Source organism: Flavobacterium sp. HTF, assembly GCF_003105115.1.
Classification (GTDB): Bacteria; Bacteroidota; Bacteroidia; order Flavobacteriales; family Flavobacteriaceae; genus Flavobacterium.
Map to the genome: position 1 here is coordinate 1 of NZ_QETH01000004.1, position 115,343 is coordinate 115,343.

The 115,343-nt window shown below is 34.3% G+C and carries 90 protein-coding genes, 1 pseudogene and 2 riboswitches (1 of these 93 running past the window's edge); of the genes and pseudogenes, 32 read left to right on the forward strand and 59 right to left on the reverse strand.

Translation table 11 applies throughout. The features are described 5' to 3' along the window. Positions 1 to 391: 391 nt before the first annotated feature. The gene (locus DCO46_RS01860; protein WP_053470125.1) at positions 392 to 1,936 is read left to right on the forward strand and encodes a ribonuclease E/G; all 1,545 of its coding nucleotides are present in this window, start codon (positions 392 to 394) and stop codon (positions 1,934 to 1,936) included. A gap of 62 nt (positions 1,937 to 1,998) precedes the next feature. On the opposite strand, the gene pbpC is transcribed toward DCO46_RS01860, so the two are convergent. From pbpC to DCO46_RS01880, 4 genes are all read right to left on the reverse strand, one after another. Beyond that, positions 1,999 to 4,374, reverse strand: coding sequence for a penicillin-binding protein 1C (gene pbpC / locus DCO46_RS01865; protein WP_116750904.1), 2,376 nt, complete (start codon positions 4,372 to 4,374; stop codon positions 1,999 to 2,001). A gap of 117 nt (positions 4,375 to 4,491) precedes the next feature. Further along, complete coding sequence (locus DCO46_RS01870) at positions 4,492 to 10,179, reverse strand: alpha-2-macroglobulin family protein (RefSeq protein ID WP_116750905.1); 5,688 nt, start codon at positions 10,177 to 10,179, stop codon at positions 4,492 to 4,494. Between the two features lie 172 nt (positions 10,180 to 10,351). Further along, complete coding sequence (locus tag DCO46_RS01875; RefSeq protein ID WP_116750906.1) at positions 10,352 to 10,984, reverse strand: hypothetical protein; 633 nt, start codon at positions 10,982 to 10,984, stop codon at positions 10,352 to 10,354. 24 nt (positions 10,985 to 11,008) lie between these two features. Then, the gene (locus DCO46_RS01880; RefSeq protein WP_116750907.1) at positions 11,009 to 11,452 is read right to left on the reverse strand and encodes a nucleoside deaminase; all 444 of its coding nucleotides are present in this window, start codon (positions 11,450 to 11,452) and stop codon (positions 11,009 to 11,011) included. Between the two features lie 64 nt (positions 11,453 to 11,516). Here DCO46_RS01880 and DCO46_RS01885 point away from each other — a divergent pair, with 64 nt between their 5' ends. Genes DCO46_RS01885 through DCO46_RS01905 form a run of 5 tightly spaced genes read left to right on the forward strand, consistent with a single transcriptional unit; the run spans position 11,517 to position 16,021 of the window. Then, entirely contained in the window at positions 11,517 to 12,275 is a 759-nt protein-coding gene (locus DCO46_RS01885) for an energy transducer TonB (protein WP_116750908.1), read from the forward strand. A 9-nt stretch (positions 12,276 to 12,284) separates the two neighbouring features. After that, on the forward strand, positions 12,285 to 12,527 hold the full coding sequence (locus DCO46_RS01890; protein ID WP_116750909.1) for a hypothetical protein: 243 nt from the start codon (positions 12,285 to 12,287) through the stop codon (positions 12,525 to 12,527). A 21-nt stretch (positions 12,528 to 12,548) separates the two neighbouring features. Beyond that, on the forward strand, positions 12,549 to 13,133 hold the full coding sequence (locus DCO46_RS01895; RefSeq protein ID WP_116750910.1) for a hypothetical protein: 585 nt from the start codon (positions 12,549 to 12,551) through the stop codon (positions 13,131 to 13,133). 55 nt (positions 13,134 to 13,188) lie between these two features. Continuing rightward, entirely contained in the window at positions 13,189 to 14,970 is a 1,782-nt protein-coding gene (locus tag DCO46_RS01900) for a 1-deoxy-D-xylulose-5-phosphate synthase (protein WP_116750911.1), read from the forward strand. Between the two features lie 46 nt (positions 14,971 to 15,016). After that, positions 15,017 to 16,021 carry a DUF3078 domain-containing protein gene (locus DCO46_RS01905; protein WP_116750912.1) on the forward strand — a complete coding sequence of 335 codons (1,005 nt, stop codon included), beginning with the start codon at positions 15,017 to 15,019 and terminating at the stop codon, positions 16,019 to 16,021. Here the strand turns inward: DCO46_RS01905 and DCO46_RS01910 are convergent, their stop codons facing one another. The 4 genes from DCO46_RS01910 to DCO46_RS01925 form a co-directional block, all read right to left on the reverse strand. Next, the gene (locus tag DCO46_RS01910; RefSeq protein WP_116750913.1) at positions 16,022 to 17,368 is read right to left on the reverse strand and encodes a deoxyguanosinetriphosphate triphosphohydrolase; all 1,347 of its coding nucleotides are present in this window, start codon (positions 17,366 to 17,368) and stop codon (positions 16,022 to 16,024) included. A 73-nt stretch (positions 17,369 to 17,441) separates the two neighbouring features. Continuing rightward, positions 17,442 to 19,481 (reverse strand): DUF3883 domain-containing protein, encoded by a 2,040-nt coding sequence (locus DCO46_RS01915; RefSeq protein ID WP_116750914.1) that lies wholly within the window; start codon positions 19,479 to 19,481, stop codon positions 17,442 to 17,444. 4 nt (positions 19,482 to 19,485) lie between these two features. After that, a complete protein-coding gene (locus tag DCO46_RS01920) occupies positions 19,486 to 19,824 on the reverse strand; it encodes a hypothetical protein (protein ID WP_116750915.1) in 339 nt (112 codons plus the stop codon). A 138-nt stretch (positions 19,825 to 19,962) separates the two neighbouring features. Next, entirely contained in the window at positions 19,963 to 20,424 is a 462-nt protein-coding gene (locus DCO46_RS01925) for an Lrp/AsnC family transcriptional regulator (protein ID WP_116750916.1), read from the reverse strand. A gap of 157 nt (positions 20,425 to 20,581) precedes the next feature. Here DCO46_RS01925 and metE point away from each other — a divergent pair, with 157 nt between their 5' ends. Beyond that, the gene (gene metE / locus DCO46_RS01930; protein ID WP_116750917.1) at positions 20,582 to 22,903 is read left to right on the forward strand and encodes a 5-methyltetrahydropteroyltriglutamate--homocysteine S-methyltransferase; all 2,322 of its coding nucleotides are present in this window, start codon (positions 20,582 to 20,584) and stop codon (positions 22,901 to 22,903) included. Positions 22,904 to 23,202: 299 nt separating this feature from the next. Here the strand turns inward: metE and DCO46_RS01935 are convergent, their stop codons facing one another. Both DCO46_RS01935 and DCO46_RS01940 read right to left on the reverse strand, forming a co-directional pair. Further along, positions 23,203 to 23,778, reverse strand: coding sequence for an outer membrane beta-barrel protein (locus DCO46_RS01935; protein WP_116750918.1), 576 nt, complete (start codon positions 23,776 to 23,778; stop codon positions 23,203 to 23,205). 196 nt (positions 23,779 to 23,974) lie between these two features. Beyond that, positions 23,975 to 24,547, reverse strand: coding sequence for an outer membrane beta-barrel protein (locus tag DCO46_RS01940; protein ID WP_116750919.1), 573 nt, complete (start codon positions 24,545 to 24,547; stop codon positions 23,975 to 23,977). 147 nt (positions 24,548 to 24,694) lie between these two features. Here DCO46_RS01940 and gldA point away from each other — a divergent pair, with 147 nt between their 5' ends. Next, positions 24,695 to 25,591 carry a gliding motility-associated ABC transporter ATP-binding subunit GldA gene (gene gldA, locus DCO46_RS01945; protein WP_116750920.1) on the forward strand — a complete coding sequence of 299 codons (897 nt, stop codon included), beginning with the start codon at positions 24,695 to 24,697 and terminating at the stop codon, positions 25,589 to 25,591. A 380-nt stretch (positions 25,592 to 25,971) separates the two neighbouring features. After that, positions 25,972 to 28,092: a TonB-dependent receptor domain-containing protein gene (locus DCO46_RS01950; protein WP_116750921.1), complete on the forward strand. Its 2,121-nt coding sequence runs from the start codon at positions 25,972 to 25,974 to the stop codon at positions 28,090 to 28,092. A gap of 172 nt (positions 28,093 to 28,264) precedes the next feature. Here the strand turns inward: DCO46_RS01950 and DCO46_RS01955 are convergent, their stop codons facing one another. From DCO46_RS01955 to DCO46_RS02040, 19 genes and pseudogenes are all read right to left on the reverse strand, one after another. Next, on the reverse strand, positions 28,265 to 29,428 hold the full coding sequence (locus DCO46_RS01955) for a PepSY-associated TM helix domain-containing protein (protein WP_116750922.1): 1,164 nt from the start codon (positions 29,426 to 29,428) through the stop codon (positions 28,265 to 28,267). Between the two features lie 88 nt (positions 29,429 to 29,516). After that, the gene (locus DCO46_RS01960; protein WP_116750923.1) at positions 29,517 to 30,800 is read right to left on the reverse strand and encodes a DUF4374 domain-containing protein; all 1,284 of its coding nucleotides are present in this window, start codon (positions 30,798 to 30,800) and stop codon (positions 29,517 to 29,519) included. A 53-nt stretch (positions 30,801 to 30,853) separates the two neighbouring features. After that, a complete protein-coding gene (locus DCO46_RS01965) occupies positions 30,854 to 33,217 on the reverse strand; it encodes a TonB-dependent receptor (protein ID WP_116750924.1) in 2,364 nt (787 codons plus the stop codon). 294 nt (positions 33,218 to 33,511) lie between these two features. Further along, positions 33,512 to 34,915 (reverse strand): pyridoxal phosphate-dependent decarboxylase family protein, encoded by a 1,404-nt coding sequence (locus DCO46_RS01970; protein WP_116750925.1) that lies wholly within the window; start codon positions 34,913 to 34,915, stop codon positions 33,512 to 33,514. Between the two features lie 75 nt (positions 34,916 to 34,990). Beyond that, entirely contained in the window at positions 34,991 to 36,214 is a 1,224-nt protein-coding gene (locus tag DCO46_RS01975) for a dicarboxylate/amino acid:cation symporter (protein ID WP_116750926.1), read from the reverse strand. 90 nt (positions 36,215 to 36,304) lie between these two features. Then, positions 36,305 to 36,958 (reverse strand): class I SAM-dependent methyltransferase, encoded by a 654-nt coding sequence (locus tag DCO46_RS01980; protein WP_116750927.1) that lies wholly within the window; start codon positions 36,956 to 36,958, stop codon positions 36,305 to 36,307. Positions 36,959 to 37,197: 239 nt separating this feature from the next. Next, positions 37,198 to 38,154 carry a methylenetetrahydrofolate reductase [NAD(P)H] gene (gene metF, locus DCO46_RS01985; protein WP_116750928.1) on the reverse strand — a complete coding sequence of 319 codons (957 nt, stop codon included), beginning with the start codon at positions 38,152 to 38,154 and terminating at the stop codon, positions 37,198 to 37,200. Between the two features lie 156 nt (positions 38,155 to 38,310). After that, positions 38,311 to 40,986, reverse strand: a complete 2,676-nt coding sequence (metH, locus tag DCO46_RS01990; RefSeq protein ID WP_116750929.1) for a methionine synthase — start codon at positions 40,984 to 40,986, stop codon at positions 38,311 to 38,313. Positions 40,987 to 41,458: 472 nt separating this feature from the next. Further along, entirely contained in the window at positions 41,459 to 42,463 is a 1,005-nt protein-coding gene (locus DCO46_RS01995) for a homocysteine S-methyltransferase family protein (protein WP_116750930.1), read from the reverse strand. A gap of 328 nt (positions 42,464 to 42,791) precedes the next feature. After that, positions 42,792 to 42,909, reverse strand: a riboswitch (SAM riboswitch). Positions 42,910 to 43,059: 150 nt separating this feature from the next. Next, a complete protein-coding gene (locus DCO46_RS23315) occupies positions 43,060 to 43,191 on the reverse strand; it encodes a hypothetical protein (RefSeq protein WP_262509777.1) in 132 nt (43 codons plus the stop codon). A gap of 153 nt (positions 43,192 to 43,344) precedes the next feature. Further along, positions 43,345 to 44,397, reverse strand: coding sequence for an NAD(P)/FAD-dependent oxidoreductase (locus DCO46_RS02000; RefSeq protein ID WP_116750931.1), 1,053 nt, complete (start codon positions 44,395 to 44,397; stop codon positions 43,345 to 43,347). 96 nt (positions 44,398 to 44,493) lie between these two features. Beyond that, positions 44,494 to 44,619, reverse strand: a pseudogene (locus DCO46_RS02005) (bifunctional precorrin-2 dehydrogenase/sirohydrochlorin ferrochelatase); the annotation flags it as partial. A gap of 48 nt (positions 44,620 to 44,667) precedes the next feature. Further along, positions 44,668 to 45,252 (reverse strand): bifunctional precorrin-2 dehydrogenase/sirohydrochlorin ferrochelatase, encoded by a 585-nt coding sequence (locus DCO46_RS02010; protein WP_116750932.1) that lies wholly within the window; start codon positions 45,250 to 45,252, stop codon positions 44,668 to 44,670. Positions 45,253 to 45,454: 202 nt separating this feature from the next. Next, positions 45,455 to 46,228: a uroporphyrinogen-III C-methyltransferase gene (gene cobA, locus DCO46_RS02015; RefSeq protein ID WP_116750933.1), complete on the reverse strand. Its 774-nt coding sequence runs from the start codon at positions 46,226 to 46,228 to the stop codon at positions 45,455 to 45,457. Beyond that, a complete protein-coding gene (locus tag DCO46_RS02020) occupies positions 46,221 to 48,311 on the reverse strand; it encodes a nitrite/sulfite reductase (protein WP_116750934.1) in 2,091 nt (696 codons plus the stop codon). The genes cobA and DCO46_RS02020 overlap by 8 nt, the downstream gene beginning before the upstream one ends. Positions 48,312 to 48,460: 149 nt before the next feature. After that, positions 48,461 to 49,705, reverse strand: coding sequence for a sulfate adenylyltransferase subunit 1 (locus DCO46_RS02025; protein ID WP_116750935.1), 1,245 nt, complete (start codon positions 49,703 to 49,705; stop codon positions 48,461 to 48,463). Positions 49,706 to 49,866: 161 nt separating this feature from the next. Beyond that, positions 49,867 to 50,766 carry a sulfate adenylyltransferase subunit CysD gene (gene cysD, locus DCO46_RS02030; RefSeq protein ID WP_116750936.1) on the reverse strand — a complete coding sequence of 300 codons (900 nt, stop codon included), beginning with the start codon at positions 50,764 to 50,766 and terminating at the stop codon, positions 49,867 to 49,869. Positions 50,767 to 50,881: 115 nt separating this feature from the next. Beyond that, a complete protein-coding gene (locus DCO46_RS02035; RefSeq protein WP_116750937.1) occupies positions 50,882 to 51,592 on the reverse strand; it encodes a phosphoadenylyl-sulfate reductase in 711 nt (236 codons plus the stop codon). A gap of 21 nt (positions 51,593 to 51,613) precedes the next feature. Then, complete coding sequence (locus DCO46_RS02040) at positions 51,614 to 52,507, reverse strand: sulfite exporter TauE/SafE family protein (RefSeq protein ID WP_116750938.1); 894 nt, start codon at positions 52,505 to 52,507, stop codon at positions 51,614 to 51,616. Between the two features lie 309 nt (positions 52,508 to 52,816). Here DCO46_RS02040 and DCO46_RS02045 point away from each other — a divergent pair, with 309 nt between their 5' ends. Beyond that, positions 52,817 to 53,599, forward strand: coding sequence for a sulfite exporter TauE/SafE family protein (locus DCO46_RS02045; protein WP_116750939.1), 783 nt, complete (start codon positions 52,817 to 52,819; stop codon positions 53,597 to 53,599). A 74-nt stretch (positions 53,600 to 53,673) separates the two neighbouring features. Here the strand turns inward: DCO46_RS02045 and DCO46_RS02050 are convergent, their stop codons facing one another. The 12 genes from DCO46_RS02050 to DCO46_RS02100 form a co-directional block, all read right to left on the reverse strand. Next, positions 53,674 to 54,084 carry an RrF2 family transcriptional regulator gene (locus tag DCO46_RS02050; RefSeq protein WP_008466594.1) on the reverse strand — a complete coding sequence of 137 codons (411 nt, stop codon included), beginning with the start codon at positions 54,082 to 54,084 and terminating at the stop codon, positions 53,674 to 53,676. A 195-nt stretch (positions 54,085 to 54,279) separates the two neighbouring features. Continuing rightward, positions 54,280 to 54,783, reverse strand: a complete 504-nt coding sequence (locus tag DCO46_RS02055) for an RDD family protein (RefSeq protein WP_116750940.1) — start codon at positions 54,781 to 54,783, stop codon at positions 54,280 to 54,282. A gap of 94 nt (positions 54,784 to 54,877) precedes the next feature. Next, complete coding sequence (locus tag DCO46_RS02060) at positions 54,878 to 55,393, reverse strand: alpha/beta hydrolase (protein WP_116750941.1); 516 nt, start codon at positions 55,391 to 55,393, stop codon at positions 54,878 to 54,880. Between the two features lie 77 nt (positions 55,394 to 55,470). After that, positions 55,471 to 56,643, reverse strand: coding sequence for a trans-sulfuration enzyme family protein (locus DCO46_RS02065; protein ID WP_116750942.1), 1,173 nt, complete (start codon positions 56,641 to 56,643; stop codon positions 55,471 to 55,473). Positions 56,644 to 56,771: 128 nt separating this feature from the next. Continuing rightward, the gene (locus DCO46_RS02070; protein ID WP_116750943.1) at positions 56,772 to 57,197 is read right to left on the reverse strand and encodes an OsmC family protein; all 426 of its coding nucleotides are present in this window, start codon (positions 57,195 to 57,197) and stop codon (positions 56,772 to 56,774) included. Positions 57,198 to 57,284: 87 nt separating this feature from the next. Next, the gene (thrA, locus tag DCO46_RS02075; RefSeq protein ID WP_116750944.1) at positions 57,285 to 59,699 is read right to left on the reverse strand and encodes a bifunctional aspartate kinase/homoserine dehydrogenase I; all 2,415 of its coding nucleotides are present in this window, start codon (positions 59,697 to 59,699) and stop codon (positions 57,285 to 57,287) included. Position 59,700: 1 nt separating this feature from the next. Next, positions 59,701 to 60,684, reverse strand: a complete 984-nt coding sequence (locus tag DCO46_RS02080; RefSeq protein ID WP_243416234.1) for an alpha/beta fold hydrolase — start codon at positions 60,682 to 60,684, stop codon at positions 59,701 to 59,703. Positions 60,685 to 60,761: 77 nt separating this feature from the next. Beyond that, positions 60,762 to 60,870, reverse strand: a riboswitch (SAM riboswitch). Positions 60,871 to 61,059: 189 nt separating this feature from the next. Beyond that, entirely contained in the window at positions 61,060 to 61,257 is a 198-nt protein-coding gene (locus DCO46_RS02085; RefSeq protein ID WP_116750946.1) for a hypothetical protein, read from the reverse strand. Between the two features lie 622 nt (positions 61,258 to 61,879). Then, positions 61,880 to 62,968 (reverse strand): aspartate kinase, encoded by a 1,089-nt coding sequence (locus tag DCO46_RS02090; RefSeq protein WP_116750947.1) that lies wholly within the window; start codon positions 62,966 to 62,968, stop codon positions 61,880 to 61,882. A 352-nt stretch (positions 62,969 to 63,320) separates the two neighbouring features. Then, positions 63,321 to 64,625: an O-acetylhomoserine aminocarboxypropyltransferase/cysteine synthase family protein gene (locus DCO46_RS02095; protein WP_116750948.1), complete on the reverse strand. Its 1,305-nt coding sequence runs from the start codon at positions 64,623 to 64,625 to the stop codon at positions 63,321 to 63,323. A 53-nt stretch (positions 64,626 to 64,678) separates the two neighbouring features. Next, positions 64,679 to 64,855 (reverse strand): hypothetical protein, encoded by a 177-nt coding sequence (locus DCO46_RS22595; protein ID WP_165828780.1) that lies wholly within the window; start codon positions 64,853 to 64,855, stop codon positions 64,679 to 64,681. 364 nt (positions 64,856 to 65,219) lie between these two features. After that, positions 65,220 to 68,066, reverse strand: coding sequence for a TonB-dependent receptor plug domain-containing protein (locus tag DCO46_RS02100; RefSeq protein WP_116750949.1), 2,847 nt, complete (start codon positions 68,064 to 68,066; stop codon positions 65,220 to 65,222). A 546-nt stretch (positions 68,067 to 68,612) separates the two neighbouring features. Here DCO46_RS02100 and metK point away from each other — a divergent pair. Together metK and DCO46_RS02110 are read left to right on the forward strand one after the other, a co-directional pair. Further along, positions 68,613 to 69,863 carry a methionine adenosyltransferase gene (gene metK / locus DCO46_RS02105; RefSeq protein WP_116750950.1) on the forward strand — a complete coding sequence of 417 codons (1,251 nt, stop codon included), beginning with the start codon at positions 68,613 to 68,615 and terminating at the stop codon, positions 69,861 to 69,863. Positions 69,864 to 69,980: 117 nt separating this feature from the next. Then, on the forward strand, positions 69,981 to 71,738 hold the full coding sequence (locus DCO46_RS02110; protein WP_116750951.1) for a DUF4153 domain-containing protein: 1,758 nt from the start codon (positions 69,981 to 69,983) through the stop codon (positions 71,736 to 71,738). A 60-nt stretch (positions 71,739 to 71,798) separates the two neighbouring features. Here the strand turns inward: DCO46_RS02110 and DCO46_RS02115 are convergent, their stop codons facing one another. The 3 genes from DCO46_RS02115 to DCO46_RS02125 all read right to left on the reverse strand — a co-directional run bounded on the left by DCO46_RS02115 (position 71,799) and on the right by DCO46_RS02125 (position 77,751). Continuing rightward, the gene (locus DCO46_RS02115) at positions 71,799 to 74,045 is read right to left on the reverse strand and encodes a hypothetical protein (RefSeq protein ID WP_116750952.1); all 2,247 of its coding nucleotides are present in this window, start codon (positions 74,043 to 74,045) and stop codon (positions 71,799 to 71,801) included. Positions 74,046 to 74,139: 94 nt separating this feature from the next. Beyond that, positions 74,140 to 76,830, reverse strand: a complete 2,691-nt coding sequence (locus DCO46_RS02120) for a carboxypeptidase-like regulatory domain-containing protein (protein WP_116750953.1) — start codon at positions 76,828 to 76,830, stop codon at positions 74,140 to 74,142. 36 nt (positions 76,831 to 76,866) lie between these two features. Then, positions 76,867 to 77,751, reverse strand: a complete 885-nt coding sequence (locus DCO46_RS02125; protein ID WP_116750954.1) for a GLPGLI family protein — start codon at positions 77,749 to 77,751, stop codon at positions 76,867 to 76,869. A gap of 231 nt (positions 77,752 to 77,982) precedes the next feature. Between DCO46_RS02125 and DCO46_RS02130 the strand changes: the two genes are divergently transcribed. Both DCO46_RS02130 and DCO46_RS02135 read left to right on the forward strand, forming a co-directional pair. Next, positions 77,983 to 78,798 carry a hypothetical protein gene (locus DCO46_RS02130; RefSeq protein ID WP_116750955.1) on the forward strand — a complete coding sequence of 272 codons (816 nt, stop codon included), beginning with the start codon at positions 77,983 to 77,985 and terminating at the stop codon, positions 78,796 to 78,798. Beyond that, a complete protein-coding gene (locus tag DCO46_RS02135) occupies positions 78,798 to 79,412 on the forward strand; it encodes a deoxynucleoside kinase (protein WP_116750956.1) in 615 nt (204 codons plus the stop codon). Before DCO46_RS02130 ends, DCO46_RS02135 begins: the two co-directional genes overlap by 1 nt. A gap of 89 nt (positions 79,413 to 79,501) precedes the next feature. On the opposite strand, the gene DCO46_RS02140 is transcribed toward DCO46_RS02135, so the two are convergent. The 5 genes from DCO46_RS02140 to DCO46_RS02160 form a co-directional block, all read right to left on the reverse strand. Further along, on the reverse strand, positions 79,502 to 82,054 hold the full coding sequence (locus DCO46_RS02140) for a sodium-translocating pyrophosphatase (RefSeq protein ID WP_116750957.1): 2,553 nt from the start codon (positions 82,052 to 82,054) through the stop codon (positions 79,502 to 79,504). Between the two features lie 112 nt (positions 82,055 to 82,166). After that, on the reverse strand, positions 82,167 to 82,697 hold the full coding sequence (locus tag DCO46_RS02145; RefSeq protein ID WP_116750958.1) for an inorganic diphosphatase: 531 nt from the start codon (positions 82,695 to 82,697) through the stop codon (positions 82,167 to 82,169). 110 nt (positions 82,698 to 82,807) lie between these two features. Continuing rightward, complete coding sequence (locus DCO46_RS02150; RefSeq protein ID WP_116750959.1) at positions 82,808 to 83,407, reverse strand: DNA-3-methyladenine glycosylase family protein; 600 nt, start codon at positions 83,405 to 83,407, stop codon at positions 82,808 to 82,810. Between the two features lie 238 nt (positions 83,408 to 83,645). After that, positions 83,646 to 86,147 carry a DUF5686 and carboxypeptidase-like regulatory domain-containing protein gene (locus DCO46_RS02155; RefSeq protein WP_116750960.1) on the reverse strand — a complete coding sequence of 834 codons (2,502 nt, stop codon included), beginning with the start codon at positions 86,145 to 86,147 and terminating at the stop codon, positions 83,646 to 83,648. A 66-nt stretch (positions 86,148 to 86,213) separates the two neighbouring features. Continuing rightward, positions 86,214 to 87,191, reverse strand: a complete 978-nt coding sequence (locus tag DCO46_RS02160) for a pyruvate dehydrogenase complex E1 component subunit beta (protein ID WP_116750961.1) — start codon at positions 87,189 to 87,191, stop codon at positions 86,214 to 86,216. 492 nt (positions 87,192 to 87,683) lie between these two features. Here DCO46_RS02160 and DCO46_RS02165 point away from each other — a divergent pair, with 492 nt between their 5' ends. The 4 genes from DCO46_RS02165 (at position 87,684) to DCO46_RS02180 (ending at position 91,285) form a co-directional block, all read left to right on the forward strand. After that, positions 87,684 to 88,430 carry an electron transfer flavoprotein subunit beta/FixA family protein gene (locus tag DCO46_RS02165; RefSeq protein ID WP_116750962.1) on the forward strand — a complete coding sequence of 249 codons (747 nt, stop codon included), beginning with the start codon at positions 87,684 to 87,686 and terminating at the stop codon, positions 88,428 to 88,430. A gap of 132 nt (positions 88,431 to 88,562) precedes the next feature. Continuing rightward, positions 88,563 to 89,531: an electron transfer flavoprotein subunit alpha/FixB family protein gene (locus DCO46_RS02170; protein ID WP_116750963.1), complete on the forward strand. Its 969-nt coding sequence runs from the start codon at positions 88,563 to 88,565 to the stop codon at positions 89,529 to 89,531. A 162-nt stretch (positions 89,532 to 89,693) separates the two neighbouring features. Then, positions 89,694 to 90,317: a bifunctional nuclease family protein gene (locus tag DCO46_RS02175; RefSeq protein ID WP_116750964.1), complete on the forward strand. Its 624-nt coding sequence runs from the start codon at positions 89,694 to 89,696 to the stop codon at positions 90,315 to 90,317. A 116-nt stretch (positions 90,318 to 90,433) separates the two neighbouring features. Then, the gene (locus tag DCO46_RS02180; RefSeq protein WP_116750965.1) at positions 90,434 to 91,285 is read left to right on the forward strand and encodes a thymidylate synthase; all 852 of its coding nucleotides are present in this window, start codon (positions 90,434 to 90,436) and stop codon (positions 91,283 to 91,285) included. Between the two features lie 28 nt (positions 91,286 to 91,313). On the opposite strand, the gene DCO46_RS02185 is transcribed toward DCO46_RS02180, so the two are convergent. Next, positions 91,314 to 91,610 carry an isoamylase early set domain-containing protein gene (locus DCO46_RS02185; protein WP_116750966.1) on the reverse strand — a complete coding sequence of 99 codons (297 nt, stop codon included), beginning with the start codon at positions 91,608 to 91,610 and terminating at the stop codon, positions 91,314 to 91,316. 242 nt (positions 91,611 to 91,852) lie between these two features. On the opposite strand from DCO46_RS02185, the gene DCO46_RS02190 reads away from it, so the two are divergent. The 4 genes from DCO46_RS02190 to DCO46_RS02210 all read left to right on the forward strand — a co-directional run bounded on the left by DCO46_RS02190 (position 91,853) and on the right by DCO46_RS02210 (position 94,709). After that, a complete protein-coding gene (locus DCO46_RS02190) occupies positions 91,853 to 92,206 on the forward strand; it encodes a 2TM domain-containing protein (protein ID WP_116750967.1) in 354 nt (117 codons plus the stop codon). Between the two features lie 11 nt (positions 92,207 to 92,217). Beyond that, positions 92,218 to 92,700 (forward strand): dihydrofolate reductase, encoded by a 483-nt coding sequence (locus tag DCO46_RS02195; RefSeq protein WP_116750968.1) that lies wholly within the window; start codon positions 92,218 to 92,220, stop codon positions 92,698 to 92,700. A 559-nt stretch (positions 92,701 to 93,259) separates the two neighbouring features. Beyond that, positions 93,260 to 93,991, forward strand: coding sequence for a bifunctional demethylmenaquinone methyltransferase/2-methoxy-6-polyprenyl-1,4-benzoquinol methylase UbiE (gene ubiE, locus DCO46_RS02205; protein WP_116750969.1), 732 nt, complete (start codon positions 93,260 to 93,262; stop codon positions 93,989 to 93,991). Position 93,992: 1 nt separating this feature from the next. Next, positions 93,993 to 94,709, forward strand: a complete 717-nt coding sequence (locus DCO46_RS02210) for a porin family protein (RefSeq protein WP_116750970.1) — start codon at positions 93,993 to 93,995, stop codon at positions 94,707 to 94,709. A gap of 9 nt (positions 94,710 to 94,718) precedes the next feature. Here DCO46_RS02210 and DCO46_RS02215 read toward each other — a convergent pair whose 3' ends face one another. Next, a complete protein-coding gene (locus tag DCO46_RS02215; protein ID WP_116750971.1) occupies positions 94,719 to 95,447 on the reverse strand; it encodes a TrmH family RNA methyltransferase in 729 nt (242 codons plus the stop codon). A 37-nt stretch (positions 95,448 to 95,484) separates the two neighbouring features. Between DCO46_RS02215 and DCO46_RS02220 the strand changes: the two genes are divergently transcribed. The 3 genes from DCO46_RS02220 to accD all read left to right on the forward strand — a co-directional run bounded on the left by DCO46_RS02220 (position 95,485) and on the right by accD (position 100,133). Next, positions 95,485 to 98,040, forward strand: coding sequence for a BamA/TamA family outer membrane protein (locus tag DCO46_RS02220; protein ID WP_116750972.1), 2,556 nt, complete (start codon positions 95,485 to 95,487; stop codon positions 98,038 to 98,040). 60 nt (positions 98,041 to 98,100) lie between these two features. After that, positions 98,101 to 99,168 carry a class II fructose-bisphosphate aldolase gene (gene fbaA / locus DCO46_RS02225; RefSeq protein ID WP_110305799.1) on the forward strand — a complete coding sequence of 356 codons (1,068 nt, stop codon included), beginning with the start codon at positions 98,101 to 98,103 and terminating at the stop codon, positions 99,166 to 99,168. A gap of 110 nt (positions 99,169 to 99,278) precedes the next feature. Beyond that, positions 99,279 to 100,133 (forward strand): acetyl-CoA carboxylase, carboxyltransferase subunit beta, encoded by an 855-nt coding sequence (gene accD / locus DCO46_RS02230; RefSeq protein ID WP_116750973.1) that lies wholly within the window; start codon positions 99,279 to 99,281, stop codon positions 100,131 to 100,133. Between the two features lie 197 nt (positions 100,134 to 100,330). On the opposite strand, the gene DCO46_RS02235 is transcribed toward accD, so the two are convergent. Then, a complete protein-coding gene (locus DCO46_RS02235; RefSeq protein ID WP_116750974.1) occupies positions 100,331 to 101,218 on the reverse strand; it encodes a cupin-like domain-containing protein in 888 nt (295 codons plus the stop codon). 89 nt (positions 101,219 to 101,307) lie between these two features. Continuing rightward, complete coding sequence (locus DCO46_RS02240) at positions 101,308 to 102,555, reverse strand: ABC transporter permease (protein WP_116750975.1); 1,248 nt, start codon at positions 102,553 to 102,555, stop codon at positions 101,308 to 101,310. Between the two features lie 164 nt (positions 102,556 to 102,719). Between DCO46_RS02240 and purH the strand changes: the two genes are divergently transcribed. The 6 genes from purH to rodA all read left to right on the forward strand — a co-directional run bounded on the left by purH (position 102,720) and on the right by rodA (position 109,976). Continuing rightward, entirely contained in the window at positions 102,720 to 104,246 is a 1,527-nt protein-coding gene (gene purH, locus DCO46_RS02245) for a bifunctional phosphoribosylaminoimidazolecarboxamide formyltransferase/IMP cyclohydrolase (protein WP_116750976.1), read from the forward strand. Positions 104,247 to 104,302: 56 nt separating this feature from the next. Then, positions 104,303 to 105,331: a rod shape-determining protein gene (locus DCO46_RS02250; RefSeq protein WP_007804822.1), complete on the forward strand. Its 1,029-nt coding sequence runs from the start codon at positions 104,303 to 104,305 to the stop codon at positions 105,329 to 105,331. 110 nt (positions 105,332 to 105,441) lie between these two features. Beyond that, positions 105,442 to 106,266 (forward strand): rod shape-determining protein MreC, encoded by an 825-nt coding sequence (gene mreC / locus DCO46_RS02255; RefSeq protein ID WP_116750977.1) that lies wholly within the window; start codon positions 105,442 to 105,444, stop codon positions 106,264 to 106,266. Next, positions 106,259 to 106,765 carry a rod shape-determining protein MreD gene (locus DCO46_RS02260; RefSeq protein WP_116750978.1) on the forward strand — a complete coding sequence of 169 codons (507 nt, stop codon included), beginning with the start codon at positions 106,259 to 106,261 and terminating at the stop codon, positions 106,763 to 106,765. Before mreC ends, DCO46_RS02260 begins: the two co-directional genes overlap by 8 nt. Continuing rightward, a complete protein-coding gene (mrdA, locus tag DCO46_RS02265) occupies positions 106,762 to 108,726 on the forward strand; it encodes a penicillin-binding protein 2 (protein WP_116750979.1) in 1,965 nt (654 codons plus the stop codon). The genes DCO46_RS02260 and mrdA overlap by 4 nt, the downstream gene beginning before the upstream one ends. Positions 108,727 to 108,740: 14 nt before the next feature. Then, on the forward strand, positions 108,741 to 109,976 hold the full coding sequence (gene rodA, locus DCO46_RS02270; RefSeq protein WP_116750980.1) for a rod shape-determining protein RodA: 1,236 nt from the start codon (positions 108,741 to 108,743) through the stop codon (positions 109,974 to 109,976). Between the two features lie 225 nt (positions 109,977 to 110,201). Here rodA and DCO46_RS02275 read toward each other — a convergent pair whose 3' ends face one another. From DCO46_RS02275 to xrtF, 6 genes are all read right to left on the reverse strand, one after another. Further along, entirely contained in the window at positions 110,202 to 110,882 is a 681-nt protein-coding gene (locus DCO46_RS02275; RefSeq protein ID WP_116750981.1) for a DedA family protein, read from the reverse strand. A 130-nt stretch (positions 110,883 to 111,012) separates the two neighbouring features. After that, positions 111,013 to 111,354 carry a heavy-metal-associated domain-containing protein gene (locus tag DCO46_RS02280; protein WP_116750982.1) on the reverse strand — a complete coding sequence of 114 codons (342 nt, stop codon included), beginning with the start codon at positions 111,352 to 111,354 and terminating at the stop codon, positions 111,013 to 111,015. Positions 111,355 to 111,397: 43 nt separating this feature from the next. Continuing rightward, positions 111,398 to 113,404 carry a TonB-dependent receptor plug domain-containing protein gene (locus DCO46_RS02285; protein ID WP_116750983.1) on the reverse strand — a complete coding sequence of 669 codons (2,007 nt, stop codon included), beginning with the start codon at positions 113,402 to 113,404 and terminating at the stop codon, positions 111,398 to 111,400. A gap of 103 nt (positions 113,405 to 113,507) precedes the next feature. After that, positions 113,508 to 113,906, reverse strand: coding sequence for an HYC_CC_PP family protein (locus DCO46_RS02290; protein ID WP_116750984.1), 399 nt, complete (start codon positions 113,904 to 113,906; stop codon positions 113,508 to 113,510). Positions 113,907 to 113,951: 45 nt separating this feature from the next. Beyond that, positions 113,952 to 114,398 carry an exosortase F system-associated membrane protein gene (locus DCO46_RS02295; protein WP_116750985.1) on the reverse strand — a complete coding sequence of 149 codons (447 nt, stop codon included), beginning with the start codon at positions 114,396 to 114,398 and terminating at the stop codon, positions 113,952 to 113,954. Next, positions 114,388 to 114,924, reverse strand: a complete 537-nt coding sequence (gene xrtF / locus DCO46_RS02300) for an exosortase family protein XrtF (protein WP_116750986.1) — start codon at positions 114,922 to 114,924, stop codon at positions 114,388 to 114,390. The genes DCO46_RS02295 and xrtF overlap by 11 nt, the downstream gene beginning before the upstream one ends. Positions 114,925 to 114,996: 72 nt before the next feature. Between xrtF and DCO46_RS02305 the strand changes: the two genes are divergently transcribed. Beyond that, on the forward strand, positions 114,997 to 115,343 hold the 5' portion of the coding sequence (locus DCO46_RS02305; protein WP_116750989.1) for a GAF domain-containing protein. It continues 109 nt past the right edge of the window; the window shows 347 of its 456 coding nt (coding positions 1–347); the start codon lies at positions 114,997 to 114,999; its stop codon lies beyond the right edge, outside the window.

Genomic DNA, 115,343 nt, shown 5'->3' on the forward strand with positions numbered 1-115,343 from the left:
CGATATGCCAAGTGGTAAAAAAAGAAAGAGACATAAGGTAGCTACTCACAAAAGAAAGAAAAGAGCGAGAGCTAACCGTCACAAAAAGAAAAAGTAGTTTTAAACTACTTTTTTCTTTTTAAACGTTCATTGAAATTTGGGAAACTTCAAAAATTCCAAAAAATAAAATCCAAAATCCAAAAATTAAGAAACCGGTATCGGTTTGAGTTGGAATCTGGAATTTAAAAGTTGAAATTTAATTTTCCCTCCGGGTTAATACCTGTTAAAAAATATTGTTTAATCCATCTGTAGATAAGATTTTAGATTTTAGATTCCAGATTTTAGATTTTTTCAAATCTATACTCTTCTCTCTATATTCTATTTTCTGAAAAAACAGATAAAAATTTACAGTGTGAATAAAGAATTAATCATTAGATCTAGTTCTGAAGCCGTAGATTTTGCCTTATTAAAAGATGGAAAACTAATTGAATTACACAAAGAAGAAGAGAAAAGCAACTTTCAGGTTGGTGATATTTTTATTGCCAAAATCAGAAAACCAGTTGCCGGACTTAATGCTGCTTTTGTAAACGTAGGCTTCGAAAAAGATGCTTTTTTACATTATCACGATTTAGGTCCAAACTTAGCTTCCCAACTGAAATTCATAAAACTTGTAAGCGCAGGTAAAATAAAAGATTTCTCCCTAAAAACCTTTCAGTTTGAAAAAGAGATTGACAAAGATGGCATCATTACTGATATTTTAAGTGCCAATCAATCTGTTTTAGTTCAAGTAGTTAAAGAACCTATATCGACCAAAGGTCCAAGAATAAGCGCTGAGCTTTCATTGGCCGGAAGATTTATCGTTCTCGTTCCTTTTTCTGACCGTGTTTCTATTTCTCAAAAAATAGAAGACAAAAAAGAAAAGGATCGTCTAAAAAAACTTGTTCTATCGATCAAACCTAAAGGATTTGGTGTTATTGTTCGTACAGTAGCCGAAGGCAAAAACGTAGCCGAATTAGAAAAAGATTTGCAGAACCTGCTTGGCAGATGGTCTGCAATGTGTAAAAAATTACCAACTGCTCATCATCCATCAAAAGTATTAGGAGAACTTAACAGAGCTTCTTCGATATTAAGAGATGTATTTAACGATACCTTTAGCGGTATTCAGATAGATGATGAAGAGTTGTTCCACCAAACGAAGGAATATCTGCAGGAAATTGCACCTTCGAAACAATCGATTGTTAAGTTTTATCAATCAAATGACACTCCGATTTTCGAGAAATACAATATAGAGAGACAAATCAAAACTTCATTTGGAAGAACAGTTTCGATGAGCAAAGGCGCTTATCTTATAATTGAACACACTGAAGCTCTTCACGTTATAGACGTAAACAGCGGAAACCGTTCAAATAAGGCGACTAATCAGGAAGATACTGCCATGGAAGTGAATATGATTGCTGCCGCTGAAATTGCCAGACAACTTCGTCTGCGTGATATGGGCGGAATAATCGTAGTTGATTTTATCGATATGTCTAATCCAGAAAACAGGAAAGTTTTGTTCGACTTCTTGCGAGAAGAAATGAGCGACGATAAAGCAAAGCATAAAATATTACCGCCGAGTAAATTTGGTTTAGTCCAGATTACCAGACAGCGCGTAAGACCAGAAGTTAATATAAAAACAAGAGAAGAAGATCCAAATAAAGTCAACGGTGAAATTGAAGCACCAATATTGATAATTGACAAGATCACCTCTGACTTAGAAAGACTTTTAAAAACCCACAATAAAGTTGTGCTTAACACACATCCGTTTGTGGCTGCATACCTCAGTAAAGGTTTTCCATCATTACGTTCAAAATGGTTTTTTGAACATAAGAAATGGGTGAAAATCATACCTCGTGACGCTTACACGTACTTAGAATACCATTTCTATGATAAAAAAGGAAATGTTATTTCAGAATAAAAAACAAAACCGCTTCTCGAAAGATTAGCGGTTTTTTTGTGCCTTTTTTTTTAAAAATAATATTACTCTCTTATAATCTCTACTTTTCTCGTAATCTCATTTCCTGATTCATCTACAACAGTAATGTGATGAAACCCGGCATTCATTATAATTGGTTTTTCATGAAAGACTTTAGTTACGCCTTTATAAACATGATCGACATACCAAAATAATTGTTTTTCCCTTTGAGAATACGCTACTTTAAAAATTACCGGCTGTACTTCACTATTAAAATTCTTTGTTAAATAAATTTTACTATTGGTTTTTGGATAAATAAAATCCATAGAAGCGGTTTGCATCCCTAAACAATCCTCTTTAAACGGTGGCAATGGCAAGTACTCAATATGTTTGCCTTTGTAATACCAGGCCATAACTGGCGGCAATACAAACCAGTTTTTAGTAACCATATTTTCAACACTTTCACAACTGCTATTCACCTGAAATTGTTCGCTTTTATCGAGGTGAATTGTTTTATGATAAGAACAAACCGTAGTTGATTTTCCTTTTTTGGTAACCCATTGTTTAATTTTTGGGCAACCTTCTTTTGCCAGATATCCGCTCAAACTGCAAACCTCAGCTTGATTCAAATCTTCGTACGGAATTCCGAACCATCGCTGTCTTGGCAATAAATTAAATACATCAAATAAAATTGGTGCGGCACTTGTAACTCCTGTCAAGGTTGGTCTTCCTTCTCCAGTTGCATTTCCAACCCAAATTCCAACCACATATCTTGAATTGGTTCCAATTGCCCATGCATCCCGATTTCCAAAACTGGTTCCTGTTTTCCAGGCGATTTTTAAAGAACTGTCGTAAAATTTCCAGGCTTCATCTCCTTCTGGCCTGTTCACCTCTTCCATTGCATTATACGTAAGCCAAATTGATCCAGCACCCAAAATATTCTTTTGGTTGGTTTCTGAACCGAAATCGGCTTCAAAATCATTATTATAATTCAGTTCTGTAAATTCATTTGTTCTGTACTTTCCATGACTTTTATTAAAATAATTAACGGTTGAAGACAAGTTTGAATATGTTCGGCATAAATCCCACAAGTTACTTTCTGCACCACCCAAAATAAGTGACAATCCATAATGATCTGGTGATTTATTGATATTTTTTAACCTGAATTTCTGCAGTTCTTCATAAAATTTATCAACACCAAAATCCTGCAACATCAAAACTGCCGGAATATTCAAAGAACGTGACAACGCCCGATGTGCCGGGACAGCTCCGTCAAAAGTTAAATTAAAATTCTGAGGGGTGTAACCCGCAATTTGGGTCGGAACGTCTGCAACTAAAGTATTTGGCAATAATTCACCATCATCAAGCATGGCACCGTACAAAAGAGGTTTCAGAATACTTCCTGTACTTCTTGGCGCATCAATAATATCTACGTCTTTTTGATGGTCATTGTCTGTTGGGGAATTCCCGATATAACTTATTACGTTTCTATTCTGAACATCAATTACTAAAATCGCCAAGTTATGAACCTCATTTTGCTTATACTGATTGTAATAATATTTAGCAATTTGATTCACCCGGTTCTGAAGCGCAAAATCAATTGTTGTTTTTACTCTTTTTCCTTCTTCATTTTTCGCTACACGCTGCAATAAATGTGGTGCAGTCTGAGGAAGATTATAAGGTTTTTGTGGTAATGGTTCGTCTATAGAAAGTTCGTAAGTCTGTTGGTCAATTATGCCTTCCTGATTTAATTTTAATAAAAGACGATTGCGTTTTTCTAATAATTTAATTTGGTTTTTTCCAGGATAAATTAAACTTGGCGCATTTGGCAAAACCGCCAGGGTAGCGCTTTCAGCCCAAGATAATTGATTTGACTGAACACCAAAATATCGCCACGCAGCCATTTCGAGTCCGACAACATTTCCTCCAAATGGGGCATGAGCTGCATATAATTCCAAAATTTCATTTTTAGAATATCCCAATTCAAGTCTTGTCGAAAGAATGACTTCTATAATTTTTTCGAAATAAGTTCTCTTTTTTCCCTTTCTGGAAAGTCGGATTACTTGTTGTGTTAATGTACTTCCTCCACGAACAACTTTTCCGGCCTTTCTGTTTTGTTTGACAGCATTGACCATTGCAACCGGATTAAAACCCGGATGTTTATAGAAATATTCATCTTCAAAATAAACAATACACTTTTTAAATTTATCCGGAACACTATCCTGCGCCGGAAAACGCCATTGTCCGTCACGGGCAATTTTTGCTCCCAGTAATTCACCGTCACTGCTTTCAATAACTGTTGAATAGGGTTCTTTGAATAAAGTCCTTGGTATTGAAAAATAGTAAATAAGCAAGAGCAGAAATGCAATTGCTGATTTTATTTTATTCTTTTTTATCCAGTTTATAATGCGTTGAAAGAACGCTTTTAATTTATTTTTCAATACTGATTAATTTAACCGCAAAGAGCGCTAAGTAATACGCAAGTTTTTTGCACGCAGATTTAGCTGATCTTGCAGATTTTATGTTATCTGCCGAATCAGCAAAATCTGCGTGAAACTTTATTTCACAACCTGAACCCAAAATCCTTTTGTTCTGGCCAGGAAGGTATGATCGTACATCGCTTCACATTGCAATCCGGGTAAATAATAACTACCAAGATATGAAGCGTTCAGTAAAATCTTGAATGTTTTGGTTTCTCCTGCTTTTAATCCAAAATAGAAATTTGTCCTGTCGTCACGAATATCAATATAATCGGCTGTATTATTTGTAGCTTCTCCATAATCGGTAAAACGGGTATTTACAATTTCAAATCCGGATGGTAAAATCTGAGATAAAGCGACATTTTGTACATATTCATTTTTCTGGTTTTTAATAGTAACCTCAGCAACAAACTCTGTTCCCTGTGCAATTCTTGATACATCAATTACACTGCCTTTTCTATTTCTGAAAACAATTTTGGCCGAAAGGTTGCTCTCAACAGCATTTTCTTCACCTACAGGAAGAATTCCGGTGTTGAGTACGCGAACATAAATTGTGTTCTTTTTATTGTTTTTTAAAGTAACGCTGTTTGTCCCGGACTTCACAACCAGACTTCTGTCTGCTACAGTCTTATTTGTTTTTATATTCTGCGCTTTTCCATCTTTGCTAAACTGAATATCAATTCCTTTTGGACCGTTGTTTAGTGAGAATTTTGACATAGCATATAAACAGTAAGCTGTAGTTTGTGTACTCATCCACTGATCGCTGGCCATGTTTTTAGCCAGTTTTGTTGCCATCATGAACGAATTTTCTTTTTGGTTTAACAATAATAAAGTTTCCAGTGCCATCGCTCTGTTTCTATCACCTGAACCATAGTAATAATAACTGTAATCACTTGAACTATCATCAATTTTGCTATGCAGCAACAACGTTAATCCTGCACTTTTCTGGCCTGCCAGAACATAAGCTGCTGCTAGTCGCAATTTGCTTTCGTTTGAGATTCCGTTTGTTTCTCTCAATCTGTTCATAGAAGACAAATCCGGAGAACCGGCTAATGCCAGCGTATATAAACGATATGCTTGTGCCATATCATTTCCATAACGTGGCTCAAAACGCCATTTCTTCGCTTCTTTTTGCTGATACGAAATCCATTTTGATTTGAAATTGATTGGTAAAACATATCCTTTTTTCTCTGCTTCAATTATAAAATGTCCGGCATAAGAAGTTCCCCAATCATCTGCAATTGTATTTCCCTGCCAGTATGAAAGCCCTCCGTTTGGTAACTGGAAACTTCCCAGTCTTGTAATTCCGGCAGTAACATTCTTCTGAATGAGCTGTTGGCGTGTTGCATCAACATCGGCAACATCTGTTAAGAATAATTGCGGGAAAACCGATGAAGTTGTCTGTTCTACACAACCATGCGGATATTGAATCAGATATTGTAACCTTCCGTTCAGATTAATTGTTGGCATTGAAGAAACCTCCAGTTTTGCCTTATTACTTCCGGATACTCCAAAGGTTTTCCATGAAATAGTTTTAGCACTATTAGGCGGTAAAATAACGTCTGTGTAAGTGTTCGTTACCGGATTCGGATTCGTCATGTCGATCTCAACATCGTAAGTTGATTTCTGGCTTCCCGAAGTAGCAACAATCTGCACTTTTGCAATTCCGGTCAGACTTCCTACTGCGAGATTAAAGTACGCCATTTTTTCGTCTGGCTGTGTAAATGTTACGTTTTGAGCAGCACTTCCGATTACCTTTAATCCGTTGCTGGTTTTAATCTGAACTTTTACGTTTTTAATATTTTTCTCTGTTGCAAAAACCGTAACCGGAATTGTTACTTTTTCTGAAGGAGAAATTTTTCTTGGTAATGAAGCCAAAACCATCAGCGGACTGCGAACCGGAGTTGCTTTCTCGACACTTCCGTACGCGCTCGTTGCCGCATCACCAGCGACCACCATAGTTCTTACCGAACCAATATATTTTGGCAACGTAACCTGATGTGTTTTTGTCTGTCCTTTTTCCAGCTTGAATGGCCCAAGATAAATCACCACTGGTTTAAAACGATTGGCTTTTTTAGCTTTTCCTCCACCAAGATCCTGATCTCCACCAATACTGAAAATCTGATTTACTTTTCCGCCATACGCACCGATAACATCATCATATACGTCCCAGGTTTTTACGCCGAGAGCTTCTCTAACATAAAAACTATCCCAGGCATTTGGCGTTTTAAATCTTGTTAAATCCAACAAACCTTCATCGACAATTGCGATCGTATAGGTCATTTCTTTACCGGATTTCTCACTTACTTTTATAGGAAATGATTGTTCCGGCCTCAGAACATCAGACATGGTAATAGTTGGTTCAAGTTTTGTGTTTTTATCTACAACTCCAATCGGAACAATTCCGTACATACGAATTGGAGAATCATTCTTAGTCGAAGCATGCGGCTGTAAAAGTGTGATATTAAAATAAACATTTGGTGCCATCTCTGCCGTTACAGGAACTTCTACTTTTGTTTCCCCTTTTTTGGTTTCTACCCAGAGTGTCTTAACTACTTTTGAGCCATTTTCTATTGAGATTAAGGCACGTCCGCCTTCACTTGATGGAAAAGAAATCTGAGCTTTTTCTCCAACAGCATAATCTCTTTTATCGGTAGAAAAAACAAGCATATTCGCGGTTGAAGCATCTGTATTCCTGGTTTTTCCTGACCAGATTGGCCAGTCGATATTTACGGTTAAGGCAGTTGCATGCCCTCCGTTTTCATCAGAAACCCTGATTAAATAACGTCCCCATTCTTCATCTGTCAAGGCAAATTGGAAACTTCCTTTTCCGTTTGAATCTGTGTTTACTTTAAATGTTTTGTAAGAGGTTGTTGCTTCAGATGAATTGTAGTTCGACAGATTATCACTTGAAGCATCCCACCACCAGCGCCATTCTACTTTATAAACTTTTACTTCAAGATCTCTTACCGGTCTTGGTCTTCCGTTTTCATCTACTGTTACGATATCAAAACGATTGTTCGTTCTCGTTTCAAGCATACCGTATTTGTTTGGTTCAGGCGATTTTATTCCGACATACGTTTTGTATGGGGAATAAGTTGTTGCCATAGCATCCATGCTAAAATCTCCGCCTTCTTCATATACTTTTGTAATGAATGAAGCTCTTAACATTCCCGGCGCCTGTCCTTGTAATTTCGGATTTATATTGACAGAAGCTCTTCCATTTGCATCCAGTTTTCCTGAAAAAATATTTACTTCTTCAGTACTGAAGCGGCGAACTAAATCATCAAAAGCATATTTTTCATACCCTTTAAATGTAGTTTTCTGCTCAGAAAACTTGGCCTGCATTTCTACATTCAGATTCTTTGCTATTGCCCCATGAAGCCAGGTTACTTCCAGATTACTTGAATTTGGGTAAGCAGAAGATAATATGGCATTTTTAAAACTGTTTTTGATTTTTAAACGATTTGGTTTTATCGTTTCAATTTTTATGTTTTTGTAGAATTTTGCACCTCCTACGCTCACCATTGCTTCCCAGCTTCCTGTTGGTGCATCCGGATCTGTTGGAACAATAAACGAATAATGATTAAGGTCATTTGTTTTTTGAACCGTCTGGTAAGTTACTTTTCCGTTTGGATCTGTTAATCTGAATTTTATCGGATGCGCTTTTGGTAATTTATTTGAGGCATCATTCAAAATAAAAGATAAATACAAATTATCGCCGGGGCGCCAAACGCCACGTTCTCCATAAATAAAACCTTTTAATCCTTTTTGAAGTGTTTCGCCCGAAACATCAAAATTACTTACAGACAATGAATTCCCGTCGTCAAGCTTTACGTAGGTAGACTGATCGCCTAATGTTACAATCGCAAAATAGGCAAACTTATCAATCTGAAATGTTGCAATTCCTTCGCTGCTTGTCGCTTCTGTAGCGATTTTTTGTTGTTGGAAACTGTATAAATCTATTCTTGCGTTTGAAACGGGTTCTGTTGTAAGAATGTTATTTACGGCAAATAAATAAGACTTATTCTCTCCTCTTTTGGCAATTACACCCAAGTCTGAAGCCAGAATATTGGTTGCAATTCTCGCGTTATAATAATAAGATCCTGTACATGGATCCTGGCTTTCTCTCCATTCGTAATCATCATAGTAATAATCATCGTATGAATTACCGCTGTAATTCACGTCGTTTTCATCAACTTCTTCTTCCTCTTCGTTTTGATCTGAATCAGTTTCTGATGTTTCGCACTTATACATAGAATATTTCTTTTTGTATGAGAATTCAACTCTGTAAATTGCTCCCGGTTCGGGCTTGATTATTTTGGATAAATCCAAAGCAAAAGTGTTCCATTTACTCAAATTGACCAAAGAGTTTTCTTTAAGATTTATGGTAGTTTTGGCAACGGGCTGAGAAACTCGTTTTAGATTTTGCGATCCGTTTAATTCATTATTCTGAAGAAACTGCAGAATATTATTCTTGTAAATCTTATAAACTTTTACATCAACAGCGCTCAGATTTGCAGTTTCAAAATTCAGTTTCAGATTGTTTGAACTTGGCAGAATTGTTCCGTTTTTCACAAAACGTACGTTTGGTTTTATCTGGTCAAAAGAGATTTTTTGCGAATAATTCTCTTTCATCTTCTGTCCATACTGACTTTCTATTCCCTGAAAAACTTCTAATAAAAGTTCCCCTGTTATATTTTGTTCGGGAGCTGTTTCTTCAACTACTTCAGGTTCTTCTTCTACAACTGCAGCAGCACTGTCTACAACAACTGCAGCACTATCTACAGCGACACTTGCAGAATCGACTGTGGCAACAGTTACGGGTTCTTCTGCAACAACTTCATGAATAACTTGTGGCGCTGCTTTTTCATTACTAAAATATACTTTGAGTATGTTTCCCTGTGTAGAAAATTTTAAATTATTAGTATTTTGAATCGCTACTAAACCTTTAAAATCCTGTCCTTTTTCCAAAGGTTCTGAGAAATTAATTGAAACCGACTGATTGTCCTCATCCGGCACTTCAACTTTTATAACCTTGAATTCATTTATGGCTGTAATCGGAAAATCGATTTTTCCTTTCTGGTCTATATCAAAATCACTTCCATCGTAAGCAATTTCAAGCTCACTTGGCTCAGAATAACGCTTAATATTATCAATAATAAATTTGAATTCTTTTCCTGATTTTACGGCATTATCAAATTTAATCTGAAGGTCTTCTCCTTTCTGACTTGCGGAAACGAGTTTTTGAGCCGTTTCAAGATCAATGTCATCTGCTGTTTTTAAAACACAATTTAAATATTGGGATTCTTTGCTGCGTGACTGAATATCAAGCGTATTTATTGTAAAATCCTGCTTAACTGTTTTGACCGTGAAATTAAATTTAGAAAGTTCTTTTTCCTTTTCTTTTGGAAGTGTGATTAGTTTATCTAAGTTTAATGTAACCTGATATTCGGTACCCGGTTTTAATTTTTTCTCCGGAATAAAAGCAATGGTATTGCTGGAAAGTGCAACGACTTTTCCGTTTACGCTTGGCGAAATATCGAATAAATCATCATCGAGTTCTTCATTGATTTTCCATTCTTTTTTATCAAAAGCCAAAACCACACGTATGTCTGATTGCGACGGGACAATTCCGCCGGTAAAACTAGTTATGTACTCTCTGAATAATGAAAAATCGGAATTAAAATCGGCAGCTGATTTTCTGCCACAGGCTTGTAAAATAAAAAATACAAAAAATACGTAAACTAATTTTCTTGCTTTCACTTTTATATGGAGTTAATGGTTAACAAATTAGAAATTTAATACGATTTACCGGCAAAAGTAATAGCACCAAAATACAAATTAAATCACCATAAAAGTAAAATAATTTTTCAATGTTTTAAGAAGAAAAACCTTTAATAAATTTATTAATTTTGTTGAAGGTTAGAACATTTCTTTAAAGCTCAGCACCTAATTTTGACAAAATTTTGTCCATCTCAAGAAAATGATTTTTTGTGTTTGCCGAATAAAAAATTTGATTTCCGCCCATTACCACAATAACATCGTCTTCGTAATTTCCGTAGAAGTTTATTCCCTCAAGCCATTGTTTTAATGTAACTCCTTTATCGGAATAGTTCTGGGTAATAAAATCAAGCTCGTGTGGTTCTATTTCATAAAATGTATCACAAGTAAATTCCAGCGCAAAACCCGCCTGAAGAAATGCCATTGCAGTAAAAAAATCTGTCAACGTTTCTGTTTCCAGATTCCATTCTTTTTGATAATAACTCATATAAACAGGAGGATTAGGACTTGACAAATTATCTTTGTAAATGCCCCAAACACAAGCATGTTGATTCTCTGTATAAAAAATTAAATAATCATTATTTTGATAATATTGAAATCTTTCGGGTATGACTAATGAATCCTGAGTATGATTTAAGTTTTGGATTTTTCCCAATTCCGAATAATAATCTGTAAAAACCTCCGGAAGTGATCCAAAAATATCTCCAGCTTTTTGAATTTCTTCATTTGTAAAACCGCATGATACTGTAATATGGAATAGTTTTTTTATTATTGAAAAATCAGTCATCACTTTAAAAGATTTACAAGAAAATTATTTACGTCTTTCTATAAAAAAGCGCTTCATTAAATCAGCTGCTTCATCGGCCATTATACCCGAGACAACAGTGGTTTTGGGATGAAGTTTTGTTCCCATACTTAAAAAACCGCGTTGTTCATCTCTGGCTCCAAAAACAATTTTGGTGATCTGGCTCCAATATAAGGCACCTGCACACATTTGACAAGGTTCAAGTGTAACATACAATGTACAATCTTTCAGGTATTTTCCTCCTAAATAATTAGCTGCAGCTGTAATGGCCTGCATTTCGGCATGAGCCGTAACATCATTTAGTAATTCGGTCAGATTATGAGTCCTTGCAATAATTTTGTCTGCAACGACGATTATGGCCCCTACAGGAATTTCGCCTTTATCAAAAGCCATTTCAGCTTCCTGCAAAGCTTTCTTCATAAAATATTCGTCAGTAAAAGGATTTTCCATAGTTGCAAAAATACATTTTTAGTTAGTATTTTTTATTACATTTAAATTTTGAAATTCTAAATTGATGGATAAATACAAAATCATTATTCCGGAACCCTGCCATGAAAACTGGGACAAAATGACTCCAGATAATAACGGAAGATTTTGTTTGAGCTGTTCTAAAACTGTTGTTGACTTTACAAAAATGTTACCCGATGAAATTCAGCAATATTTTATTTCAAAAAAAGGAAATAACATTTGCGGGAGATTTAAAAATAGCCAATTAGATCAAAAGATTATTCAGATCCCGAGTCGTGTATTATATTCACAAACTCATTATCATAAGATTTTTTTACTTGCCTTATTCATAGCGATGGGAACGACTTTGTTTAGCTGTTCTGATAAAAATGGAGACAAACAGAAAATCGACAAAGTAGAGATTGTTTCTCCAGAACATGAAGGATATGCAACTGGCGGGCTCCCTATGCCCAAAAATGATACAATTTCAAATAATAATGCTGTAGATTATAATAGCATTAAAAATCAGGCTGAACTGGATGTTTTAGCGCATCCGGAAATTGGCATGACTAAATTTTATGAATTCATTCAAAAAAATTACAAAATACCAAATACTTCTGAAAATCGCACGGGTACAGTATATGTTTCATTTATAGTTGAAAAAGATGGCAGCTTAAATAATATCGTAATCAAAAACGATTTTGGATTCGGAAGTGGAAAGGAAGCAATCAGAGTATTAAAGATGTCTCCTAAATGGGTTCCTGGAAAAATAAACAATCAATTGGTACGATCTGCTTATAATTTGCCAATCAAATTTAAATATTGAGTTTAAACTATGAATTCAAAACAAAAAATAACAATTCCTGAACCTTGCCATGAAAACTGGGATAAAATGACACCAAAAGAAAATGGGCGTTTCTGTATGAGCTGTTCTAAAACTGTTATCGATTTTACCGCTATGCTTCCGGCAGAAATTCAGCAATTTTTCATTCAAAATCAAAATAAAAAAATTTGCGGAAGATTTAGAAAATCGCAATTAGAAACAATTACAATTCAAATTCCGAGTCGGGTTTTATAGACGCAAATGCATTATCACAAAATGTTTTTACTTGCATTATTCATTTCCATGGGAACTACTTTGTTTAGTTGTCAGGACAAAGAAGGAAAGAAACAAAAAATTGATAAAGTCGAAGTTGTAAAAGATACAATACATGAAGTTGTAACTTTAGTTGGGGAAATTCCAATTGACCCAAATGATACTACCCAGGCAGTACCACCAAAAGTTGATCAGGTCAAATTTGTAAAACCTATAAAAAAGAGTACGAAAGAAGAAGCAAAACCAACTGAAGCCAATAGCAAAAAGACAATAGAAGAACCTGTTTATAATGGAGGTGTTGCTATTGAAACAAATGCAGAATTTGCAGGCGGAATTGAACAATTCTACAACTTTTTTGGACATGAATTTAAAAAGCCTGTAAACTCAGAAACTGCCAATCTCAAAATCAATCTTTCTTTTGCAGTAGAAAAAAACGGATCTGTATCTTATCTCCAGTCTTTACCGCCTGTTGACAATTCAACAGAAAAGGAAATTATAAGAGTCTTAAGTTTATGTCCTAAATGGCAACCCGGAGAAATTAATGGCAAAAAAGTGAGAAGGGTGTATTCTTTACCAATCGTATTGTAATAGATCTCAGTAATAAAATTAAATTTAAAACCGTAAATTTGCTTTTTACCTTACAATGAAAAGCAATTTACTTTCGAACATAAGCACCCCTGCCGATTTGCGTTTACTCGACGAAACCCAGTTACCGCAACTGGCCAAGGAATTACGTGATTTTATCATTGATATTGTTTCGGTAAAAGAAGGTCATTTGGGAGCCAGTTTAGGCGTTGTAGAACTTACAATTGCGCTGCATTATGTTTTTAATACGCCCGAAGATTTATTGGTTTGGGATGTTGGACATCAGGCTTACGGGCATAAAATCCTGACTGAAAGAAAAGAAAATTTCGACACCAACAGGCAACTTGGCGGAATTTCTGGATTTCCAAAAAGAAGCGAAAGCATTTACGATACTTTTGGCGTTGGCCATTCTTCTACTTCAATTTCTGCAGCACTCGGAATGGCAATTGCTTCAAAACTGAAAGGAGAAACAAACAAACAGCATATTGCGGTTATTGGAGATGCTTCTATCGCATCAGGAATGGCTTTTGAAGGTCTAAATCATGCCGGGGTTACAGATGCTAATATTTTAGTTATCCTGAATGACAACGCCATCGGAATTGATCCGAGTGTCGGTGCATTAAAAAAATATCTGACTGCGGTTAAAAATGGTAAAAATCCCAAGCAGAATAACATTATAAAATCTTTGAATTTTGATTATTCAGGGCCAGTTGACGGTCATGATTTTCCGAAATTAATCAAAGAATTAAACCGTTTAAAAAAGATTAAAGGCCCGAAATTCCTTCATATTGTTACTACAAAAGGCAAAGGTTTACAACAAGCCGAAGAGAATCAGGTAAAATATCACGCACCAGGAAAATTTGATGCTTCTACCGGAGAAATTCATTTAAAATCTGAGGAAAATTTACCTCCAAAGTATCAGGATGTTTTTGGTCTGACTATTTTGGATTTAGCCAGAAAAAATAAAAAAATCATCGGAATTACTCCCGCAATGCCATCAGGAAGTTCCTTAAAATTTATGATGGATGAAATTCCCAAACGTGCTTTTGATGTTGGAATTGCAGAACAGCATGCTGTAACCCTTGCCGCGGGAATGGCAACTCAGGGCATGGTGGTTTATTGCAATATATATTCAACTTTTCTTCAACGCGCTTATGATCAGGTTATTCATGATGTGGCACTGCAAGATTTACCAGTTATTTTCTGTCTGGACCGCGCTGGTTTGGTGGGTGAAGACGGGGCAACGCATCACGGTGTTTTTGATATTGCCTATTTGAGAACAATTCCGAATATGATTATTTACGCTCCGATCAACGAAATTGCGTTACAAAATATTCTTTACACAGCACAACTTGGACTGGATCATCCGATTGCCATCCGATATCCAAGAGGCCGGGGTGTTCTGCCCAATTGGGAAGTAGAAAATTTCGGACAATACAAAAATGTTAAAATTGGCGAAGCAATCCGCCTGAAAAAGGGTACCAAAACTGCCATTTTATCTACCGGAACTATCGGCAACAACGTAATTGCAGCCCTTAACGAATGTGCTAATGCTGAAACTATTGCGCATTACGACTTTCCGTTTATCAAACCTCTGGATAACAATTTATTAGAAGAAATTTTTAATAATTTTAAAACAATCATTACGATTGAAGACGGGGTAACAAAAGGAGGCTTTGGAAGTGCCATTTTAGAATTTGCTTCTGAAAACAACTTCAATAATCCTATAAAGGTTTTAGGTGTGCCAGATACATTTATTGAGCATGGAACGGTCTTACAATTACAACAAATGTGTAAAATTGACGTTAAAAGTTTAGTATTTCTTTTTTCAAACCATTGAAAAGGGTTATTTTGCGAAGCCAAAAAAAAATCAAAATTCAAGCCTAATGAAATTAATTCGATTCACATTATTACTTTTACTTTTTACCTTTACTGTTACAATTTCTGCTCAGGGTATTATTAAAACAACTTTAGAACCAAACCAGATTCCGAAACCGCCTTCTAACTGGTCTAAGAAAAATCAACTGGGTTTTGACATTTCCGAAATTGCTTTTGTGAATTGGAGTGCCGGGGGAACAAGTTCGATTTCAGGTTTATTCAAAGGTGAATTTTCAAGAACTTACATAAAAGGAAACCACAAATGGTTTAATGAATTAATTGTTAAGTACGGGTTAAACAAACAAGATGGTACCGAACTTAGAAAAACAGACGATGCCGTTCAGCTTAACTCAACGTACGGATTCAGAAGAGATACAACATCGAACTGGTACTATTCTGCAAAATATAATTTCAATACTCAGTTTACAAATGGTTACAATTATCCGAACAGGGATATTGCAATATCCAAACCGTTTGCACCTGCTTACATCTTTCTGGGAGCCGGAGCTGAGAATTCAAATAAAGCAAAAAACAGGACTTTCTACTTCTCTCCTATAACATTAAAAACCACTTTGGTTTTAGACCAGTATCTGGCAAACCAAGGAGCATTTGGTGTTAAAAAAGCTGTTTATGCACCAGATCCTCTTGATCCAAACACTCAGATTTTGGTTGAAGAAGGACAAAAAGTAAAAGCCGAATTTGGTATTTTGTTTACTGCTTACATGAAAAATGAAATTTTCAAGAACATCTTTTATGAAAACAGATTGAGTTTATATACCGATTACCTGAACAGATTCGGAAATGTCGACATCGATTACGACACACGTCTGGACCTTGTTGTAAATGCTTATGTAAAAGCAAATATTGGGATCCATTTAGTGTATGACGACGATATTAAAACCAAAAAAGATGTTGTAGATCCTGTAACAGGATCTACAAGCCAGGTTAATGACGGGCCAAGAGCTCAGTTAAGACAGGTTTTAGGAGTTGGTCTTGTATATGCTTTTCAATAATTAATTTGGCTTTCTGCCATTAATCATTTCAAATAATTCTAACGCATTTCCGTCCGTTAAAAGGGAAACATAATGACAAATATGAAGCAAACGGCTGTATAAATCTGTTTTCTCCAAATGGTGTTTTTCAGGCAGCATTTTTAAGAGTAACTTATCATAATTCGATGCTTTTCCTTCATATTTGTTATTGAATGCGGTAATAAATTTATCCAGCAAGGTCTGGATAATCTGGTAACCAACAATTTCTTTCTCGATAACTTCGCGGCTCTGATAGATTTTCTCAACACTTAAGCTGATAATATCATCCATCTGCGCTTTGTATTTACTTTTATCTGTTAAAGCATAAGGGAACTGTCCGGCTAAAATCAATTCTTCGTTTTCTATAAAAACATCAACGGCATCATTAATCAGTGCACCAATTGCAAGCGCACGCAGGTAACTGATTCTGTCTTCTTTGGTTTCTAATAATTTATATTTAGAAACTCCAATATTGTCTTTTACCAGTTTGATTAAATATTCCAGAGCATAATCTTCGGAAACCAAACCAAGATTTATCCCGTCTTCAAAATCTATAATAGTGTAGCAAATATCATCTGCGGCTTCTACTAAATAGGCCAACGGATGTCTTTCAAAACCAATATCTCCGTCAGATTTATTGGCAATCATTCCCATGTCTTCAGCGACTTCTTCAAAGAATGCTTTATCAGACTGAAAGAAACCATATTTTTTGTCTGCAATATTTGAAGTTGGTTTTTTAGGAAGGCTTTCTTTTGGGTATTTCATAAAAGCACCCAAAGTGGCGTACGAAATCCTTAAACCTCCTTCTATTCCTGGACGACTTGCTGTAAGCACAGAAAATCCGTTTGCATTTCCTTCAAAATCAATTAAATCCTGCCATTGCTTGGCAGTTAAATGGTCTTTATATTTAATTCCTTTTCCGATTGAAAAATATTCACCAATAGCTTTTTCCCCGGAATGCCCAAATGGGGGATTCCCGATATCGTGCGCCAAAGATGCCGCGGCAACAATGGCTCCGAAATCATTCATATGATAACCGTGAACTTCTTTTAAATACGGATATTTTTCAATGATTTTTTTTCCAACCAAACGGCCTAAAGAGCGGCCAACTACAGAAACTTCTAAACTATGTGTCAGACGTGTATGTACGAAATCTGTTTTAGAAAGCGGGATTACCTGCGTTTTATCCTGCAATGATCTAAAAGCTGCCGAAAATATAATCCGGTCATAATCTACCTCAAAGCCTAAACGGGTATCGTCTTGTTCTATACGTAATCTTTTGCTTGTGTCACCTTGCTTTTTAAGAGATAAAAGTTGTTCCCAGTTCATTTTGTAATTTTAAATCGAGCGAATATAAGAAAAAATGGAGCGTTTAAATGAAAACCTCAGTCAAAATAAAGTCTTACAACGTAAATTTCCTTGGATTATATTCATATTCTGAACATTCCCAAATCCATTGTGTACATTGCCTATTTAAAACTAAATTTTTTATTGGATCAGAAATCAATGCTATTTCAAAAAAATCATCTGTTTGACGAACAATAGCAACATAAAATTTTTGTGGTTTTGCTTGCGCTACGCCAATTTCATTATTGGTTAACTTAAATTTCTGCCCTGGAAGTGTTATGGATTTTACTTCAATGTGAATTTCTTCTCCATTTGGGTCAAATCCATCTAAATCATAACCAATATTTTGTTTGCTTACATCTTGTAAATTAAATCCATTTAAATTCAAAATTTCCATAGTAATTTCTTCCGCAGTTCTCCATCGTTTTATAGCATATTTAATTCTGTCATTTGAAATTTCTTTAGAATTATTATACCAATCATTAGTTGTGGAATTTACATTTTGAATAGAATTATTAAGCATAATGTCATCATCCTTTTTCTCCAAAACTAAATTTCCGATATAATTCGGAAGTAATTTTTTAAATGCTTGCTTTATATCGAATTCCGTTAGACCATTTTCAATTAACAAAGAAATATAAGAATCGTCAATTAATAAATTTTCAGAAAGAATTTGCTTAAACGAATATCTTTTCTTCTCGTGAATCAATATTTTTAGATCACTTACTTCTAGAATAAAATTATCATTACTAATTGATAATATAGAAACAAATATATATTTTGAAATTTGAACGCATCCTAATATTGAAATATCCGACTCATTAATTTTATTTTTGAATGAGTTAAACGAAGCCTCTTTTGCTCCAAGAAATTTCAAAAACGATACTAATCCATCTATGTTTAAAAAAATTGATTCAACTACAAAATTATCAATTGTTTTTACAATAATATTATAGTCCTTAGTGTTAAGCCAATTTGGTGCTAATAATAATTTTTCAAAGAAGGCAGGGTCAATATTTTTTACTTCCTCTAAAAGAAGTTTTTCAAAAGAAGTCTTTTTAAAACTCATCATTCTAGGATCAGCGTATGGAACAATACATTTAATTATATTACTATTTTCTGGCTTATTGCCTACCAAATTTTCCTTAATTATATTTATAATTTGACTAGCAATATTTTTTATCGTTGTATTTGTTTCAATATCATATATAAGATGTTTTCTTGAGGGATCAGTACTAAAATCACCATTCACAATAATACCCAATCCTGTTATATCTTCAGTTGGCAAAAATGAGTAAACAAAAGCATCTACTAAGTTGATTCTTGCAGGTAAATTATTTTCAATTTGAAAGGCTATAGCAGTATTATTAAAGGTTGATACAAGCCATTCAGATTGATTTTCATTATTTTTAATCTTTAGTTTGGTTTCGTGTTCAGAAATTATTTCTTTCTCGATAAATGTTGAAGCATAGTTAGAAATTAAAATTTCTGTTGTTGTTATATTTTTGAGAAAAAGCAACGATTTATAATCAAACGACTCATATTCTGACTCGATTTCTAGTGTGGTTACTCCAGTAAAAATAAAAATAGTTGAAAATCCATCATTTAATATACTATTAATATTTTCATCCATTAAGGATTTATCATTTTCATTAACTGAGTGTGGTATTCTTATAAGTGGTACTCTTGTTGCGTTTGGAATTTCATTTTTAGTTCTTTCTTTAGAAAATGTGATTTCTAAATCACCACTAATGATATAAATCTCTTTAGAAAAACTTACAACTGATTTAAAGCCAATCCCTCTATAACCAATATTTTCTCCCCTTATTTTGTTTGAAGATGCACTTCTGCACAAACTTTCTATATCATTCGCATTAAAGAACCTTCCATTGTTAGCAACATATAAAAAATTACTGTCTTTTATGATTTTAAACTTGGTCGCGTTTGCATCATCCGCATTTTGTAATAATTCTATAAAAGATCGATTGTTATAGCTTTCAGCAATGTAGGTTTCTAACCCAGCCAAATCTGCTAGCAAGTTGGGTGATGCTTTTGCTTCTTCTAGAAGTTGACTCCTAATTTCATTAATAATCATAAAATTACAATTTAGGATATAATCTTAATTTATTAATTTTATCTGAAATGCCATCTTCTTGAAAACTAAATTTAAAAACCTCAAATCCAAAAAATTTATCAGGAAAGGCGTAACTATTTTTGACCTCTAATATATGACCATCAACATCATAAGCAGTACATTCAATCATTATAACATCTTCTATAGTTGGCCCATTATTTGAATGAAATTCAAAAAACAAAAATACCCATCCCTCATCATCAACCTTTACCGAAATATTCTCAAATCTAACATTAAGGCGTTCCTCGAAAGCTTCAAGTCTTTCAATTTTATTTAATAATGATTTTGCAATTATATTTTTCATTTGATTTATTTATAATTTCAGTGTTATAAAATTAGTGTTTTTTATAATGTTACAATAAATAAATTGACAGCTTATTCTTAACTATTGGTCGAATTCAGGCTTAACAACCGAAAATGCATTTTCTAAATATTTAAGAGTTTAAAACTCTAATGCCGTGCTGTGTTTGATTTCACCCATTACAAAAATGCTGTTGGTGTTTCCTATATTTTCAATAGTCGATAATTTATTCATTACAAAATCCTGATAACTAGCCATATCCTTTACCAGAATTTTGAGCATAAAATCATAATCGCCGGCAATGTTATAGCACTCAATAATTTCAGGAAGTGCCACAATATCTTTTACAAAATTGCTTCCCACATTTTTTGCATGTTCTTTTAGACGGACATTACAAAAAACTGTCATGCCCCGATTCATTTTTTGCTTATCCAACAACGCTACATATTTAGTTATAAAACCATCTCTTTCTAATCTTTTTATACGCTCATATACAGGCGTAACTGTCAGAAATAATTTTGCAGCAAGGTCTTTCGTATTGATATTTGAGTTCTCCTGAAGATGTTTAAGTATCAATAAATCGGTTTTGTCCAGATTTTCCATAGTAATTTTTACGGCTAAAGGTTGTTTTTTGACTAATCATCAGTAATAAAATCTTTTAAAAATGATTTTTAAAAGACATTTCACTTAAATAAAGTCCAAATTTAAGTATTAAAATCCATTACAATACATTTGTACAGTAAAAAATACTGAATCAAAAATGAAAACAAACAACTTAGGCTATCCAAGAATAGGCAGCAACAGAGAATTAAAAAAAGCAAGCGAGCTTTACTGGGCAGGGAAAATTTCGGCAGATGAACTTATCGCGGCCGGAAAAGACATTCGCAGCAAAAACTGGCATTTGCAATCGCAGGCCGGAGTAGATTTAATCCCCTCAAATGATTTTTCTTTTTATGATCAGGTTTTGGACTTAACTCTCACTGTAGGAGCAATTCCGGCACGTTACAGCGAAATTGCCAAAACCAATTCAGCTTTAGATTTATATTTTGCTATGGCAAGAGGATCTCAAAAAGAAGGACAGGATGTTGTGGCCATGGAAATGACTAAGTGGTTTGATACTAATTATCATTATATCGTTCCTGAATTTACCAAAAACCAAAAGTTCGAATTGTTTTCTGAAAAAGTAATCAACGAATTTAAGGAAGCAAATGCTTTAGGCATCAAAACAAAACCTGTTTTAATTGGTCCTGTTTCTTATTTATTATTAGGAAAAGAAAAAGAAGAAGGTTTTCACCGAATTGATCTTATCGATGCTTTACTTCCCGTTTATTTTGAAATTCTTGAAAAATTACAAAATGAAAATGCGGAATATATTCAGTTAGACGAGCCTTTCTTAGCACTTAATTTAACAGACAAAGAAAGACATGCTTTCACGAAAGTGTACAATGAAATCAACAAACGTTTTCCAAAACTTAAAATCGTTTTAGCGAATTATTTTGATTGTTTTGGTGAAAATTTAGAAACGGCTCTTGCTCTTCCTGTTGATACATTCCATTTAGATTTAGTTCGTTGTCCTTTACAATTAGATGACATTTTAAATTCAGGAAAATTAGCCTCAAACGTAAATCTTTCTCTTGGAGTTATTGACGGAAGAAATATCTGGAAAAATGATTTCAAAAAATCTTTAGAGTTAATTAAAAAAGCAACTGATGCTTTGGGCGAAAACAGAATTTTAGTTGCACCGTCCTGTTCTTTAATCCACAGTCCGTGCGATTTGGATTTAGAAACAAACGATGAGACGCTTACGCCTGAAATTAAGCAATGGCTGGCTTTTGCCAAACAAAAAATCCAGGAAGTCGTGTTGTTAAAACAATTTGCTTCCAACGAAACTGACATTAAAAATTCAGTTGATTTTGAACAAAATACAATTGCAAACGACAACCGTAAAACTTCAAAATTAATTCATAATAATGAAGTAAAAGCCCGTGTTTCCGCAATCACAGCTGCTGACGACAAACGTAAAAGTACATTTGCAGCAAGAAGAAAAAGTCAGATTGAAGCTTTAAACCTTCCTTTATTTCCAACCACAACAATTGGATCTTTTCCTCAGACAGCAGAAGTGAGAAGCTGGAGAGCAAAATTCAAAAAAGGAGAATTAACAACGGAACAATACAACGACTTAATCGAAAAAGAAACAGAAGCTACGATTCGTTTTCAGGAAGAAACCGGTATTGATGTTTTAGTTCATGGTGAGTTTGAACGTAACGATATGGTGGAATATTTTGGTGAACAATTGGCTGGATTTACTTTTACCAAAAATGGCTGGGTTCAGAGTTACGGAAGCCGCTGCGTAAAACCTCCGGTTATTTACGGAGACGTTTCAAGACCAAACCCAATGACCGTAAAATGGTCGAAATATGCACAATCTCTGACTCCAAAATGGGTTAAGGGAATGCTTACGGGTCCGGTTACCATTTTGCAATGGTCATTTGTTCGTAACGATCAGCCACGCTCTGAAACTTGTACACAAATCGCTTTGGCCATTCGTGATGAAGTGGTTGATTTGGAAAAAGCGGGAATCAAAATCATTCAGATTGACGAGCCTGCAATTCGTGAAGGATTGCCTTTAAGAAAAGAAGAATGGGTAAACTATTTAGACTGGGCGGTAAAAGCGTTCCGTATTTCGGCAAGTGGTGTAAATGATAACACGCAAATTCATACACATATGTGTTACAGCGAATTCAATGACATTATTCAAAACATTGCCGACATGGATGCCGATGTAATTACGATTGAATGTTCTCGTTCGCAAATGGAACTTTTAGATGCATTTGCCAACTTTAAATATCCAAACGAAATTGGTCCCGGAGTTTATGATATTCACTCGCCACGTGTTCCTTCGAGCACAGAGATGGTTCGTTTGTTAGAGAAAGCTTCTGCTGTAATTCCGGTAGATCAGTTATGGGTTAATCCTGATTGCGGTCTAAAAACACGTCACTGGGATGAAACCAAAAAAGCTTTGATTGAAATGGTTGCTGCTGCACAGGAAATGAGAGCTGCAGTTCAAACCCCTGTAAACTAATAGTTTTATTCAGAATACATTTTTGTTTTTTATGTCAACAAGTGAAGCCGGATTTTAGTTATGATTCGTTTCGGTTTCACTTTGTTGGCATTATTTTTTTTATTTGAAGCAGAAGAATTTCGGTTTCAAAGAACATTCTTTCCCGCTATCCGCTATATCTTTTGTGTTGAACCCCAACACAAAAGGATATCGCTTCTATCGGGGCTAAGCAACAAATTTTAATTTTCAGAAGATCTCCAACTAAACAGAAACAGCACTTCGTTTGAAGTGCTGTTTCTGTTTACATTAAATCTAAAAAATTAGAAGTTTTTAGAAATCCCGATATTAACCGTTTTTCCAAAATTAAAAAAGAATTTATTATAATCCACATCATCATAACCTAATGTTTCATAACCTAAACCTCCAATACTAAAATTTAAACCAAAACCTTTTTTCATATTAATAAAAAGAGCCGGAGTTAAACCTGTGTAAAAACCGTCAGCTTTATTATCTGATACAAGCGATCCATTTTCGTAATTTTTGAATTTTTGATTTTGAAACCCAGCTCCTAAATCAGCAAATACAGAAAAAGTTTCACTCAATGGTACTGTATAACGTACAAATGCTCCTGCTTTAAAATTATTAGCTTTCCCCTCAGCCCCTCCATTATCAGTTTTTGAAGATTGTAGCGAAAATTCTGCTCCAACTGTCCAGTTATCATGAAACTGATATCCTACTTTTGGAGAAAACTCAAAAGTATTGCTTTTCGCAGATGCAATTTCCCTGTCAATTTTTTCAGAAGTGTAACCAATATTTCCACCGACTAAAATTGTTCCCTTTTGGGCATTTGCAAAGCCAAAAACTGACAATGCAAGAATAAGTAGCATTTTTTTCATAAGTTGTATTTGTTAAGATTTGAAATACAATCAACAATAAAAATACCACCATTAATTAAAACGTTTTTGTTAACCATTTATTAAAGATCATATCACCCTGGAAAAGGAAAGATTACAAAAACTTAATTAAATTGTTATGAAACAAAAAAAGCACCCCGATTGGGATGCTTTTCTGAAATTGAATATATATCTAAGACTAGAAGTTTTTAGAAATTCCAATGTTGAAAGTCTGACCAAAGTTAAAGTAGAATGTATTAACATCCGGTCCGTTATTGTCATAGCTTAATGTATCATATCCTATACCTCCGATACTAAAGTTTAGACCAAAGCCTTTTTTCATATTAATGAAAAGAGCAGGAGTCACACCTACATATAAACCATCACCTTTTGATTTTGTCATAAAAGGCCCAGAGTAATCTTTGTATGTTCTGTTTTGTAAACCAACTCCTAAATCAGCAAAAACAGAAAATGTTTGATTTAATGGCACAGAGTAACGTAAAAATGCTCCTGCTTTAAATTCATTTGTTTTGAATTCTTGTTCGTCATTTTTTGAAGAACCAACTGTAAATTCACCTCCGACAGTCCAGTTGTCATTAAATTGGTAACCAACTCTTGGAGAAAAGTTAAATGAACTAACTTTAGATTCATCTCCTCCATAATCAACAGTCTCAGATTCATATCCGATACTTCCACCAACTAAGACTGTTCCTTTTTGTGCGTTTGCAAAGCTACAGATAGCTAATGCAGCAACAAGTAAAATTTTTTTCATTTTGAAATTTTGTTTTTAATTCACTATCCATTTAACAATAACGATGCCGTCATTGCTTAGAATTTTTCTATATAATTTGAGTTCATTAAAGGACAATTTTTAGTAATCAAAGTTATTTCTGTTTACTTTTGTAGCAAATAAAAAGTCATGTCGATAGAAGTAAACAGCATATCAAAAAGTTACGGAGAGCAAAAAGCTTTAAATGAAATTTCATTTAAAATTGAGAAAGGAGAAATCGTAGGATTTCTTGGACCAAACGGAGCCGGAAAATCTACCCTGATGAAAATCCTGACTACTTATTTACTTGCTGATAGCGGCACGGCCCTTGTAAATGGTCATGATGTCATGACAAACGCAAAAGCAGTTCAACTTTCTATTGGCTATTTACCGGAGCATAATCCTTTGTATCTGGATTTGTATGTTCGTGAGTATTTGGCTTTTAATGCTGATGTTTATCACATACAAAAATCAAGAATTGAAGAAGTAATACAACTGACAGGCCTGTCAGCCGAGAGCCATAAAAAGATAGGACAATTGTCAAAAGGCTACCGTCAGCGTGTTGGTCTGGCAAATGCCTTGCTGCATAATCCCGATGTTCTGATTTTAGACGAACCTACTACAGGTCTGGATCCTAATCAGTTAATGGAAATTAGAAATGTAATAAAAAATGTTGGGAAAGATAAAACGGTTTTTCTGTCAACACACATCATGCAGGAGGTCGAAGCCATTTGTGATCGTGTCATAATTATTGACAAAGGACAAATTGTTGCCGATAAAAAATTAGATAAATTAATCTCTGAAAATAAAGAACAGGTTATAGAAGTAGAATTTGATTATAAAGTTGAAGAACAATTACTGGCTAAACTTGAAAATATCAGTTCTTATAAAAATACACACGATATGACCTGGGAACTGACTTTTGTTACCGAAAAAGATATGCGTCCCGCTATTTTTGATTTTGCTAACGAAAATGGTTTAAAAACACTTCAGTTGAATCAAAAGAATAAAAACCTGGAAGCTGTTTTTAGGGAAATTACCAAATAAAGATTCTTAAATCATCTTGAATTTTAATCAAAAAGAGGTTTGTTTTTAGCTAAAAACGAGCCTCTTTTTGTATTTAATAATTTCACCTTCTTGCTTCAAGTCAGCAAATTAAGGGTTTTGAAGTAAAAATAATAATTATTTTTATTTAGACTTATTATAAATAGTTATATATTTGGTGAATCAAACTTTAAATGCAACTGGTATTTCACTTACACTCCACACAATCAAAAAAATTATTTCTGTTGTTGCAAATCAAACATTAAATCTTCAAAAAAGGCTTTCTGACAAATTAGAACAAATTGTACTTCAATAAATCCTTTATTTAAAATTACCCACATTACATTCCAAATCCAATTCGAATCCTGCAAATTACAAACAACATGAAAAAATTAATATCCTCCATTATGCTGGCTTTTTCGGTATATGGCTTTTCGCAAACCGAAAATGAACAAGAAAAAGACAGTATTATCGAATCATCCATTAATGTACTGGACGAAATAGTGATTACCAAAAAGAAAGTGCTTTATACCCAAAAATCAGATCGTCTTGTTTTTAATGTAGAAAACAGCATTGTCTCAGAAGGCGGAACCGCTCTTGATGTTTTATCGCGCGCACCAGGCGTTGTAGTTTCTCAGGATGGCGATTTATCTATCAGGGGCCAACAAGGTGTTGCGGTTATGATAAACGGAAAACTGACCCAGCTTTCTCAAAAAGAACTGGCAAATTATCTAAAGTCTACTACCTCATCAAATATCAAACAAATAGAAGTAATTACGAATCCTTCTTCTAAATATGATGCTGCAGGAAAAGCGGGCATTATCAATATTATTCTGAAAAAACCAAATTCTTCGGGTTTAAAAGGAACTGCTTTTACCAGTTATGGAAGAGGTCGAAAAAACAGAACGAATTCTGGTTTTAATTTAAATTACAATAAAGATAAATGGGGTGTTTACGGAAATTACAGTTATACTTTCCGTGGTGAAGAAGAGAAAAAAGAATCCAGTCAGATTCAGTTTACAGATCAGACGCGTCAGGAAATTGCGAGTAGAAATTACCAGACTTCTGCTACAGACGAACCTTTGACTTCTAATAATTTCAAAATTGGAACACAATATGAAATTTCTCCTAAAACGAATTTAGAGCTTTATATTGACGCCAAAATTGGCCGATATGAAAATATAGCGAACGGAACAAATACCGTCATAAACACAGCAAATCAAACCATTTTTGATGCAGTAACTTATAATGACAGTAAAGAAAAATGGAACGACTACACATATGCATTTTCCGGGGTACATAAATTTAATTCCGAAGGAAAAAATATGTCTTTTGATTTTGAATATGAAACTTCAAAATTCAGATCAAATCAATTCCAAAGCGCAGACAATACCGCAAATGCTACTGTTGTAGATGACCGGCGTGGATATATTCCGTCTCAGCTAAAGGTTTTTACCGGAAAGGTTGATTTCGTAAATCCTTTTAAGGAAAAACAATCCATCGAATGGGGTTTTAAAACGAGTATAAAAAACAATGACAATCCTTCTGTTTACGAATATTATGAAAATCAATGGCTGATCGATTTTAATTCGACTAATCATTTTGAATACAATGAACAGATTTATGCTGCTTATGCGAATTATAAATACCAGCTGGAAAAATTAAACATTCAGGCTGGTATAAGAACTGAATATACCACAATAAATATTAATCAGAAGACTTTGAATGAAGAACATAAAGACGATTATTTGAAATGGTTTCCCAGTCTTTCTTTAAAATATGAATTTACCAGTAATCATTCAGCTCATGCTTCTTATAGTAAAAGAATCAACAGGCCGAGTCAGTTTGATCTGAATCCGTTTCGTTTTTATGATGATTCATTCAATTATTCACAGGGAAATCCAAACCTGATTCCGGAAATCACGCATGCTATGGAAATTGGTTATGCCTGGAAAAGCAATTTTATGGCTTCTGTTTATTTTAATAGTACGAAAGATGTTTTCACGGAAGTGTACAGCTATAATCCAGATAGCAATACAACGATTACTACCCAAATTAATGTTGACAAATCATATAATTACGGAATCAACATCACGAACACGGCAGAATTTTATAAATGGTGGTCGGTGAATACATTATTCAATGCTTTTGAAAATAAATTTATGGATAATGTTTTAAACAGTGCGACCATTGATCCCATAATGACGCTGAATGTAAGCGTTCAGAATTCCTTTGCCATAACTGAAACCTGGAAAGCCGAAGGAAATGCACAATATCAGTCGAAATCAAATCTTGGAGTATATCAAAGAGATAGTTTCTTTGATTTCAGCATTGGGATTTCTAAACAGGTTTTAGCGAAAAAGGGAAATATCAAAATAAATGTTACCGATATTTTCAATACTAATAATTTCTACATTAAATCTGTTGTTGCGCAAACCAGCATGGATAAAAGATATGATCTTGATAATCGTATTGCAACAATTGCATTTACATACCGAATCTAAAATTACGTTCTTTATAATACCTTGTTTTTTTGTTTTTTTACTAGTTAAGAGCCTGTTTCCTCAAAGCAGGCTCTTCTGTTTTATAAATTTTGTTCTATAAATAATAGATAAAATAGTTTTTTAAAGCTAGTCACCTTAAAAGACTTTTAAAAATTATACCAAAAACTGGTTTTTAGTTTTTCTTATTTTTTCTCTTTCTCCCCCACCAAATATAAAAACCTGTAAGTGGTAAGCTGGCACAGATTAAGCTAGCAGTAAAATATATAATTTTCGTCGTTAATCCACCAATTGCACCAACATGAAGACTGTAATTAGAACGGCTCATCCAGTCGTGAAATTTTTCGTCTCCAATATATTTTCTGGAAGACGGAAGCAATTCTAAGGTTTTCTGATCAAAATATAAATCTCTCCAATTTCCATTATGCATATCGGTACAGGCATAAAAATTATCTTTTGGCTCATCCGGAAAGTTTATAATAACTGCTTGTTTATTTTTTATTGCAATTTCATTACGAACTCTATTAAATATTATATCTGCCGCAGTCAGCTGGTCATATTTAGGTTTTGAAAGTGTATCCGGTTTTGTTTCTGCAACAACTTCCTTTTTTTCTTTTTCATTAGTAAAACCACCAGTAATCCAATATGTACTTTCACGTACCCAGTGAAAACTCATTATTAATCCGGTCAATGCAATTAAAAATGCCAAAATAAGCGCATAAAACCCTAAGACATTATGGAGGTCATAATTCAGACGCTTGAGCTTAGCGCTCCATTTTATTTTAAAACTGTTATTGATTCCAGTCTTATTCCATTTTTTAGGAAACCATAAAATAAGGCCGCTAATTAACAGAAAGAAAAAGATGAATGTTGCCCAGGCTGTTATTTGCAAACCAATTTCTTCATCAAGCCATAAATGTCGGTGTCCTTCATCAATTTCATGAAAAAAGTCTTCATGATCAACCATTCCGGTTATTTTTCCGTTATAAGGATTTACATAAATCAACGAATCAGATTCGATATTGACCTTTATTGTTTTATCTAAACCATTATACCATATACCATGAATCTCTTTTGTTGGCAAAGCTTTTTTAACTACTGCATATATTTTAGAAGGCGGTAAAATTTTTTCCGGACTTTGTGCTTCAACATTTAACCAAGGCGAAGTCATCGACTTTATTTCGTGCTCAAAAACCAAAATACAACCTGTAATGGCCATTATAAAAACTACAATTCCAGATGCGAGTCCGAGCCACAAATGCAGCCAGGCATTTATTATACTGAAACGGGATTTGGATTTTGGTTTAAGCTTAGATGATTTTTGCGTGGTAATAGACATTGGGAAATTTTATTATTAAAAAAACCATATAATCAATACCGATTAAAGCATTGATTATATGGTTATAAATTAAAACCTTAGTTTTTAATTATTTTGTTGTAGTCGCTGGTGTTGTGTGAGTTAATTTAGTGATAGCTGAAATATCAGTTCCACCTCCAGTTACAAGTGCTCCAGGTACAGCAGCTCCAGTTTGAAGATCTATTCTGTATATTCTAACCTCTGTATCTGTTGCAAAAGCTTTATATGCTTTACCATTTTCAACGTACAAACTTCCAATTCCGAAATAATTATCACCTGCATGCAGAGGTAATCCTGTTATCTGAGTTACAGTTTTAGCTGCTAAATCAACAATAGCTGATTTAAATTTATAAGATGTATGATTAAGGAAGCCCCAAAGTACTGTATCATCAGCTGCCGGAACATAAACAACATAAGCTTTCTCGCCTCCGATTGGATAAGCAGAAATTACTTTTCCTCCTATTGAGCTTTCAGCATCAAATAAATAAGAAGCATCAAAAGCTGTTTCTCCTTTGTTAATACGAAGAATTGTTGATTTTTTTGATTCGTCAATGTTTTCATATCCTGCAGCATATGCATTAGAAGAAAAAGTATAAACATTACCTGAATCTGTACGGATGATTCCTGTATTAGTGTAATACATACCAACAGCCGTTCCGCGTGGATCTGCGATTCTTTTCACAAAAGTTAAAGATGGGTAATTGTAAACTCTAATATAGGCATTTGACTGATCGATATCCCAATTTGTACTTGCATCTCTGTTGAATACACTTACAAATACTTTGTCTCCTACAACTGTTACTCCTGTTGGAAAATCAAAACGTCCGGTAGTAGTTGCAAAATTATTAAACTGACGTGCAGAAATTGCTTGTTTTGCAGGATCATAAATAATCAATTCATTATCTGTACTTGCTCCCTCCCAAGAAGCTGCAACAACAACTAATTTGTTATCATCTGTTACTCCATAAGCAAATGGAGAATCAATTAAAATACGATTTCCGGCTACTAATTTACCTTCACTATTCAAAGAATATGCTGCCGCTCCAGGTGCTTCTTCATCAAGAGCAAAAAAAGTATTTGCAACAGGTATGTATGAACCACCCTGCTCAATACCTTTACCTGTCATATCAATTGTACCAGTCATTAATTGCTCTAATGAATCAAAACCCCACATGTAATTAGCGTTCCATGTTTCTGTTACATATCCTAAAGCATATTTATTGATTACAATTGGCTCTGGTGTAATTACTTCTGGTTCTTCAACTACTGGAGCATCATCATCACTACTGCATGAATATAATGCAACAGACATTAGCACAATAGCTAATAGGTTTTTTAGTTTAATTGTTTTCATATTATTTAAATTTAGTTTTTAGAAATTGACTTATTTATATTTAATAAATTATTTTACATTAAGAAATATCTTAGTTTTACTGAAAAAGATCTGCCCGGCTTTTGTATATTAAAATAATCATACAATTTAACATCAGTAAAATCTCGACATTCTGCGGCAATATTATAACGTCCATCTTTCCATGAATACGAAACTGCTGCAGAATAGTAAAGCTGTTCAGGAATTGATTTCTTATTTTCCGCACCTAAAGTTGGATTTGATAAATAATAGCTATCAGAGTAATTAGCAGATAAATTAACTGTGAATAAATCATCAGTGAATTTTATATTTTTGAAATGAAAACCTAAATCAGCATTTCCATATAAAATGGGAGTATTTGCAATTTGTTTTCCATATAGTGCATTTGGTAAATTAGTTCCCGGTTTTAAACTGTTACTCATATCCAATGATTTCTGATGAGTAGCATTAACATCAATAGTAAACCATTGTTTGTAACCATAATGAACTACAGCATCAAGTCCGGTAATTTCGACATTTCTAAAATTGATATAATTTGCTTTATTACCAACAGAGAAAATCTGTATAAAATTGGATGCATTTCGATAAAGATAACTTCCTTCAAATCTAAAGGTATGTTTGCCAAAAATTTTCTTATAAGCAAAACCAATATTTAAATTATCGCTGGTTTCAGGCACAAGATTTGGGCTCGGGTCAACGCTTGCTCCTCCGTCTCCTAATAATTCTGTAGCGGTTGGAAGTCTGAAAGCATGCTCGTAAGAAGCTTTAATTTGAAGTTCTTCAGGAATTATAAAATAGGCAATTGCAGTACCATATCCAAAATCGTTGAACGAAAGATGTGTAGTTTTTTCAGTTGTTGTTCCAGGATTTTCGGTTACTTCACCTTTTAAATCGAACATTTTTGCAAAGGCTGTATAACCCAGACGTTTATCAAGAGCAGATAATGAATATGATGCCCCTAATATATTCTTATTCAAATATGGTTTTGTTGGTCTGTCTTTATCTGTATATTCATTATCTTCTTTACGATTATACCCCAGATAAGTATAATTTAAACCAAAATTATTATTTTCATTTAAATCATATTTGAAATTTAGATTACTTTGAAGAGATTGTACATCTAAAACTGTCAATACCTTTCTGGTAGGGTCAATTTCTCCGCCACTTGTATAATTTTTAATCACATAATTTCCTGACCAGTCGTACCTAGCCGATGACGTATCAACAACGCGTTCCTCTCCTATATTATACGATGCAGCTAAACTTGCTGTAAGATCTTTGGTAAGAAAATCTGACTTTTTATATTTTAAAGAGGGAACAAAATTTTGGCTGTCTCTAAAAGCATCACCCACTACACTTAACATGCTACTTCTTCCTTGCTGTATTTCTTTTTTATTAGCACCCACAGCAATTCCCAATAATAAATAATCGGCATATTTTTTATCCTTCACACCAACTTCGGCCATAATAGTTCCTTGCTTATAGCCGTCATGAAAATGTTTTAATTCCTGAACAGGACCATAAACCCCTGAAATACGGTCAGGAACACTAGCTTCAACTTTAAAACTATTATCAGAATAATTAACAAAGGCATTAACATTGGCTATTATTCCATTTTTGCTTGTAAAGCGAGTATTTACAGAAGCTTTGTGTGTATTAAAAGAACCTAAACTGTATGAAACATCTATATAACGTTTGGTAGTTTTGTTAGTAACTACATTGACAGCTCCTCCAATTGCATCTCCCCCCAGTTCAATTGGCACAACTCCTTTATAAACATCAATTCTTTCCGCCATGGTTGTTGGAATGTTATTTAATGTAAAAGAAGAACCATAATTATCCATTGGAATTCCATCTATAAAAAACTTAACCTGATCTCCTGAAAAACCATTTAAATAAAACTTAAATTCAGATCCCATTCCTCCTGTTTCACGCACACGCACACCAGTTGTTCTGTTCAAAACCTGATTCATATCAGCAGAAGTGTTATATAATTGTTTTAAATCAACAGAAGAAATATTAAAAGGCTGTTCTTTAACACGTTGAACTTTAGACTTTCCTGTCACCTGAACCTCATCCAATGCAGCCATATCTTCTTCGATAGTCATACTTGGCGCAGTTTGATTGGATTGCAAATTGATTTTGGTTTGTTTCGATTTGTAACCTACATAAGTAACCACTAAAGTATAGTTACCTGGCTCAGCACTAATTTCATATTCACCATTGACATTGGTCAATGCTGTATAATTGGTTCCTTTTAATGCTACAGAAACACCTTCTGCAGGTCTTCCATTATCTGCCAGAACTACTCCACTTAAAATTACTTTACTATTTTGTGAAAAACCCTGAACAGAAGAAAGGAAAATCAACATCAAGATTACAATTCTTTTAATTTGCATTTTAAAAACGAGTTTTGAATTTAGTTGTGCCAAAATTAATTTCTATAACGCTTTTAAACAAATTGTTTTTAACTATTCTAAATAAGAATTATAATTAACGATAAAAATATCATATTATTAAAAAAACAAAGAATTCTTAAGATTAAATTAAGTTTAGATTAAAATTTGCTTAAAATCTAAATTGAATCATTCTAAATAAAAATAATATTTCTATTAAAAACCCTACAAATTAATCATAAAAAAGTCCTGACTTAGTTAAAATCAGGACTTACTTATATTCAAATAGACTATTATTTATAATTCTGAAAATACCTCAGTCATTTCCTGAATTACAATTTTAATATCGTTTTCTGTTGTTCTCCAATTCACAAAAGAAGCTCTTATTCCTTTTCGGTTTTGATAAACTGTTGGTGTCATAAATACTTTTCCGCCATCATTAAGCCTGGTTAAAAACTGAGCAACTTTGTCCTGGTTTTCATTTCCTTTTAAAGTAAAACAAACATTATTTAACCTAATTGGAGCCAGTAGTTCAAAATTTCCATTTTCAATCAGAGCATTACCAAACTGCAAAGCCAGTGCTGTGCTTTTTTCGATAATATCACAAAATCCTTCTTTTCCGTAAGCTACTAACGAAAACCAAACCGGTAAAGCGCGTAAACGGCGTGAGTTCTCCGGAAGTACATTTAAATAATTAAAATTCTCTAACGCATTTCCTAAGTATGGTGCATTAGAATTCTGAAACGTTTCAATTTGCAGATTGATATGGTCTTTTTTAATTAGATAAAAAGCACTTTCATAAGGAACATTCAGCCACTTATGACAATCAATTGTAATACTGTCTGCTCCTTCCCATCCCTGTACAAGATATTTGTATTTATCTGAAACCGCAGCAAAACCTCCAAAAGCAGCATCAATATGCCACCAGAAACTGTATTTTTCTTTTAATTTAGAAATAGCTTCAAAATCATCAAAATCAGCTGTATTTACTGTCGCCGCACTTGAAATTAAGATAAAAGGCTGTCCGTTTAATTTTTTAATATTTTCTTCTAAATCATTAATATCAATCGCTTCACGATTGCCTTCAATTGTTTTTACCGTCGTATAATTTTGACTTCCAATTCCCAGTAATGACAAACATTTCACAGAAGAAGAATGCGGTGTTGCAGTCAGAATATTAATGGTTTCAGAAATTCCGTTTTTGGCAAAATCTTTCCCAAGCTGTTTTCCAAACCATTGTCGGGCAACTCCAAGAGAAGTGAAATTAGACATGGTAGCTCCTGTGACAAATCCGCCTAAAAATGTATCCGGAAGTTCTAACAATTGAAGTAATAGATTAATAGTTTCAAACTCTATTAATGCGGAATTTCCACCTTGAGATGTTACTGCCTGCGTATTTTGGTCGTAAACTGATGCCAGCCAGTCGCCAACAATCGAAGCGGGGGTTGAGCCGCCGGTTACAAATCCCCAATAGCGCGGACCGGGCGAAGAAACCAATAGAGGTGCTAATCTGTCATTAAATTCCTTTAAAGCCTTTTCAGAACCTAAACCCAATTCATTTAATGTACGTTTGGTGTCAATTGTAGTTTTATTTGAAGTCGGAATATTTTCCAGATTATTCAGAAAAGAAATTCCCTGCTGTTTTGCTTTTTCTAAGATATTTTCGAAATCGTTGAGATCTTGTTGTAGTATTGAATTCATATTTAATGATATAGTTCACGCAGATTGCGTGGATTAAAGCAGATTTAAAATTTTATTATTTTGAAGAGCAGGGTTTTACCACTTTGTCTTTTCCGAAAATCTCGAAACAAGCATCGAAGAAATCACATCTCCGTTAGCGTTTAGTAAAGTCGCAATCGGATCAACCAATGTTCCTAAAATCATGGCCACAGGCAAAGCCTGCTCCATCGGAAAACCGTAAACGGTAATTGCCAAAACTTCTCCTATATAACCGCCATTCGGAATTCCGCCTTCGACTATCGAAACAATTACGGTAATTCCTAATGCCAAAAGTATGGTTGAAGGTTCAGTAAAATCTTTTCCAAACATGGCAAACAGAAACGTAATTTTTAAAATGGATGACATGCTGGAACCATCTTTATGTAATGGTGCTCCAAGCGGAATTACTAAATTCCGGACATGTTCCGGAATACCCATTTTTTCTGCAGCCTCAAGGTTGGCCGGAATAGTCGCAATGCTGCTGCATGTTCCTACTGCGGTTAATGATGGTGTAATATTATTGCTCCAGAAAACTTTAAAAGCTCTTTTCCCGCCAGCTACAAGTGCATATAAACTAAAAAACACAAAAAAGTAAAAGATACACGCAGCGTAATAAACGGCCATAGGTTTTGCATAAACTCCAAATAACTGTGGACCGAAAATACCTACCTGATACGCAAAATAAGCACCTAAACCAACCGGTGCCAATTTCATTATCATATTTAATAATTGTTTCATGACTTCGTTTCCGGAATCCAGAAAACTTTTAAAAGCGCTTCCTTTTTCACCTGAATGTAAAGTGGCAAAACCAATTAAAAAAGAAAATATAATGAGTGCAAGCATACTTTTTCTGGACAACAATTCGAAGAAATCATTTGTAGTAACCAGTTGCGCTATCTGATCTCCCACAGAACCCGACTGAATATTTTCGACCGGAACTTTAGAAACAATCATATCCTGATGAATTGGAAAAAGATAAACCGCAAAAATCATTATAATTGCTGAAATGAGAACAGTACAGAGAAAAACCAGTATCATGATAATGAATAGTTTTCCCAGTTTTTCCGTTTGTTCCAGATTGGCAATTGAAGAACCAATAGTAAAGAAAATCAGCGGAATGATTGCAGTAAAAAGTAAATTCAGAAAAATATCCCCAAGCGGTTTTATAACCTCCACTTTTTCTCCAAAAACCAACCCAAAAACACTGCCGACTATAATTCCGCCAAGAAGTAGAAGTATACTGCTGTAGCTTTTTAAAAAATTGATTTTTTCAGTCCCCATAATTTAAATTATTACTGTTTATAATACGAAATAAAAAATCAATGAAAGTACTCAAAATAAAGAATACCGAAACCTTAAAAGAGATATTTCTTACTTTTCCAGAACTATCGTTGTAAAAGCCCTGTCAACAAGTTCTCCGGTTTTGCTTTTAACCTTTTCTGTCTGACTTTCGGTATAAACCATTTTAAAAGCTGTTTTCCCAATTAGATTCTGTGCTTTTTCGGTACTGTAAAGTTCAAATTCAAATTGGGTAAACGGAAGTGTTTTCATAAAACTTTCCTCCGCAAATGTCAGGCAGAAATTTCCATTTGTTTTTAAAACCCTGTAGATTTCCAAAAGAAATTTTTCCGGATCCTGCCAAAAATAAATCGTATTTACTGTAAATATTTTATCGAAAGATTCGTCCTCAAACGGAATTATATTTCCGTCATAAATAGTGAAGAAAGCCTGTTTTTGAGAAACAAAATTACGGTTAGTCCGGCGTGCTTCCTGAAACATCAGTTCCGACATTTCAAGTCCGTAATATTTTAGGTTTTCTGCCTGTTCGAAAACAAATTCTACATGACCACCATTTCCGTGACCTAATTCCAGGATTTTATTTTCGTTTGATATATTCAGATTTTGGATTGAATGACGGGTCATATTGATGTTCGTTTCGTTCATCATATTTCCCATTTCGATTCCTTTTTCTCCCGATGGATTTTTTAATTGAGAGGCTATGGCTTGTAATTCTTCCGTTTTCATAGTGTGAAAATTTAAACTTCTAAATTAAATAAAATCCTTTGAGAATTCGCTATCGCTTGAATTTCAATCTTATGTCATTCTTGTCATTCTGAGGAACGAAGAATCTTCACAAGTAACTCCTTAACGTTTATCTAACTTTATAGATTTAGCAACGGAGATTCTTCGTTCCTCAGAATGACAAACTATACCTGAATAACTTTGTCAAAGTTTTTAAACTTTTATAAAGTTCGTGTGAATGATTAAAAAATATGACTCGCGATCTGGCGAATATTTTCCGATTTTCCCATTGAATAATAATGCAATACAGGAACTCCGGCCGCTTTTAATTCTAAAGATTGCTGAATAGCCCATTCGATTCCAACCTGTTTAATTGCAGCATTGTCTTTACATTGATCTACAGCATGAATTAAATCCTCCGGCAGGTCAATTCTAAAAATCTGTGGTAAAACCTGCAAGTGCTTTTTTACGGCAATTGGTTTTATTCCGGGAATAATAGGAACTGTAATTCCCATTTCTCTCGCTTTTGCTACAAACTCAAAATATTTTGCATTGTCAAAAAACATTTGTGTCACCACATAATCTGCACCGGCATCTACTTTTTCTTTTAATCTTTTTAAGTCAGACTGTAAAGAGGGTGATTCTAAATGTTTTTCGGGATATCCGGCAACACCAATACAGAAATCGGCTTTGTTATCGATATCCATTACTTCATGAAGGTATTTTCCCTGATTTAATAAATTGATTTGTCTGACCAAATCTATCGCATAATCATTTCCTCCCGCTTTTGGAATAAAATATTGCTCGTCTTTCATGGCATCACCACGCAAAGCCATAATATTATCAATTCCCAGATAGTTACAATCTACCAAAAGATATTCTGTTTCTTCTTTGGTGAAGCCTCCGCAAAGTACGTGAGGTACAGTATCTACATTGTATTTATGTTTTATAGAAGCGCAGATTCCCAGCGTTCCGGGACGCATACGAGTTAATTTTTTATCCAACAAACCGTTGCCTTTATCAATATAAATATATTCTTCACGGGAAGTGGTTACATCAATAAACGGTGGTTTAAAGTCCATCAACGGATCGATATTATCGTATAATTCCTGAATGCTTTTCCCCTTTTGAGGCGGAATAATTTCAAATGAGAATAATGTTTTTCCTTTGGCGTTTTCTATATGCTCTGTTACTTTCATTTCTTAAGTTATGGGTTATGAGTTAAGTGTTTTGAATGGGTTTGTGTAAAAAATCTGAATCAAAAACTTAAATCAAATATTTGTTGTTTCAAGTTTAAAGTTTCACGTTGCTGTACAGAACTTGAAACTTTAAACCTGAAACCTGAAACTTTTTTGTTAATCTGCTATATTAGGGTTTAACCATTTCATTGCGTAATCTGTTGGAACATTGCGTCGTTTTGCGTAATCTGTTACCTGATCTTCTTTTATTTTTCCGAGTCCGAAATATCGGCTTTTTGGATTTCCGAAATAATATCCAGAAACCGATGAAGCTGGCCACATCGCCATACTTTCTGTCAAAGTAACTCCAATTTCTTCGGCTACATTTAAAAGCTTCCAGATTGTTGGCTTTTCAAGGTGATCGGGACAAGCTGGATAACCCGGTGCCGGACGAATTCCTTTATAATTTTCCTTAATCAATTCTTCGTTGGTTAATGATTCTTCTCTATCGTAACCCCAGAAATCTTTACGAACTTTTTCGTGAAGATATTCGGCGAAAGCTTCTGCAAAACGATCCGCAAGTGCTTTCACCATAATCGAATTATAATCGTCTAAATTCTTTTCAAATTCTGCTGCCCATTCATCTACACCAAAACCGGTGGTCACACAAAAAGCTCCCATATAGTCTTCTATTCCGCTTTCTTTTGGCAAAATAAAATCGGCTAAAGCGATGTTCGGAGCACCTTTCGTTTTTTGTGACTGCTGACGAAGCGTTAAGAATTTCTCCAAAACTTTTCCGTTTTCATCACGCAATTCAATATCGTCATCATCAACCTGATTCGCAGGAAAAATTCCGTAAATACCTTTTGCTTTTAGTTTTTTCTCTTCTAAAATTACTTTAAGCATCGCCTGAGCATCAGCAAAAACAGAGGTTGCTTCTTTACCCACAACTTCATCCGTTAAAATCGCAGGATATTTTCCGTGCAATTCCCAAGTCTGAAAAAATGGCGTCCAGTCGATATACGGAACCAAAACATCCAATTCAACTTCGACAATTTGTTTTCCAATTACTTTTGGTTTAGTTGGTGTGTATTCAGACCAATCCAATGGTAATTTATTTTTACGGGCATCTTCAATCGTCAGGAAGTTTTTGTCTCTTGAGCGATTTAAAAATGTTTCTCTAAAAGCATCATATTCTGCACGAATATCGCTTGCATATATTTTTCGGTTATGATCTAACAGGTTTCCTGCAACAGTAACCGCACGTGAAGCATCGTTTACGTGAATTACAGTTTCTCTGTACTGAGGCGCAATTTTCACGGCTGTATGCGCGCGCGAAGTCGTTGCCCCGCCAATCATAATCGGGATTTTAATTCCTTGTTTGTCTAATTCTTTAGCCAAATACACCATTTCGTCAAGCGAAGGCGTAATCAATCCGCTTAATCCGATAATGTCTACTTCATGTTCGATCGCCGCTGCAATAATTTTCTCCGGAGGAACCATCACACCAAGATCTACAATCTCGTAATTGTTACAGGCCAAAACCACTGAAACGATGTTTTTACCAATATCGTGAACGTCACCTTTTACGGTTGCCATCAGGATTTTTCCGTTTCCTTGTTTATCTCCGGCTTGTTTGCTTGCTTCTATAAATGGCAGTAAGTAAGCTACCGCTTTTTTCATTACACGAGCCGATTTAACCACCTGAGGCAGGAACATTTTTCCGCTTCCGAATAAATCTCCAACCACATTCATTCCCGTCATCAAATTGATTTCAATAACTTCAATTGGTTTCACTGCGGCCAAACGTGCTTCTTCCACATCTTCTTCAATAAAGGCATCAATTCCTTTTACCAGCGAATGTGTAATACGTTCCTGAACGGTTCCAAAACGCCATTCCTGAACTGCTTTTTCATCGCTTTTTACTTCCCCTTTTACATTTTCAGCAAAGTCCAAAAGCCTTTCTGTAGCATCGTCGCGTCTGTTTAAAATTACATCTTCAACGTGTTCTAATAAGTCTTTTGGGATATCATCATAAATCGTCAGCATTTCCGGATTCACGATTCCCATCGTCATTCCGTCTTTAATCGCATGGTACAAAAATACTGAGTGCATCGCTTCACGAACCGTATCATTTCCTCTAAAAGAAAACGAGACGTTACTTACACCACCACTAATATGTGCATGTGGCAAATTCTCACGAACCCATTTCGTTCCCCTAAAAAAGTCAATCGCGTTCAGGCGGTGTTCTTCCATACCTGTTGCAACCGGAAAAATATTCAAATCGAAAATAATATCCTGAGGAGGAAAACCAACTTTGTTCACCAAAATATCGTACGAACGCTGACAAATCTCCACACGACGGTCAAAATTATCGGCCTGACCTACTTCGTCAAAAGCCATGATAATGGCTGCTGCACCGTAACGTTTGATCAATTTGGCGTGGTGAATAAAGGCTTCTTCTCCTTCTTTTAACGAAATCGAGTTTACAACACTTTTTCCTTGTACTACTTTTAGACCTGCTTCGATAATTTCCCATTTTGAGCTGTCGATCATAATAGGAACTCTCGAAATATCCGGTTCTGCGGCAATTAAGTTTAGGAATTTGGTCATGGCATTTACACCATCCAACATTCCTTCATCCATATTAATATCGATGATCTGTGCCCCTCCTTCTACCTGCTGTCTTGCAATATCAAGCGCTTCGTCATATTTCTCTTCCTTGATTAATCGAAGGAATTTTCGCGAACCTGTCACATTCGTACGCTCACCAATGTTTACAAAAACACTTTCCGGCGTAATAATCAAAGGTTCTAATCCTGCTAATACAAGGTCTCTTCTTTTTTCTGTCATTTCTTTTAAGGTACTAAGGTCCTAAGGTTCTTAGGTTCTAAGTTTTTTATTCTATTTTCTTTCCTGCGAGGTTTTTAAAACCTTGTAGGTATATTCGTTTTCAATATTTTAATTTGGGCGTGTCCCTCCGGGTCGGGCTATCCGCTATTAGTCCTCGCTCTTCCTTCGTCAGGCTGTGGGCTAACCGCTTCTATCCCTCACGCAAACTCGGTTTCATAAAATGATTAATGTTTTCCGAAGTTTCAATTTTATTTATTGATGAAATAATTCTCAATATATATATTTCGTTCCTACGGAACTCTTTTCATGATTATCTATTTTTCAACGGAATAAATTCCGTTGCTACAAAATGAATTGTTCCTTCGGAACTTTTGCTTTATGCTAACCTGCAAGGTTTTCAAAACCTTGTAGGTTTCTACATTTTACCTCAACAAATTGTATCTGTACGGTTTTGAAAACCTTGCACGAAACGTTACTCAATAATCGGTGCAATCCTCGGTTTATAATCCTTCGCTACCTCAGCCATTAATCTAATATGATCTGGAGTTGTACCACAACATCCTCCAATGATATTGATTAAATTATCCTCTAAATATTCTTTAATGAAAGCCTGTGTTTGTTCCGGTGTTTCATCATATTGTCCGAAAGCATTTGGTAATCCTGCATTTGGATGTGCCGAAACATTAAAACTGGTGTTATGTGCTAATGTTTTTAAATACGGTTTCAATAAATCTGCTCCAAGAGCACAATTGAACCCAACGCTTAATAACGGAATATGCGAAACTGAAATCAAAAATGCTTCAACCGTCTGTCCTGATAGTGTTCTTCCGGATGCATCTGTAATCGTTCCTGAAACCATAATCGGAATATCCAGATTACGTTCGTCTTTTACTTCTTCTATGGCAAAAAGTGCAGCTTTTGCATTTAAGGTATCGAAAATCGTTTCTACTAAAAGTAAATCACAGCCACCGTCCATTAAAGCTTCTGCTTGCTGTTTGTACGCAATTCGTAAATCGTCAAACGTTACGGCTCTGTAACCAGGATCATTTACGTCTGGTGACATACTTGCGGTACGGTTTGTTGGTCCGATTGAGCCTGCTACAAAACGAGGCTTATCCGGATTTTTAGCGGTAAACTCATCTGCTACTTCTCTTGCGATTTTTGCCGATTCATAGTTTAACTCGTAAACCAAATCTTCCATATGATAATCGGCCATACCGATTGTAGTTCCTGAAAAGGTGTTGGTTTCTACGATATCTGCACCTGCTTCATAATAAGCTGCGTGAACGTCACGAATTGCCTTTGGCTGTGTCAGGGATAATAAATCGTTGTTTCCTTTTAACGGATGCGGGAAATCTTTGAAACGCTCTCCTCTGAAATCTTCTTCGGAGAAATTATAGCGCTGCAGCATCGTTCCCATTGCACCGTCAAGGATCAGGATATTTTTTTTTATTGCTTCTTGAATTGTAATTGCCATATTTTTTTGTTTTAGCTTCTAAGACGCTAAGGTTCTGAGATGCTAAGTTTTTTATTATGATTGTGAAGGTTCTTTTAAACCCGACAGGTTTTTCAAACCTGCGGGTTTAACTTCGATATTTTTTCAAATTAATTCCAAAAGTGCAGTATTGCTAACTCATTAGCCCAGATTGAGCCGGTATCCTCGTAATGAAATGGAGAGATAAAGGCGAAAGCGGGAACTATTGAATGCAAAAATGCGCCAATGATTCGCTCCTGATACAGAATCTGTTTCAGTAAATTATTTGTAAGTTGTCTTGAAAAGTTTTGAGAAATACGGTAATGTATTTGTGTTATCTATCTTAAATACTGTGTGTTTACAGTACAAAGTAGAATTTAGCACCTTCTTTATAGTAAAGGGTTGCTAAGGTTTCATCGGGTCTATCCCTCCGCCTTTCGTGATAACTGACAATAAATATAGGAACAGTGCAAAGTAAAGACATAGCGTTAATACTTGCAAGTATTAACGCTATTTTTTTAATTAGTTTTACTGTAAGAGGTTAGAGGTGAATTTTAGAAAAATTTGAGTTTATTATTTTGAAATTCAAAATGGTACTTTTAAAAACTTCTATCCCATTTTAGAAACATATCGATTACTTCTTCATGATCTATAATCTCATTATTATCTTCCTGATTAAATCCAGCTTCTACTTCTTTTTCTTCCTTTAATTCTTTAGTCCAATTGTCCATAGTCGATAATTTTTGAATACTTCTTAAAGTTACGATTTATCTCGTTTATTTCAAAAAACTAATGTTATTTTTTCTTAAACAAAAAAGCTCAAACTTTAAAAGTTTGAGCTTCTATATAAAAACCTTAGCACCTTAGTCCCTTAGAACCTCAGATTAGACTATCGCTTTAACAACTGCTTTTGGGGCTTCTTTACGGGTTCCGTCGAAACCGTCTACACCAGAAACTGTAGTATATTTCAATACGTATTTTTTACCCGGGTTGATGATTCCATAAGCGGCCTGGCACATTAATGTCGCTTCGTGGAAACCACAAAGGATTAATTTTAGTTTTCCAGGGTAAGTGTTTATATCTCCAATAGCGAAGATTCCCGGAATATTTGTCTGGTAATCTAAGGCATTGTTTACTTTGATTGCATTTTTCTCAATTTCTAATCCCCAGTCTCCGATTGGACCTAATTTTGGAGTTAATCCGAAAAGTGGGATAAAATAGTCACATTCGATTTTACGGTGTGCTCCGTTTTCTTCGATATCTAATGATTCAACGTGCTCTGCTCCGTTAATTCCGATAACTTCTGCTGGTGTAATTAATTTAATTTTTCCAGCTGTTTTTAATTCCTGTACTTTTTCTACAGAATCTAAAGCGCCTCTAAATTCGTTTCTTCTGTGAATTAAAGTTACTTCTGAAGCTACATTTGCTAAGAAAATACTCCAGTCTAATGCTGAATCTCCTCCTCCTGCAATTACAACTCTTTTGTCTCTGAATTTCTCCGGATTTTTGATGAAGTACTTAACTCCTTTATCTTCATAAAACTCAATATCTTCTATAAGTGGTTTACGAGGCTCAAAACTTCCTAAACCTCCTGCGATAGCAATAACCGGCGCGTGAAATTTAGTTCCTTTATTTGAAGTTACAATGAAAGATCCGTCTTCTTGTTTGTCGATAGTTTCAGCACGTTCTCCTAATGTAAATCCTGGTTCAAATTGCTTAATTTGTTCCATTAAACCATCCACTAAATCTCCGGCTAAAACTTCTGGAAAACCTGGAATATCATAAATAGGTTTCTTAGGATATAATTCTGAAAGCTGTCCTCCTGGCTGAGGCAAAGCATCTAAAATATGGCATTTTAATTTTAATAATCCTGCCTCGAAAACGGCAAATAAACCTGTTGGGCCTGCTCCAATTATAAGTATATCTGTTTTAATCATTATGTTGTTGTTTATAATCATTCTTAATAACGCAAAGAAACGAATAAATCCTTGTACTTTCAATGATTTTTATCATTAATTTCTTTCCGAAACTTTTTACTCTTTATTTTTTAGCGAAGAGGTAATCTCATTCATTCTTTTTACCTTTTCTTCAAAATCGCCTTTTAAGGTTTGTCTGTATTCGTTCAGGTTCTCAACCATTTGGTTGATATCTTCCGGAATCATCGGGTTAAAACCCGACGCTACAATATGAACCGTTCCTCCGGAACTCTATTGCTCCTTATTTTTCAATGAATTAGTTATTTCGTTCATTCGTTTTACCTTTTCCTCAAAATCGCCTTTTAAAGTTTTCCTGTATTCGTTCAGGTTCTCGACCATTTGGTTGATGTCCTCCGGAATTACTTCTTCAAAAAACTCCCGAAGCCTTTTAGCCGTTGTTGGTGATTTTCCGTTGGTTGAGATGGCGATTTTGACATTTCCTTTTGTTACAATTCCGCCCAGATAATAATCACATAAGTCCGGCGTATCAGCAATATTGCAAATCAAATAACGTTTTCTCGACAATTCGTAAACTCTTTTATTCACTTTCAAATCGTCTGTACAGGCAATTACCATGTGACGTTTTTTGAGCATTCTCTTTTTGAACTTCGCCTCCGTCAATGTAATGGAAGGATGTTTTTCGGCCAAAACTTTAATTTCTAAATGAAAATCCGGCGCGACAACTTCAACATTTGCATTTGGACTTGATTTTAGCAGGAAAGAAAGCTTTTCCAAACCTACATTTCCACCGCCCACAATTAGAACATTCAGATTGTGAAGCTTTAAAAATATCGGGTATAATTCGTTTTGTTCCATTTTAATTTAATTTCATCCAATCAAAATTAGATGATTTTTTGATGAATATTGAATTAAATATTCATCCGTTCCTGAGGTTGAAACCTCAGGCTATGTTTTCTTATCTTTCGTTTATTCCCCGGATTAATCCCGAAGCCTCGGGACGGCGGTACAATATGAATTGTTCCTTCTCCCTTGGGTTGAAACCCAAGGCTATGTTTTCTTATCTTGTAATTTCTTTTGATAGAAATTCTTCGTAAAATCCTTTTAATTTATTGCTTTCGCGGACAACTTCACCTAAAACGATAATTGCTGGTGAACCTAATTCTTTTTCTGTTACAATATTTAAAATTGAATCTACTGTTCCAACACCTACTTTTTCTTCCGAAGTTGTTCCATTTTGAATGATTGCAACGGGTAAATTTCCTTTATTCTCTTTTTGAAACAAATCGATTATCTGAGGCAATTTGTGCATTCCCATCAAAATCACAACGGTTGCTGATGATTGCGCTGCCAAAGCTACATCTGAGGATAATTTTCTATCAGAAGTTGTTCCGGTAATGGCCCAAAAGCTTTCTGAAACACCTCGTTTTGTAATCGAAATTCCCTGACTCGCAGGAACGGCAACTACAGATGAAATTCCGGGAACCACTATGGTTTCAATTCCGAAACTTTCTGCAAATTCCACTTCTTCGCTTCCTCTTCCAAAAATAAATGGATCTCCGCCTTTTAACCGAACTACATTTCCGTAGGTCAAAGCATTATCCACAATCAATTGATTGATTTGATCCTGCGTGTAAGCATGATTTCCTATTCTCTTTCCAACAAAAATTCGGATAGCACTTTTTGGTGCATAATCCAGAATTTCTTCGTTGGCTAAAGCGTCATATAAAACCACATTTGCTTCAGCCAATGCCTTTACAGCTTTCAGCGTAAGTAAATCAGGATCACCGGGACCTGCACCAACTAAAGTTATTTTGGGTTTTATATTAAGCATTTGCTAATTCCTGAGCTCTGTATTTTTCTATAATGGCAAAAAATGCAATCCCTTCCTGAATATATTGTTTTGCAAATGCTTCAGTTGGTTCATTTTGATTGATTTGATATACTAATTCTCTGAATGTTGTTGGCAATACAATTTTAGCATTTGCAACAAAAACAGTATCAAATAAATCTACAATTCCTGCATGGTTATTTGTTTTTTCATTTTCTGAAAGCAACAAGGCTTTTGCTCCGTTTACAAATCCGGCGTAAGCGTGATAGATAGCATCTGACCATTTTCCTTCGTCAAAAGATTCTTGTGCGAACGTTAATTTATCTTTTGCTTCTAATAATAAGGTAGCAACCAAATCAATCACAACTCCGGCACATTCTCCCACTCCAACTGCTTTTACGTAATTGTCTGCGTTACCCCAATCTACAAAATCAGCTTCTGTTAAATTGGTTACATCTGCGAAAGGTTTTAAGATTTCATAGAAATATTTCTCTCCTTTTATATCGTAATAATTAAGGAATTTTTCTCCGTTTGCATTCGCATCAAAATCGTTTAAGATGGTACGTAATGCATCTGGTCCTCTACGGCTTGGAATTTTAATTACCTTATCGGCAAAACGTCCTGCTCCGTTTCCTAATCTTCCTCCTCCTAACAAAACTTGTAAAGCCGGAGCAACCAGTTTACCTGAGTTGATAGACATTCCCTGGAATCCAATAGCAGACATATTGTGTTGTCCGCAGGCATTCATACAGCCCGAAATTTTAATTTCGATTTCGCGGTTGTTTAAATACTGAGGATATTCAGCCGTTAAAACTCTTTCTAATTCTTCTGCAATACCGGTACTACTTGCAATCCCCAAATTACAAGTATCAGTACCCGGACATGCCGTAATATCTCCAATTGAATTATATCCTAACTGAACAAAGTCCAATTTGGCTAATTCCTGATAAAAGAAAGGTAAATTCTCTTCTTTTATATGACGTATTACAATATTTTGACGCAATGAAAAACGTAATTCATTTGCTCCGTAATTTTTAATTAAAGCGGCTAATAATCTTGCTTTATCAGTATAAAAATCTCCTAATAAAACTTTGATTCCGATAGCATAATAACCGTCTTGTTTTTGCTTGATTACATTCGAATTTTTCCACGCTTCATACGCTGCAGTATCTTCGATTGTAACTTGCGGAACTTCTAATAACGGTTCCGGAATCGGACCATCAAAAGCGGTTGTATCTATTTCGTATGTTTCAAAAGCGATGGCTTTTTTCTCCTTTTCAACCAAATCAAGGAAAACATCTCTTCCCATTTCTTTGATTAAGAATTTCATACGGGCTTTCATTCTTTTGGCACGCTCACCATATCGGTCAAAAATACGGATGATTCCTTCTGCTGTCGGAATGATTTCGTTTACCGGAACAAACTCTGAAAGTAATTCGGCATGCGCTGGCTGAGATCCTAAACCTCCTCCGAACATGATTTTGAAACCTTTTTGTCCGTCTTTAATTTTCGGAATAAATCCTAAATCGTGTAAATAACTCAAAGCCGTATCTTCGTCTGAAGAGGAGAACGAAATTTTGAATTTACGTCCCATTTCCTGACAAATCGGGTTTCTTAACAGATATTGAAAAAGTCCGTGTGCATAAGGCGAAACATCAAATGGTTCGTTTACGTCTACACCTGCTAATTCGCTTCCTGTAATATTTCTAACGGTGTTTCCACAAGCTTCACGAAGTGTGATATCGTCTTTAGCCAAATCTGCCCAAAGTTCTGGTGTTCTGTCCAAACTTACGTAGTGAATCTGGATATCCTGACGTGTTGTAATGTGCAAACGTCCTGTAGAATATTCATCAGAAACTTGTGTGATACGCACTAATTGCTCGCTGGTCACTTTACCATAAGGCAATTTGATACGAATCATCTGAACGCCTTCCTGACGTTGCCCGTAAATTCCACGCGCTAAACGAAGACTACGAAAACGCTCATCATCAATTTTTCCTCCACGGAATAAGTGAATCTTTTTTTCTAATTCGATAATCTCTCTTTGAACTACCGGATTTTCTATTTCTGTTCTAAAACTTTCCATTTCTTTTACGCTTTAGGCTTTAAGCTTTAGGCTATAAGCTTTTTTACTTTCTTGCTTTAGGCTTTAGGCAATAAGCTTTAAGCTTTCCTAAATACCTGAGATATATTTTTTAGCTTAAAGCCTATAGCTTATAGCTTACAGCAGTGAAACTATCTAATGAATCCTACTCCTGCTGTTGTGTTTGTTGCTGTATCAATTAAGATAAAAGCTCCGTTTGATTTATTTTCGTTGTAAGCGTCAAAATATAAAGGCTTGCTTAATTTGATGCTTACTTCTCCGATTTCGTTGATTGCTAATTGTGAAGCTTCTTTTGTTCCGGAATAGTCGGTTGAAATTGTATTTTTGATACTTTCTACTTTGGCTAAAACCGAATTGGTATTGTGCTGTACAATATATTTTGTTCCTGCAACCAGTTTCTTACTGTCCATCCAGCAAACTGTTGTTGTAATTTCTTTTTCAATTTTTGGAAGTTCTGATGATTTTACAATCATATCGCCCCTCGTAACATTGATATCATTTTCTAATTCGATTGTGATAGATGAACCTGCAACGGCTTCATCAAATGTTTTATCGAAAAAGTGAATTTTAGATACTTTTGATTCGGTTAAAGAAGGAAGAACCGTAACGGCATCTCCAACTTTTATCGAGTTTCCGTATAATTTTCCTGCGTAACCTCTAAAATCGTGGTATTCTTCTGTTTTTGGACGAATCACGGTTTGAACCGGAAAACGTGCTTTTCCTGCTTCAAAAACATCAGAAGCATGTAATCCTTCTAAATGTTCCAAAACCGTTTGTCCGTCATACCAAGGCATGTTTTCTGATTTATCAACCACGTTTCCGCCGTTGATAGCGCTTAATGGAATGTAACTTACGTTTTGTTCTTTGAATGTGCTTTTTGCATTTAATGCCTGGAAATCAGCTTTGATTTTATTGAAAACTTCTTCTGAATAATCAACTAAATCCATTTTATTAATCGCAACAATTACTTCTTTTACTCGCAATAAATTATTGATAAAAAAGTGACGGTAAGTCTGCTCAATAACTCCTTTTCTGGCATCAATTAAAATGATAGAAACCTGAGAAGTTGAAGCTCCTGTAACCATGTTTCTTGTATATTCTACGTGACCCGGAGTATCGGCAATAATGTAACTTTTCTTTGCAGTTGAAAAATAAATATGCGCAACGTCAATCGTGATTCCTTGTTCTCTTTCTGCTACTAATCCATCAGTTGCTAAAGAAAAATCAAGGTAATCGTATCCTTTTTGTTTACTGCTTTTTTCGATTGCTTCTATCTTATCAGTGGTCAATGATTTTGTGTCGTACAATAATCTCCCGATCAAAGTACTTTTTCCGTCATCTACACTTCCTGCTGTTGCTATTTTTAAAACTTCCATTCTGTAATATTTTGTTTCAGGTTTATTTTTTTTGTTTCAAGTTTCACGTTGCTTCCCTTTGAACTAAAATTTAAATCTGTATGTTTTTGTTTTCTTGATTTTTACTTTTAAAATTCCGTTCAGAATTGCATTTACAATTAACAATTCATAATTAACAATTATTAAAAGTATCCTTGTTGTTTTCTCTTTTCCATTGCGGCTTCAGAACGTTTATCATCGATTCTGGCTCCTCTTTCGGAAATCGTTGATTCTCTAATTTCACCTACAACTTGTTCGATTGTTGCTGCGTACGATTCAACTGCAGCGGTACAACTCATATCTCCAACGGTTCTGAAGCGAACAATTCTTTCTTCGATTTGTTCGTCTTCTTCCTGATACACAAAAGGAGAATGCGACCAGATTAAACCGTCTCTCAAAAAAACTTTTCTTTTATGTGAAAAATAGATCGATGGAATTTCGATGTGTTCTTTTTCGATATAACTCCAAACATCTAATTCTGTCCAGTTTGAAATTGGGAAAACACGAACGTTTTGTCCATTTTCAATTTTTCCATTCAAAATGTCAAACAATTCAGGTCTCTGATTTTTTTCGTCCCATTGTCCGAAATCATCACGAACAGAGAAAATACGTTCCTTAGCTCTTGCTTTTTCTTCATCACGACGTGCGCCTCCAATACAAGCATCAAACTTAAATTCTTCAATTGCATCTAAAAGTGTTGTCGTTTGCAGGCTGTTTCTACTAGAATATTTTCCTGTTTCTTCCACCACTTTTCCTTCATCAATAGCATCCTGAACATTACGAACGATCAACTCCAAACCTAATTCTTCTACTAATTTATCTCTAAAAGCAATTGTTTCAGGGAAATTGTGTCCCGTATCAACGTGCAATAGAGGAAACGGAATCTTAGCAGGGAAAAATGCTTTTTGTGCCAAACGCACTAATGTGATAGAATCTTTTCCTCCTGAGAAAAGTAAAACCGGTTTGTCAAACTGTGAAATTACTTCTCTGAAAATGTATATCGCTTCACTCTCTAAAGCGTTTGTTTTTAATACTGAACTCATTTTTGTTTTTTGTTTCAAGTTTTAAGTTTCAGGTTTTTGATTGTGAGTTACCCTAAATCTTTCACTTTGTTATTCTCTTAATACTTAATTCTATTCTCTTAATTCTAAAAAGACTTTATTCTTTTTTAGCACTATGCAAACCACACTCTTTATGGCTTGATTCCCACCACCATCTTCCGGCTCTGATATCTTCACCTGGAAAAATGGCTCTTGTACAAGGAGCGCAACCAATACTTACGAAACCTTGTTTGTGCAAGGCATTTTGCGGTACATTGTTTTCTGACAGATACGTTTCAACTTCTTCTAAAGTCCATTTTAGTAACGGATTGAATTTGATGATTTCAAAGCCTCCATCGTATTCAAACAAATGTAAATCTTGTCTGTTTTCTGATTGTTCGGCTCTTAAACCTGTAATCCAGACTGAATTTCCTGCCAAAGCTTTTCTTAACGGAACAACCTTTCGAATAAAACAGCACTCTTTTCTGTTTTCAACGGAATCGTAAAAGCTGTTTGGTCCTTTAGCTTTTAACAGATTTTCAACCGCTGCTGCTTCCGGAAAAAAAACCTCGATTGGTCTTTTGTATTTTTTTAATGTTTTGTGAAAAACATCGTAAGTTTCCTGAAACAATCTTCCGGTATCTAAAGTAAAAACGGTAATATCTGTGTTGCTTTTTGCAATAAAATCAGTTATTACCTGATCTTCCTGTCCAAAAGAAGTAGAAAAAATTACTTTTCCCGGAAATTTTTCTGCTAAAAAAACTAAGGTTTCATCCAGCGAAAAATCTTTTGTTTTATCTAATAATTCTTGTACAATAATCGCACTCATAATCTCTCTTCCTTTCTAAAATTATTTTGACAATAATTTAGATAATGTTTTTAAACTCAATAATATAATTAGAATTCCAACTGCAACCATCATTGGCTTTCTTTTGATTTTGTTTACCAAAAATGCTGCTAACGGGGCTGAAATAACTCCTCCTAAAATCAATCCGATGATTACCTGCCAGCCGTGGATTCCTCCAAAAAGCATGAATGTTATACCACTTGCAAATGAAATGGCAAACTCTGCCGCATTTACCGAACCAATCGTATATCTCGGATTTCTTCCTCTTCCCAACAAAGTTGAAGTCACAATCGGACCCCAGCCTCCACCTCCAACTGAATCCATAAAACCTCCAAAAACAGCCAAAACGCCAAGTTTTTTAGTTTTCTTTTTTACAATTGTTTTTTTCAGTGCTTTTCTAATAATAATAATTGCCAAAACAATCATATAAACTGCAATAAATGGTTTGATAATTTCTCCGTTTATAACATCTGACAATAAATAAGCTCCTGTAATAGAACCTAAAACTCCCGGAATTAATAAATGTTTTACCAGTTTTTTATTGATATTTCCAAAACGATGGTGAGAAAGTGCCGATGCTCCCGTAGTAAACATTTCTGAAACGTGAACTGCCGTACTGCTTACAACCGGCGGAACTCCATAAGCCAGTAAAAACGACGTTGAAGTTGCTCCATAACCCATTCCTAAAGTTCCATCAACCAACTGAGCAAAAACTCCAATGGCAAAAAACACTAAGAATTCTTCATTAAATCCTTCTACCAATCCGTTCCAGGAAAATTCTGCGTGATGATTATAAATTAATACAGATAATAAACCTATTAGTAAAACAACCGGAATTCCGATCCAAAGCTTTTCTTTCAAAGAATCAGCAGTATTTATTTTCAGTTCTTTTTCCATATTAACAAGTTTAAATCTGTTTCAAAAATCTATTACCCTATCGGCTTAGTAGATTACTTTGCAAAAGTACTATTTATTTGTAATATTCAAAACAATATTTGGATTTTTTTAAACCTTAAGCAGCATATTAATTCGGTTGTAGAGAGATATTTACAATTTAAACCTGTTTATTTAACAAATAAGCAGTCTTATACATTAATTCTAACAATATCGACGCCCTGAAAATTTGTTTTTTAAATACATTTTTAATCTCTACAATATCTATAGGATAATTATAAAAATGTCGTATTTTAGCGCCAAATTTTTTTTATGGATTTTCAGATTGGTCTTGTCATTGCAGGTTTAGCGGTTGGATTTATTGTTGGATTAACAGGTGTTGGAGGTGGTTCTTTGATGACGCCAATTTTATTATACTTTGGTATTCCTCCGACTAAAGCAGTTGGGACCGATTTGCTTTATGCCGCTTTTACCAAAGCCGGCGGTGTATTTGTACACAACAAAAAGGGAAACATCAACTGGAAAATCACAGGCTGGCTTACTTTAGGAAGTGTCCCTGCAGCTCTTGTAACTTTATGGATTTTAAATAGCATTAAAACAGATATCGAAACTATAAATCGGGTCATTAAATACAGTTTAGGCTGGGCATTATTGTTTACTTCTGTTGCTATTATATTCAAAAAGAAACTTTTGAATTTTTCTCAAAAACATGCCGGGGATAAATTCCATAACGAAAGTACTACTCAAAATATGCTCACTATTGGTATTGGGGTTTTACTGGGGGCAACTGTAACTTTAACTTCTATTGGAGCGGGAGCACTTGGAACGGTAACGTTATTTTTTCTTTATCCGTTATTGCCAACACCCCGCCTGGTTGGTACTGAAATTGCACATGCTGTTCCTTTGACGCTTGTTGCGGGAATTGGCCATGCATCTATGGGAAATCTGGACTTGATTTTACTGGGACAATTATTATTAGGCTCTCTTCCTGGAATTTTTATCGGAAGTATGTTAAGCGGAAAGGTTCCGGATCAGTTTCTTAGAAATGCGATTGCTGTAATGCTTTTCATTGCCGGATATAAACTGATTTTTTAATCCCAATTTATATAAAATTAAAAAGACCATTTCATTGCTACTGAAATGGTCTTTTTTTTATCTTATGAAATCTGTTAAAAGGCAATATCTGCCAAAGAATTACTTTCTAATATTTTGAGTGTATTATCACGAACTTCTGTCATTAAACGTCTTGCAGCACAAGTAGATTCATCATCGCAGTCATCACATCTTTCGTAAAAATTATGACTGGCACAAGGCAATAATGCAATTGGACCTTCAAGAATTCTGTAGACTTTTGCCATGCTGATGTCTTTTGGGTCTTTGATCAAATAATAACCGCCGCCCTTTCCTTTTTTGGCTCCAAGAAATCCTGAATTTCTTAGCAGCAATAAAATACTTTCCAGAAATTTTATCGAAATATGTTCGCTTTTTGCAATTTCGGCTATTTGTACAGGTTCGTTATTTTCTCGTCTGGCTAAATAGGTTAAAGCTTTAATTCCGTATTTTGTTTTCTTTGAAAGCATTTTTATATTTTAGGTTGTAGACTGTATTTTTTGCCTGATGCGATGAAAATACAGTTTGCTTGTTTTCTGCAACAAAAATAAACTTTTTAAATGAGAATATAACAGATTGAAAAGTATATTCTACTAAATTAGTATAGTTTAACTAATTTATCCTCTGTTATCCTTTTACAAGCTTATTCTTTTATGCCGATTAAATTAAGACTCTGCTTCTGTAACACCAATTAATTTCAATTCATGAAACAATCTTACCTCTTCTTCTAAAGCTTTTTTGTTTACAACATAGGTATCCGAAATAGAATCATGCCATCCTCTGTTTCCTAGAAAAGAGAAATTATCAAAAGGAATAAGTCGTGAAAAAGATCTTTTGACTACGGATCCAAAATCTGGTTTTTCTCCATTTTCATCAACCAGAACTGTCCCGGTAATAAACTTACCTATTGATCTTCCAAAAATTCCTTCTGTCACAAAAAAATAGGATAAGTATATAAACATCAACACCATATTCCATCCAAAATCTCCCAGATCATCCATTGCTTCTCTCAATCCATCCAGGCCAAACAGGCCAATAAGAATGCCGACAAACATACAGATCATCACAAATATGATGATAACAAATATGAAATCTAAAATGTAATTTAAAAAGCGTTGTCCGCCGGAAGCCAGCAAAGTTTCATCAAGAATATAAGTAGAGTTGCTCATGTGTAATTGGTTTTTTTATGGTTGTTAATGTTTTAGTTATAGAACAACAAAAATATACTTTTTGACGAAAGAATTATAAAAAAGAAAGAAAAGTCTACCTTAAATTATTACAAATTGCGAAAGCATTTTTTTGCTGTAAATACAACTGGTGATTTTCATTTTCTAAAATTTCGCCTGATACTTTTAAGTCGGAAAACCACTTTGAATCTGGCTTATTCAAATCTTTTTCTCCAAAGTATAATTTGATTTTGCAATTTGGAACTTCAGTTTCAAAACGCAATCTTGTGGATGAAACTGCAATTAACTTAGATACTTTCAAACCTTTTAAAGATGCTTTCCAGGCAATTGTTCCTCCTATACTAAATCCTAAAACGGCTATTTCTTTTTTTTCATAAACCAATAATGCATTTATAACATTTTCTATTCCGTCATTTAGGAATTGATTATGAATACTTGTTTCATCATGATCTGGCGAAATACCTGCCAACTCAAGAATATTATAATATTGAATATCGAAATGTGATTCTAATATCGTGGTATAATAATGTAGCCATTCCGGGCTTTTACCTCCAAATAAATCCGGTAAAATAACCAATCTGGGTTTTGACATAAATTTTAAAACTAAATTTCAGATACTAAAAAGGGCTATTAAATAAATAGCCCTTTCAAAATTTTTATATTAATCTGTTAAGCAAGTGCCTGCTTCAAATCTGCAATAACATCTTCTACTGTTTCTAAACCAACCGAAACACGAACCAAACCTTGTGTGATTCCTACTGCCAATTGATCTTCTTCAGACAATTTGCTGTGTGTTGTTGATGCCGGATGCGTAACAATTGTTCTGGTATCTCCAATATTGGCTGATAATGAACAAAGTTGTATGGCATTCAGGAATTTTCTTCCTGATTCAATTCCGCCTTTGATTTCAAATGCGATGATATTTCCACCAGCTTTCATTTGTCTTTTCGCAATTTCATATTGAGGGTGCGATTTCAGAAATGGATATTTAACACTATTTACGTTTGGATGGCTTTCTAAAAATTCAGCTACTTTTAAGGCATTTTCACAATGTCTGTCAACCCGAACTGCCAATGTTTCTAAACTTTTTGACAAAACCCAGGCATTAAATGGCGATAAAGCCGGCCCTGTATTTCTTGAAAACAAATAAATTTGTCTGATCAAATCTGCATTTCCAACAGTAACACCTCCTAAAACACGTCCTTGTCCGTCGATTAATTTGGTTGCAGAATGGATAACCAGATGCGCTCCAAATTTAATTGGCTGTTGTAAATATGGCGTTGCAAAGCAATTGTCAATCACTAAAATCAGATTGTGTTTTTTAGCAATATCTCCCAATAATTGCAAATCAATTACATCAACTCCAGGATTTGTCGGAGATTCGGCATATAATATTTTGGTATTTGGTTTAATAAAACTCTCGATTGTCTCCGGTTTATTAATTTCAAAATAAGAAGTTTCAATATTCCATTTTGGAAAATAAGTCATAAACAAAGCATGGGTAGAACCAAAAACACTGCTTGCCGAAACAATATGATCACCTGAATTTAATAACGCAGCAAAAGTCGAATATACGGCCGCCATTCCTGTTGCAAAAGCATAACCGGATTCAGCACCTTCCATTTTGCAGATTTTATCGACAAACTCCGAGGTGTTCGGATTGCTGAAACGGCTGTAGATATTTCTTTCTTTTTCTTCTGTAAACGAAGCTCTCATATCTTCGGCATCTTCAAATACAAAGCTTGACGATAAGTATAATGGCACCGAATGTTCTAAATATTGCGATCTTTCTAATTGTGTTCTAATGGCTTGTGTTTCAAAACCAAATTCTTCTGTATTCATTGTGTTGTTTTTTTGTTTTGTTTCAAGTTTCAGGTTTCAAGTTTTTGCTGTGAGTTAAAAACCTGAACTTAAATTCAAATTGTTTAGAATTAATTACCCAATTGCCTGATTAACTCATTTTCTAATTCTTATAAAGTTTCGTTGTTCAAAACAACTTTATATTTAATTGTTGCTGTTGGCTCAACTGTTTTTGCTACTGAACAATATTTCTCGAAAGAAAGCTGTGCCGCACGTTGGGCTTTTTCCGGATTGATATCGCCTTCTAAGTAGAAAACCACATCAATTTCCTTAAAAGGTTTTGCTTCGTCTATCTGAACGCGTGTTCCTTCAACCTCAGCGTTAAAAGAAGTGATTTCCTGACGCTGTTTTTTTAGGATCGAAATCATATCAATAGCACTGCATCCCGCAACGCCCATTAATACCAATTCCATCGGACTTGCACCCAGGTCACTCCCTCCAAATTCAGCTCTGCTGTCAACGTCAACTACATGGCCGCGTTCATTTTTTACTTTGAAATGAAATGCGTCATTTACTCTGTTTAGGGTTACTTTCATTGTGTTGTTATTTTTTTTTGTTTTTTATTCTCAGTATTGTCACACCAGAATCAATCTAAAATCTACAGTCTAAAATCTAAAATCAAATTACTCCTTATCCGATAATCTCAAAATATCTCCAAAAACGCCTCTCGCTGTAACTGCAGAACCTGCACCGGCTCCCTGAATTACAATTGGTCTGTCTCCGTAAGATTCTGTATAAATTTCGAAGAATGAATCTGAGCCTTTTAATCCGCCCAAAGCAGTATCAGCAGGAACAGAAACTAATTTTACTTCCAAAATTCCTTTGTCATTTTGCAGATCTCCGGATAATTCTCCGATATATCTTAAAACATGATTTGGTTTTTGATCTGCTTTTACTTTTTCGTAAACCGGATCGAATTCTTTTAGTCTGGTTAAGAAATCAGAAACATTTCCTTCACGTAAATGTTCCGGAATCAGGTTCTGGATAGAGATTTCTTCAAACTCATTTTGTAAATCTAATTCTCTTGCCAGAATCAATAGTTTTCTTCCAACATCGTTACCGCATAAATCTTCACGCGGGTCTGGTTCTGTGTATCCATTATCAATTGCTTCCTGCAGGATTTCACTAAACGGAATATCTTTCGCAGAAAAATTGTTAAATAAATAGCTTAATGTTCCGGAGAAAACTCCTTTTATTTTGGTAATATTTTCACCCGAAAGGTGTAATAATTTGATGGTATCAATTAATGGCAATCCTGCACCAACATTCGTTTCGTACAAATAATTCTTTTGATTTTCTGCCAATGCCTTTCTGATTTCCTTATAAAAACCATAACTCAGTGTATTGGCCACTTTATTTGAAGAAATCAGGTCAAAACTGCTTTCTATAAGTGAAATATAATTCTCTACAAATGATGCGCTTGCCGTATTATCAATGGCTATTAGGTTTTCTAAATGGTGCTCATTCGCGTAGGCGATAACATCATTAATAGTGTATTCAAGACCTTCTTTTTGAATATCGTTTTTCCAGTCTGAAGTTACTCCATATTTATTTAAAAGCACCTTTTTAGAATTTGCGATAGCAAAAACATTCAGCTTAATTCCTTTTCGTTTTTCGATTGCTGCTGTTGATTCTAATATTTGATTTATCAAAGTTCCGCCCACTAATCCGTGACCGAAAATAGCAATGTTGATTTTTTTAGAAACTCCGAAAATCTCTCCGTGAATTACACTTAAGGCTCTGTTTAGTTCCGATTTTTTTACCACCAAACTCACGTTTTTGCCCGTAACGGTATTATTGAATAAGATCGGAACTATTTTATTTTTGATTAAAGCGGTGTAAGGTTTATGAAAGGTACTCAGATCCTGACCGATAATCGAAATTACCGATACATTATCTGTAACCGTAATTTGGTTGACATCTTTAGAGTAAAAGTCATTTTCGAACTCTTTTTCTAATTCAACCATTGCTGTTGTTGCTTTTTCTGTAGCCACAACCAATCCGATTCCTCTTTCTGAAGATCCCTGCGAAATAATACTCACACTGATATTATGATCGCCCATTACCTTAAAAATTCGGGCATCGACACCTGCTTTTCCAAGTAATCCGCGTCCTTCAAGATTTACCAGCGACACGTTTTCTAATACAGAAAGCGTTTTAATTCCTTCTTTTGCTGAATCTGAAGTAATTAATGTTCCTCTGTTTTCGTGGTTGAAAGTATTTAAAATTCGTAACGGGATATTTTTTTCCAATAACGGAATTATCGTTTTAGCGTGCAGGATGGTTGCTCCAAAATTGGCCAGTTCATTGGCTTCGTTAAAAGATAAAAATTCTATCTTTTTTGCATCTGCCACCAAATCAGGATTTGCGGTATAAATTCCGTCAACATGTGTAAAGTTCTGAAGCTCTTCTGCATTTAAATAATTTGCGATTAAAGAGGCAGTATAATTGCTTCCGTTTCTTCCTAAAGTAGTTGTATCGTTATTGTTGTTTGAACCAATAAAACCGGTTACAATATTGACAGTTTTTCCGTTGTGTTCTTTAAAATAGTTCACAACATTTTTCTTTGAAAGCTGTTCAAGAGGCTGAGCGTCTCCAAATTTAGAATCTGTTTTTAAAAGATATCTTGTGTCAACAAAATTGGCAGGAATTCCTTTTTCTAACAAAATCGCAGTCAATAATCTCGCAGAAAGCAATTCTCCTTTAGACAAAATCTGGTCTTTGATTTTATTGCTGTAATCGCCAATCAAACTTACTCCTTCAAAAAGTTTATCCAATACATTAAATTCTTCTGATAAATCAACCTGTGGATAATCTGAAATCTGATATTTTTTAAAGTTTTCTAATAATTCTTTGTAACTGCCGTTTTTTGCAGCAATACTTAAAATAAATTCCAGCTCGTCTGTGGCATTTCCGCGTGCAGAAACAACAACGGCAATTTGTTCGCCCTGATTTACTTTATCTGTAATAATGGAAACAACTTTGTTAAGTCCTTCTCCGTTTGATAATGATTTACCTCCAAATTTTAATACTTTCATTTTATCTTCTTATTGTTTCTGCCTTAAAAATATCGGCAAGTAAATGGTCTAATTGTTTGTACTCGATTAAAAAAGCGTCATGTCCGTGAACCGAATCTATTTCGCTGTAAAAAACATTGTCTTTGAACTTTTTTAATTCCTCATAAGTTTCGCGATTTTCTCTTGGTGTAAAAAACAAGTCCGAATTGATTCCGATAATATGAATCGAGGCATTTGTTTTAGACATCAGTGTTTCAAAATCGTCGCTGTTTCTGGTAATATCTATGGTTTTAAGCAATTGGTTCATCAGTTTATAGGATGACAACTGATATCTCTTTTGTAATTTCTCCCCGTGATGCGCCAGCCAGCTTTCGATATTAAAAACAGAAAGATTGGTATTAAGCGTTCTCTGAAATTTTTCTTTGAATGATTCCGGAGATCTGTAACACAACATGGCATGAATTCGGGCATCTTCAATTGGTTTTGAAGAATTGTTCAGGATCTGCTCCTGCAAAAAGCAATTAGCAATCATCCAGTCGGTCGATTTCCAGTCTGTTGCAATCGGAATCAGATGTTCTGTAATGTTTGGCTGCAAAGCCAACATTTCCCAGGCAATTCCACCGCCAACAGAACCTCCGATTATAGCATGAACCTGATTAATCATAAGAGATTCAAGTCCTTTTAAAAAAATTCTGGCAATATCTCTTGTGGTAAAATCCTGATAGTTCTCAATGATGTAAGCATCATTTCCGTTACCGGGAACATTAAATGCCAGAACGGTATAAAGACTGGTGTCAATCGTTTTTCCGTTTCCTATTAAATCACTCCACCAGCCGTTTTCTCCTGTAACCTCAGCGTTTCCTGTCAGGGCATGATTAACCAGAACAATTGGAGCACTATGCAATGGCAAACCTGAAAGTGTAAAACTTAAAGGTAATGTATGATAAAGTGCACCATTCTCTGTGGTGAAATTTTGTATGTTTATAGGGTTTGGTATATTTTCCAATTTCAAATCTGTTGTATTATTGATTTGTATCTGGAAATATTAGAAAGAAAGTCTAGATGAAACCAGACAAATTCTTGTTGTTATCTTTCCACGTTTGGGTGTGGTAGAATGCAGCACCTTCTTCGAATTAACGAAGGGTTGCTAAGGATTCATCGGGTCTAATCCCTCGTCCTTTCTTTATAACATTTCAATACGTTTCTGAACTTAACGGTGCAAATTAACTACTATTTTCTTAAACAAGCAAATTTATCTGAATCAAAATCTTCAAATCAATGAATATAATTCAAACGAAAAACTATTGTACGCAAAAATTTACCGAACGTAATGCCCAGTAAAATTAAGCGGGGTTTGCCCTATCCGGTGATACTTTTCGATTTAAATGAAAAGTGTTTCATTCTCTTTAGAATACATCAAAAACAATAATGAATTTGGTACTTTTTTCTCTGTGTTTTTATCTGTTTCCGCAATTCCGAAACTTGGGTGAATCAATTCGTTTGTCGGCGGTGGATTATTTTTATTGCTTCTGTTTTTCAATTTAGAAAATGCTCTTGTTAAGTAATTTGTTGTTTTCATGATATTAAGTTTTAGTTCAGTTGTGTTTTATAATCTTTATTAATCTTTTATTTTTTTGTTAAGCAGCCAAATGGAATAAAAAAACCCTTTTGGTTTTTGATGCCAAAAGGGTTTAAGTTGTTTAAACTCATATATTCTTTTGGAATCAGCAGACGCATACGCAAATAGATGCGACAGTGAACATCTTGTTCATCTGTAGGGACTTATTCATCTGTGATTTATTTATTATTTTAAAAAATTTCTGCATTTTGTATAATTTAAAAAGCCTCCTAAAATTAATCGGGAGGCTTTGCATATAATTATTGTTTTCTTACAATTTTTAAGCAATAGACTTCCCAACGGTTTTTACCGTAATGGCGCAAAACATTTTTGAGACTTTCCAGTTCATTGATTAGCTTTTGGGTTTAACAAATATGCAATTTTATTTTTAATTACACAAATGAAAATCAATAAATTAATACGAAAATCCGACAAAAAATGACTTTTTAACGATATAAAACATCTTACAAAACTTTTGTTTGATAAAAACAAAGTAAAAACTTACAAATATCATGATTTGATCCGTAAAATATCTCCACAAATCAGTTTATCAAAGAACATTACTAAAAACTTATTTAGTCTTTTAAAGCCAGACTGCTTCCTTATTTTTGATTTTTTCGGCTACTTTTAGGATATCCGTTATAATTCCACGCGAAATTGCCTGTTTGCATGCCGAAGCACTTTTTATTACAATAGGCACATCGGCATAAGATTGTGTGTAGATCTCAAAAATAGTATCCGATCCTTTCAGTTGTCCTATAGCTGATGTGACAGGCTCTGAAATCAATTTTACTTCCAGTGTATTTTTCTGAATATCAAATTCGCCAACATATCTCAGGACATGGTTATCTGACTGGGTAATTTTTGCAATTTTAAAAGATCTGTCAATTGCATCTTTGTTAAGAGTACCGTTTTTCTCGAGATGTTCTTCTTTTATAAGTGAATCAATTTTAATGTCTGAAAGCTCAAAATCCTTTCCTATTTCTCTCGTTAAGATCAGCAGCTTTTTTGCCGTATCATTTCCGGATAAATCCTCTTTAAAAGTATAACGCATAAAGCCTAAAAGACTTGCATCTTTAAGAACGGATGAAAAAGTAACCTCATCTGATGAGAATCGATTGAAAACATAACTCAGGTTATCAGAAAAAACGCCACGGATTTTCGTGATTTTTTCGCCCGAATAATATAAGTCCCTTAACGGCTGTAAAACAGGAACTCCCATATCTACTGATGTTTCATACAAAAATTCTTTATCGTACTTTTTAAGGTTCTCTCTTATTTCCTTATAAAGTTCGATTGGCAGTGTATTGGCTTTTTTATTTACTGCTACAATATTAAATCCGTTCTGGATTAACGTATTATAGTGGTTGATCAGCTCGTCGCTCGCTGTCGCATCTACAGCAATTAGATTCTCAAATTCGTTTTCTTTCGCAAATTCAACAATATCTTCTACTTTGAACGGAACGGCCAATTGTACAAAATTGGTCTCCCAGGCATATCCAACGCCTTCTTTCTCAAAAAAAGCTACCGTAGAGTTGGTGATGATCGGAAAATGAAAATCAATGTTTTTGTTTTGAAGAAAAAACTCCTGACTTTCTATGATCTGATTGATTAATGTGCTTCCGATATTACCGATTCCGAAAAGGATAATATTTATTTTAAGCTTTGACATAATTTTAATCTATTAAGGTTAATTAAACCATATTAAATGACATGAGTTCTAAATATCACTAACGTATATGATTTTAACGCACAGTTGAGACGCATTTCATGCGTTTCTTCTAACCAGACGCACTACTTGCGGCTCTTCTAAATCAGACTACTGCTTGCGGCTCTTCTAATAAGGCCGTACTGCTTGCGTCTTTTCTAACCAGACGCACTGCTTGCGGCTCTTCTAATCAGGCCGCACAGCAGTGCGGCTCTACAATATGGTTAAAATTTATCTATATTCTTTTTTATAAAAAATCACCTCTAGCAAAACTCACATTGCTAAAGGCAATTTTTCAAACAAAAAACAAAAAAACCTAATTCTTATTGATACTGTATTGCGATTGCGTAACGTTTGCAAAAACCGTTTGCAGATCTGCAATTAAATCTTCAATATCTTCTATTCCGACAGAGAGACGAACCAAATCTTTAGAAACTCCTGTCTCTAATTGCTCATCATCAGTCAATTGCTGATGCGTTGTGCTCGCCGGATGAATAATTAATGATTTTGTATCTCCTATATTGGCTAAAAGCGAAAATAATTTTGTTTGGTCTACTACTTTTTTCGCAGCTTCAAAACCGCCTTTTAGTCCGAAAGTGATAATTCCGCTTTGGCCTTCCGGCAGGTATTCTTTTGCCAAATCAAAATATTTATTCGACTTTAAACCCGGATAATTTACCCACACAACCTCATCCTGCTGCTCTAACCATTCGGCCAGGGCCAATGCATTTTCACTGTGTTTCTTAATTCGGATTGGCAGTGTTTCTAATCCCTGAATAATCTGAAAAGCATTAAACGGACTCAAAGCTGAACCAAAATCACGTAACCCTTCAATTCTTGCTTTTGCAATAAAAGCAGCATTTCCTAAAGCTTCGTGATAAACCAGGCCATGATATCCTGCAGATGGTTCTGTAAATTCAGGGAATTTTCCGTTTGACCAGTCAAAAGTTCCGGCATCGATTATAACACCTCCTAATGAAGTTCCGTTTCCTGAAATATATTTGGTTAAAGAGTGAATCACAATATTTGCTCCGTATTCAATTGGTTTTAATAAATAAGGAGTTGCAACAGTGTTGTCTACAATAAAAGGAACTTTAAAAGATTTGGCTTCTACCGAAATGGCTTTCAGGTCCAACACATCCAATTTTGGGTTTCCGAGAGATTCTACAAAGAAGGCTCTTGTATTTTCTTTTGCCGCTTTAGTGAAGTTTTTTGCATCTGAAGGATCTACAAATGTTGTTGTAATGCCTAGTCTTGGCAGAGTCACTTTTAATAAGTTGTACGTTCCGCCATACAAACTGTTTGATGCAACGATATGATCGCCGGCTTTTAGTAAAGTCAATAGTGTTGTAGAAATTGCCGATGCTCCCGATGCCGTAACAACTGCGGCAATTCCGCCTTCAAGTGCTGCTAATCTTTGTTCTAAAACATCATTTGTCGGGTTATTTAATCTTGTGTAAATAAATCCGGCTTCGGCCAAACCGAAAAGACTGGCGGCGTGATCCGAATCATTAAAAACATATGATGATGTCTGATAGATAGGTACTGCTCGTGTTCCTGAATTTTTAGTAACATCGTGTCCTGCGTGTAATGCGGTTGTTGCAAATTTTTGTGTACTCATGATTTCTTATTTTTTAATATTGTTAATAGTAGATATTGCGATTGCGATTGATTTTAAGCGAAGTAATCCTCTTCTTCCAGATCATACATTTGAAACAGTAATGATTTCTGTCCCTTCATATGTTCCATATTTAGTTCTGCAGTTTGTATAGATTGTTCTTCTCTATTTGTATTTTTTTGAGAATCTGTTCTCAGTAAATACTCCATCGCGATTGAATTTAGTGTTTTCATAATTTATTAATTTAAAAAGTGTTGGAATAAAAAACCCTTTTGGCTGGCTTACCAAAAGGGTTTATAGTTTAACTATAACAAAGATTTATCTTTCACTTTTGGCAACAGCAGTTTTTAGCGCATTTACGCATACAACATATCATCATTTTTTCTGCTATTGTTTTCATTTTTATAATATTGAATTTCTAAATTATTTTAATTCGACTAATTCGATAGAGTAAATATAATAACTATTTTCTAACTACCAACTATAATTTATTTTTTTTAACATTTAAAAGAGAATTTTCTTTTCAGGTATTTTAAAAATCTCTCTAAAATCAAGGCATTCGCTGTTTATTGGCAAGGAAAATGTTTTTATTTATTTTTAAAATTTAAAGCTTAAACGGGCAAAACCAAACCTTCCGTTTAATCCAAACTGCGATACTGCTCTGGAATAGGCAAACTGATTGCCATTTGTCAAATCTACGCTTGGTGCCGGAGATAATGTTGGTGTTGTGTTTGTAAAGGCAGGTGTTGCCGGATTATTTCTGTCCGGATAAACATCTCCTATATTATTAACCCCGATTGTAACTCTGAATTTTTCGTTGATTTGATATCCTAAAGACAAATCGGTAACAATTTTTGCACTGTATTCCGGGTGTTCGTATACTGAAGAAAATCCGTCTAAATTAACGTCTGTCGCCCCCGGGTCTGTTACTTTTCCGAAATAGCTGTTTCTTAAATAAATATCCAGTTTTTTAATATTGAAAGTAGTTGTCAGGTTGGCTTTTAGTTTTGGAATTGCTTCTTCTAAATAAACCCTGCTTGATTCCGGGAAAAACGAATATATATAAGGATCACCTCCTGCATTAATAATTGACTGCGGAACGTTTAAATCTCCGACTCTCTTTGTTTCATTAAAGCTGACAGCAAAATCATTTCTGATTGTAAAATCCTGAATAACATCATATTTTTGAGAAATCACCACATCTACTCCTTTTGTTTCTGAGTTAATTCCGTTTGTCCAGAAAGAAGCTCTTTCGACACCTTTTAAATCAAATGCTTCCTGAAATAAAGTTAAAGCTTCTGCTTGTTCAGGAGAAGTTGCGCCCGTAATCTGCGCATCTGTAGGTCTTGAATATTGTCCTGTTAAAACTATTCTGTCATCAATTCTTGTGAAGTAGGCATCTGTTGAAATGGTAATATTTGCTGATGGGATTTTGAACGTAAATCCTGTACTTACACTTTTAGATTTCTCTGGTTTTAGGTTTTCGACACCAATACTTTTTGCCGCATCTGAATCGTTTGTAAAATACCCAACCTGATACGGAGATCCGCTTATGAATTGCGTAGAACTGCTTTCAAAGTATTTTTGTTGTAATGAAGGTGCTCTAAAACCGGTTTGACCTGAAACTCTCCAATTGATAAAATTATTCAGTTTTAAAAGAGAAGCTAATTTAAAAATTACCGTGTTACCAAAATCTGAATAATTCTCCAAACGTGCAGCTCCGTTCAAAAGCCAGTTTTCGGTTGGATTTAATTCCAGATCTAAATAAGCAGCAACACTTTTTCTGTCTTTTTCTTTGGCATCTGAAGGCTGAAAACCAGCAAATCCCTGTGCTCCCGCCCCTCTTTTATTTCCGAAGAAATCAGTAACAATTAATGGTGAAGTTGTTGGCAAAGTTCCTGAAACAAAATTTCCGTTTACATCATATAAACCGTATGAAGCTTGCTCTCCGGCTTCTATCTGATAATTTTCATATCTGAATTCTCCCCCAAAAGCAACATTCAGGCCTTTTAGAATATCCAGCTTTTTACTAAAGTCTAAATTGGTTGTACTTTGCAGAAATGAAACTTTTCCGGCATCAAAACTAGTGGGTGATTGTGTTCCCAAAGTGGCATTGATTGTATTGTTTACGCCATATTTAAAAGAGTTTGTTCCCAAATTTGAACTGATATCAGTATCAAAACCAAATAATTGAGTGGTAAGTCCTAATGCAGCGGAAGTATCTAATATGTCTGATTCTATTTCAGGTAAAAATCCGTTTGAATACACTTGCGTAAAAGTTCCGGAACCGTTCGGAAGCCTGTTAAAAGCATACGATTTTCCGTTTCTGTATGAAACGCCTCCAAAAGAATAAAGTGAAGTTATATCCGTGAGAGGGTATTTACCATTAAAATACAATTGCCCGGTAGCCAGTTCTGACTGACCAACACTCATATTATAATCGCTTCTTTGCTGCCCTCTGTAATTCAACTCATTATTGGTTACATCAAAATTTAAAGCCGTTTGCAATTGAGGAATTGTATTAGCAGAAGAAATTGCAGTTTGCTGCGCTGGCGTAAAATACCCGACCTGCGGTGCATATTGTTGCAAAGTACTGATAATTTCAGCCGAATTTGGAGTTGTATTGATATTGCTAAATAGTGAATTTACATCTACTCCATTTTGGGCTGCTCTGTTTTCGACAGCATTGTACGCATTAAAAATAGCATTATTCCTAATTCCTGCGCGGCTTGTGGCTTGCCTGGTCAGTGCGCTTCCCGTAAAATTCAGGTAACTTCCTTCTTTGCCTAAAGAGGTTCCGTAATTTAAATCTAACTGCAAAGATTCTCCGTCGCTTCCGCCCTCAAAATTATTTGATCCTGAAGACAGGTTTGCTCCGTACTGAATATCTCCCGAAATATATTTGGCATTCTTTTTAAGAACAATATTGATTACTCCTGCAATGGCATCAGAACCATATTGTGCAGCCGCTCCGTCTCTTAAAACCTCAATTCTTTCTATTGCGTATGATGGAATTGCATTAAGATCGGTACCTACAGAACCTCTTCCCGGAGATCCGTTTATGTTTACTAATGCGCTGGTATGTCTTCGTTTTCCATTCACCAAAATCAAAACCTGATCCGGTCCTAACCCTCTTAATTGCGCCGGATCGACGTGATCTGTCCCATCTGCTGTAGAAGTAGGATTGCTGGTAAAGGATGGCGCTACATAATTTAATATTTGTGTCACACTGGTTTGTGGTGATCCTTTTGTTATATCTGCGATATTAAAGATATCTATAGGAACAGGCACATCTGTTTTTACTCTGTTTTTACTTCTTGAACCTATAATTGTCACTTCAGACAATTCATTGTTTTGCAAAGTATCTTTTTCTGTTTTATTATCCTGAGCGTACAATCCTGAAAATGTTGCCAACCCAAAAAGTAATAGTAATTTATTTTTCATCTTCTTAAATAGTATTTAATTGGTGGTTAATGTTTATTATTGATCCTGCCTGTATTTCACTTTAGTCCAAAAAAAAACCTCTGCGGCTGGCAGAGGTTTTTATATTATATATTTGAAAATAATCTACAATAGTCTCTCTGCGGAAGTTTCCGGCATCATACAAGACATATTATTCTTTGAGATTAAATTCATGTTTTTTTTATTTTCTTCTATTTTGATTTGGCAAATTTGGTAACTTTTTTCTGAACTACCAAACAAAATGAGAAAATATTTCTATTACCCTATCAAAGTAGTATGTTATGTTAAATTTCTGCGTAATAAAACAAAAAAAGCTAAACTTTAATTTGCAAATCAAAATGGTTTTATACCTTTGCACGCGAATACAGAGGAAAAATTTGAACTGATTGCAACCTCTTCATAATGAAACGGTTCGTTATGAATGCTGATAGATTTAATTTCAGTAGTAAAAAATGCTAAAGCAGAAACTCTCCTTTAGCCTTTTTTAGCAATTTTTTCACCTCGCTTAATTTTAATTTAATAATTATTATGGCTTATTTATTTACGTCAGAATCTGTTAGTGAAGGGCATCCAGACAAAGTTGCAGATCAAATTTCGGATGCGTTAATTGACAACTTTTTGGCATTTGATGCTAACTCAAAAGTAGCGTGTGAAACTTTAGTTACAACGGGTCAGGTTATTCTGGCTGGTGAAGTAAAATCAAATACTTATCTTGATGTACAGCAAATTGCACGCGAAGTAATCCGTAAAATCGGATATACTAAAAGCGAGTATATGTTTGAAGCGAATTCTTGTGGAATCCTTTCTGCAATTCACGAACAATCTGCAGATATTAATCAGGGTGTTGACAGAGCTAAGCCGGAAGAGCAAGGTGCTGGAGACCAAGGAATGATGTTTGGTTACGCAACTAACGAAACAGAAAACTACATGCCTTTGGCTCTTGATTTATCTCATAAATTATTACAGGAATTAGCGATCTTAAGACGCGAAAACAAAGAAATCACCTATTTACGTCCTGATGCAAAATCTCAGGTTACTTTAGAATATAGTGATGATAACAAACCAACTCGTATTGATGCGATTGTAATCTCAACTCAACACGATGATTTTGATGAAGAAGCTACAATGTTGGCTAAAATCAAAAAAGATATTATCGAAATCCTGATTCCAAGAATCATTGCTAAAAATCCTGCTCACGCTCATTTATTCAATGATAAAATCAATTACCATATCAACCCAACAGGAAAATTCGTAATTGGAGGACCTCACGGAGATACTGGTTTAACAGGAAGAAAAATTATCGTTGATACTTACGGTGGAAAAGGAGCTCACGGTGGTGGTGCTTTCTCTGGAAAAGATCCAAGTAAAGTAGACAGAAGTGCTGCTTATGCTACACGTCATATCGCTAAAAACTTAGTTGCTGCAGGTGTTGCTGACGAAATCTTAGTTCAGGTTTCTTATGCAATTGGAGTTGCTCAGCCAATGGGTATTTTTATCGATACTTACGGAACTTCTAAAGTAAACTTAACAAATGGTGAAATCGCTAAAAAAGTAGAAGCTATCTTTGATATGCGTCCTTACTTTATCGAGCAACGTTTGAAATTAAGAAATCCGATCTATAGCGAAACTGCTGCTTACGGGCACATGGGACGTAAACCGGAAGTTGTTACTAAAACTTTCTTCGCTCCGGGCGGACATGAAAAAAGTTTAACTGTGGAGTTATTCACATGGGAAAAACTTGATTTTGTTGACCAGGTAAAAACTGCATTTGGATTGTAATTTTTAATTCAAATCTATATATCAAAAAGGCTGTCTAAAATTTTAGACAGCCTTTTTTGCGTTTGCATATTCACTACTATTTGCTTTTCTTTAGTATCCAAAATAACTGACTAAAATATGAGCAAATTACCTTCATTAAAAAGTGTCATTAGTGCCACACAAAAAACAATTTCCAGATTTCCTTTAGAAACCTTAACCGCTATTTGCGGAACTGTTTTCGCTATAATTTGGGAACAAAAAAAATATGGCGAACCACAGGAATTTTATATGAAAGCTGTAATGAGCTGCTCACTTTGCCTGGTATTATTTCTTTCGTTAAGTCTCTACTTTCAGGTTTCGAAAAAAAACAATTTATTACGTTTTTTAAGTAGTTTAATTCTTGGCAGTTTGCTTGTCGCATTTGTTTTTAGTTTTAAAAAAAGAATTACCGATGTAGAAATACAACAATTTATAGTTCTTAACATTGCTCTGCATTTACTGGTTTCGTTTGCCGGATTTTTACCTAAAAAATACAATCAGGAGGAATTTTGGGAATTTAACAAACAGCTTTTCCTTAGAATTTTAACTTCCGGATTATATAGTATTGTCTTCTATTGTGGTCTGGCACTAGCAATTTTAGCAATTGAAAAATTATTCAACTTTGATTTTTATAATCATATATATGCTCATGTCTTTATTTTTATTGCGGGAGTTTTTAATACCATTTTCTTTTTAAACGGAGTTCCAGCAATCGATAAGGAATCCACTTTGGATTTAAGTTATCCTAAAGGCCTTAAAAATTTCACTCAGTTTGTATTACTGCCTTTAATAAGTCTGTATCTGGTAATCCTGATTTGTTATGAAGCCAAAATCTTGATTACACTTTCCTTACCGGTGGGCTGGGTTTCATACCTTGTTTTGGTATTTGCCATTTTCGGAATCCTTTCGTTCTTATTAATTCATCCGATTGCAAATGAAAACAGCAATCTTTGGATGAAAAATTTTAATCGTTGGTTTTACTTCTTATTAGTTCCTTTATTAGTATTATTATTCTGGGCTATTTTATACCGAATCAATATTTATGGCTTTACGCACGAGCGTTATTATGTATTACTATTGTCTGTTTGGTTATCTGTAGTGGTAATTTGTTTTTTAATTCAAAAACATCCAAAAATTAAGTTTATCCCTATCAGTATGTGTCTTGCCGGATTGTTTTCTATTGTTGGCCCTCAAAGTGCAGATTCTGTTTCTAAACACTGCCAGTTGTCCCGATTTGAATCTTACATTCAAAAAATAGATAATACAAAACTAACTTTTGAACAACAAAAAGATTTAAGCAGCATTGTTTCTTTTTTAGAAGATAATTATGGAATAGAGTGTATGGTCCCGTTGGCTAAAAACAAATTAGACAAACTATATAAAAGTAATAAGTTAGCCAGTGATTATGAAATAATGCAAGCCTTGGGTTATGAGTTTAAATCCAGATATGCAAATACAAACAGTACTAATGAAATTTATTATTCATATTACGAAAACGAAGACAATAATGTACAAAATATTCACGGATATGATCTGAGTTTTAATATATCCAGTTATAATGATCTTAACTGCGTCGACTGTACAAAGATTGAAAACAAAAGTTATTCTATTAAATCAACCAAAAAAGATTATGGTGTCGATTTAAAAATTAACGAGGATATTATTGCTTTAAAATTTATTGACTTTATAAACAGCAATCCAGCCTTTTTGGATGATCGAAGTGAAAAGATTACGCAATCAATAAAAACCGACAAGTATGATATTCTCATTACTTTTTTTAATGTAAATGGAAATATAGAAAAAAAGAAAAAAATCATTAACAACTATCAGATAAAAGTGATGATGGCTGTTAAATAATATAAAAGCCCGACAGATTTAAATTTCTGTCGGGCTCTTAATTAATACACTTGTTAAGTTTTAATATGTTCCGTTTTGCATTTTCTCCAATACTTCTTTCATATCGTTTAAGGTTTCTCCTTCATAAACAGTAGCTGAATATTGTAATGCTTTTTTCTGGGTTTCAACAGCTTTTTCTTTTTGCCCGTCTTTATAATATAACTGAGCCAGAGTATCCAAATAGTATGGATTATTTTTGGTTACCACTAAGCTATATTCTGACCAATTGATTGCTTTCTTAATAAAGTTTGAATTTTCAGGTTTTAATACTACCGACCATGCAGCTGAGTTTGCCAGGTTTGAATGATAATCTTTAAACGAATTCCATCCTCCGTAAGAATACTCAGAATTAGGATCTATTGTAGCGTACATATTATCAAGTTTCTCAATTACATTTCCTTTTTCTGCTGACAAATAAGTATCGTAATATGCACTAAATTCTTTTAGATAAGTAGTATCATTAGTACTTGTTTCGCTATCCTGACTTAAATAAGCAAAATAATTTTTATAACAATCAAACCCGCCTTTTCCTGCTGCAATCAGTTTTTTGTAGATAGAAATGATCTTATCCTGACTTGCACTTCCTGCAACACCTTCTTGTGAAACATAGCTGTTCATTTGTAAAGCAGATGAAATTTCGGTGCTCAGATTTCCAGTTTTAGCAACTTCATAGGTTGGATTTTCAACTTGTGTATTCGCCTTTTCAATCGCATCATAATGTTTGATCAAATAATCTATAGAAAGAAAATCAGCATCATTCAGGATTCGGTCTTCTTTAAAGAATTGCTTGTAAAATCCCTGATTCTTAATTTCTTTTAAGATTGTGCTCACTAAAAGCATGTTGGGTGCAGCATCTTTTTGATGTGCTTCTATCAGTTTTTTCCAGGTTTGTAAAACCTCTTTTTTGTCTAAAGATGCGTTGTTTAGTTTGAAATCAACAGTATTATTAGGTTCTGCAGCAACTACGTAAGCTGAATCGTAATCGTATGGTAATTCAAGTACAGCAGCTCTGTTAAAAGCGGAAACCAAATCGGCATCAGTCGCTTTTTTGTTTTTTACAACTTTATTAAAAGTGTAAAAGGCATTTGCTCTTTGCACTTTTTTGCAAAAATCATCGTAGTAATTAAACTTTGATTTTTGATCATTTAGGGTAGATTTTGCAGATGTTAAAACATCTCCGTCTCCATTCAAAACAATCACATTCGGGCTATCTCCCAATTTGTTAGTCTTAAGCCATTTTTTATCATCGGCAGTGGCCAGATAATAATTAAAAATATCATATTGAGGATCATAAACATCATACATATTGTAACCAACCTGAACTTCCTGCTCTTTTACAAAGGCATCAAAGTCAGCTTTTGCCGAAGCATTTTTACTGTCTGAATAAACAACCAGAAATTTAGTCTGAGCATTTTTTGTAGCTGCAATGGCATCTTTTAAATTGTTCTCAATTTTAAATTTGAAATCTATTTTTGGCGATGCATATGCTTCAACAACTGTTCCCGCACTATCCACTGCTGCCTCGGCACCATAATCTCCTGTTGTATATGCGTCTTTTCCCGGATACGTCCACTTTTCAATGGTTTGTTTTTCAATTGGAGTAACATTTGGAGTATCAGCTATAGGTGGAGTATTTTTTTCATTTAAAAAAACTATTGGATCTTTTCCTCCCGGTCCTGAAATTTTAAGTTCATTTGTCTTTTTATCATAAAAGCCTGAAATCTTTAAATCTCCTAAAACATTATAATCATACTTGATCGTGATTTCTGAAACATCTTTCGGAAGGGCATATTTGTAAATTTTAGCAGCGACATCATATCCTTCATACACTAGATATAAATAATCAGCCTTTTCAATTTCAAAATCAAGATCGATATTTTTCCATTCAGGATCCGCTTTTGTTTTGATATCTGAAATTCTTTGGTATTCAACTTCTCCTGAACCGTTTTGAGTTCCTATAAAAAAGGAATAATAGGAAGGATCTAAAAACTTAATTTTTATCTTTTTTGCTTTCTTATCATTCTTAAAAGTCAGATTAAAAGATTCATCTGCTGTTTTACTTTGAGAAAACACCAGTGAATCCCCTTTTATTTTATATCCTCCTGAATAAAATACTAATTCATATTTATCTTCATCTAATAAATTTAATTTGATTTTTTGCCCTTTATTTGTTGACAGATAAGTTCCTTTTTCGATGTCTTTTGTTTGAGAAAAAGAAGCAGACATTAAACAAAAGAAAGCGAAGAAACTCCATATAAAATTGCGCATGCTTAAATTTTTTGGTTGTTAATACTAAGCACAAAGATATTTTATTATAATTGAAAAAGGAGTAACTAAGTTTTAATATTTTGTAATCAAAATACTATAAGTTATATTTCATGGAAAAAATGATATAACGCGGCTGAACTGTATATTGAGAAACCCTCGTAGAGAACTGTGAGAAGCTGTCATCGTTAAGATATCTTGTATTTAGCAGATTTGTTGCCGAAATTTTATATTCCCATTTGCTGTTCTTTTTCTGATATATCAGACTTGCACTTAGAAAATCATATTCATTATCAACCGATTTATTTCCATTATAATAATGATAGAATTCATATTCTGAAACAAAAGAGAAACTGTCTAAAAAATAATAATCTACTTTTGCAAAAGGTTTATCGGTATAAAAAGTTGAACCGCTGTATTTGTTAATCAAAAGATTGTAACCAAATTCTATGTTAGGCAGGTTTTTATAATTGGTTGAAGCTTTTACCGTATAACTTTGAACAAAACTTTCTGTTGCTGACAATTCATCATTTTGAATATTATTGAATTTTGACCAGTTCAAACTTGCATTTACTGAAGCCTTGTAGTTTTTCAAAAATGATCGTCCGTAAGCTCCCATTCCAGAAAAAGTTTCATCAGCTAAATTGGAATTGTATGGAACTGAAGACTGGTTAATTCCATCAAACTTAGCTTCTGTTTTAATAGCATTTACTTTTTTAGTGTATGTCGCAAAGGCAAAAATGTTCTCAAAATTGAACATATTATATTTAAAATAACGAAGCGAATGCACTTGTGAAGTTGCATTTTCCAAAATACGATTTCCGCGAAATAAACTGCTGTAATCGGACAAAACATAGCCCGCTGACAATTGATTTATATCTGTAAAATCATTGGTCAAAGAGAAATTGTACGTCAGTGTTTCCGCTTTTTTGATTTGATACAAGGCAAAGAAATCCGGCAGTATTTTGGCAAAGCTTTGAGAATAATCTGTTCCCAGCTGCGAGTTCGTCATTTGATAGGAATGCACACTTACTCCGGGCGTCAGGGTAAATTTTCCTGTCAGGATTTTATAATGAAAACCCAGAAAAGCATCATTAAAATTATAATCTACATTATTGTTATTTTCGGGATTATTAAGGTCGTTTCTATCTCCGTTTTGTAAAATATGAAAAATATGAGAATTGAAATTTTGATACGAGTATGTGTTTCCCAGTGTTATATTGAAATTGCTTTTTGGCGTCACCATATAATAGTAATCCAGCTTAGCATCCAGTTTATTGGTTTTAACAAAACGATCCTGATTATAATCATTTCGTGCCCCGGCTTGTGTGATATATCCTGACAGATTAAAAGGAAGCGTCTGCAGATTGGCGTTATAGAACGGATTTTCGTCCTGATATAAATGCTGCATTTCAAAAGCAAAAATGTTTTTAGCGCTTTGTGTATAATACAGGCTCAAATTCTGATTGATAGAAGTTGGGTCCTGCTTTTTGGTCGTAAAAATAGTTTCAGAATCAGCAATATTCTGCACAACTTGTTCCCGAAACAAATCTGAATATTCTTCCTGTTTCGTCAATTTGGTCAGGATATCGTAATCAAACTGAAACTTGTCGTTCGGTTTATAAGTCGAGCTTAATTTAAAAAGTCCCAGATTATTTTTTTGCTGTGTTTCTTCGTCTCTTTTTTGCTGATCTCCGGAATCCAAAATCGTAGTTTGAGATTTGGTTTCTAAATCTGTTTTTGAAGTCGAAAGAATTCCAAAACCGCTAATATTCCATGCTTTATTAACCGAATAAGCAAAGTTCGTTGCGCCAAATTTGGTTTCGATTTCTTTAGCGCGATCATTTCGTAACAATGAAATCCCCAGATCATTGGAAGAAATGTCAAAATTACTTCCGCCCTTTTTCATCATATTTTTAAATCCTCCCGTAAATTTAAAATAATCCTGAGCCGTAAGCGGTAATTCGCCAATATTATTAAAATTGGTAATCAGATTAATACTGTATTTCGGACTGTAATAAAATAATTTAGGATTAATGATATACCGGCTGTCTAATTCTCCGACACCGGTCCCGGCGGTTACATCTCCAAACCAAAAGTTCTTTTTACCTTTCTTCAGTTTAATATTCATTGCCACATTATCCTGATCATTTTCAAGACCTTTTAAAGCGCTGACTTCATTATAATTTCTTAAAACCTGAACTTTATCAATTGCATCTGCGGGAATATTTTTTACTCCCAATTTAGTATCGCCATCAAAGAAATCTTTGCCTTCGACCATTAATTTTGAGACTTTTTTTCCTTCAACTTCAATTTCTCCGTCAGCATTTACTTCAACACCGGGAAGCTTCTTCAAAACATCTTCGAGTTTTCTTTCTGTCCCTGACTTAAAGGAATCTGCATTATACACAATTGTATCCCCTTTTATGGAAACAGGCATTTCACGAACTATCTCAACACCTTCCAGCTCGATTCCTGTACCATCCATGACGATATTCTGTACAATATTTACGGTTTGAGTAGAAACTGTTATTTCTTTTGATTTCATTCCGAGATAACTTACTTTGATGATATAGGAGCTGTTAGGCTTTAGCGTCAGCTGAAATCTCCCTTTATCATTTGTAATTCCGTACGAATCCATTGCTTTTGTGGCAGAATTTATAGCCATAATATTGGCCATTTCCAACGGATTTTTTTGTCCGTCCTGAATAAATCCATCAAAACGGATACTTTGGGAAAATGAAAAACAGGTGTATAAAAAGGCGCAGAAACAAAGTAATTTGTTCATTGAAAAGGTGTTAAAATAAATAATTCAGATATGAAATTATCTTCCCATCGGCATTGCAGGCCCGGAGGTACGTCCGCGGTTCATTTCTCTAAATTCTTCCATTTTCTTAATTACTGTTTCATCGTAATCTTTTTGAGAAACTACTTTTCCTTTTTTAGAAGGTTTTATTTCGACTTTTTCTTTAGCATTCAGAACAATTTTAGAACATAATATGACAGTTTTTCCATCGTTTACTTCTAAGATCAAACCCGGAAGACCCCAATAATTTTCCGGACCCTGATTGACCGGAATTTCCGGTGTGTACCAGGCCGTAACTGCAATTTCTTTTGGTATTTCAAAATTGTCTTCAAAATTGGTTTTGGTCTCTCCCGAAGTCTTTTTAGCCTCATCCTTTTTTTCATTATTCTTAGGCCTGAAGTTTCTAAAATCGGTTTTGCTGGCTTCCTTAATTGCTGTTGCCTTAAAACAATTATAACCGCCAATTTGTTTGGTTTCCTGTTCCAGTTTCCAGTTTAATTTTGGCAGGGAGTCAACAACCAGAAATTCTTTTCCCATAAATTCTTTATCAATAGTATAGGATCTTGCTTTCACATCTTTATAAAAAGTTCCGCCAGCACCCATCATTGAACCAATCATAACACGAAAACCGCCTTGTTGTCCGGGAGCGTCCAGTTTTTCTTCTTCTTTATAGATTGAAGCTGTTTTGTCAAAGTTTAATATGAACGTTTTTTCAAGCATTTGTTTCATACGCTCTTCCATTGTTTTTTGCATTTCCGGTGTAATGTCCCGGTTTCCGGCTCTCATTCCTTCCAATTTAGGAGCCTGGGTTTTGGACTCATAAACAGCCATTCCCTGAAAATCTTTTTGTGCATGTACTTGTGTAAAAGCAAATACTAAAAATAAATATGATAGTTTTTTCATGTGGTTATATTTAAAAGGTCGTGAAGTCAGATAAACTTACACTCAAATTTATTACTAATTTTAAAATACTGAAAATTAAATATATCAATACCAAAATGGTATCGACAAAATCGCGTCTTTGTAAGACTATTGTAATTTACAAAGGTTTAAATTCAAAAAACAGCCAAAACTCTAATTTTAAGTTTTTCTTTAAAGTAGTTTTTGTACTTTGGCTTATGAAATGATATTATTATGAGTAAAGCAATACGCCAAATTTTATTACTGCTATACATTGCGTGTTCTTTTTCGACTCTTTTTGGGCAAAGCCAAAAAACAAATGCCCCGGTAATTTCAAAATTCAAATCAGATGCTGATGACTGTATCGGTTACGAATCTTTTGGATATTCTTATCAAATAAAAAATAATGTTTTTAGCAAAATAAAAGGCAGCGAAGTCTTTGAATACAAGAATATTTCGTTAGGAAATATTACAAAAGCGGACATTCAGAATCCGCTAAAAATTGTATTGTTCTATGAAGATTTTAACAGCGTTGTTTTACTGGATAATCAGTTGAATAAAATCACCGAGATTAATTTTTCGCAAAGCAATATCCCGATTGTCGTTACATTTATTGGTATGTCAACGCAGAACCAGCTTTGGGTTTACAATACATTAAATCAGCAAATTGGCCTTTTTGATTATTTAAAAAATGAATATAAGACTGTTTCTACACCATTAACCGAAACCATAAAATATTACCAAACCGATTTTAATACTTTTTATTGGATTGATAAAAAAAACAGTTGGTTTTCGTGTGACATTTTCGGAAAGATAACAGCTTTAGGAAAAATACCTGATTTTGATAAAATTGTAATCGTAAATAGCCATCAGTATATTTTTAGTAAGGATGGTTTATTGTTTTTTAAAGACATTTCTGATACAAATTCAGACACAATTTCTGAAGTGGAAATTTTAGAAAAAACCTTTGATAAATTCTGTTACAAAGACCAAATTTTATCTATTTTTACATCTAAAGAAATTACCAATTATAAAATCGTAACACCATAATGCACATAGCAATAGCAGGGAATATAGGCGCAGGAAAAACAACTTTAACGAAGTTATTAGCTAAACATTTTAAATGGGAACCTCATTATGAAGATGTAGTTGACAACCCCTATTTGGATGATTTCTACCACCAGATGGAGCGTTGGTCATTTAACCTTCAGATTTATTTCCTAAATAGCCGTTTTCGTCAGGTGCAGCAAATTCGCGAAAGCGGAAAAAAAATAGTTCAGGACAGAACGATTTATGAAGATGCACACATTTTTGCTCCCAACTTATATTCAATGGGATTGATGACAAGCCGTGATTTTGAAAACTATACTTCATTATTTGAACTAATGGAAACTTTGGTAAAAGCCCCGGATTTATTGATTTATCTCAGAAGTTCTATTCCAAATTTAGTGGGACAAATACACAAACGTGGCCGTGAATATGAAAACTCAATTTCTATTGATTATCTGAGCCGCCTGAACGAAAGATATGAAGCCTGGATTCAGACTTACTCCAAAGGAAAACTATTAATCATTGATGTAGATAATATCAATTTTGTTGACAATCCCGAAGATTTAGGAAACATTATTAATAGAATTGATGCTGAATTGAATGGGTTGTTTTAAAAACACGAATTCACAGATTTGCACGAAATAAAAAATGCCTCTAATATTTTTAGAGGCATTTTTGCTTATGAAACTTTGACAAAGTTGTTTTATTTAGTAGTTGCTGCGCTAATTTTTGCTTCAACTTCTTCTTCTGTTCCTTCGTAAACTTCTGTGGTTGTTTTACCGTTTTCAGTTTTAGTTACAGTTCCGGTAGTTTTACCGTTGTCATTTCTTAAATCAACGCGAACAGATTTTTTCTCATATTTACTTGTATCGAAACATTCTGTCTTTTGATATTTTCCGTTTGCATCAAAATGAGCTAAGCATTTTGCTGTTTCTTCAGCAGAACAGCCTTTTTCTTTACACATTTTAATACATTCTTCTTTTGTCATTCCTGATAAATCTCCGCATTTAGAAATTCCTCCGGCATGCATTTCTGTTTTGGCACAGCAGGAAGCTTTTCCTGCAATATCTGATGAAGAATGTCCGTCTCCTAAAATTGGAGCAATTACCAATCCGATCAAACAAGTTAACTTAATTAAGATGTTCATTGATGGTCCTGATGTGTCTTTAAACGGATCTCCAACTGTATCTCCGGTTACAGCAGCTTTATGCGCATCAGACCCTTTGTAAGTCATTTCACCGTTGATCATCACTCCGGCTTCAAAAGATTTTTTAGCATTGTCCCAGGCTCCTCCGGCATTGTTTTGAAAAACTGCCCAAAGAACTCCGGAAACCGTAACTCCGGCCATATATCCTCCCAACATTTCAGCAATTAACTGATTGTTATCTGAGTAAACTAATTTTCCTAAAAGTACAATGGCAATTGGAAAACCAATTGTCAAAATTCCCGGAAGCATCATTTCGCGTAAAGCGGCTTTTGTAGAAATTTCAACACATTTTCCATATTCCGGTTTTCCGGTTCCTTCCATAATTCCAGGAATCTCCTTAAACTGGCGACGTACTTCATAAACCATATCCATCGCTGCTTTTCCAACAGAATTCATAGCCAAAGCCGAGAAAACCACCGGAATCATTCCACCCACAAATAACATCGCTAAAACTGGTGCTTTGAAGATATTAATACCGTCAATCCCTGTAAATGTTACATAGGCCGCAAATAAAGCTAATGAGGTCAGGGCCGCAGAAGCAATTGCAAATCCTTTTCCGGTTGCTGCAGTTGTGTTTCCAACAGAGTCTAAAATATCAGTTCTTGTACGAACTTCTTTTGGTAATTCACTCATTTCGGCGATTCCTCCGGCATTATCAGAAATTGGCCCGAAAGCATCAATTGCTAGTTGCATTGCTGTAGTGGCCATCATGGCTGAAGCTGCTAAAGCAACTCCATAAAATCCTGCCAAAGCATACGAAATCCAGATTGCTCCGGCGAATAATAATACAGTTGGAAAAGTGGAAATCATTCCTGTCGCTAAACCTGCAATTACGTTTGTTCCTGCTCCTGTAGATGATTTTTGGACAATTGCCAAAACTGGTTTTGTTCCTAATCCTGTATAATATTCCGTTACGAATGAAATAGCTCCACCAACAACTAGACCGACTAATGTTGCATAAAAAACACGCAATGATGAAATGTCTTTTGATCCTTCTCCAAAGAAAGTCATCTGCATAGTTTCAGGAAGCATATATTGTACTAAAAAGAAACAAGCTACGGCCGTTAAAGCAATAGAAACCCAGTTTCCTATATTTAATGCTTTTTGAACCTGCGCTTCTTTCGCATTGTCATCTGAAATTTTTACTAATGTAGTTCCGATAATTGAAAACAAAATTCCGAAACCGGCAATTGCCATTGGAAGTAAAATAGGACCAATTCCGCCAAAAGCGTCATTGATACTTCCGCCCATATCTTTTATAACATAATTCCCCAAAACCATTGCTGCTAAAACCGTAGCTACATACGAACCGAATAAATCGGCACCCATACCGGCAACGTCTCCCACATTATCTCCAACGTTATCTGCAATTGTTGCAGGATTTCTTGGATCATCTTCCGGGATTCCGGCTTCTACTTTACCAACTAAATCGGCACCAACATCGGCCGCTTTTGTATAGATTCCGCCTCCTACCCTGGCAAACAAGGCAATTGATTCTGCACCGAGAGAAAATCCGGCTAAGGTTTCTAAAACAACCGTCATTGTTTCAGTATCTTTCCAAACTCCGTCAGAAAACAAATTAAAGAAGATTATAAAAAAAGTAGTTAGTCCCAGAACTGCAAGACCTGCAACTCCCAAGCCCATTACGGTTCCGCCGCCAAAAGATACTTTTAGTGCCTGTGGTAAGCTTGTACGTGCTGCCTGTGTTGTTCTAACGTTTGTCTTGGTTGCGATTTTCATACCTATGTTACCTGCATAAGCTGAAAATAATGCACCAAATATAAATGCAATTACGATTAATAAATGTGTTTTTACACCCGGAATAAAAGTGATTCCTGCCAAAGCTAAACTTGCAATAATAACAAAGATGGTTAATAGTTTGTATTCGGCTTTGAGGAAGGCTAAGGCTCCTTCGTAGATGTAATCTGAAATCTCTTTCATCTTACCGTCTCCGGCGTCTTGTTTTAAAACCCAAGTCCTTTTTATTCCCATGAAAAGTAATCCTAAAACTGCCATAACAATTGGCAGGTAAATCATAAATGCATTCATAATTATTAATGGTTTTGGTTAATAGTCAACAATCTAACTGAAACGAATTTAAACAAAAAAGCAATACTCCTGACGGTAGTATTGCTTTTTTTATAATAGAATACGGTTAAAATTATTTAATACTAAATAATCCGGCCGGTTTATTTTCAATGTCATCAAAACGCTTTGTACACTCAGCAATAATTGCATAAGCTTCGTTTACGTCTCCCCATCCTTCTACATCTACTTTTTTGTTCTCAAGATCTTTGTAAACCTGGAAGAAATGCTCGATTTCTTTTACTAAGTGCGGGTTCATATCTGAAAGGTCTGTTAAAGAATTCCAGATTGGATCTGAAACTGGTACACAAATGATTTTTTCGTCCGGTCCTTTATCATCTGCCATGTGGAAAACTCCAATTGGCTTAACTTCCATAACACATCCAGGAAAAGTTGGTTCGTTTACTAAAACCAATACATCAAGAGGGTCACCGTCAAGAGCCAAAGTTTCAGGAATAAATCCATAATCAGCAGGGTACATCATTGAAGAGAATAACATTCTGTCGAAACGCATTCTTTTGATTTCAAAATCGTACTCATATTTATTTCTGCTTCCTCTTGGTATTTCGATTAATACATCGAAAGTTGTTAGTTTGTCTGCGGTCATTTTTGTTTTTTATTATATCTATAATTTCGGTTGCAAAAGTAACTAAACTATCTATTTTTACAATAAAAAAACAGGTTAAATATCTGCATTATAGTTTAAAAAACAACGTTTTAATAGGTAATTTTCCGATTTCGTCTGGTTAAGTAATAATGCCACAGCAAATATGTTGCATAAGACCGGTACGGGCTCCATTGTTGTGTATGGATTTCCATTTCATTTTTATCATGAATATCTAATAATTCTTTGATCGTATTAACTACGGCAATATCGCCTAACGGAATCAAATCCGGCTCCTGAAGACAGAACATTAAATAAATGTCAATTGTCCAGTTTCCAATCCCTTTTAGCTTTATGAGCTCTTCCCGAACTTGCTGAGCAGGTTTTAGAGCCAGACTTTCAATATCCAGTTCTTTATTTAAAACCGCTTCTGCTAAAATCTTAATGTATTTTGTTTTTTGACGGCTGACTCCTAAGCTTCTAAATTCTTCATCAGACAAAATTGCCATATTTTCAGGAGTACAAACTCTATAGGCTTTGATTTTTAAAAATGTGGCTTTCGCCGAATCTATAGAAACCTGCTGTTCGAGTATCAGCAATACCAAAGTTTCAAAACCCTGAGGGCGTTTTGGAATTTGTGGTAATCCGTATTTTTCGATTATTTCCCGAAATATTAGATTTTTACTGGTTAGAAAATCAATAGCTTCCTTCATAATTTATCTTTCGTTGTTGAATCAAAAGTAATAAATATGGAGCCAATCTCGCAGAGTCGCAAAGTCGCAAAGTTTTTCTCGCGCTCCCGATATCTATCGGGATTGCATATAGAGCTGATCAAATTTAAATCTCCGCAATCTGCAAAATCTGCATGAAACAAAAATTACTCCACAAAAAAAGCCGCAAAGATTTTAAACCTTTGCGACTTTGTTACTTTGAAACTTTGAAGCTAAAAAATTAGAAATAGAATCCGAAAGATCCTTTTACTGCAAATTTATTGGCATCAGGAGTGTTTAAATAACTGCCTCTCCATGAAAAATCAATTCTGAATACTTTGAATATATTTCCGATTCCGGCATTATACTCCCAATATACATTTTCTGGTGCAACGTATGGCTGGTCTGATGCATTTATGGCTCTGTTGGCATCAGAAATGGTTCCGTGTACGGCTTTAATACCAACAAATTCTCTCCAGTTTAATTTTCTCATAAATGGAACTCTCGCAAATAATCTTCCTCCAAAATCGTGATTCCATTGTAAAGTGGTATACTGATCTGTTATGAATTCGTAAAAATTTAAATTGCTAAAGGTATTTTCAATTGTAAAATAAGTTTGATTTCCAGGAATTACACTCATTAATCCCAATGGTATTGTACCAAATGTTTTTCCGGTTTCCAAAATAATATTTGATCTTCCCAATGGTCCGATAATAATAGGCTGTTTATAAAAAAGCTGTATTTTTTCGTAAGCAAAGTCACTATTCAAAACACCTTTTAAACCATAACTGAAATTAACGAAGAAATGACTAAAAGGACTATCAACCAAATCTCTTTCAACTCCATAACCAATCGTTTTACGATTTGGCATAAACTCAAACTGAATATTAGCTTCTGATTGCGTTACGGCATTTTCTACAACTCCCGCAGGATTTGCTGCAGTTGGCAAAGTACTGTAATAATCTAAACTGAAAGTAGGTGAAGCTGATTGTAAAGTTCTATATGAAAGTCCAGCCTGAACAACGAAATTTTTCATCGGTTCCATTTCAACCGAAATATTACTCAGATTAATATTGGTTAATTTTCCGTTGCTTCCCGTTGTAAATAATGCCGAAGATGCAAAACTTCGTCCTAAAATATCGTTTGTTGTGGTTAAACTGGCTCCGATTTGTTCAATGTCACGCCTGTTTCCTCCGGAAATAATAACTCTCTTTTTCTTGTCAACCATCCATTTTCCGGAAACCCCATACTTAAACTTTTGATCATCAAAACCGTAAGCCGTATAAGCCTGTACGCGCCATGGATCATTTGGTCCAAAATAGGTTCTTCCTCCTGCCCTTATTCTTAAACCTTCGACTTCATTATAACCAAACGTTGAGAAAATAGGCCCGAAATCGAAGTTTTTAAATTCAACATAACCACTTCCTAAAATCGAGACGAGACTGTATAATTGTTTAAATCGCTTGACCGTTTGGAGCGTATCAAGCATTTTATAAATTCCTGCTTCGTCTTTATTTAATTTTTCAAAACGATTTTCTTCCCAAAATTCCGGCGGTCGTTCGTAGACCGCATTATCTATGAAATTGACTTCTTCTTTATAGAATTTCTCCGGTTTCTGAATGTTGAATTTATGATTTCGGTACAAAGTCGTTCGTTTTCCATAAACTCCTTTTGATTTTTCTTTTTTATTTAAAGCAAAATCAGACATCATATAATCGCGGGTCAACAGAAAAACAGAATCATTTTCTACTTCAAATTCCTGTTCGATATAAATATCTTTTACCCAGTTAATATTGGCGCTTTTGGTAACACCCATATTAATTTTCTTGATGGCAAAAGTGGTGTCGTTTACCCAGAAATCTCCTTTAAAAGTTAATTCGTTTTTACGCCTTGGATAAAAAACAATATTAAAACACCATTTTTTGTCGATATAGGCACTGTCTTTCAATACATAATTATAAACATCAATTCCGGTTCTTGAAAGCGGGCTTGTAAAGCTTTTATCAAAAAACTTAAGGTGATTATCGTAAATATTATAATCTGAATAAAGGTCTTTTACAAAAGATAAAATCTGTTGATTTCCGTTGAAACCAGACATTTTATTTCCCGTAATATTTTCTTTTACCTTCTTTAATTTATTATCTCCATAAACATCATAAACCGATTCGTTTATAAAGATGGGCAAATAGGTTTTACCCGTAACTTCAGAAGTATCAACATGATTGAAAACAAACTCCATTCCTTTAAAGAGTTTATTTTTCATAAAAGCACTGTCAATCGTGTTCATGTCGAACTCAACTTTCTCGTACTTCTGCATTTGATATTGATTGAATTGGTAAAGACCGTTTTTACGTTTTCTTTCCCAGATTTTTCTTAGGATATCTAATGCCGGATTATTTTTCTTGGATGTTTTTCCGGTAAAAATCACAACTTCATTTAATGCTTCGGCTTCGCCCAACACAATTTTAAAGTCATAATTTACAGCTTTTTCCAACGTAATTTCTTTATCCGAAAATCCCGCCGAACTTACCACTAAAGCAGTGTAAGTATTGGGTGACTCCAGATAAAAACGTCCATCTTCGTTAGAAACTATTCCCGTATTCGATCCTTTAAAAACCACATTGGCAAACGGAATGGGCTGATTGGATTTATCCAAAACAATTCCACTCACTTTCGTTTGTGCAGTAGCCATATTTGCAAGTGCAAATACAAAAAATAGGCAGAGAAAAAGTATTCTTTTCATAATCTGGCAAAAAAAAACTTCATCAATTAATATGACTGATGAAGTTTTATAAGTATGTTTATTGAACTATTTGTACATTACTTTCTTAACTGCTTTTACTACATCAGCTGCGTTTGGCAACCAGTCTTTTAGTAAAACAGGAGAGTAAGGTGCAGGAGTATCTGCTGTTGTAATACGTTGGATTGGCGCATCCAGAAAATCAAAAGCCTGTTCTTGTACAATATAAGTAATTTCAGAAGAAATACTTGCAAATGGCCATGCTTCTTCTAAAATTACCAAACGGTTTGTTTTTTTAACAGATTTAAGAATTGCTTCATTATCCATAGGACGAACTGTTCTCAAATCGATAATTTCACAAGAAATACCTTCTTTGGCTAATTCATCAGCAGCGATAAAAGCTTCTTTGATGATTTTACCAAAAGAAACAATGGTAACATCTTTTCCTTCACGTTTAATATCAGCAACTCCTAATGGAATTGTATATTCTCCGTCCGGCACTTCACCTTTATCACCATACATTTGCTCAGATTCCATAAAAATTACAGGATCATTATCGCGAATTGCAGATTTCAAAAGTCCTTTTGCATCGTAAGGAGTTGAAGGCACAACAACTTTAAGACCCGGTGTGTTTGCAAACCAGTTTTCTAAAGCCTGAGAGTGAGTTGCTCCTAACTGACCTGCAGAAGCAGTTGGTCCGCGGAAAACGATAGGCACATTAAATTGTCCACCTGTCATTTGACGCATTTTAGCAGCATTATTTATAATTTGATCAATACCAACTAAACAGAAGTTGAAAGTCATGTATTCTACAATTGGTCGGTTTCCGTTCATTGCAGAACCTACTGCAATTCCTGTAAACCCAAGTTCAGCAATTGGAGTATCAATTACTCTTTTTTCACCAAACTCAGCAAGCATTCCTTTTGAAGCTTTGTATGCTCCGTTGTATTCCGCAACTTCTTCGCCCATTAAATATATGGATTCATCGTGACGCATTTCTTCGCTCATCGCTTCACAAATGGCCTCTCTAAATTGTATTGTTCTCATATTTATATTGTATGTTGAATTTTCTGAAGAGCAAAAATAAATATTTTAAATAACTTAAAAGCATAAATTGAATTTAAAATCACATGAACTTGGGTATCACTTTAGGTTTTAACTTTTAAAAAAATATTATAACATTTACGAAATCGATATAATTGCCGTTTTACTGCCTGCAAAACATTTTTATGACAAACACAGCTTTATTTGTTTAATTCTAAAAAACACCAAATGAGATTGATAATTAAAACGTAGTACCGAAAAAGATAGTATTCATATGCTTAACTTTAACAACCAGAGACAGCACCTGTTACAAAATCCCTAATAATCAATACCAATACACCTATTTCCTTTTTTATTTTCGGATGAATAACCATTAAAAATCAATAATCTTCGAAATCGTAATAGTTTTAAAAAATATTATGCACGCATAGTATAATTATTCCAAATTAAATTCTAAATTTGTAAAAGCATATTATAAATTCAAAATATATACTTATGAAAATACTAGTTTGCATCAGCCATGTGCCTGATACTACTTCAAAAATCAACTTCTCCAATGGTGATTCAGAATTTGATACCAATGGCGTACAATATGTAATTAACCCTAATGACGAGTTTGGTTTAACACGTGCAATCTGGTTTCAGGAGCAGCAAGGTGCTACTGTTACTGTGGTAAATGTTGGAGGTCCTGATACTGAACCAACTTTGCGTAAAGCACTTGCGATTGGTGCAAACGAAGCTATTCGTGTAAATGCAAACCCAACTGATGGTTTTTTTGTTGCAAAACAATTGGCTGAAGTAATTAAAACTGGCGGATACGATTTAGTAATTGCAGGAAAAGAATCTTTAGATTATAATGGAGGAATGGTTCCTGGAATGATTGCAGGAATTTTAGGTTCAAACTTTCTAAACTCTTGTACAAGCTTAACTGTTGATGGCAATAACGTAAAAGCAGTTCGTGAGATTGACGGAGGAAAAGAAACTGTAGCTACAACTTTACCATTAATTATTGGAGGCCAAAAAGGTCTTGTTGAAGAAAAGGACCTGCGTATCCCAAACATGAGAGGAATTATGACTGCGAGAACAAAAGCGCTTACTATCCTTGAGCCAGTTGACGCTCCTGTAAATACAAAAGCGGTGAAATTTGAAAAACCGGCTCCAAAATCAGCAGTGAAATTAATTTCTCCTGATAACTTAGATGAGTTAATCAATTTATTACACAACGAAGCGAAGGTTATTTAAGATTGTAGATTTTAGATTGCAGATTGCAATACTAAATCTACATTTTGATTCACTTCAAAATCTAAAATCAATAATCTTTTTAGATTTCATTTTCAAAAATCTGAAATCTAAAATCTAAAATCTAAAATTGTTATGTCATTATTAATATATGCAGAATCTGCAGAAGGAAAATTTAAAAAAGTTGCTTTTGAATTAGCTTCATACGCTAAGAAAGTGGCAGAAACTTTAGGAACAACTGTTACTGCTGTAACAGTAAACATCAGCGATGTAAGCGAATTAGCTAAATACGGAGTAGATAAAGTTTTAAAAGTAAACAACGATAAATTAGCAGGTTTTACAGCAAAGGCTTATGCCGATGTTATTAAGCAAGCTGCTCAAAAAGAAGGAGCAAAAGTAATTTTACTTTCTTCTACTACAGACAGTATTTATCTTTCGTCATTGGTAGCTGTTTCTCTAGAAGCAGGTTTCGCTTCAAATGTTGTTGGATTGCCGGTTAGCACTTCTCCTTTTCAGGTAAAAAGAAATGCTTTCTCAAACAAAGCTTTCAATATCACAGAAATCAATACAGATGTAAAAGTACTTGGTTTGGCCAAAAACTCTTATGGTATTTTTGAAAATGCCGGTGCCGGAGCTGAAGAAGATTTCAATCCGACTATCGGAGAGAATGACTTTGGAGTAAAAGTAGAATCTGTGGAAAAAGTTACCGGAAAAGTTTCTATCGCAGATGCAGATATCGTAGTTTCTGGCGGACGCGGATTGAAAGGTCCTGAAAACTGGGGATTAATCGAAAATCTTGCTACTGTTTTAGGTGCTGCGACTGCATGTTCAAAACCAGTTTCAGATTTAGGATGGAGACCTCACAGTGAGCACGTTGGACAAACAGGAAAGCCTGTTGCAACCAACCTTTATATTGCAGTTGGAATTTCAGGAGCGATCCAGCACATTGCCGGTATCAACTCCTCAAAAGTAAAAGTAGTAATCAACAGTGACCCGGAAGCTCCTTTCTTTAAAGTAGCTGATTATGGTATTGTGGGAGACGCTTTTGAAATTGTACCACAATTAACTGAAAAATTAAAAGCATTTAAAGCGCAACATTCTTAGATTTAAAATCTCTTTAAAAATAGCTGCCTAAAAATAAGATAATCGTATCTTTGCTTTAGGTGGCTTTTTTGTTCCATTATTTTTGATTAAAATTGCACCTTTATTTTTCAATCAAAAAAGTATTAAAATGAGGCATTAATTTGCCCTTTTTTACCCATATATATGAGTCTAGTAAAATTATCCATAAAAGGAATTTCATACAGTCAAACTCAAAATGGCGCTTATGCCCTTATTTTGAATGAAGTTGATGGCGAAAGAAAACTTCCAATTGTTATTGGTGCTTTTGAAGCCCAGTCAATCGCTATTGCATTAGAAAAAGAGATAAAACCTCCACGCCCCCTAACACACGATTTGTTCAAAAATTTTGCTGAAAGATTTGACATAGTGGTTAAACAAGTGATCATACACAAACTTGTTGATGGTGTTTTCTATTCCAGCTTAATTTGCGAAAGAGACAAAATCGAAGAAATAATCGATGCCAGAACTTCGGATGCAATTGCCCTTGCGTTACGATTTAATGCTCCGATTTTTACATACAAAAACATTTTAGACAAAGCCGGAATTTATCTAAAATCAAATACTGCTGATTCAGATCCGGGATCTCAGGAAATTGATGATGTATTATCTAACCCGGAAACTTTTGGTCACGAAGAAGAAAGTAACCAGTCGGGAGATGTCTACGCGAAACATAGTCTGCAGGAACTAAATGATCTTCTGGATCAGGCAGTTTCTCAGGAAGATTATGAGAAAGCAGCAAAAATCAGAGATGAAATTTCGAAAAGATAATTTTATCGCTATAAGCTATAGGCATTAGGCCATAAGCTTAAAAGCAAAACATACAAACAAGCTTAGAGCATTAGGGAAAAGCCTAAAGCTTAAAGCCTAAAAAGCCTAAAGCAACAATGAAGCAATACTTAGATTTAGTAAAACACGTTTTAGAAAACGGCAATCAAAAAGGAGACCGAACAGGAACCGGAACAAAAAGTGTTTTTGGATACCAGATGCGTTTTGATTTGAGTGAAGGTTTCCCGATGGTAACCACCAAAAAACTGCATTTAAAATCTATTATTTACGAACTGCTTTGGTTTTTAAAAGGGGATACTAACATTGCTTATCTTCAGGAAAACGGAGTTAAAATTTGGGATGCCTGGTCAGATTCAAACGGAGACTTAGGACCTGTTTACGGCCATCAATGGCGTAATTGGAATAGTGAGGAAATTGATCAGATTTCTGAATTAATTACTGAATTAAAAACAAACCCTAACAGCAGAAGAATGTTGGTTTCTGCATGGAATCCGTCTGTTTTACCGGACACAAAAAAATCATTTGAAGAAAATGTTGCCAACAATAAAGCAGCTTTGCCTCCTTGCCATGCTTTTTTTCAGTTTTATGTAACCAGTCCCGATACTGATAAAGGGGAAACAAAAGGAAAATTATCCTGTCAACTGTATCAAAGAAGTGCCGATATATTTCTGGGGGTTCCTTTTAATATTGCCTCTTATGCCCTTTTAACCATGATGATTGCTCAGGTTTGCGATTTGGAATATGGTGAATTTATTCACACTTTTGGAGATGCACACATTTACAACAATCATTTTGAACAATTGGAATTACAATTGACACGCGAACCAAAACCGCTGCCAAAAATGATTTTAAATCCGGAAATCAAAAACATTTTTGATTTTGATTATAACGATTTTACACTTTTAGATTACGAACCACACGCCGGCATAAAAGGCAGCGTTGCTGTATAAATATAAAATCCGCTAAAAGCGGATTTTTTTATATAACTAATACACTATTTTCACTGCCTGCATAATCATTCCATCTATATGAATCCGCTTCTGGTTCATTAACATAAATTCCGTCAATGACATATTTGAACTCATAAATTGCGTCTTTCACCAAATCATAAGTCGCTTTAAAAGTTCCATTTTTCAACTTACTCAAAGTTCCTTCACTGGCATTCCAATTGTTAAAATCTCCAACTACAGCAGCTGCATCAGCATCTTTAGCATCAATTGAAAATGTAACCTTACAAACTGGTTTTGTTTTTACAAATTGTTTCTTTAAAGCCATAACTATTTAATTTTTAGATTAATACCTCTAAATTACATCATTTCACTTAAACATTCAATATGTAGTTAAGCGAATTATGATAATAACAAAAAGGTAATATCAATTTCATTCAATTCATAATTTATCGACCCTTAAATTTTGAATTTCAGATTGCAGGTTCATTTTGAGGCAAATATTCTGCGATCGGAATATTGAGTTTTCAAAATAAATTCTAACTTTATAATCTCATTATTTTTTATCTTATGGAAAAGGAAATACACGAACAATATGAGTATGCCAGAAGAAGACTCAGACAAAAGAAAATTTTATATTTTCATTTTGTACTTTTTCTTTTAGGAAGTTTGTTTCTGTTTATTGCAAACAGATTCTTTGGACTTGGCGTAAATGTGAACAATACGAACCAAAACTGGTGCATTTGGGTTATATCCATATGGCTTTTTATTTTTATTCTTCATTTTATAAAAGTCTATATTACAGACAGATTTATGAATAAAAACTGGGAAAGAGAACAAATTGACAGACTTGTTGCCCTGCAACAAAAAAGAATCAGTCAATTAGAATCAAAAATAAACGGCGATACAGAAAATAAAATTTAGTTAAGCATACCATGATTATAATGATAGCGGCAGTTGCCGAAAATAATGCTCTTGGGAAAAACAATGAATTGGTTTGGCATTTACCAAATGATTTTAAAAGATTTAAAGCACTAACAACAAACCATTATATTATTATGGGAAGGAAAACTTTTGAAAGTTTTCCGAAACCATTGCCAAACAGGACCCATGTAGTAATAACCCGCCAGAAAGATTACAATCCTGAAGGCTGTATTGTGGTGGATAGTATTGAAAAAGCAATCGCTGTATGTCCTGAGGATGAAGATTCATATGTAATTGGAGGGGGAGAAATCTATACCCTGGCTCTGCCTTACGCCGATATTATAGAAATTACCAAGGTACATCACACGTTCGAAGCCGATGCTTTTTTCCCTAAAATTAGTAAAAGTGAATGGCAGCTAGTAGAAGCGGAAACCAATTTAAAAGATGAAAAACATCTTTATGATTATACTTACGAAACTTACATTAGAAAATAAAAAAGAAAAACACCCTCAAAAGAGGATGTTTTTAATAAAATGATTCCGTTTAGGGTTTCTCAGGAATAGAATTTGATAAAATAAAAATCACCTGACATGATTGTTATAACATTTGATATTTTCTGAGACAAGTCTCAGAAAAGTCTTTAATACCAAATACCACGAAGGTATTAAAGACAAAGAAAATTAAAATTTCCAAAAACAAATTTAATCCTAAGAACGTATTTGCGCTTTAAAAAATAATATTGCTATTAAGAACAATATTTTCAAATCTACCACCTGAACAAACAAATAACCAACGCAAAAGCATTCATTTGATTTAAGCCGCTAAACCAGTAATCATTAAATGGTTTTAATATTTTTACATGACAAAATTGATTATAATTTCCTACGTACACAATACCCACTTACCGTGATTTTTATAATATACCTGCTTTAGGTGAGCGTAAAAAAATATCCCTTCAGGTAAAAAAACATTTCTTCTCCAATTAATTTTACAAATTAAAAAACTGAATTACAGTTAAAGAAGATTTGTATTATATTTGCGTAAATAAAAAAAATGTCTGAAAAAATAACTCCGTATAAAAATTCAACACTGGGCAAAAAAGAACAGGTTGCCCAAATGTTTGATAACATCTCTGGTAACTATGATAACCTAAACCGCGTAATTTCATTTGGGATTGATGTTAAGTGGAGAAAAAAAGTATTGAAAATAGTATCTGATAAAAAACCAAAAAAAATTCTCGATATAGCGACAGGAACAGGTGATTTGGCTATTTTGATGTCAAAAACAAATGCCGAAAAAATAATTGGTTTAGATATTTCTGCCGGAATGCTTGAGGTTGGGAAAAAGAAAGTGGAAGAAAAAAAGCTTTCTGATACTATCGAATTAGTTTTAGGAGATTCTGAAAACATACCGTTTGAGGACAATTATTTTGATGCTATAACAGTTGGTTTCGGGGTTAGGAATTTTGAAAATCTTGAAAAAGGTTTTGCTGAAATTTTAAGGGTTTTAAAACCAAATGGCGTTTTTGTTATTCTGGAAACTTCGGTTCCGGACAAAACACCTTACAAACAGGGATATAATTTTTACACTAAAAATATACTTCCTTTAATAGGGAAATTGTTTTCAAAAGACAATTCAGCTTATGGATATTTGTCCGAATCTGCAGCTGCTTTTCCTTATGGAGAAGCTTTGAACAATATTTTAAGAAAAATTGGGTTTATAGATGTTGTGGCTATGCCTCAAACTTTTGGAGTTGCAACCATTTATTCTGCTTCTAAAAAATAGTATGAAAAAAACAGTAATCTTAATTTTATTAGTCTTAACGACAAAGGGGTATTCTCAATTTGCTAAAAGTATGTTTAGTAAAGATCCTATTATTAATCTCGAAAACTGGCAAAAGCAACGTCTGTATTTCGGTTATTATTTAGGCTTTAATAGTTTTGACTTCAAATTTGATTACAAAAATGTTGTTGAACAGGACATTCAGGTAAAAAAAACAACCGGTTTTAATGTTGGGGTTGTTGCTGATTTGCGATTACAGGAATATATCAACTTGCGTTTTGAACCGGGTTTGTATTATTCTAAACGTGATTTATATTTTCCGGGTGTGGGTGAATTAGAGAAAGATTATCTGAGGGAAGTAAACAGTACTTATATCCATTTCCCTTTATTATTAAAGTTCTCCGCTTTGCGTACGGGCAATATTCGCCCTTATTTAGTTGGCGGAATGTCTACTACTTTAAATTTATCGAGTAACTCAAAATCTAAAGACGATAACTTTCAGCAAAAATTCAGGGTAAAACCATGGACGGCTGCTTATGAACTTGGTTTTGGTGTTGACTTTTTTACTGAATATTTTATTTTCTCACCTTCTGTCAGAGGAATGTTCGGTATAACGGATGAATTGATTCGTGATAATCCGGCAAATGGTGCAAGTCCGTGGACAGATAATATTGATTCTATGAAATCGAGAGCTATTTTAATAAATTTCACTTTTCATTAAAACAAATTCTTAACTATTTCGTTTAAATTCACTAAGAATAATTGCTGTTGCGGTAGCGACGTTTAAACTTTCGGTTTTTTGCAGGTCTCCAAATCTTGGAATTGTAATTCGGCTGGTAATCATTTTTTCAATCTCTTCAGAGATACCATTGGCTTCATTACCCATAATAATGATTCCGTCTTTAGGCAGATTTGATTGATAAATATTGTCCCCATCCATGAATGTTCCAAAGACAGGCAACTCTGTTTGTGCAATAAATGTTTTCAGGTCAGTATAATTTACATTTACTCTGGTAATAGAACCCATTGTAGCCTGTACTACTTTTGGATTGTAAATATCAACGGTTTCTTTAGAACAAATAATTTGTCCGATCCCAAACCAGTCACAAAGACGTAAAATTGTTCCCAGATTTCCGGGATCACGAATGTCGTCCAGTGCCAGAATCAAACCGGAATTGGTTATTTTATTTTCGACCGGAATTTTGAAAACCGCAAGACAAGAATTTGGAGTCGTTAAAGCACTTATTTTTTTAAGTTCCTGTTCATTAATAATCGTACGTTTTGAAGGTTTAACTTCTTCAAAATCATTTTGTGTTGTGTATAAATGTTCTAATTCAAGGTTGGATTGCAAGAGTTCCTGAATTACCTTTACTCCTTCGGCAAAAAATAATTGATTTGCAAAGCGTTGCTTTTTTTGATGTAAACCTGATATAAGCTTTATTTGGTTTTTACTAACCATAAAATAATGTACTTTTGAATTAAATATTTAATAACACTTGAAAAAGAATTCCACAAAAATAACAGCATTTATTCTAATAGCAATACTTATTTGCGCCTGTAATGCTGTAAAAAGAGTTCCTGACGGAAAAAACCTGCTTACGAAAAACAATATTCGCGTAAACGGAAAGTCTACAAATGATGAAACAGCAGCTAACCAAATGTACCAGAAACCAAACGGTACACTATTAGGATACAAACTGCGCCTGAATTTATACAACCTGGCCAACTTAAATCCTGATTCAACTTATCAGGCAAAATTCAAAAAAAATCCGGGTTTATATGAGCGTCAGTCTAAAATATTATCTGCAAAACAAGTTGACCGCCTTGGACAGTCTTTTTTATACAAAGGAATTCACGAATTTTTAAAAAGCACCGGAGAACCTCCTGTTATTATTGATACTGCTAAAGCAAAAAAATCTTTATTACGCTTAAAATATTACTATTTCAATAATGGTTATTTTAATGTAAAAACAGATTATGACATTGATAGTGTCGGATTTAAGAAAGCTAAGATTAATTATAATATTACCACAGGTCCTGCTTATCTTTTAGATTCTATAAAGACAACAATCAAAACCCCGGCACTTGATTCATTATACAAAACAAACAAAGAGCCGTCAATCTTAAAATCAGGAAATCAATTTAAAACGGCAGATTTTGAAGAAGAAAAAAATCGTGTTACAACCTATTTTAGAAATCACGGTGCTTACTTTTTTCAGCCAACATATGTAACGTACGACATTGATACTATTGGCAAAAAAAACAAGGCAGATGTTAACCTGATTATCAATGATAATAATATTCAGGAAAAAGATTCAAGCCGTACAGAACCTTTTAAATTATACAAAATAAGTGATGTAAACATTTACACTGATTATTCTCCTGTAAATTCAAAAAGCCAGATAAAGGACAGTACAACTTATAATAACTTTAATTTGTACAGTTACAAAAAACTAAAATATAAGCCCCGTGCTATTACCGATGCTATTTTTATCTCAAAAGGAAGTACTTTTTCTGATACCAGAACTACGCTTTCCTCAAGATATCTAAATAACTTAAAAATTTTCAATTACCCGTCTATCCAGTATGAAGTTGATAAACGCGACCCTACTGCACAATCGCTAATTGCAAATGTTTTTCTTACTCCAAGAAAAAAATACAGTTTTGGTGCCAGTTTAGACCTTACACACTCCAATATTCAGGATTTTGGTATTGGAGCAAGTATTTCTGAAACGATTCGAAATGTTTTTAACAGAGCAGAAACTTTAGAAATATCTGCCCGTGTCAATATCGGATCATCAAAAGACATGGCTAACCCCAATGATAATTTCTTTAATGTTTCGGAATATGGTCTTGACATGAAATTAAATTTCCCAAGAATATTATTGCCTTTCGGAACCGAAAAAATTATTCCGAAAAGAATGATTCCATCTACAAGTATTACTGCCGGTTTTTCTAAACAGACAAATATTGGTCTTGATAAGGAAAATTTTACAGGAGGTCTTTCTTATAACTGGAATCCAAAAAGAAATAACACCGCAAAGTTAGAATTACTAAATGCACAGTTTGTACGTAATTTAAATCCTAATAATTATTTTAATGTCTATACTTCTTCTTATAGAGAATTGAATAATATTGCCAGTGTTTATAATACTGATCCATCAAATTTGGATGATGATAGTAATTTAATAGTCAGCGAAGGGACTAACAATTTTACTAATCAGGTATTAACAGAACAAACGGCTTTAACACCTGAAACTAAAGAATATAAAGACGTTGAAAGCATTGAAGAAAGAAGGCTTAGACTGACTGAAAATGATTTTATTCTGGCTACGAGTTATACTTTTACCAAAACCACCAAAAAAGATTTAGCTGACAATACTTTTTATCAGTTTAAAACTAAGATTGAATCTGCAGGAAGTTTATTAACAGCCATTTCTAATGTATCAAGCCTGCCGAAGAACTCAAATGGTCAATATGTGATATTTAATCTTCCTTATTCTGAATATATAAAAACCGAATTTGAATATATCAAACACTGGGATTTTGGGAAAGAAAAGGTATTGGCGGTAAGAAGCTTTTTTGGAATTGCAATTCCTTTTGGAAATTCTAACTATATCCCGTTTTCGCGAAGTTATTATTCAGGAGGTTCGAATGATAACCGCGCATGGCAGCCATACGCATTAGGTCCGGGAAGCACCAATGCTTCAAATGATTTTAACGAGGCAAATATGAAAATCGCCCTTAGTGGTGAATTTAGGTTTAAAATTTTCGGAGATGTCAAAGGAGCGATCTTCGCAGACGCCGGAAATATCTGGAATGTACTCGATAATGTCGTAGATACGAAAGCAAGATTTGACAACTTAAACGATTTAGATGAAATTGCTTTGGGTTCAGGATTTGGTTTGCGTTACGATTTAAGTTTCTTTGTTGTTCGTTTAGATTTAGGCTTCAAGACCTATAATCCGGCGCATGAGAAGGGAGACAGATGGTTTAAAGAATACAATTTTGGGCACTCGGTTTTAAATTTTGGAATAAATTATCCGTTCTAATGCTAATTAATTCTTATTTTTGCAACCTAAAAACTAAAAACAACTATAAAAAAAATTACAATGGCACACAATATCAAACCAGGAGTAGCTACAGGAGATCAGGTTCAGGAGATTTTTAATTATGCGAAAGAAAAAGGATTTGCATTACCAGCAGTAAATGTTACTGGATCAAGCACGATTAATGGAGTTCTTGAAACTGCAGCGAAACTAAACGCGCCAGTTATCATTCAATTTTCAAACGGAGGAGCACAATTTAACGCTGGAAAAGGATTATCTAACGCAGGTGAGAAAGCAGCTATCGCTGGTGGAATCGCCGGAGCAAAACATATTCATACTTTGGCAGAAGCTTACGGAGCAACTGTAATTTTGCACACTGACCACTGCGCAAAAAAACTTTTACCTTGGATTGATGGTTTATTAGATGCTTCTGAAAAACATTTTGCAGAAACAGGAAAACCATTATTCAGCTCTCATATGATCGATTTGTCTGAGGAGCCAATCGAAGAAAACATCGAGATCTGTAAAGAATATTTAGCAAGAATGAGCAAAATGGGTATGACATTAGAAATCGAGCTTGGTATTACAGGTGGTGAGGAAGATGGTGTTGACAACTCTGATGTTGATAGTTCAAAATTATACACACAACCAGAAGAAGTAGCTTATGCTTATGAAGAATTATCTAAAGTAAGCCCTAAATTTACAATTGCAGCTGCTTTTGGTAACGTTCACGGTGTTTACAAACCAGGAAACGTAAAATTAACTCCAAAAATCTTAAAAAATTCTCAGGATTTCGTTCAAAACAAATTCAACACTGGACATAACCCGGTAGATTTCGTTTTCCACGGAGGTTCAGGTTCGACACTTGAAGAAATCAGAGAAGGAATTAGCTACGGAGTTATCAAAATGAACATCGATACTGATTTACAATTTGCATACACTGAAGGAATTCGTGATTATATGGTTAAAAACATTGACTATTTGAAATCTCAAATCGGTAACCCTGAAGGTGCTGATGCTCCGAACAAAAAATACTACGACCCAAGAAGATGGGTTCGTGAAAGCGAAGTAACATTCAATGCAAGACTTGAACAAGCTTTTGCAGATTTAAATAACGTAAACACGCTTTAAATTTTAGATTTCTGATTTTAGATTTCAGACTTCTAAAAAAGCCTGAAATCTAATTTTTTGAATCGGATTAAAAATCTAAACTTTAAAATCTACATTCTAAAATTAAAAAAATGGCTTGGTTTAAAAGACAGGAAAAAGGGATTACGACCGCTACAGAAGACAAGATGGACGTTCCGAAAGGATTGTGGTACAAATCTCCAACAGGAAAAATTATTGATGCAGACGAATTAGCCAGAAACTTATTCGTAAGCCCTGAAGATGATTTTCACGTTCGAATTGGAAGCGCAACCTATTTTGAGATTTTATTCGACAATAACGAATTTGTTGAATTAGATAAAAACATGACTTCTAAAGATCCTCTGCATTTTGTGGATACAAAAAAATATGCAGAAAGATTGAAAGATGTAATGGAAAAAACCCACCTTAAAGACGCTGTGCGTACAGGAGTGGGAAAATCTAAAGGAAAAGACCTTGTAATCTGCTGTATGGATTTTGCCTTTATTGGTGGATCTATGGGAGCTGTTGTAGGAGAAAAAATCGCAAGAGGAATTGATCACGCTATCAAAAACAACATGCCTTTTGTAATGATTTCTAAATCTGGTGGTGCTCGTATGATGGAAGCTGCTTATTCTTTAATGCAATTGGCAAAAACATCTGTAAAACTGGCACAGCTTGCAGAAGCTGGTTTACCTTACATTTCTTTATGTACAGATCCAACTACCGGAGGAACAACGGCATCATACGCCATGTTAGGAGATATTAATATTTCTGAGCCAGGTGCATTGATTGGTTTTGCCGGCCCTCGTGTTGTTCGTGATACTACTGGTAAAGATTTACCAGAAGGTTTCCAGACTGCTGAGTTTCTTTTAGAGCACGGTTTCCTAGACTTTATCACGCCTAGAAAAGATTTAAAAGATAAGATCAATTTGTATATCGATTTGATTCAGAATAACAATATTAGATAGTTTTCGAACTTCTTAAATCATATAAAATCCCAGGAAATTACTTCTTGGGATTTTTTTTTATATCAATAGTTAATATATCGTTCCTACGGAACTTCTGAATACATCATTTCATCTTTCAACGGAATGAATTCCGTTGCTACAAAATATATAATTCCTACGGAATTTTTTATGTTTTCTTATTTAGATGGCATCTTAAATTAGCTCGCTTTTTTCAAATCCTTTTTCAGTTCTTTCTCAGCAATTTTAAAAACTAATTTCTCACGCCAGATCGCATAACGCTCTCTAAAAACTACTTTGATAGCACTATCAACTGCACCGTGCATAAATAAACTCCAAACACTGGCAATTTTTCGTGAAATTGATGAATCCCAAGCACGAAGTGTCAAAGAAAAAGAACCATCTATATAACGCATCCAGTGCCACATTCCGGTTGGCATAAACAAAGTATCGCCGTGTTCCAGAAAAACTTCGTAACCTTCTACTCCCTTAAGAGCCGGAAATTTCTCGAAATCAGGATTTGCTACATCGTAATCTTCTAATGCATATGTTGTATTGGGAAGACAATAAAGCCTTTTCTTCCATTTATTATCAAATAATATAATGTGTTTTCTGCCTCCAAAATGACTATGGAAAAGATGGGGTAAATCGATATCATAATGCAAAAAGGTAATCGCTTTTGAACCTCCAAAAAACATTGCGGGCATGCTTTCGATAAAACCACCCATTAAATCTTTGGGGATTATTACATCTTTAACCAATTCGGGTCTGTGTTTAAAAAGATTAAAGAAAAAAATACGCAAATCTGTAGGTTCCCTTTTTATCAAATCGAGATATTCGCCAAATTTCATAGTCGCAATTGAAGCATTGATTATTTTGGAGGGATCTGCTTTGGAGTTATCTACCAATTTTACTTCAATGTCTCCGGCAATTTCCTTAAAATAATCAACAGACCATTTTTCACGTGCGGGCCAGTCTTTTGTTAATCCTTTTATAATTAACGGCTTTCTTTTATCTAAATAGTTTTTTTTGAATTCTTCTCTGGTAATAGAATCAACGGTATCAACAGGTTTTAAAATAAAGCTCATTTGTTATCATTTTGAATTAAAAATGTGCACTTCTTAAAATTCTAAAAAATGGTCTCAAAAATTCACAACCAATAACAAAGATAGCCATTTTACATACCTGTTCGAATCGCTTCTACAGGATCTAGTTTTGCAGCAGAGATTGCAGGCAGAATTCCTGATATTAATCCAATAAGAGCAGCCAGACTGGTTCCTAAAATTACATTTCCTAAACTTAGGACAAATTCAAAATCAAGAAGTTTTGTCAAGAGTAATGAAATTCCCCAAACCATCAATAAACCTATTATTCCTCCGATAACAGATAGAATAACAGCTTCAAACAAAAACTGAAATAATATAAACCTGTTTTTTGCACCTAATGATTTTTGTATTCCAATAAGATTTGTTCTTTCTTTAACCGAAACAAACATAATATTCGCGATTCCGAAACCGCCCACTAAAAGAGAAAATCCGCTAATAATCCATCCCACAAAATTCATCTGACCTAAAATACCATCAATAAAATCGGTAAATCCTGAAAGTACATTGATAAAAAAGTTATCCATCTCCCCTGCTTTCATTCCTCTTATGGCCCTAAGTTTTTGTGCTACTTCAGCTTTATAGGCATCCATATCGATACCTTTAACCGGTTTTAAAACAATAACCGGCGTCATGGAATCGCTGTCTCCGTACATTCTTCTCAAAAAATTAGCCGGTAAATAAACCGATGTATCATTGCTGTCTCCAAAAAAACCTGCCCCTTGCTTGGCTATAACTCCAATTACCGTAAAACGCTGCCCGTACAAACGAATATTTTTTCCGAGCGGATCACTCGATCCAAAAAGTCCATCAGCAATATCGTATCCTAAAACAATAACAGCTGTTCCCGAGTTAGATTCAGATTCATTATAAAATCTTCCTTTGTCAAAACTTAATCCGTCAATATCGACCATTTCAAATGAAGAAGGAATAATATTGACATCTGCCACCGTTTTTGAATCATATTTTAAAGTTTCCCTGTTCACAAAAAGCTGATAGCCTACTTGTTGGGTATTATTGAGCGAATTTTTAAGGCCAATGTATTCATCATATTTCACATTGGGAAATTGTTCTCTTTTCCATTGTGGGATTTCTGATGGCCCGAAGCAAAATTTCATTAAATAAATTGTATTTTTATCTAAGCTGCTCAAATCTTTAGAAATTTTACGGTCTAAAGAATCAACCGCAGCGAGTACGGCAATAATTGAAAAAATACCAATTGTAACACCTAGCAGTGACAATAGTGTACGCAATTTATTATTTCGCAAAGCGTTTATGGCAAAGCTCAGGCTTTCTTTTAATAACCTTAGATAAACAATCATATTTCTGTATTTTTCAATAAAGTAAAATTCAATAATTTAAAAACAAAAACCTAACAAAACTTAACTTACTCATCAGTAGATTTTTTTACTATAATGTTACAATAAATGCTTTAAAATAATATTTAAAAAAACTACTTTTGCAGTCTGAAAATCATAACTACACAATGAACACAACTAAAAAAATACAATCCGCTTTAATATCTGTTTTTTCCAAAGACGGACTAGAGCCTATCGTTAGAAAATTACACGAACAAAATGTTACACTTTACTCTACCGGAGGAACTGAAGATTTTATTAAAAACTTAGGAATTCCTGTAGTTCCGGTTGAAGATATTACTTCTTTTCCTGAAATTCTTGGAGGAAGGGTTAAAACATTACACCCAAAAATATTTGGTGGAATTTTGAATCGTCAAGATAACGAAAGTGATGTAAAACAAATGAAGGAATTTGATATTCCTCAGATTGATTTAGTTATTGTTGATTTGTACCCGTTTGAAAAAACGGTTGCGTCTGGTGCAAGCGAACAGGATATTATTGAAAAAATTGATATTGGCGGAATTTCATTGATCCGTGCCGGTGCAAAAAACTTCAAAGACACTGTAATTGTGGCTTCTGTTAATGAATACAGCTTGCTTTTGGATTTAATTACAGAACAAAACGGAAGTACAACTCTTGAAAACAGAAGGTTGCTTGCTACAAAAGCTTTTCACGTATCATCCCATTATGACGGGGCGATTTTTAATTATTTCAATGCCGACGAAACGATTTATAAAGAAAGCATTGCCAATGGCCAGGTTTTACGTTATGGAGAAAATCCACATCAAAAAGGATTCTTTTTTGGAGATTTTGATGCAATGTTTAGCAAAATTCACGGAAAAGAGTTATCTTACAATAACCTGCTAGATGTTGATGCAGCAGTAAATTTAATAAATGAGTTTAAAACTGACGGACCGACATTTGCTATTTTAAAACATAACAATGCTTGTGGTTTAGCTTCAAGAAAAACAATCAGCGAAGCTTATCTGGCTGCTTTGGCTTGCGATCCTACATCTGCCTTTGGCGGAGTTTTGATTGCAAATACCAAAATAGATGTAGCTACGGCTCAGGAAATCAACAAATTGTTCTGCGAAGTTGTAATTGCCCCATCTTACGATGATGAAGCGATTGCCATTTTAGAAGAAAAGAAAAACAGAATTATATTAATTCAGAAAGAAGTTGAATTACCTTCAAGACAAGTGAGAACATGTCTTAATGGTTTGTTAATTCAGGAAAGAAATAATATTACTGATACTAAAGAGCATTTAAAAACCGTTACTACTACTGAGCCGACAGCTCAGGAAATAGAAGATTTGATATTTGCTTCAAAAATTTGCAAAAACACAAAATCAAATACAATTGTTTTTGCTAAAAACGGAACATTGATTTCGTCTGGGACTGGTCAGACCTCAAGAGTTGATGCATTAATGCAGGCTGTTGACAAGGCTAAAGCTTTCGGATTTGATCTGACAGGAGCTTCTATGGCAAGTGATGCATTTTTCCCATTTCCGGATTGTGTAGAATTAGCCAAAAAAGCAGGAATTACAGCAGTAATTCAGCCGGGAGGATCAATAAAAGACGAATTAAGCATAAATTATTGCAACGAAAATAATCTTGCAATGGTATTTACAGGAACACGTCATTTTAAACATTAATTTGTTTAACTTTGTTCGATAAATTAATTATAACATTTTAAACCCCTAAAAAACTTATGGGATTTTTTGATTTCATGACCGAGGATATTGCGATAGACCTTGGTACCGCAAACACTTTAATCATTCACAATGATAAAGTTGTTATTGATAGCCCTTCTATCGTTGCACGCGACAGAATATCAGGCAAAATCATTGCTGTTGGTAAAGAGGCCAATATGATGCAAGGTAAAACGCATGAAAACATCAAGACCATAAGGCCTTTGAAGGATGGTGTAATTGCAGATTTTGATGCTTCGGAAAAAATGATCAACATGTTCATTAAAAGTATTCCGGCATTAAAGAAAAGGATGTTTACTCCGGCTTTAAGAATGGTAGTATGTATTCCTTCGGGAATTACTGAGGTTGAGATGCGTGCGGTAAAAGAATCTTGTGAGAGAGTAAACGGAAAAGAAGTTTACCTGATTCACGAGCCTATGGCAGCAGCAATTGGTATTGGTATTGACATTATGCAGCCAAAAGGAAACATGATTGTTGATATTGGAGGTGGTACAACTGAAATCGCTGTTATTGCATTGGGTGGAATTGTGTGTGACAAATCTGTAAAAATTGCAGGTGACGTTTTCACAAATGATATCGTGTATTACATGCGTACACAACACAATCTTTTTGTTGGAGAAAGTACTGCAGAGAAAATAAAAATCCAGATTGGAGCGGCTATCGAAGATTTAGATGGTCCTCCGGAAGATATGTCAGTTCAGGGTAGAGATTTACTTACCGGAAAACCAAAACAAGTAGATGTTTCTTACCGTGAAATAGCAAAAGCTTTGGATAAATCTATTCAGCGTATTGAGGATGCCGTAATGGAAACACTATCTCAGACTCCTCCGGAATTAGCTGCCGATATCTATAATACAGGTATCTATTTAGCTGGTGGAGGATCTATGTTAAGAGGTCTTGACAAACGTATTTCTCAAAAAACAGATTTACCTGTTTATATTGCTGAAGATCCTTTACGCGCAGTTGTTCGCGGAACAGGAATGGCTCTTAAAAACATTGCAAAATTTAAAAGCATCTTAATAAAATAAGATTCTAAATAATAATCAAACACTTTTATGAGAGTTGAATTTATAACATTTAACTCTCATAAAAATTGAACCCATAAAGCATATCCTGAAACAAAATAACCAAACAAGAAATGCAGCAAATTTTTAATTTTATTATAAGAAACAGTAATCGATTGCTGTTTTTGCTGCTTTTAGGTATTTCGTTGGTTCTCACAATTCAATCTCATTCGTATCATAAAAGCAGAGTAATCAGTTCGGCTAATTTTTTAAGCGGTGGTGTTTACGAAAGAATTAACCGAGTGAATGAGTATTTGAGCTTAAAAACCGAAAACGACGAATTGGTACTTGAAAACGCAAGATTAAAAAGTCTTTTGTTTAATAAAGAAGACACAACCAAAATACCTTTGGCGGATAGTATAAAAGGGGTAAAACCTGCTGATATTATTGTTTCAAAAGTAATTCATAATTCATACAGTACACACGAAAACTATATCACTTTAAATTCCGGAGCAAAAGAAGGAGTTAAGCAGGATATGGGAGTAATCAATAGTTTAGGTATTATTGGCGTTGTAGATAATACATCCAAAAACTATTCTACAGTAGTGAGTATTTTGAATATGAAATCGCAGATTAATGCAAAAATCAAAAAATCTAATCACTTTGGTTCTTTAACCTGGAATGGTAAAAGTACTGGATTTGTACAACTGGAAGACGTTCCAAGGTTAGCATCTATCCGAAAAGGAGATACAATCGTTACCGGAGGTCAGTCTGTTATATTTCCTGAAGGAATTAATATCGGAACAGTAGACAAAATTTATGTTAAAGATAAAACCAGTTTTTATGTTATCAATGTAAAACTGTTTAATGACATGACAAATCTTGGCCATGTTTATATCATCAAAAGTAAAGATCGAGAAGAACTTATTAATTTAGAAAAAAAGGAGAAAGATGAATAGCGCCTTGTTAGTCAATATTTTTCGATTTATTATGTTACTGGCAATTCAGGTTGTTATTTTCAATAATATGAACTTTTTAGGATACATAAGTCCTTTCCCATATCTTTTGTACATTATCCTTTATCCTGTAAACAGTAACAGATCAGGTTTAATTATCTCAAGTTTTTTACTGGGAATCACGATGGACATGTTTTGTAATTCAGGCGGTATACATGCAACAGCCTGTGTTATTTTAGCTTATTACAGACCTTATATTTTCAAGTTCTCATTTGGTTTGAGTTATGAATACCAGACTATTAAACTTAATGAATCATTAACACCGGAACGTTTTTCATTTATATTGGTTTCTGTTATTTTACATCATATAATACTATTTACTCTTGAAGCTTTTCAATTTAAATTTATCTGGGACATTTTACTCCGAACTTTGTTTAGCTCCATATTTACCATAATCATTTCAATTATAATAATTTATCTTATTAAGCCCAATAGAAGATGAGAAAAGTTCTGCTGCCCTCTTTAATTATTATTGCATCATCTTTGCTAGTGATCAGGATATTCTATTTGCAAATTATTGATGATTCTTTCAAATTAAAATCAGAAAATAATGCCATAAAAAAAGCATATGATTATCCTGAAAGAGGATACATATATGATCGAAATGGTAAATTATTAGTAGCAAACCAGGCTTCATACGATATCATGGTTATCCCGAGAGAAATCAAGGAAGACCTCAATGTTGGAGAGTTCTGCAACCTTTTGAACATTACAAAAGAAGAATACGAAAAAAGAATTGCCAAGGCCAGAGTATATAGCCCGAGATTACCTTCAGTATTTTTATCACAATTAAATAAAGCCGAATTTGCTGCTTTTCAGGAGAAAATCAGAAAATACGATGGCTTCTATTTCCAGAAAAGGTCACTTCGTGATTATGAAGTAGATTATGGCGCAAATATTTTTGGATTTATAACTCAGGTAAATGAGAGATTAATTGCCAAAAATCCATATTACAATAGTGGTGATTTGATTGGAATGCAAGGTGTAGAACAAAGCTATGAAGAAATTTTACGCGGAATAAAAGGTGTAAAATATATTCAAAAAGACAAGTACAATAGAGAAATTGGTTCATACAAAGAAGGAAAATATGATACCATTGCCGTAGCAGGAGAAGATATCAACCTTACGATTGATGCTGAACTCCAAAAATATGGAGAAGAATTAATGATCAATAAAAGAGGCGGAATTGTTGCTCTTGAGCCTAAAACTGGTGAAATTTTAGCATTGGTTACTGCTCCTTCTTATGATCCGGGAATTTTGGTAGGAAGACAAAGATCAAAAAACTATACACTTTTATATCACGATTCTATTGCAAAACCTTTGTATGACAGGGGTCTTTTGGCAGAATATCCTCCTGGATCTCCATTTAAAATCTTAACTGGCTTAATTGCATTACAGGAAGGTGTAATTAATGAACAGACAACTTTTATGTGTCATCATGGTTTCAGTTACGGTAGAGGTCGTTTCATGAAATGTCACGGTTTTGGCCCTCATCAGTTACATAACGGAATCTACAATTCATGTAATACGTACTTTGCCCAGGCATATATGTTAACCATTAATAAATTTAATGATCCCGGCAAGGCTGTCGATGTGTGGAGCGATCACATAAAAAGTTTTGGATTGGGTCAGTTTATGGGATATGACTTGCCAACTGGTAAAAGAGGAAATATTCCAACTTCTAAAACCTACAAAAAAATATATCCAAACGGAGGCTGGAGAAGTACCACAATTGTATCAAACGCTATTGGCCAGGGAGAAGTTTTAATGACTCCGATTCAGCTGGCGAATATGATGGCAACAGTTGCAAATCAGGGATATTATTATACTCCTCATATCATTAAAAAAATTGAAGGAAAAAAAATAGACGCAAAATTCACAACCAGGCACGAAACTACAATTGACAAAAAGTATTTTCCTCCGGTTATAAGTGGCTTGTTTGATGTTTATAATAAAGGAACAGCTTATGCCTTAAGAGTAGAAGGAATTGATATTTGCGGAAAGACTGGTACTGCTGAAAATTATGCGAAAATTGACGGAGTAAGAACAAAACTAAAAGATCACTCTATATTTGTGGCCTTTGCACCAAAAGACAATCCTAAAATTGCTATAGCAATCATGATTGAAAATGGAGGTTTTGGCGCTACAGTTGCAGGACCAATTGCCAGTTTGATGATTGAGAAATATCTAAAAAAGAAGATTTCAAGAAATGATTTGGAAGTTCGTGTTTTAAACAAAAGTTTAATAAGCGAATATGCCAAATTGGGAGGCATCAATGCAGCCAGTGCAATCGAATCAACGCCTAAAGATTCTGTTTTAAAAGCTAAGATTATCGCTCCTAAAACAGCGACTCCCAAGACAGAACCTAAAAAAACAGTACTAGATACCATTAAAGAGAACTAACAAGATTATTTCAAATGAAAAATCAAAGTGTAAAAAAAAATATTGACTGGATAAGTGTTATTATCTACTCTGTACTTGTTGTATTAGGGTGGTTAAATATCTATTCCTCTTCATTATTATCTACTGATGGTACTTATGAAAAACAATTAATATTTATTGCATGTACGATTCCATTGATATTTATCGTTCTTTTTGTCGATGGTAAATTTTATGAAAAATATGCCAGTATTATTTTTGGAGTTGCCTTATTATCATTGGCCGGTTTATTTCTTTTTGGAAAAACAATTGCAGGTCAGCGATGCTGGTATGCCATTGGAAGTTTTACCATACAGCCATCTGAATTTGCAAAAGCAGCAACCGCATTAGCATTGGCAAAATATTTAAGTGACAGCCAGATAAATTTAAAAGAAACCAACAGACAGATTCAGGCACTTGCCATTGTCTTTTTACCTGTTCTTTTAATCTTACCTCAGCCTGACCCTGGAAGTGCTTTGATTTACAGTATTTTCCTTATTGTTTTATTTAGAGAAGGATTACCTTCCTGGTATATCTGGACAGGTTTTTTAGCCATATTATTATTTGTCTTAACGCTTATTTTAGAACCGTATGTGGTTATATTAATTTCTCTTGGAGTATTAATAATCATCCATTTTAAAGGACGTGCCGTTGACAGAAATCTTCTTTTGAGCGCAATTTTACTAGCCCTTATTTCCGGCTTTGTCTTATCTGTTGATTATGTTTTTGATAATGTCTTCAAGCAGCACCATAGAGACCGTTTCAATATTTTACTAGGAAAAACGGTAGATATGAAAGGTATCGGTTATAACACTAACCAATCTGAAATTGCAATTGGATCCGGTGGATGGATTGGCAAAGGTTTTCTGGAAGGAACACAAACCAAAGGAGGTTTTGTACCGGAACAACATACCGATTACATCTTTACAACAGTTGGTGAAGAATGGGGTTTTGCGGGGTCATTGGTTGTAATTGCTCTTTTTGCCGGATTACTTTTAAGAGTTATATATTTAGCCGAAAGGCAGAAAACTAAATTTAGCCGTGTATATGGCTATTGTGTTGCCGGAATTCTATTTATACACTTTTTTGTAAATATAGCGATGGTTGCCGGGATTTTCCCAACAATTGGAGTTCCATTACCGTTCTTTTCATACGGAGGTTCAGGGCTCTGGGGATTCACAATTTTGCTGTTCATTTTCTTAAAAATGGATGCTAATAAAGTAAATGAATGGTAGGTAGGAGAAGTTACTAAGGCTCTAAGATGCGAAGGTTCTAAGTTTTTATAATTAATAAACTTTTAAATTCAAATTTCTTTTTAGACTATCTGTTTAGTGTAGCCATCCGGAAAATTTTAATGTTTTACCTGAATACTAATCGATTGTTTGTATCAAGAAATCCTCATTATCTTCATTATAAAATAAAAAAAGTCCGAAGCTTTATTACTTTCGGACTTTTTTATGTTATATATTTTCGCTTGGTCTTTTCTTTAGAAGTTTAAGTAAAACCGGGAATGTTGAAATGATAACGATAATAATAATTATATATTCAATATGTTCTTTTAAGTCTATCCCTTGTTTTAAAAACACACCATATAAATAATGTCCTGAAAAGATCAATAAAAATGACCACAGAAATGAGCTTAAGATGTTATAGAACATAAATTTCTTTTTGTCCATCGAAACAATTCCGGCAATTATTGGGGCAAAAGTTCTAAAGATTGGAAGAAAACGGGCGTAAATAATTGCTTTACCTCCGTATTTTTCAAAAAAGTCTTTTGATTGTAACAAATATTTCTTTTTGAACCAGAATGAATCTTCTTTTTTAAACAGATAATATCCGCTCTTAGCTCCAAACCAATATCCGGTCATATTTCCTAAAACTCCCATTATGGCTACCAAAAGAGAGAGTAAAAATACATTTATAAAATCTCCGGGGATATAAACGACATTTTCAATTAAATCACGGCTATAAATACCAGCTAAAAAAAGCAAACTGTCTCCGGGTAGAAAAAATCCTGCAAAAAGTCCTGTTTCAGCAAATACTATAAACAAAACAATATATAAACCAATTTGAAAACCGCCAATACTTAAAGTGATATAAAATTCAGGATTAACTAATTGAGTCCAGTCGAAATTATTCATAAATGAGTTTGGTTATATTTAAGTTCGTGAAAGTAACAATAATTTACTTCAACCACAATAAAATGCTATATTTTAAAGATAAATTAACGATTCAAAAAGCCCATGCTTTACACTTGGACTTTGAATTTATTTATTGTCTTTCGTACTTGCAGCAAGTATGCAAATTATCATAATCTTCCTGTGTCGCTTTAACTTCTTTTGTATCATGCCCTACTTTTGCAATCGCTTTATTTAAATCTGCTGATGAAGATTTTTCCTCGTTTAAAATTACTGTGAGCTGGTGAGAACTGATATCCCAATTGGCCATTTTTACTCCAGGAACACTAAAAGCCGCTTTTTCAATACGTTTTTTACATTGTTCACAATTGCCATTGACTTCTGTAACATATTTTAGATTTTTGTTTTTCTTCGTTTGAGCCTGAGCTGAAAATCCTAAAAAAGTGATTATCGCAACTAAAATTATTTTTTTCATTTTGTCTGTTATTAAGTATTTATAAATTTGATAGTATCTGTTTTTATTTAATTTTAAATCGTAACCCCGCGTAATACATTTGTCCAAAAATTGGAGCGTACGCAACTGAGGCGTCAAAATCCGGTCCAAAAGGATCATCTGCTCCTAAGATTGCTTTTTCCTGTTTGTAATTCCCAATGTTTTCTCCTCCAATGTAAACCTCAAAAACTGGCGAAAAAACCCTTGTAACCTGAAGATTCATAACCGCATATGATGGTGAAAATTCAGAAAACTGATTTTCTGCAGGATTTGATGCCGTGTAAGGAAGTTGTTGCTTTCCAGACCAGTTAAAAGTATAATCAAATTTCCATTGTTTATCGTCTTTCAAATTGGTTTCATATTCAATGTTTCCTAAAAAACGGTGTTTTGCCTGCAAAGGACGCTGAAAGGTTCCACGCAAATAATCGGTCTGGATGTCATAATATTTATAAGCTGTACGAAGATTCAGGTTATGGATTAACTCATAATTGAATTCAACCTGTAAACTATTTGCAAATGAACTGCCTTTCAGGTTATAAAACAAAACCTCCTGTGGACTTTGCATAATATCTACAATTGCCTGATTTTGAAAATCGGTTCTGTATAAATCAAAACCTGCCTCTGCATTTTTATTAAAAAGTTTGAATTTCTGAGAAAAACTCACTCCGTAATTCCACGCAATTTCCGGATTCAGACCATAAATCTTTCCGCTATTATCCAGAATAGAAAAAGTTCTTGAACTGGCAAAAAGCTGTTGATTTTCGGCAAAAATATTAGCCGTACGTTTTCCTCTTCCGGCAGAAAAACGAAGCACTCCGTCTTTCCACGGATTATAACGCATATGCAGACGAGGGGTCATAAAAAAGCCAAGTCTGTTATGGTTATCGACTCTTCCGCCCAAAATCAGACTAAAATTATCGGTATTGTCATAAGTATATTCAAAGAAAGCTCCAACAGAATTATCAGTTCTGCTATAGTCGTTCACATTCACAAACTCCCGATACTGATCATAAGTAAAGTTTAAACCGGTTGTAAATTTGTGCATTGTATTATTGATGATTGAATTAAAAATCAAATTAGAATAATAACTGTTCTGCTTAATGTTATACTGGTTTAAACCAAAATAAGATTCCTGATTATGACTATTAAAAGCGTTCTGAAAACCAATACTCTGATAGGGCATATCCGGAAAAACATAACCAATTTTTGTTGAAACGTCAAAGCGCTCGGTATTGATTTCTGAACCCCAGTAATTGGTTGTCCCTCTGTCTCTGTCTTTATCAAAATTTACTTCGCCGGTTTGTTTTTTATCATTCATATATCTGAAATTGATAAAACTAACCAAACCACTTTCGGTGTCATAATATTGATATCTGTTCAGTATATTTATTTGCTTTCCTAAAGGGTTATCCAGAAAACCATCATTATTCATGTCATTTTTTGCAACACGTGTATTTCCATGAAGGAACAGACTAGTCGCCCATTTATCAGATATTTTTTTGTTGAAGTGTGTATTCAATTCAAAACGGGAATCAGTCGATCCGTAAGCGTTTAGAAAAAACGGAATATCATTCAACGGTTTTAAAAGTTCTGTATTGATCTGGCCTGAAATACTTTCATAACCATTTACGACACTTCCCGCTCCTTTCGTAATCTGCACACTTTCAATCCACGTTCCGGGTGTAAATGACAATCCATACGCTTGCGAAGCTCCCCGAACTGAAGGGATGTTTTCTTCGGTAATCATTAGGTACGGACTTGTTAGTCCGAGCATTTTTATTTGTTTTGTTCCGGTTAAGGCATCGGAGAAATTGACATCTATAGACGGATTAGTTTCAAAACTTTCTGCCAGATTACAACAAGCGGCCTTTAAAAGTTCTTTGCTTGTGATAACAGAGGTATTGGTCGTAAGGGTATACGACTTTTTAATTCCTTTTTGCTTTTTTGTAATTTTCACTTCCTCCAGGTCTTCTTGAGAGAACACAGAAACAGAAAGCAAAAACATAACAAAAAGCATTATATTTTTTTGCATAAAAATTGATTTTAATGTTATTAGAAACTGTTTCAGAACGTTTAAACAAAAACGAACAAACAGTCAGACACAAGCATAAATTGCTTGATTCTAAACATTAAAATCAGGAATAAAAAATGTATTGATTATATAACTTGAATAAGGGGGGCGCATTCGCATCTGAATAATACGAAATGATCTGATTGTTCCTGAAATTTGGAATTGCAAGAAAAGCAATTGCTTTAAATTCCTGAATTATGGCAGGAAAGGCAATTTGAAAAAAGAAGATTTTTAAAGTAGCATTATCTGTTTTCTTTTCAAAATGAACTACTTTGTCTTTGCAGCATGAATTTTTCTTTTCGACAGAACCGCAGCATTTTTTTTCGGCAGCAACCTCTTTTGTTGTATTTAAGGATACAGAAGCTATTTTTCCGCCGCAATAATGCACATCAAAAGCAAACCCAACGTTGGAAACCAACAATAGGAAAGCTAAAAATAATCCTGTGCATTTCTTTAAACTCATACTGCAAAATTATTCAAAAGAGTTTAAAAAAGATATAATGAATTGTTATTTTTTGAGATTTTGCATCTGGTAATAAAATGCGGGAATAAATAAGAGTACAAATATTGGCTGAATAATAAATCTCCTGACATAAAAAAGAAGCCAGTTTCCGTCAGGGAAAAAATTAAGAATTATAAAGAACATCCCGAAAAGGACCAGAAAAAAAAACAAGTACATAAGGCTGCTAAACTTAAGGATGTCCATATCCTTAAAAAGCACATAAATAAGCAAAAGGGATAAAACGGAATTTAAAGAATAGCGCAATAAAAGCCCAAGAAAAAGTTTAAAAGAATCTATTTCAGGAAAAGGCAAACTTTTAAAATCAGCATTAAAATAAATCAGTAACGGGTCATAAAACAATTGATTTTCAAAACTTCTGATTAAAACAAAACAGAGCACAATAAAGATTGCGATCATGATTTTTGACTTATGTCCTTGTATTTTATTTAGCATACTTTGAAAATTTATTTACCCAAAAAACCCAAAGGATAAAAACCAGTCCGTAAATAATCAGCGGGAAAAGAACCCCGTGAAGGATATGTTCTTTTTCGGGAAAGTGAAACAGCAAAACGGCTAAAAGAGCAATACGTAGAACATTCAAAATATAAAGTAAGAAAACACCAAAAAGAATAAAGTAGATTGTTGTTTTTAATTTTACTGAAAAAGCAATTACAAAAGAAATAAATAAAATAATAACACTTACCGCATTACAACCTTCTATGATCCTTAAGGTATATTTATTATTGTACCAAAGTTCTAAAAACGGATTTGTTATACTCTTTATGATTTTTACGTCACAATGAAATAACCGCATAAGCTGATCTACGTTTTGGCCAACAATATTGGTTATTCCGTCAATGTCATTTGTTTCAAAACTGTTTAGATAGAGCTTGTAAATCAAGGTAAGGATAATATAAGCAGCAAAAAAAGTGCTTATAAAAATCAGGAAAGGTTTAAATTGCTGCAAATATTTTTTCAAAGGGAAATTTTTAACAAATTTATGTATTTTTTAAATTCAGCATTAAATACTTTTGTACAAAAATTTTCCATTATGACATTTCAGGAATTACAACCAAAAATAAGCGCTATTGTAGCTGATAACAATACAGTTAGAGATGAGAAATTATTAGCTGTCTGCCAATTATTAAATGAAAATGTAGAATATTACAATTGGGTTGGCTTTTATTTTGCCAATCATGAAAGTAAGACGCTGCATTTAGGCCCATATGTAGGAGCAGAAACAGATCACACCGTTATACCTTTCGGAAAAGGAATTTGTGGTCAGGTTGCCGAAAGCAATGCTAACTTTGTAGTACCGGATGTTGCTGCACAGGACAATTATATCGCATGTAGTTTTACCGTAAAATCTGAAATCGTGGTTCCTTTATTTGTTAATGG

Excerpts from the sequence above, each read along its gene's own strand:
- DCO46_RS01875 (WP_116750906.1), bottom strand. The coding sequence starts at position 10,984 with ATGACTGATTTTTCAATAATAAAAAAACTATTCCATATTACAGTATCA.
- DCO46_RS01880 (WP_116750907.1), bottom strand. The coding sequence starts at position 11,452 with ATGGAAAATCCTTTTACTGACGAATATTTTATGAAGAAAGCTTTGCAG.
- DCO46_RS01885 (WP_116750908.1), top strand. The coding sequence starts at position 11,517 with ATGGATAAATACAAAATCATTATTCCGGAACCCTGCCATGAAAACTGG.
- DCO46_RS01890 (WP_116750909.1), top strand. The coding sequence starts at position 12,285 with ATGAATTCAAAACAAAAAATAACAATTCCTGAACCTTGCCATGAAAAC.
- DCO46_RS01895 (WP_116750910.1), top strand. The coding sequence starts at position 12,549 with ATGTTTTTACTTGCATTATTCATTTCCATGGGAACTACTTTGTTTAGT.
- DCO46_RS01900 (WP_116750911.1), top strand. The coding sequence starts at position 13,189 with ATGAAAAGCAATTTACTTTCGAACATAAGCACCCCTGCCGATTTGCGT.
- DCO46_RS01905 (WP_116750912.1), top strand. The coding sequence starts at position 15,017 with ATGAAATTAATTCGATTCACATTATTACTTTTACTTTTTACCTTTACT.
- DCO46_RS01910 (WP_116750913.1), bottom strand. The coding sequence starts at position 17,368 with ATGAACTGGGAACAACTTTTATCTCTTAAAAAGCAAGGTGACACAAGC.
- DCO46_RS01915 (WP_116750914.1), bottom strand. The coding sequence starts at position 19,481 with ATGATTATTAATGAAATTAGGAGTCAACTTCTAGAAGAAGCAAAAGCA.
- DCO46_RS01920 (WP_116750915.1), bottom strand. The coding sequence starts at position 19,824 with ATGAAAAATATAATTGCAAAATCATTATTAAATAAAATTGAAAGACTT.
- DCO46_RS01925 (WP_116750916.1), bottom strand. The coding sequence starts at position 20,424 with ATGGAAAATCTGGACAAAACCGATTTATTGATACTTAAACATCTTCAG.
- metE (WP_116750917.1), top strand. The coding sequence starts at position 20,582 with ATGAAAACAAACAACTTAGGCTATCCAAGAATAGGCAGCAACAGAGAA.
- DCO46_RS01935 (WP_116750918.1), bottom strand. The coding sequence starts at position 23,778 with ATGAAAAAAATGCTACTTATTCTTGCATTGTCAGTTTTTGGCTTTGCA.
- DCO46_RS01940 (WP_116750919.1), bottom strand. The coding sequence starts at position 24,547 with ATGAAAAAAATTTTACTTGTTGCTGCATTAGCTATCTGTAGCTTTGCA.
- gldA (WP_116750920.1), top strand. The coding sequence starts at position 24,695 with ATGTCGATAGAAGTAAACAGCATATCAAAAAGTTACGGAGAGCAAAAA.
- DCO46_RS01950 (WP_116750921.1), top strand. The coding sequence starts at position 25,972 with ATGAAAAAATTAATATCCTCCATTATGCTGGCTTTTTCGGTATATGGC.
- DCO46_RS01955 (WP_116750922.1), bottom strand. The coding sequence starts at position 29,428 with ATGTCTATTACCACGCAAAAATCATCTAAGCTTAAACCAAAATCCAAA.
- DCO46_RS01960 (WP_116750923.1), bottom strand. The coding sequence starts at position 30,800 with ATGAAAACAATTAAACTAAAAAACCTATTAGCTATTGTGCTAATGTCT.
- DCO46_RS01965 (WP_116750924.1), bottom strand. The coding sequence starts at position 33,217 with ATGCAAATTAAAAGAATTGTAATCTTGATGTTGATTTTCCTTTCTTCT.
- DCO46_RS01970 (WP_116750925.1), bottom strand. The coding sequence starts at position 34,915 with ATGAATTCAATACTACAACAAGATCTCAACGATTTCGAAAATATCTTA.
- DCO46_RS01975 (WP_116750926.1), bottom strand. The coding sequence starts at position 36,214 with ATGGGGACTGAAAAAATCAATTTTTTAAAAAGCTACAGCAGTATACTT.
- DCO46_RS01980 (WP_116750927.1), bottom strand. The coding sequence starts at position 36,958 with ATGAAAACGGAAGAATTACAAGCCATAGCCTCTCAATTAAAAAATCCA.
- metF (WP_116750928.1), bottom strand. The coding sequence starts at position 38,154 with ATGAAAGTAACAGAGCATATAGAAAACGCCAAAGGAAAAACATTATTC.
- metH (WP_116750929.1), bottom strand. The coding sequence starts at position 40,986 with ATGACAGAAAAAAGAAGAGACCTTGTATTAGCAGGATTAGAACCTTTG.
- DCO46_RS01995 (WP_116750930.1), bottom strand. The coding sequence starts at position 42,463 with ATGGCAATTACAATTCAAGAAGCAATAAAAAAAAATATCCTGATCCTT.
- DCO46_RS23315 (WP_262509777.1), bottom strand. The coding sequence starts at position 43,191 with ATGGACAATTGGACTAAAGAATTAAAGGAAGAAAAAGAAGTAGAAGCT.
- DCO46_RS02000 (WP_116750931.1), bottom strand. The coding sequence starts at position 44,397 with ATGATTAAAACAGATATACTTATAATTGGAGCAGGCCCAACAGGTTTA.
- DCO46_RS02010 (WP_116750932.1), bottom strand. The coding sequence starts at position 45,252 with ATGGAACAAAACGAATTATACCCGATATTTTTAAAGCTTCACAATCTG.
- cobA (WP_116750933.1), bottom strand. The coding sequence starts at position 46,228 with ATGCTTAATATAAAACCCAAAATAACTTTAGTTGGTGCAGGTCCCGGT.
- DCO46_RS02020 (WP_116750934.1), bottom strand. The coding sequence starts at position 48,311 with ATGGAAAGTTTTAGAACAGAAATAGAAAATCCGGTAGTTCAAAGAGAG.
- DCO46_RS02025 (WP_116750935.1), bottom strand. The coding sequence starts at position 49,705 with ATGGAAGTTTTAAAAATAGCAACAGCAGGAAGTGTAGATGACGGAAAA.
- cysD (WP_116750936.1), bottom strand. The coding sequence starts at position 50,766 with ATGAGTTCAGTATTAAAAACAAACGCTTTAGAGAGTGAAGCGATATAC.
- DCO46_RS02035 (WP_116750937.1), bottom strand. The coding sequence starts at position 51,592 with ATGAGTGCGATTATTGTACAAGAATTATTAGATAAAACAAAAGATTTT.
- DCO46_RS02040 (WP_116750938.1), bottom strand. The coding sequence starts at position 52,507 with ATGGAAAAAGAACTGAAAATAAATACTGCTGATTCTTTGAAAGAAAAG.
- DCO46_RS02045 (WP_116750939.1), top strand. The coding sequence starts at position 52,817 with ATGGATTTTCAGATTGGTCTTGTCATTGCAGGTTTAGCGGTTGGATTT.
- DCO46_RS02050 (WP_008466594.1), bottom strand. The coding sequence starts at position 54,084 with ATGCTTTCAAAGAAAACAAAATACGGAATTAAAGCTTTAACCTATTTA.
- DCO46_RS02055 (WP_116750940.1), bottom strand. The coding sequence starts at position 54,783 with ATGAGCAACTCTACTTATATTCTTGATGAAACTTTGCTGGCTTCCGGC.
- DCO46_RS02060 (WP_116750941.1), bottom strand. The coding sequence starts at position 55,393 with ATGTCAAAACCCAGATTGGTTATTTTACCGGATTTATTTGGAGGTAAA.
- DCO46_RS02065 (WP_116750942.1), bottom strand. The coding sequence starts at position 56,643 with ATGAATACAGAAGAATTTGGTTTTGAAACACAAGCCATTAGAACACAA.
- DCO46_RS02070 (WP_116750943.1), bottom strand. The coding sequence starts at position 57,197 with ATGAAAGTAACCCTAAACAGAGTAAATGACGCATTTCATTTCAAAGTA.
- thrA (WP_116750944.1), bottom strand. The coding sequence starts at position 59,699 with ATGAAAGTATTAAAATTTGGAGGTAAATCATTATCAAACGGAGAAGGA.
- DCO46_RS02085 (WP_116750946.1), bottom strand. The coding sequence starts at position 61,257 with ATGAAAACAACAAATTACTTAACAAGAGCATTTTCTAAATTGAAAAAC.
- DCO46_RS02090 (WP_116750947.1), bottom strand. The coding sequence starts at position 62,968 with ATGTCAAAGCTTAAAATAAATATTATCCTTTTCGGAATCGGTAATATC.
- DCO46_RS02095 (WP_116750948.1), bottom strand. The coding sequence starts at position 64,625 with ATGAGTACACAAAAATTTGCAACAACCGCATTACACGCAGGACACGAT.
- DCO46_RS22595 (WP_165828780.1), bottom strand. The coding sequence starts at position 64,855 with ATGAAAACACTAAATTCAATCGCGATGGAGTATTTACTGAGAACAGAT.
- DCO46_RS02100 (WP_116750949.1), bottom strand. The coding sequence starts at position 68,066 with ATGAAAAATAAATTACTATTACTTTTTGGGTTGGCAACATTTTCAGGA.
- metK (WP_116750950.1), top strand. The coding sequence starts at position 68,613 with ATGGCTTATTTATTTACGTCAGAATCTGTTAGTGAAGGGCATCCAGAC.
- DCO46_RS02110 (WP_116750951.1), top strand. The coding sequence starts at position 69,981 with ATGAGCAAATTACCTTCATTAAAAAGTGTCATTAGTGCCACACAAAAA.
- DCO46_RS02115 (WP_116750952.1), bottom strand. The coding sequence starts at position 74,045 with ATGCGCAATTTTATATGGAGTTTCTTCGCTTTCTTTTGTTTAATGTCT.
- DCO46_RS02120 (WP_116750953.1), bottom strand. The coding sequence starts at position 76,830 with ATGAACAAATTACTTTGTTTCTGCGCCTTTTTATACACCTGTTTTTCA.
- DCO46_RS02125 (WP_116750954.1), bottom strand. The coding sequence starts at position 77,751 with ATGAAAAAACTATCATATTTATTTTTAGTATTTGCTTTTACACAAGTA.
- DCO46_RS02130 (WP_116750955.1), top strand. The coding sequence starts at position 77,983 with ATGAGTAAAGCAATACGCCAAATTTTATTACTGCTATACATTGCGTGT.
- DCO46_RS02135 (WP_116750956.1), top strand. The coding sequence starts at position 78,798 with ATGCACATAGCAATAGCAGGGAATATAGGCGCAGGAAAAACAACTTTA.
- DCO46_RS02140 (WP_116750957.1), bottom strand. The coding sequence starts at position 82,054 with ATGAATGCATTTATGATTTACCTGCCAATTGTTATGGCAGTTTTAGGA.
- DCO46_RS02145 (WP_116750958.1), bottom strand. The coding sequence starts at position 82,697 with ATGACCGCAGACAAACTAACAACTTTCGATGTATTAATCGAAATACCA.
- DCO46_RS02150 (WP_116750959.1), bottom strand. The coding sequence starts at position 83,407 with ATGAAGGAAGCTATTGATTTTCTAACCAGTAAAAATCTAATATTTCGG.
- DCO46_RS02155 (WP_116750960.1), bottom strand. The coding sequence starts at position 86,147 with ATGAAAAGAATACTTTTTCTCTGCCTATTTTTTGTATTTGCACTTGCA.
- DCO46_RS02160 (WP_116750961.1), bottom strand. The coding sequence starts at position 87,191 with ATGAGAACAATACAATTTAGAGAGGCCATTTGTGAAGCGATGAGCGAA.
- DCO46_RS02165 (WP_116750962.1), top strand. The coding sequence starts at position 87,684 with ATGAAAATACTAGTTTGCATCAGCCATGTGCCTGATACTACTTCAAAA.
- DCO46_RS02170 (WP_116750963.1), top strand. The coding sequence starts at position 88,563 with ATGTCATTATTAATATATGCAGAATCTGCAGAAGGAAAATTTAAAAAA.
- DCO46_RS02175 (WP_116750964.1), top strand. The coding sequence starts at position 89,694 with ATGAGTCTAGTAAAATTATCCATAAAAGGAATTTCATACAGTCAAACT.
- DCO46_RS02180 (WP_116750965.1), top strand. The coding sequence starts at position 90,434 with ATGAAGCAATACTTAGATTTAGTAAAACACGTTTTAGAAAACGGCAAT.
- DCO46_RS02185 (WP_116750966.1), bottom strand. The coding sequence starts at position 91,610 with ATGGCTTTAAAGAAACAATTTGTAAAAACAAAACCAGTTTGTAAGGTT.
- DCO46_RS02190 (WP_116750967.1), top strand. The coding sequence starts at position 91,853 with ATGGAAAAGGAAATACACGAACAATATGAGTATGCCAGAAGAAGACTC.
- DCO46_RS02195 (WP_116750968.1), top strand. The coding sequence starts at position 92,218 with ATGATTATAATGATAGCGGCAGTTGCCGAAAATAATGCTCTTGGGAAA.
- ubiE (WP_116750969.1), top strand. The coding sequence starts at position 93,260 with ATGTCTGAAAAAATAACTCCGTATAAAAATTCAACACTGGGCAAAAAA.
- DCO46_RS02210 (WP_116750970.1), top strand. The coding sequence starts at position 93,993 with ATGAAAAAAACAGTAATCTTAATTTTATTAGTCTTAACGACAAAGGGG.
- DCO46_RS02215 (WP_116750971.1), bottom strand. The coding sequence starts at position 95,447 with ATGGTTAGTAAAAACCAAATAAAGCTTATATCAGGTTTACATCAAAAA.
- fbaA (WP_110305799.1), top strand. The coding sequence starts at position 98,101 with ATGGCACACAATATCAAACCAGGAGTAGCTACAGGAGATCAGGTTCAG.
- accD (WP_116750973.1), top strand. The coding sequence starts at position 99,279 with ATGGCTTGGTTTAAAAGACAGGAAAAAGGGATTACGACCGCTACAGAA.
- DCO46_RS02235 (WP_116750974.1), bottom strand. The coding sequence starts at position 101,218 with ATGAGCTTTATTTTAAAACCTGTTGATACCGTTGATTCTATTACCAGA.
- DCO46_RS02240 (WP_116750975.1), bottom strand. The coding sequence starts at position 102,555 with ATGATTGTTTATCTAAGGTTATTAAAAGAAAGCCTGAGCTTTGCCATA.
- purH (WP_116750976.1), top strand. The coding sequence starts at position 102,720 with ATGAACACAACTAAAAAAATACAATCCGCTTTAATATCTGTTTTTTCC.
- DCO46_RS02250 (WP_007804822.1), top strand. The coding sequence starts at position 104,303 with ATGGGATTTTTTGATTTCATGACCGAGGATATTGCGATAGACCTTGGT.
- mreC (WP_116750977.1), top strand. The coding sequence starts at position 105,442 with ATGCAGCAAATTTTTAATTTTATTATAAGAAACAGTAATCGATTGCTG.
- DCO46_RS02260 (WP_116750978.1), top strand. The coding sequence starts at position 106,259 with ATGAATAGCGCCTTGTTAGTCAATATTTTTCGATTTATTATGTTACTG.
- mrdA (WP_116750979.1), top strand. The coding sequence starts at position 106,762 with ATGAGAAAAGTTCTGCTGCCCTCTTTAATTATTATTGCATCATCTTTG.
- rodA (WP_116750980.1), top strand. The coding sequence starts at position 108,741 with ATGAAAAATCAAAGTGTAAAAAAAAATATTGACTGGATAAGTGTTATT.
- DCO46_RS02275 (WP_116750981.1), bottom strand. The coding sequence starts at position 110,882 with ATGAATAATTTCGACTGGACTCAATTAGTTAATCCTGAATTTTATATC.
- DCO46_RS02280 (WP_116750982.1), bottom strand. The coding sequence starts at position 111,354 with ATGAAAAAAATAATTTTAGTTGCGATAATCACTTTTTTAGGATTTTCA.
- DCO46_RS02285 (WP_116750983.1), bottom strand. The coding sequence starts at position 113,404 with ATGCAAAAAAATATAATGCTTTTTGTTATGTTTTTGCTTTCTGTTTCT.
- DCO46_RS02290 (WP_116750984.1), bottom strand. The coding sequence starts at position 113,906 with ATGAGTTTAAAGAAATGCACAGGATTATTTTTAGCTTTCCTATTGTTG.
- DCO46_RS02295 (WP_116750985.1), bottom strand. The coding sequence starts at position 114,398 with ATGCTAAATAAAATACAAGGACATAAGTCAAAAATCATGATCGCAATC.